The sequence below is a fragment of the Edwardsiella ictaluri ATCC 33202 genome, assembly GCF_000264785.1.
GTDB lineage: Bacteria > Pseudomonadota > Gammaproteobacteria > Enterobacterales > Enterobacteriaceae > Edwardsiella > Edwardsiella ictaluri.
This window is the reverse complement of sequence record NZ_AFJI01000018.1, coordinates 1-111,757: the sequence shown is the minus strand read 5'-3', so window position 1 is coordinate 111,757 and position 111,757 is coordinate 1. Positions and strand designations below refer to the sequence as shown.

Genomic DNA, 111,757 nt, shown 5'->3' with positions numbered 1-111,757 from the left:
TTTTCTTGCTTTCTCCGACTGGCTGGGCGACGTATCGGCCGTTGTTCCCGGTCAGTGGAGGCGCATTATAGGGACTTCTCGCGACGTGACAAGTCTTAATTTTAAAATTTATATCGTTCGTTTTTTTTTTCAACAAAACCCAGGTTTTATGGAGTTTTTTTAGCTAACGTGCTCACGAAGCGAGCAAAATCACGGGCAAAACGATCGACCTGTTGCCAGTCCGTGTACTCGACCTCTTTTGTCGTATCGGTCTCACCGCCGGTCATCTTCATAATCATCTTAATCATGGTGCGATCCAGCCAGCTATAACGCGGATAGCGCAGCGCGCCGGCAAATACCACGCACTGGGCGGGTTTCCATGGCGTCGACAGCAAAAACTTACGCGTATAGCCGTTCGTCTGCGGGGTTCGCTTCTCTGGCTTGCGCGCCGTCAGGTTAATGGCAAAAAATGCACTCGGCATCGTATTCAGCCGCGGGGTATGGTCACTGGCAAAGCGGTGCAGCGCGCGGGGAAAGTGACCATAGCGCACCGCAGCGCCAATCGCCACCGCCTGGTAGGCGTTCAGGTCAATATCGCCCGCCTGTTCTAAATCCCGCAGCTCACAGTCCAACGTCTCAGATATCGCCGTCGCAATCGCGGTAGCGATCGCTTTAGTTTGTCCATCGTGGCTCGAATACAGCACTAACGTTTTCATCGTTGATCCCTATTCCGTCAGTTGCGCCAAAAAGTTGGCGTAAACAGCACCAATAATGTAAACACCTCCAGACGGCCAAACAGCATGGTCACCACCAAGATCCATTTAGCGACATCATTCATTGAGGTGAAGTTATCCGCCACGACCCCCAGCCCGGGGCCAAGGTTATTTAAGGTTGCGACCACCGCCGCAAAGGCAGAGAAATCGTCGACTCCGGTCGCAATGATCGCCAGCATGCTGATGATAAACACTAGCGCATAGGCTGAAAAGAATCCCCAGACGGCCTCCAGAATCCGCTCCGGCAGGGCGCGATTTCCCAGCTTGATGGTATATACCGCATTGGGGTGCACCAGCCGCTTGAGCTCACGTGACCCCTGTAGGAACAGCAGCAGAATACGGATCACCTTAAGCCCACCGCCGGTAGAGCCAGCGCAGCCCCCGATAAACGCAGAGCACAGCAGCAGCACGGGTAAAAACAGCGGCCATTTGGCAATGCTGTCGGTGGTGAAACCGGCGGTAGTCGCCATCGAGACCACCTGGAAAAAGGCCTGATTGAACGTTTGCCATCCGCTGGCGTATACATTATGCAGCCACAGGACCAGCGTACAGACGCTGACCAGCGTCAGCTGCACGGCGATGAACATCCTGAACTCCGGATCGCGCCAATACACCCGGGGACTGCGCCCACTGAGAAAGGCAAAGTGCAGGCTAAAGTTACACCCGGAAATCAGCAGAAAAACGGCGATGATGGTGTTAATGGTCGGACTGTTGAAATAGCCGATGCTGGCGTCATGGGTTGAAAACCCGCCGATGGCAATCGTCGAAAAACTGTGCGAAATCGCGTCAAACACATCCATTCCCGCCCCCCACAGGGCGATGGCACAGGCGATGGTCAGCATGACATAGATAAGCCACAGCGTTTTGGCCGTTTCGGCAATACGCGGGCGCATCTTGTTGTCTTTAAGAGGGCCCGGCATCTCGGCCCGGTATAGCTGCAGGCCACCGACGCCAAGAATGGGCAGAATGGCCACTGCCAGCACAATGATCCCCATACCGCCGAGCCACTGTAGCATCTGCCGATAGAACAGTATCGCCTTAGGCAGCGCGTCTAGCCCGACCAGCGTTGTGGCGCCGGTCGTGGTCAAGCCGGAAAACGACTCGAAAAACGCATCTGTGACGCTAAGATTCGGACGTTCTGAAAACAGAAACGGTAGCGCACCAACGCTGCCCAGCACGGTCCAAAACAGCACGACGATCAGAAACCCCTCGCGCGGCTTCAGCTCATGCTTCTGTTTACGCTGGGGCCACCACAGCAGCATACCGATGCCGAGGGCGACAAAAAACGTTTCGACAAACGCACGCCCGGCGCCATCGCGGTAGATCAGCGCCACCAGTCCGGGGACAAACATGGTGCCGGAAAACAGGATGACCAGCAGGCCGACGATTCGAATGATGGCGCGAAAATGCATCCGGACACATTCCTTGCTCAATAAGCACTAAATAACGGGAGAGCGCGGATTATTACGAAGTCGCCTGTAATTGCAATGTTCCACGACTGGCGTTGCGCAATTTTTCATCCACATCGTCCTGACGGCCAAGTGGCAGGCTCAGCCGCAGCATCACCTGAGCAGAAAACGCGCTGTCAAGCACGCTACCGCCCGCCTGCGCCACAATCCCCTCCACCAGCGTCAGTTGGGCATAGTCACAGCACAGCGTATACGCTGCCATCGGCACCTTTTGCCGACGGACCAGCGCCTGCAACGCCTGCTGAACTCCGCTGCCGTAGGCCCTGACCAATCCGCCGGTGCCCAACTTGATCCCGCCGTAGTAACGCACGACGACCGCACACACCTCGCCTACGCCGCTGCCCATCAGCTGAGCCAGCATGGGTTTCCCCGCCGTGCCGGAGGGTTCACCGTCATCTGAAAAACCCAGCCGTTGGGTATCCTCCGGCGCACCGGCCACGAAGGCCCAGCAGTGATGGCGTGCATCAGGGTGTGCCCGTCGGGTCTCCTGAACGAACGCCTTCGCCGCGTCAACCCCCGGCGTGTGAGCCAGCAGCGTAATGAAGCGGCTTTTCTTGATCTCCTCACAGACGCTGACGGGCTGCGCGGGAACGGGGTACGGATGCGGCATCAGGCGAGATGCAGATCGCGCGTCATATTTTCTACGCCGTGCGCATGGAAGATCACATTATCCTCAATGCGAATGCCGCCATAGGGGCGCAGGGCGTCAATACGGCCACGGTTAAAGTGCTGGCCAAACTCACCCTCGAGCCAAGGCGCGAGCAACGTATCGATAAAATAGAGGCCTGGTTCAATGGTCATTACCATGCCCGGCTCCATGATTCGGGTACAGCGCAAATAGGGATACCGATCCGGCGCCGCCATCTGCGTCCCCAGCTCGTCCTGCATAAAACCTGCTACATCATGCACCTGCAGACCAAGCGGGTGCCCCAGCCCATGCGGCAGGAACGGCGTGGTCAGCCCCTGGGCGACGGCCGCCTCATCGCTGATACCGGTCAGAATATGATGATGACGCAGGATCGCAGCCAAACGCTGATGGAACTGTAAATTGTAGTCGGTATAACGCACGCCGGTCTGCAGCGTGGCAATTAACGCCTGCTGAGCCTGGTTCACCTCTGCTACCAGCGCGGCAAAGTCGCTCTGTCCGTTTGCCGCATAGGTACGCGTTAAGTCGGCAGCATAGCCATGAAACTCCGCCCCCGCATCGATCAGAAAACTGTGCATCTCAGACGGTGCACGCCGCTCCAGGTGCGTATAGTGCAGCACCGCGGCATGCCGGTTCAGGGCGATGATATTGTCGTACGGTACGTCATTCTCTCCCTGCCCGGTCGCGCTCAGATAGGCGAGGTTGATATCAAACTCGCTCATTCCTGCGCGGAATGCCTCCAACGCGGCCTGGTGGCCATCCACGGCGATTTTCTGCGCCTCGCGCATACAGGCCTGCTCATACTCGCTCTTGTACGCGCGGTGATAGTGCAGGAAATTCAGCACGGCCTGCGGGTTCTGATGCGCCTCGTCGATGCCAAGGCTGCGCGCCCGCTCAGCGTTCGGCCCGATATAGGCGACGTTGCCGCGCGCGGCGGGCAGCAGGGCAGCGATATCATCGGCATGACGCTGCGCCGTCATCTCTACCTGCTCGGTCCAAAATGCCTGCGGCAGCGGCGAAACGCTGTGCCAATAATCCAGGGGAGAGTAAAACCACAGCTTGGGCTTGTTGACGCCATCGATCCACAGCCAGCAGTTCGGTACCTGGGTCACCGGCACCCAGGCTTTAAAATACGGGTTGATCTTGAAAGGGTAGTCCTGATCGTCCAAGAAACGCGCGATGGGTTCACCGGAGTGAATCAGCAGTCCATCCAGCTGATGGCGTTCCAGAATGGTACGCGCGCGCTGCTGCAGCGTAGCGAGGTGCTTCGTATAGAGTGAGGCCAGAGTGTCCATGTCATTACCCTTTACAGACGTCGATTGGCGTCATCTTAGCACAGGGTATTGCACAAAACTCCCCCTTGGCGGTAAGGCGGTCATGGGGCTAAGTGCCGCGGCGCCGTCCTCATGCATACGATACGGCGCCGCGCCCCGCGCATCAGATAAAGGCAAAGGCATCGCCGTAAATATGCTCTGGATTGGCCTCACGCTCGGCACAGAAGCGCTCCCGGGCAATCTTAGCCATCTCGAAACGTCCGGCGATATAGATATCGTGCTGGGCCAATGAGCCAAAGTCCTGCATCACGGCGCTGATCACCGTACCGCTCCGCCCTTGCCAATCGGCATCCGGTTGCTCTACGGTCGGGATTATCTTCAGCTGGGGATAGCGCGCACTCAGCGCATACAGCTCATTGAGATCATACAGATGCTTCAGCTCGCGTCCGCCCCAATAGAGAGAGATCTCCCGCTGCGGCTGCTGAGACAGCGCCATCAGCAGAATCGAGCGGGTATAGGAGAAACCGGTGCCGCCGGCGATCAGCACCAGCGGGCGCAGGCTATCTTCGCGCAGCCAGGCATCGCCATGAGGCATATCGACGCACAGCGTGCGATCCTGCAGGATGCGATCCATGACGGCCATGGCGTAGAGATTAAGCTCCGAAGCACCGATGTGCAGTTCAATGCAATCGCTCTGCAGCGGCGTGGATGCCATAGAGAACGGGCGCTTATCCCGCTCATCCATCACGACCATCAGGTATTGACCGGCGCGAAAATCGACGGCACGCTCCGGTACCAGACGTACGCGGTACACGGTATCCGTGATGGCATCTACTGAAGTAACTTTACAGCTCAACGTTGTCATGTGATTACTCTATTGGGTCATTAGCGCAGCGCTCAGGCTCACTGCGCATCCTTGTCGTTAGCAAAAATGTCCAATTCATTCCACAGGGTATCTACCCGCGCGCGTACGGCTTCATCCATCACGATGGGATGCCCCCACTCCCGCTGGGTTTCTCCCGGCCACTTGTTCGTCGCATCCAGCCCCATCTTCGAGCCCAGGCCGGACACCGGCGAGGCAAAGTCCAGATAGTCTATCGGGGTATTCTCGATCAACAGCGTATCACGCGCGGGGTCCATTCGCGTCGTCAGCGCCCAGATCACATCCTGCCAATCACGGGCATTGATATCATCGTCACAGACAATCACAAACTTGGTGTACATAAATTGACGCAGAAATGACCACACCCCCATCATCACCCGCTTGGCGTGTCCCGGATACTGCTTCTTCATCGTCACCACCGCCATACGGTAGGAGCACCCCTCAGGCGGTAGATAAAAGTCCACGATCTCCGGAAACTGCTTTTGCAGCAGAGGGACGAACACCTCATTCAGCGCCAGCCCCAGCACCGCTGGCTCATCGGGAGGGCGGCCGGTATAGGTCGAATGATAAATCGGCCGATCGCGCTGCGTCAGGTGAGTCACGGTGAATACCGGGAAGCGCTCCACCTCATTATAGTATCCGGTATGGTCGCCATAGGGGCCCTCTGGCGCCGTCTCCCCCGGTTCAATGTAGCCTTCCAGGACGATCTCGGCGCTGGCCGGAACCTCTAAATCGCAGGACAGGCATTTGACGACCTCGCTTTTATGACCACGCAGCAGCCCGGCGAAGGCGTATTCGGACAGCGAGTCCGGCACCGGCGTAACCGCCGCGAGCAGCGTGGCCGGATCGGCGCCGAGCGCCACCGCCACAGGAAAGCGCTCACCAGGATGCGCCTGGCACCAATCCTGAAAATCGAGCGCGCCGCCGCGATGGGACAGCCAACGCATGATGAGCTTATTTTTACCCAGTACCTGCTGACGATAGATCCCTAGGTTTTGACGCGACTTACAGGGGCCTCGGGTCACCGTTAACCCCCAGGAGACCAGCGGGGCAACATCCTGCGGCCAACAGTGCATCACCGGCAGCGTGGCCAGGTCGACATCGTCGCCCTGAAGTACCTGCTCCTGACAGGGCGCCTTGGACAGGCGCTTGGTCGGCATATTTAAGATCTGCTTAAACTGCGGCAGCTTCTCCACCAGGTCGCGAAACCCTTTCGGCGGATCCGGCTCCTTCAGAAAGGCCAGCAGCTTACCGACATCACGCAGCGCACCAACCTCCTCCTGCCCCATGCCCAGAGCCACCCGCTGTGGCGTACCAAACAGGTTACACAGCACCGGAATATCGTAGCCTTTGGGATTTTCGAACAGCAGCGCCGGGCCGCCGACGCGCAGAGTGCGATCGGCAATCTCGGTCATTTCCAGATAGGGATCGATGGACTGTTGGATACGCTTTAATTCACCCCGCTGTTCAAGCAAGGCAATGAATTCACGCAAGTCACGGTATTTCATAGCATTCTTATCGATTCGGGTGAAGAGCTCATTATAAGCGTTCTTCACCCGACTTGCTGTACTTTTGTTACAATCGAGTAACTCATACGGCAAGAAATGCGTCGCTCGCGGCGCCCGTTTAACGACAGTGGAACGGCACCAGCGCGGCTAAAGCCTGCGTATCATGGTACTCGCGTGTCTCCTCGCCGTGGCGAAAGACCTTGTAGCCCTGCGCTTTGGCGCTGTAATACTGCAGGGTTTCACCGCTGACGTGCAGCAGGCTGCCTTCGCGCAGGGCGATTACGGACTCGCTGGGGTTCACGGCGCAGAATTCGGCAATACGCTCATCGCGCGTTTCCCCCATATGTCCGCTGAGATGGGCATCGATATAGTGCGGGTTAATCTGCACCGGAAACAGTCCCAGCGATGGCAATACCACGCTGTTACGCACCGGCATATCATTCGTAGTACGGATGCTTGGCGTAGCCACGTTACAGCCGGCGCTCCAGCCAATATAGGGAATACCGCGCTCACGCACCGCACGCTGGATCGGCACGATCAGCCCATTCTCATGCAGCATCTGGTTCAGCACCCAGGTATTACCGCCGCTGATCAGGATACACTCCGCTTCCTCCAGCGCCTTGACCGGATCGGCGTGGTGATGAATGCTCTCCACGGTAATTCCCAGCGAATGCTCCAGCTCAGCGGCACGGGCATCATAGCTGCTGCGGATCAGGGCATATGGGATAAGCAGAGCCCGGCGGATCTTCTTCTCCAGCAGCATCGACTGGATCATCCCTTTGGCATAGCCCAGCAGCTCAGACTCACCGGATACTTTGCCATTACTCAGTAAAAATAACTCCATCATCTCCCCCGAGGTTGTGCGTAGCCGCCGCCGAATGCCACCCGATGGCACCCATCGGCGATACGCGTCATTTTTCCCGGCCTTTATAACTAAACATCCGGCTTATTGATGTGATCTTGTGCCAGCCCTTGGTAAAAAGGCGGGCCAAAACACGCGGTTGGTGAGCAAATGCACATATGCCGACGTAGCTCGCTTCTGTGGGGAACCGTGGATATGATAGGCTGCGCGGGATAATAGGAGTATGAACGTATGGAATCCTGGTATTTATTGTATTGCAAACGGGGTCAGTTAACGCGGGCTCGTGAGCACCTGACGCGTCAGGAGATCCCCTGTGTTATCCCCATGATCACCCTGGAAAAGGTCGTACGGGGCAAACGCACGCAGGTGCAAGAACCCATGTTCCCCAACTACATGTTTATTGAGCTGGATCCTGAGCGGATCCATACCACCACGGTACAGTCAACCCGCGGCGTTAGCCACTTTATCCGCTTTGGCAAGCTACCCGCCATCGTGCCGTTTAGCATCGTCAAGCCGCTGATGATGACGCCAGCGCTAACGGCGATCGCTCCGCAAACGCCAATCCCCGGGGATCGGGTACGCATTACCCAGGGTGCCTTCAACGGCATAGAAGCTATTTATCGTGAAAGCGACGGGGAAAAACGCGCCATTTTACTGCTTAGCCTGCTGAATCAAGAAGTGAGCCATACGCTGAGTAACAGCGCGTTTGAAAAGATCCTTTGAGTCGACCGGATTTATACGCAGCAAAAAGCCCGCTGCCGCGGGCTTTTTACTTTATCACCGTCAGAAAGACTCAGCGATTCATCTCCGCATCATGCAGCCACTGCGCCACACGCTTGGCAAAATAGGTCAGCACGCCATCGGCGCCCGCACGCTTGAAGCAAATCAGGGACTCCATGATCGCCGGCTTCTCCTGCAGCCAACCGTTCTGGATCGCGGCCATATGCATGGCATACTCACCGGAGACCTGATAGGCAAAGGTCGGCACGCCAAAGGTGTCTTTCACCCGGCGTAATACGTCCAGATACGGCATACCCGGCTTAACCATCACCATATCGGCCCCCTCCTGCAGATCCTGAGCCACCTCCTGCAACGCCTCATCACCGTTGGCCGGATCCATCTGATAGGTTTTCTTGTTGCCGCCCTTCAGGTTCCCAGAGGAGCCCAGCGCATCGCGGAACGGACCATAGTAGCAGGAGGCATACTTCGCGGAGTAAGCCATGATCTGGGTGTTGACCAGTTTTTGATCCTCCAGCATGCTGCGGATAGCACCAATCCGGCCATCCATCATATCGCTCGGTGCCACGATATCGGCACCGGCCTCAGCATGGGATAAGGCCTGACGCACCAGGATCTCTTTAGTGATATCGTTAACAACGTAGCCATCCTCATCGATCACGCCATCCTGACCGTGGGTCGTATACGGATCCAACGCGACATCGGTTAAGATACCAAGCTCAGGCACCGCATCCTTCAAGGCCCGTACCGCTCGCTGCACCAGGCCATCGCTGCTGTACGCCTCTTCGGCATACAGGGATTTTTTATCCGTACCTACCACCGGAAACAGGGACAGCACCGGCACGCCCAGTTTAGCGATGGCCTCCGCTTCCCGAACCAGGACATCAATGGTCATGCGCTGAACTCCCGGCATGGAGGATACCGCCTCCTGATGGTTGTTCCCCTCCATGACGAACACCGGATAGATCAGATCGTCAACCGTCAGCACGTTTTCGGCACACAGACGGCGACTAAAATCATGCCGGCGCAGACGGCGCAGGCGACGCCCCGGGAAGGCGCCTGGAAATGCATAGCTCACGGTAATCTCCTCTACTTTATGCCAGCCTAAACAGTTGGCGGGCATTGTTTTCAGTCACCTGCCTCAGCCAGCTGGCATCCTGTTGACGCCAGCGGGCCACCTGCTCCGCGATGTGGGGCAAAAAGCAGGGTTCATTACGCCGCGACTTCGGTTTGGGTTGTATATTGCGCGGCAATAAATAAGGGGCATCCGTCTCCAGCAGCAATCGTTCAGCGGGAATATGCGGCAACAGCGCCCGCTGGGGCATGCCTCGCCGTTCATCGCAGATCCAGCCGGTAATGCCAATATACAGCCCCAGCGACAGGCATGCATCCAGCTCGTCGCGGGTACCGGTAAAACAGTGCAGTACGGCGCCAGGAAGGCTGCTCAGCCAGGGGCGCAATAGCGCGATAAACCGCGCGTGGGCCTCTCGGCAGTGCAGGAATACGGGTTTCCCGATCCGGGCCGCCAGCGTTAACTGCGCCTCAAAGGCCGCCTCCTGCTGCGCCGGCGTCGAGAAGTTCCGGGCAAAATCCAAGCCGCACTCGCCGACGGCAACGACCGTCGGCGAGTGCAGCAGTGGCTCAAGAGCGGCGGTGCTGTTTTCATTCCAGCGATGGGCATCGTGGGGATGCACTCCGGCCGTTGCCCAGCAAAAGTCAGGGTATGCCTGCGCCAGACACAGGGCCTGCGCGCTTTCCGTCAGGTTGGTACCCGTAATTATCATACCATTTAATCCCGCCTGACGCGCCCGGGCAATCACCTGTGGCACATCACCGGCAAACTGGCTGTTGGTTAGATTGACACCAATATCCAGCATCGGTCTACTCCTCTTGGTGCTAAGATCGTCACTCTGTCACAGAGGTGGCATCCACGATAGCTCATCCCGGCAGCATAGCTGCGCATCGGTATCGGGATGAGCCATCGCTTACATCCCCAAACGCACAGGCCGCCCCTAGGGCGGCCTGTGCAGTGAAGGGAGAATCAGCCTGCTTTGGGCTGCTCTTCATCGTGCAGAGCTTCGTCTTCATCCTCTTCTTCCGGATCGCGACGGCGTTTGCCGACATAGAAACGAGCAAAGAAGACGCCGACCTCAAACAGCAGACACATCGGGATCGCCAGCAGCGTCTGCGAGAATACGTCCGGTGGCGTCAGCAGCATGCCAACGACGAAGGCGCCGACAATCACGTAGGGCCGCTTTTTCTTCAGCTCTGCCGGAGTGGTAACGCCGGTCCAGCACAGCAGAATGATGGCAACCGGCACCTCGAACGAGACGCCAAACGCCATAAACAGCGCCATGACAAAATCGAGGTAGTTATTAATATCGGTAGCAATCGTTACTCCTGCCGGCGCAGTTTTGGCAAAAAAGCCAAATGCCAGCGGAAAGACTACAAAATAGGCAAACGCCATGCCGATATAGAACAGCAGCGTACTGGAGACCAGCAGCGGCGTCAGCATCCGGCGCTCATGCTTGTACAGCGCCGGCGCCACAAAGGCCCAGACCTGATACAGAATAAACGGCGCGGAGACAAAAACCGACACAATCATGGTCAGCTTAATCGGCGTAAAGAAGGGGGATGCCACGTCGGTCGCGATCATACTGGCGCCGTGCGGCAGCTGATTGATCAACGGGGCAGAAACCAAGTGATAGATATCATTGGCAAAATAGACCAATGCCAGGAATACCACCAGGATACAAATAATCGCATTCAACAGCCGCTTACGCAGCTCGATCAAATGACTAATCAACGGCTGGGTATCTTCAACGGCCATGCTGCGAACTATCGTGTGAGGTAGAAGGAGAAGATGCGGGCTGCGCACTGGCAGTCATGGCATCGGCGTGGGTGGAGGGTACTGCCTGTACAACCGGTGGTGCATCCTGCACCGCGCTCTGACGCGGCGCTAGCGCTACATCAGCCTCCGGCTTGGTCATCATATCCGCATGGGGGATCGTTTCCGCCGCCGAAGGCTCCTTCTCCGTATCGGACCCAGTGATCTCTGAATGATAACTGCGCTTCATTGATTCAGCCGCCTGCTTCAGTTCATCCATGGAAGCCTTCAGCTCCGGCGTCAAGTTCTGCAAGCCGGCTGTTTCTGCCTTCTTGAGACTGTCCTGCAACTCCTGCAGCTTCAATTCCTGCGACAGTTCGTTCTGAACCGACGTTGCCAACGAACGCAACGCCCTGATCCATCCCGCCACCGTACGCACCGCTACCGGCAACCGCTCCGGCCCAAGCACCACCAGGCCGATGACCATTACCAGCAGCAGTTCACTAAATCCGATGTCAAACACGGTTTACACCTGCTCTTTATTCTGACTCTTGGACTCTTCTTTCTTCACTTCAGGCTGCTGCTCAACGATCGATTTAAAATCTGCATCCTGAGGTGCCGCACTGCTGTTTGCCGTGTTGGAGGGAGGCGTTTTTTCATCATCACCAATGGCTTTCTTAAAGCCCTTGATCGATGCGCCCAGATCCGAACCCAGAGTACGCAGCTTATTGGTGCCAAACAGCAACACCACGATCACTGCAATAATCAACAACTGCCAAATGCTGATACCGCCCATTTTTACTCACCTCTATCGCAAGGGGTTATATTCGTGACGCCGCATTATACGGTACACATCGTCATTTTGAATGCCTTTCAGCCCTCGACATCCTGCTAATTCGGGGTATGGATCACCGAGTATAACGCCAGCCTGCGAGCCAGATCACGCCTCCAGCAACATACAGCCCTATTGGCCAGAGCGCAATATTCACCATGGTCAGGATGGTACCACTGAGCAGCAGGGTTGCGCCAATGCCGAACAGATAGCGTGCTCGCCCCTGTCTGCTGCCCTGCTGTCCCAACCGGTGCGTCATACTGTCCATGCTGTGCTGTAGACGACGCTGCTGCTGCAAACTGTCATACAACAACTCCGGCAGCTCCGGCAGCTTCTCGCTCCAGTAAGGTGCCTTAGCCTTCAGCGCCCGCATCAGCGCCGGCAGCCCAACCTGATCGTGCAGCCAGTTCTCCAGGAAGGGTTTAGCGGTGGTCCACAGATCCAGCTGCGGATACAGCTGACGCCCCAGCCCTTCGACGTACAGCAACGTTTTCTGCAGGAGAACAAGCTGAGGCTGAACCTCCATATTAAAACGCCGTGCGGTATTGAACAGGTTAAGCAGCACGTGGCCAAACGAAATCTGATCCAGCGGCTTCTCAAAGATCGGCTCACATACGGTGCGGATAGCAAACTCAAACTCTTCAATATTGGTATCCGGCGGCACCCAGCCCGAGTCGACGTGCAGCTCTGCAACCTTACGGTAATCCCGGTTGAAGAAGGCAATAAAGTTTTCAGCCAGATAGCGCTTGTCCGCCTTGTTCAGGCTGCCGACAATGCCGCAGTCAATCCCGATATACTGAGGATCCTGAGGGTGTTCATAGCTGACAAAGATATTGCCCGGATGCATATCGGCATGGAAGAAGCTGTCACGGAACACTTGGGTAAAAAAGACCTGCACCCCACGCTCAGCCAACAGCTTCATATTGGTGTTCTGCGCGCGCAGCGCCGCGATATCGGATACCGGTACCCCGTAAATCCGCTCCATCACCAGTACCGACTCACGGCAGTAGTCGGAAAACACCTCCGGTATATACAACATCGGACTGGCATCGAAATTACGCCGCAGCTGGATCGCATTCGCCGCCTCGCGCAGCAGATTCAGCTCATCCAGCAGGGTCTTTTCGTACTCGCGTACGACCTCGCGCGGTCGCAGCCGGCGCCCGTCAGGCAACAGCTTAGGCACCCATCCCGCCAGCCGGTACATCAGGCGCACATCCGCCCGGATAATCGGCTGAATGTCTGGGCGGATCACCTTAAGCACCACCTCCCGGCCATTCTCACGCAGCGTCGCGGTATGCACCTGCGCAATGGAAGCCGACGCCAGCGCCTGGCTGTCAAAGTCGTCAAACCACTGTTCCAGAGGCCCGCCCAGCGAGGCCTCAATCTGCCGGCGCGCCAGCGCACCGTCAAACGGAGCAACCCGATCCTGCAGCAGCGCGAGCTGATCGGCGATAGCCGGTGCAAACAGATCGCGCCGGGTCGACAACATCTGACCAAACTTGATCCACACGGGTCCCAGCGTTTGCAGCGCCAGACGCAACCGCTCTCCCAGCGGCTTGTCCCCGTGACGATTACGCATCCAGAATAGGCAGCGCCGCCCGATCCGCAGCGGCAGGGTAATCCGCATTAGGGGGATCAGTTCATCTAGGCCATAGGCGAGAAAAACCCGAATAATCAGGCAAAGTCGGCGCAGTTCGCTGGGCGTCATACGCATTTCTCCAGCCGGGCAAGACGCTGCTCAAGCGCCGATGCCTGGCGCTGCAGAGCAGCGATCTCTTCCTGAAACCAGGCCAACTCCAGCGTACCGGGCGCTAAACGCCACTCTTCGATCAGCGTATCGTGCACGTAGTGGCGCTGGCGCCGCAGGGACCCCAACAGAGCACGCCCGCCCCGCTGAGCGGCGGAACACAGCCCCTGTGCCACAATATCGCCGGTATAGGGTGCCAGCAGCTCAGCCGGCGCCCACTCGGCCAAATCCAGCAGGGCAACCAGCTGCTGCACGACCTGAATATCGCCATCGACGCGCAGCTCACCGCGCTGCATCAGCGCCGCCAGCTGGCGGCGCTGATGCAGCTGGGGCAGAACGGATAGCCGCATCGTCACCTGACAATCGATGGCGCCCTCCCAGAGGGCCAGCACATCGACCTGACGCTGGCTAAAGATCAGGAAAAAGGGATCCTCCAGCTCCGCCAGCGAAATCTGCAGCACCCGGCCAGCCAGGCGCTGGCGGCCAGACTGAAGCGCGCGATCCCGATACAGCGCAGCATTCAGCGCCGTTTCCAGCATAGCCGTGCACAAAGGGGTCAGCATGCCGATTCCTTCAGATTAAAATTTGTAGCCACGGTGCAGAGCCACGATACCGCCGGTCAGGTTATCGTAGGTGGTATTTTCAAACCCGGCCGCTGCCATCATCCCTTTCAGGGTCTCCTGATCCGGATGCATACGGATAGACTCTGCCAGATAGCGGTAGCTGTCGCCGTCGTGTGCCACCATCTCACCAATACGCGGCAGAATATGGAAAGAGTAGGCGTCATAGGCCTTGCTCAACGCGACGAACTGGGGTCTGGAGAACTCCAGCACCAGCAGGCGTCCACCCGGCTTCAGTACCCGGAACATGGATCGCAGCGCCTTGTCTTTGTCCGTCACGTTACGCAGGCCAAAAGCGATGGTAATACAATCGAAATAGTTCTCCGGGAACGGCAGTGCCTCGGCGTTGGCCTGCACGTAGTTCAGGTTGCCGACGATCCCCATATTACGCAGCTTTTCACGCCCGATCTTCAGCATCGAGTCATTGATATCGGCCAGGATCACCTCACCCTGCTCGCCAACCATTCGCGAGAACCTGGCAGCCAGATCGCCGGTCCCACCGGCCAGATCGAGAACACGCTGTCCCTGGCGCACGCCGCTGCAGTCGATGGTAAAACGTTTCCACAGGCGGTGGATACCGAATGACATCAGGTCATTCATCAGGTCGTACTTACCCGCCACGGAGTGAAACACTTGCGCTACTTTCCCCGCCTTATCAGCGGCGGCGACGGTCTTGTAACCAAAGTGAGTGGTTTCCGGCGTTTGATCTACCATTTCTTTCCTTAACCTAAAATTGGTGGTCCCATGACCTCCGCATGCGTGCGAAAGCCTCAACATCGCCCTCTACGGGCAACACAGTGTCAACGATAAGGTGGAGCGCGGACGGCGCAGGCCCTTACTGCACAGAAGGAGTCCCGTGATGCGCCACCACCTCGCCGGATACCACTGCGGGATCTCCATCCTGTAGCGGCTGGCAGGCTTCTTGTACCAGCGCCGGGCTGATCGGACGTTTAACCTCCACGCCCAGCCCGCGAAAACTTTCCACTTGGCCTATCAGGTTACCACGCCCGTGGCTCAGTTTGTTCATCGCCTGGCGATAACTCGACTGAGCCCGTTCCAAACTTTGCCCAAGAGTGGACATATCATCGACGAACAAGCGCACTTTATCGTATAGCTTGGCGGCACGATCAGCGATTTTTTGTGCATTTTGACTTTGGTACTCGTAGCGCCATAAATTATTGATGGTGCGCAAAGCCACCAGCAATGTAGTCGGACTTACCAACATAATATTGTGACGCAGCGCCTCACTAATCAGCTCGGAATCGCGCTCGATCGCCGCTAAAAAGGCGGGCTCGAGGGGGATAAACATCAGCACATAGTCTAGGGTGCGCAGACCGGGTAGCTGCTGATAATCCTTACGCCCCAGCTGGCGAATATGAGCCCGCAGCGACAGTATATGCTGCTGCAGTGCCAGCTCACGCTCGTGCTCATCCTCCGCGTTGAAAAAGCGCTCATAGGCCACCAGCGACATTTTGGCATCCACCACCACATCTTTTCCCTGGGGCAGATGTACCACCACATCCGGCTGCATGCGTCCGCTCTCCTCCGTTTGCACGCTAACCTGAGAATGATATTCATGCCCCTCGCGCAGACCGGAGGACTCCAGTACCCGGCTCAGTACCACCTCGCCCCAGTTGCCCTGCATCTTGTTGTCCCCCTTCAGGGCACGCGTCAGGTTAAGCGCCTCGCGTGCCATCTGGGCGTTCATCTGCTGCAGGCTGCGGATCTCGTGGGTCAAGGTGTGACGCTCACGGGCCTCCTGGCCAAAGCTATCGTTTATCTGGCGGCGAAAACCATCAAGCTGTTCACGCAGCGGCATCAGCAGGGCATCGAGGCTCTGTCGATTTTGCTCCTCAACCCGACGACCGCTGTGCTCAAATATACGGTTAGCCAGATTCTCAAACTGGACGTTCAGGCGCTGCTCTGCGTTCAGCAGCAGACGCTGCTTCTCTTCTGCACCCATGCGCGTCTCCTCCAGCCGGATCGTCACCTCGCGCAGCTCGGCCTCCTGGGCGCTATTGACGTCGCGCTGAGCGCGTAGCTCCTGGTTTAGACGCTCACACTCTTCATGCCACAGCTGCTGCTGGGCTATCCGCTCCTGGGCGGCAGCGAGCTGGCTATCCAACGCGCCCAGCGCCTGCTCATGGGCAACCCGCGCCTGCTGCGTCCGCAGGGCCGCCGCCAACCAACCGATAACCATCCCCGCCAGCGATGCCGCCAGTATCCAAAGCGTTACGTTCTCCACCCTGCCTCTCCCCGTGAGATCCCTGCCCGACACGGTAATCAGCAACTGTATGGATGTCCAGAAATTAACCGCTCAGAATGCGGGACGGCGCACAGCAAAATGCTACCCAATCCACTGGCCCAGCCAGCGGATGCCCAGCATACCCGGTGCCAGAATCCCCGCGCCCCAGATCAGCGCAGACAGCAGGTTGGCCAGCTGAAAATAGCGCTGCCGCATGGCGCAGATCCCGGCGACCAGCGGTACGGCAGCCCGCAGGGGGCCCAGGAAACGGCCAAAGAATACGCCCCAAAACCCCCAGCGTTCAAAGTAACGGTGACCACGCTGCAGTATCTGCGGATTCCGCGACAGCGGCCATATATGGCCGATCTGATGCTGATAATGGTAACCAAGCCAATAGGAAATCCAGTCGCCAAGAAAGGCGCCGCACGCAGCCGCCAACCAGACAGGAACAAACGGAACGCCGCCCTCACCCAGCAGGGCGCTCAGCGCAAAAAGGATCACCGTCGCCGGCAGTAAAAGGGAGATAAAGGCCAGCGATTCACCAAAAGCCAGGAAAAATACCAGCGGCACCGCCCAGTCCTGATGCAGGCGGACAAACTCGATGGTGCCTTGAATAAGGCTGTCTAGCACACCCTCACTCCTCATACGACGGTCAAGCGTCCAGCTTACCCGTAGTCACCCCAATAAAAAACCAACGGCCGTTAAATCGGCCGTTAGTTGTTATCGGAAAGCGTATGACAACACGGGAGCAGGCCGTTGCCGTTGCCGTCGGCGCCGCGGCCAGCTCATCGCCGCGTTTCATCCACAGCTCACGCATTTGCGCAGGGCCGACAGCAGGATCACCATGCCCTGCACCAGCATGATGATGGAGATCATCCCGTTGAACAGATTATAGCCCGTCGCCTGCAGATTAAAGTAAACGTGCTTCACCATCCGGTAACCGGTGTAGTTCACCGTAATAAGCAGATAGACCAGCGGAAGGATGCAGGTCAGCATGTAAATACACTTGGGCGCCAGACGCAGAATGATGGTAGCACCGATGGTCAGACCCATGGAAACCATCAGCTGATTAGATACACCGAACAGCGCCCATACCGAGTTGCTATCGCCGGAGTTGAACAGATACCCCCACAGTAGGCAGGCAACGATAGAACAGAAAATCGAGCCGGGCAGCCAGTCGGTGCGCTTCAGCGGCACCCACAGATCGCCAAAGAGGTCCTGTAGCAGATAGCGCGCCACGCGGTGCCGGAATCGACGGCCGTCAGAATAAAGACCGCTTCGAACATGATGACAAACTGGAGTAGGTAGGAAGCCTGGCGACCAAACCACGGCACCCGGATAAAGATATCCGTCACCCCGACCGCCAGGGTCACCGGCCCGGCCTGAGCACTGGAGTTAATGGCAAAGTAGTCCTCCGGATGCAGCGAGGTGGCGGCGATCAGCGCCATGACCCCAACGACGCACTCCGCCAGCAGAGCGCCGCAGACCTTAATTTTCATAAAGCTGGACAGGTAATCGCGCGACATCAGCAGCATCCAGACCGGTACACCAGTCGGCAATGGGCCCCAACTCCGCTTGAGCCACCTCGGACAGTGACTTTCCCGGATGCTTCATCTACACAAACAGCACCACCGTATCGTGTACCGCATCGCCGATTAGCAGCCACAGAAAGCCTGGAAAATAACCAAACTGCGCGGCCAGCACCGGCCCGACCAGCGGTCCCGCGGCGGCAATGGCGGCAAAATGGCTGCCGAAGTTGACCCACTTCTTGGTCGGTACATAGTCTTTACCGTCTTCATAGGTATGTGAGGGTGTGACTTCACTATCGTCGGCACGCAGCACCTTTCTCACGAAAAACAGGCCGTACAGACGGTAGCAAATAGCAAGAATACACAGCGTTGCCAACACGAAGGTCATCGCATGTTGCATGGTTATTATCTCCCCTGAGGATTTTTCAGGGAAAACCCTAACCGCTTTGGCTCCGCCAGCGTCATCGCGGATCGCCCCGCGGTAATCCGGCGGATTAAACGGTCGAAAAACGCCCCCGAGCGGCAGCCGCGGGAAGGCGGCGCAGGAGCGAAAGATCTGTCATCCTCATCACAGGAATCTGTCTAAAATTCCGACGCTATCGATATATATTGTGAATATAATCACATTTTTTTGTCGATCGTGATACCGTTCCTTCACACCAAGTGACTTGAGTCACGCATTTATCCTACGAATTTCAGTAGAGTGATCCCTTGTTCCTCAGTGGAGGATAACGATGACATAGGAGTCAGCAGCGATGTCTAAACCTGAAGTATTCCACCTCGGACTGGCCAAAAGCGATCTGCACGGTGCTACGCTGGCCATCGTGCCCGGCGACCCGGAGCGCGTGGAAAAGATTGCCAAACTGATGGAGAACCCGGTCAAGCTGGCCTCCCACCGTGAATTCACCAGCTGGCGCGCCGAGCTGGACGGTAAGGCTATCATCGTCTGCTCCACCGGCATCGGCGGTCCGTCAACCTCGATCGCCGTAGAGGAGCTGGCACAACTGGGTGTCCGTACCTTCCTGCGCGTCGGAACCACCGGCGCCATTCAGCCGCACATCAGCGTCGGCGACGTGCTGGTCACCACCGCCTCCGTACGCCTTGACGGTGCCAGCCTGCACTTCGCGCCGATGGAGTTCCCGGCCGTTGCCGACTTCGCCTGTACCACCGCACTGGTCGATGCCGCCCACGCCGTCGGCGCCGCGACCCACGTCGGGATCACCGCCTCCTCCGACACCTTCTACCCGGGTCAGGAACGCTATGACACCTTCTCAGGCCGCGTCACCCGCCGTTTCCGCGGCTCGATGAAAGAGTGGCAAGAGATGGGCGTGATGAACTTCGAGATGGAGTCCGCCACGCTGCTGACCATGTGCTCCAGCCAGGGGCTGCGCGCCGGGATGGTGGCCGGGGTCATCGTCAACCGCACCCAGCAAGAGATCCCCAACGCGGAGACCATGAAGCAGACCGAATCGCACGCGGTAAAAATCGTCGTCGATGCCGCACGCCGTCTGCTGCAGGACTAAGTATCACCGCGGTATTGCGGGCGGGAGCAGTCGCTCCCGCCCGTTTTTTATTCCTGCGTCTGCGCGCGCAGCAAGCGCGCCGCCGCCACCATGTTGCTCAGCGCACGTCGGGTCTCCTCCCAGCCACGCGTCTTTAAACCGCAGTCCGGATTCACCCACAGCCTCTCGGCGGGAATATGCTGTGCCGCCCGGCGCAGCAGCTCGACCATCGCCGCCTGCGTCGGCACGTTCGGTGAGTGGATATCGTACACCCCGGGCCCGATCTCATTGGGATAGTCGAAGCGGGAAAAGGCCTCCAACAGCTCCATATCCGATCGCGCCGTCTCAATGGTGATCACGTCCGCATCCAGCGCCGCAATCGCCGCCATGATGTCATTGAACTCGCAGTAGCACATATGGGTATGGATCTGGGTATCATCGTACGCCACCGCCGCTGTCAGGCGAAACGCTGCCACAGCCCACGCCAGGTACGCCTGCCACTCATCCTGACGCAGCGGCAGGCCCTCGCGCAGCGCGGGCTCATCGATTTGAATGATGCCGATCCCCGCGCGCTGCAGATCGTCTACCTCGTCGCGCAGCGCCAACGCCAGCTGACGGGCGATAACCTCTCGCGGCACATCTTCACGGGCAAACGACCAGCACAGCATCGTTATCGGACCGGTCAACATGCCCTTCACCGGCCGGGCGGTCTGAGCCTGGGCAAAGGTGGTCCATTCGACGGTCAGCGGTGCGGGCCGACTGATATCCCCGACGATCACCGGCGGCTTCACACAGCGTGAACCATAGCTCTGCACCCAGCCGTTACGGGTAAACACAAAACCCTCCAGCTGTTCACCGAAATACTCCACCATATCATTACGCTCGGCCTCACCATGCACCAGCACGTCCAGCCCCAGCAGCTCCTGCTCGCCAATCGCCTGACGAATGTGATCGGCTATCCCCTGACGATAGTGCTCCGGCGTCAGCTGCCCGCGGCGAAAGTCGAGACGCAGAGCGCGGATAGCCTGCGTCTGCGGGAATGAGCCGATGGTCGTCGTCGGCCAGAGCGGCAGTGCAAAACGCTGGCGCTGACGCTGAGCGCGCTGGGGGTATCCACTGGGGCGCTGCGTATCCGCATCGGTCAGCGCGGCCAGACGCCCGGCTACCGCCGGGTTATGAACCCGCCCGGAGCGGCGGCGCAGGTATAGCGGCGTACTGTAGCTCAGCAGCGCCTCCCGCCGCGGCACAGGATCGTTCAGGGCCTGGGTCAGCAACGCCAGCTCGTCGCACTTCTGCAGGGCAAAGGCAAACCAGCTTTTCACCTCCTCATCCAGCTGGGTTTCCGCACTCAGATCGATAGGCGTATGCAGCAGGGAGCAGGAGCTACCCAGCCAGATCGGCCGCTGACCGACCAGCGGCTGCAGACGCGTCTGCCAATCGGCCAGATCGGCGCGCCAGACGTTACGACCGCTGATCGCACCCAGCGACAGCACCCAGTCGGCGGGCAGCTGACGGTGGAGCGCCAGCGCATCGCCCGCGCCCTGAACCAGATCGACGTGCAGCCCCTGCACCGGCAGAGCACAGATCGTCGGCAGGTGGTGGCCGATATCGCCAAAGTAGGTGGTCAGCAGCAACTTCACCGGCCCCTGTAGCGCCTGATACGCATTCTGATAGGCATCGCGCCACGCCGGCGGCAGCGTCAGCACCAACGCCGGCTCATCCACCTGTACCCATTCAACCCCGCGTTCGGCCAGCGCGGCCAGTACCTGACGGTATACCGCCAGTATCTCCTCCAGCAGGCTCAGACGATCGAAAGGCGCCCCTTTTACCTTGCCCAACCACAGGTAAGTCAGCGGCCCCAGCAGCACCGGTTTTACCCGGTATCCCTGCGCCAGCGCCTCATCCACCTCGTCCAGCAGCTGGTGCCAGCCAAGGGAAAAGCGCTGTCCGCGGGTAAACTCGGGCACAATATAGTGATAGTTGGTGTTAAACCATTTTGTCATCTCCGCCGCTGCTGCGGGCTTTCCTCCTGGCGCTTGGCCGCGTGCAATCCCAAACAGCGTATCCAGATCGATAACGCCGTCGGCGCGCCGGTGGCGGGCCGGGACATTCCCCAGCATCAGACTGGTCGCCAGCACATGGTCATACCAGGCAAAATCGCCCACCGGCAGCAGATCGATTCCCGCCTTATGCTGCTGCCGCCAATGGCGGGCGCGCAGCTCGGCGCCACAGGCCAGTAACGCGCTCTGGGGCGCGCTGCCCGACCAGTAGGCCTCCAGTGCCTTCTTCAACTCACGCTGTAACCCTATACGTGGAAACCCCAGGGTATGACTGATTGCCTGCATCCTCTTTTACCTCGCAATGCTAATTATGGATGTTTAGATGTCCAGATGTTTACACTTCTATAATCAGCGGGTAATGTAGAGGACTCAAGCGCAATCTGTTCATTTGTTAACTGAGGGTTTCTCATGATCGAGCTGAAGCACCTAAGAACGCTGCAGGCTCTGCGCGCCGGTGGTTCACTGGCCGCCGCCGCCGCCCGGCTACACCAAACCCAGTCGGCCCTCTCTCATCAGTTCAGTGAATTGGAACAGCGCCTGGGATACCGTCTGTTTGTCCGTAAAAGCCAGCCTCTGTGCTTTACCCCCCAAGGCGAGATCCTGCTGGCACTGGCGGATCAGGTGCTGCCACAGGTGCAGCAGGCCCTACAGGCATGCCAGGTACCGCCGCAGCAAACGCTGCGTCTGGCCATTGAGTGTCACAGCTGTATTCAGTGGCTGACGCCAGCCCTGGCGCAGTTTCAGGCCCTGTTTCCCCAGGTGACGCTCGATTTTCGCTCCGGCGTTACCTTCGATCCCCAGCCCGCGCTGCAGCAGGGGGAGCTGGATCTGGTGCTGACCTCGGATATTTTGCCGCGCGGCACGCTGTACTATGCGCCGCTGTTCGATTATGAAGTACGTTTGGTGATGGCCCCCGGGCACCCGCTGGCCCGCAGAGGCGTGGTTCGGCCGCAGGATCTGGCGCAGGAGACGCTGTTAATTTATCCGGTGGCCCGGCAGCGTCTGGATGTCTGGAACCACTTTCTCCAGCCCGCCGGCATCGCCCCCCGGCTAAAACAGGTCGACAATACGCTGCTGCTGCTGCAGATGGCGGCCGCGGGGATGGGCATCGCAGCGCTGCCGCACTGGGTCGCGGAAAGTGCCGAGCGCCAGGGTGCACTGACCACCCGGACGCTGGGTGAAGGGCTATGGCGTCGGCTGTATGCGGCGCTGCGCACGGGAGAGCAGCGCCAGTCGGTGATGGACGGCTTTATTCAGCTGGCGCGCCGCCACGCCTGCGATGGCCTGCCATTCGTCCGGGATGTGGTACGATCCAGCGCCGGTGTACCCAAAGCGACAGGGCGATCACTGTCCCACCCAGCGTCAGCCTGAACCAGTCAGGATGCTGCTGCCAGATGGCCAGATTCACCAGCAGCCCCGCCGGGATCAGCGCATTGTTCATGATGGCCAGCGTACCGGCATCCACCTGCGTAGCACCATAGTTCCACATGAAGTACCCCAGCCCCGAGGCACCGACGCCCAGCCACAGCAAAATGCCCCACTGTAGCGACGTGGTCGGCAGCATCTGCGGATTGCCATATAGCCACCAGGCCGGAAGTGCAACCGTCAGCGCCCCCAGATAAAACCAGGAGAAGGCGCGATACTGCGGCAGCGGCATCACCTCCATCAGACGTTTGTATCCCACCTGCCCCAGCGCAAAGCAGAGATTGGCCCCCTGGATCAGGGAAAAACCCAGTAAAAACTGTGAACTGAGCGGGTTATAGCGGATAATCAGCGCGCCCAGCACCGCCAGCAGCGCGCTGCCCAAATAGCCTGGGCGCAGGCGTCGCCCCTGTAGCAGATCGTAAATCAGCGTGACATACAGCGGCGTCAGAATGGTAAACAGCAGCACCTCTGGCACCGTCAGATACAGAAACGCGGGATAGTAGAACAGGTACATCAGCCCCAGCTGAAAAGCGCCCACCAGCATATAAGCCAGCGCCTGACGTGGACGTACCCCGCGCCAGCGCAGAAACGGGAGAAAGACCAACGTCGCCAGCGCAATCCGCACCAGCACGGCAAACCAGCTATCGACCTGACCGGCCAAATACACGCCGATCAGACTAAACGAAAAGGCCCACAGCAGCGTGGTTGCCAGCAGTAGAAACACGGAAGATATCCATTCGATACAGTTGATGAGCGATATTCTACCCAAGGGCGCCGCCGATCGCCGCCCGAAGTGGGTTTACATCTGGTCAAACAAGATGCAAACAAGCATCAATATCGCCTCTAACGCTTACGCGAAAGCTGCAGCGCATCCTGCGTCCGGGCGAATGCCGCCAAATGACTGAAGTCACGCCAGGTGTAATAGCGCGGCGGGGCGGGCAGGCGTTTCATGGACGCGCCCGGCAGCAGGCGCAGCTCCGCCAGCCTGGCCAGATCATAATGGTACACCTGCCCCGGCAGCATCAGGCGCAGCGGTGGCGTCAGCTCCCCGGGAATCGGGGTCGGCAGGCGATCGGCGTGGGTATCATAGTTGCGCTTAAGCACCAGAAACTTCTGTGGGACAGCCTGATGGCTATCCCACCATTTACCATCCAGCATATCAAACTGAAAACGCGTCAATACGGCGGGCTGTGCCTGCAACTGGCACAGCGCCTGGGGCAGCAACGTCGTCAGTGCCGCACTGTATTGCCCCAGCGAGGCCGTATATCCATTCAGGATCAGCGTCAGGGCCAGTCGCGTCCCCAGCAGATTCGAATAGAGATCCTCTGGGGAAAACGCCGATACCCCCTCCGAAAAGCCAGGAATAGACTCATAGCCATACCATTGGGCAATCTCATGCCAGGCCGCCACCTCAAACGCCAGGCGGGCGGCTAAATAGGCCGCGAGGGTGTAGCGCTCCCGCGCCTCATGCGGTGGCGTAAAGGCAGAGAGCACCAGCTGACGCCGCGCAAGCTCGTCGCCCAGCTCTAGGCGGAAAGCCTGCCCCAACCGCGGGTACAAATGGCTGAAGATGTATACCGTCATATCCGCGCTATCGCGAACGTGTGCCAAATCCAAGAATCCACCACGACGCGTATATATAAGGCCATTACGCTCGCTGCCCAGACCGGCAAGGCTGGCCAGAGCGCCAAACAGGCTATCGTTGTAGCGATGAGCGCCCAGCGCATCCGCCTCAACCACATTGTTCAAACGGTAAAAGGGAATGGGTATGCCCAGAGCCTCAGCGTTCAGGTCATAGCCGAAGGCGCAGCAGGGACGCAGCCCATCCGGCGGCAGCAAAGGCGCGCTCACGGGCCAGACATGAGCCGCCTGCTGGAGCTGCAGCGGCGCCAGATCAAGGCTCATCGGCAGGCCAAACGCCCCGGCCACGCCGCACCAGGTCAGCAGCACCGCACACAATCCCCTGACCGCCGTCATCAAAATGCCTCTCCTACCTGAAAATAAAAACCGCTACTGCCGCGGCCAATACCATAGTCCAAACGAATATTAATGCCGGGCTTAAAGGCGAAGCGGTAGCCGACCCCCACGGTGGGCAGCCAGCGACTGCTGCCCAGCTCCCTGACGTTTGGCCCCATCGTACCGGCACCGGCCCAAGCTACCACGCCGTGGCGCCAGCTCAGCTTCTGCCGGTACTCCAGCTGCGAACTAATCAGATTACGATCGCGGTAGCGCCCCTGGTAGTAACCCCGCATCCGCTGATCGCCGCCGAGCGACGGCAGCATATTCCACGGCACCGCCCCCTGGGTAAACTCACCATCGATCTCCCAGGCCAGCACGCGGGTCGCATCCAGCGCGTGGTAGGTACTGAAGCGGGTCATCAGGTTATCAAAGCGGGTATCGCTGCCCGCTTCCGGCGTATAGTGGGTGTAGCGTAGGCTCGCCAACATCCCCCTGTGCGGATTGGGTACAAAGTCCCGGCTGTCATACTGCAGCGATAGGCTGGGGCCAGAGCTGAATACCGTACGCCCATCGCGAATCTGCGCCAGACGATCCGTTTGCTTAACATCGGCGGCATGCATCGCCGACAGCGACCAGCCGACGCCGAGGTATGTCTGAGACGCTACCCGGTACAGCACATCCGGCTGTAGCCGCAGCGACTGCGCCGTGTATTTCTGCCGACCATCGTCATCGGCCCCGGCGCGGAAGCCCTGTCCCCAGTAGTAGGTCGGCGTATCGCTGAGCCCACCGGTGACAAAGATACGCCAGCGATCATTGTCAAAAAAGCTGTAGCTGCGAACTCCCAGCCCAAAGGCGCCGGTAGAGCTGAGGTAACCGCTCAGCGTAATACTGGAATTCTGGCTGACGGTATCCGAGGGATCCGGGCGATACAGCCCAGCCACCGCGGTGCCGACCCCCAGCCCCAGCTCGGGATTAAAAAACGGCCCCGGCAGTACCCCCCAGTCAATCCCCTTGTCCGGATCGAAGCGATCGTCGCCACCCAGATGCCCCAGCCACTCATCGATCTGCGCACGCGTCGGCAACAGATCCGCCTGTCCCTCCAGTGGCGAAAGTGTACAGACCAGCGCCAGAGCCATCAGGTGGCGGCGCATCAGAAGCGGTACTCCCCGGAGATAAAGAAGCTATTGCGCTCGGCAAAGCCTACCTCCGTGGTCAGGTTAAAATTACGGGTGATCTCATACTGTGCGCCGATCAGCACGTTCCACGGCGACGACAGATGCTGGTGCACATCGAAACGGCCCTGACCCTGCTTATTGGCAATCTCCATCAGCGCAGACAATCCACCCGGCATCGACAGATCGCTTAGAGTGCCCTTAAACTCCTGCTGTACATCCTGATACATCGAGCCGACCCACAGGCTGAGCTTGCCGTCCGGCAAGCCGACGGCGTCAATGCCGGGGGTGGTGAAGCGGTAGCCGACGCGTGGCGACAGGGTAAAGGCGTCGATGCTGCCGTCAAGGATATCGAAGCGGGTCTGGGTATAGTTCATATCCACCAAGCCGAACCAGTTGCCGTAGCCGCCGGCCAGCACCGTACCGGCACCGTAGGTGGTGCCCTTAAAGTTCAGCCGGAAATCCAGATCGCGTAGCTGTCCGCTCTTATTCATTCCCTGAACGACAGTGGCGATGATCCAATCCATACTACCCGGCGTATAATGGCTGGGATCGGCATCGACAGAGACCTTGGACAATGAGCTGCCGCGCGTCTTGCCGACGATACTGTAGACGTTCATGAAAGGTAGCACCCACGCATCCAACTTAATCGTTTGAGTGACGCTACGCTGACGGGTATTCCCCACCTTAATGTTGAACAGATCCGTAGGCAGCGAATAGCTGTCCCAGCCCAACCCGCTAAAACCAATGCTATCCACCACAATATTCTGGCGCATATTCATATAGTTAACATTAATACCGAAAGGCTCTGGCAAATCGTAGCCGCGCGCACGCGCCTCATTGCCCCAAATCGGCAGAATCGATTCCTTTTGTACCTCAGGCACCGGCGTCTGGGCAGTTGACACGCTGTCCACCGCATGGGCCTGCGACTGGGGCAAGCCGTAGTAGGAGGGAAGGGTGCTGCTGAGCTCGGTGGTATTACCCGACGTGGCCGCATGGGCAACACCGCTCATCAGCACGCCGGAAAGACAGGACAGCAATGCACGATTATTCATATTATTAAGCGTTATAAAGTGAGTAGAAATAAAAGCAGGGTGCGGAGTATAGCAGTAATTGAGTGTAACTTCGTGCAACATAACGTGCGTATCATCCACATATGACGATACACACATTAATTATTACCCAAGGAAATTTAACGGCGGCGCAACAGGCGTAGCGCATTCGCCGTCACCAGCGCCGTGGCACCAGAGTCAGCCAACACCGCCAGCCACAGCCCGGTGATCCCCAGCAGGCTGGTGATCAGGAATACCCCTTTTAACCCCAGCGCCAGCGTAATATTCTGGCGAATATTGGCGTGGGTCGCCCGTGATAAGGCGATCATCTGCGCGAGTCCGGTCAACCGATTATGGGTCAGCGCTGCATCCGCCGTCTCCAGTGCCACGTCCGTCCCTCCGCCCATGGCGATGCCGATACTGGCCGCTTTCATCGCCGGCGCATCATTGATCCCGTCACCGACCATCGCGGTATCCGCCAGACAGCTGAGCGCCTCCACCTGATGAACCTTATCCTGCGGCAGCAGCCCGGCCCGGAAATCGATCCCCAGAGAGCCGGCAATGGCCGCCGCCGCGCGCGGGTTGTCCCCCGTCAGCATGACGGCCTCAACACCCAGTGCCCGCAGTGCATCCAGCGCCTCAGCGGCGTCCGGGCGCAGCGTATCACTCATGGCGATCGCCCCGATGGCTACGCCATCCAACAGAACCGCCACGACCGTCTGCCCCCGCTCCTCCCACGCCGCGATCTGCGCCAGCAGGGACTCAGGCAGCGTCTCTGGCGCCAGACGACTCGGCGCCGCGACCCGTACCGCAACGCCATCGACCTCTCCCGTTACGCCAATACCAGCCTGCGCCTGACGGGCCTTAGCCTCCACTACCGGCAGGTCTCGCTGCTCACAGGCAAGGATCACCGCCTTGGCCAAGGGATGGTGGGAACCCACCTCCACCGCCGCCGCCAACGTCAGCAACCGCTCAGCCGACACACCATCAACGCTGAATACGCCGCTCACCTGCGGTGTCCCCTGCGTCAGGGTTCCGGTTTTATCGAACGCGATGGTGCGTACGCGTCCCAGCTGCTCCAGCGCAGCACCGCCCTTAATCAGTGCACCGTGACGTGATGCTGCCGCCAGACCGGAGGTGATCGCCGCCGGTGTTGAGATCACCAGTGCGCAGGGGCAACCGATCAACAACAGCGTTAGCCCTCGGTAAATCCAGGTGTCCCAGGGTTGGGCAAAAGCCAGCGGCGGGATCAGGATAACCAGCAGCGCCAACGCCATGATCGCCGGCGTATAGTAACGGCTAAAGCGATCCAGGAACCGCTCGATCGGCGCCCGGCGCTCCTCGGCCTCTTCGATCAGCTGCAGAATACGATCGATGGCATTTTGCCCGGGTTGTGAGATCACCCGCAACCGACATACCCGATCGACGACCAGCGCGCCGGCCGGAATCCGTGCTCCCGGCGGCCGATCGACCGGCAGCGATTCGCCGGTCAACGCACTCTCGTCAAAACTCACGCTCTCCAGCAGCAGCTCGGCATCGGCGGGCAAACGACCGCCCGGTGCGACCTCGATCTCCATGCCGGGACGCAACGCAGAGACGGCCAGCGTCCGCCGCCGCTCCTGTTCAATCACCACCGCCTCATCGGGCACCAGAGCCATCAGGGCACTGACCCCTTTGCGGGCCCGGTTGGCCGCATAGGATTCCAGGCGCTCGCCCAGCATGAACAGCAGCAAGACCATCGCCGCCTCCTGCGTCGCCCCGATAAACAGCGCCCCCAACGCGGCAATGCTCATCAGGGTTTCAATGGCGAAATAGCTGCCGCTGCGCATCAGGCGCATGGCTTTCAGCATGATCGGTGCCAACCCGACCACCGTTGTCGCGATAAAGGCCACCCGGCCCAGCGACGGGTCAACCAGCGTCAGCCCATAGCTCAGCAGCATCAGCAGCGCCAGCGCGATCAGCGGCATCACCTCGTGCCAGCGCAGCGCGGCGCTCTCTGCGCGCTTGGCGCCCACGGCCTGTAGGCTAAAGCCCGCCTGGCGCACCGCCCGGTCAATATCCGGGGAGAGATCCTGCTGGGCATCCACCACCAGCTTCTGGGTCGCGAACAGGACAGCTGCGCGCTCCACACCGTTAATCTGGGCGACCGCTGTTTCTATCTTCCGGGCGCAGCTGGGACAATCCATCCCCTCCACCCGCCAACTGAAGCGCTGGCGACCAGACGCCAGGGGAGGCAAGGGGTGGGGATCGGCGTCCTCCTCAACGCTATCATGGTCGTGGATTGCCATACAGCAGGTGCCGTCGATGGCCGGCGTCAACGGAGACGCCATACTGATTTTTAGCGCCCCTGGCGCCGGACGGCTACAGCCATGTTGCGTCACAGCATGCTGATGGCCGCAGCCACAGGCAGGATCAGCCCCGCCGGAGTGAATGTGTTTATGGGTCATCGATTCCTCCTCGTATCATTACCTATCTTGCCACTATTGATGACTCTACACATTGGAGTCGACTCCAGAGTCAAGCCACAAATGAGACACATTCCTTTTTACTTACAGACCGCGCGCCTCGCATCTAGGCGACGGAGTAGAAAAGCATGCGCACCCCATGCCCGGCGACTGATTTTTTGCTACACTGATGTACTCCGATAAAGAGTGTATATTTCATTGAAAATGAAGAAAAAACGCCCCGTATTGCAGGATATAGCCGATCGCGTCGGCGTCACCAAAATGACTGTCAGCCGCTACTTGCGCAACCCCGAGCTGGTCTCGCTGCCTCTGCGCGGAAAAATCGCCGCGGCGCTGGATGAGCTGGGCTATATTCCCAACCGGGCGCCCGATATTCTCTCTAACGCGACCAGTCGCGCTATCGGCGTGCTGCTGCCCTCGCTAACCAACCAGGTTTTCGCTGAGGTTTTACGCGGTATCGAAAGCGTCACCGATCAGCACCACTACCAAACCATGCTGGCCCACTATGGTTACCACAAAGAAAAGGAGGAGGAGCGCCTCACCTCCCTGCTCTCCTACAACATCGATGGGCTGATCCTGGCCGAGCGCGACCATACCCCGCGTACCCTGAAGATGATCGAGGTCGCCGGCATCCCGGTGGTCGAGCTGATGGACAGCATCTCCCCCTGCCTCGATATGGCCGTGGGCTTCGACAACGTTGAGGCCGCGCGGGCAATGACCCAGGTCATCATCGCGCGCGGCCACCGCCGCACCGTCTACTTTGGCGCCCGACTCGACGAGCGTACGGTGATGAAGCAGCAGGGCTATGAAGCGGCGATGTACGCCGCCGGCCTGACGCCGCGCAGCGTCATGATCCCACGCAGCTCCTCCTACTCCGTTGGCGGTGAGCTGCTGCGTGAAGCGCTGAAGCGCTACCCCGATATGGACAGCATCTTCTGTACCAACGATGACCTGGCCGTTGGCGCAGCCTTCGAATGCCAGCGCCTGGGGCTGCGTATTCCGCAGGATATGGCCATCGCCGGCTTCCATGGGCACGATATTGGCCAGGTGATGGAGCCGCAGCTCGCCAGCGTGCTCACCCCGCGTCAGCGCATGGGCCAGCTGGCCGCCGAACGTCTGCTGGCACGCCTGCGCGGTGAGCGCCGCGCCGAATCCGCCGCCATCGATGTCGGCTTCACCCTGCTGTACGGTGGCAGCATTTAGCCGCTCTCATGCACCGCTGTACCCCGGTATGATCACGCTGGGCGGCATACGGTACGCCCTGCCTACATATCCCTAACAACTGCGAGTAGCATCACAGTTATTAATCATACCATTTAACATTCATTGCTAATTTATCCAACGCACCAGAGAATGTTACCCATAACAGTTACCAGTAACATTGGATTGCGCGGCAACTTGTCGCCCACCGGGGAATACAGCATGAGCGAAAGCCAACAGCAAAAACACGTCTTTGTTCTGATGGGTGTTTCCGGCAGCGGCAAGTCCGCCGTCGCCAACGCCGTCGCCCAACGGCTGGGCGCCGCCTTTCTGGACGGTGACTTCCTGCACCCACGCGCCAACATCAGCAAGATGGCCGACGGCCACGCGCTGAACGATGACGATCGCACGCCGTGGCTCCAGGCCCTCAACGATGCGGTCTTCGCCATGCAGCGTACCAACGGAGTCTCGCTGATCGTCTGTTCGGCGCTGAAAAAGCGTTACCGCGACATGCTGCGCGATGGTAACACCAACCTCTCATTCATCTACCTGCAGGGTGACTTCGCCCTGATCGAAAGCCGCCTGTTGGCGCGCAAAGGGCACTTCTTCAAACCGCAGATGCTGGTTTCCCAGTTTGCGGCCCTGGAAGAGCCGACGACCGAAGAGCGCGACGTGTTCGCCATCGACATCAGCCAGCCGCTGGACAACGTAGTGGCCGACACCCTGAATACCATTAAATCCATCATTGCCTAGGAGCACCGACGATGAGTACGTTAACCCTCGTAATGACCGCAGTCGGCTCCGTGCTGCTACTGCTGTTCCTGGTCATGAAGGCGCGCATGCACGCCTTTGTGGCCCTGATGCTGGTCTCTATCGGCGCCGGTATCTTCTCCGGTATGCCCATCGATAAAATTGCCCAGACCATGCAAAACGGGATGGGCGGCACGCTGGGCTTCCTCTCTATCGTGGTGGCGCTGGGCGCCATGTTCGGTAAAATCCTGCACGAAACCGGTGCGCTGGATCAGATCGCCGCCCGCCTGCTGAAGAGCTTTGGTGAAAAACACGCTCACTACGCGCTGGGCATCGCCGGTCTGGTGTGCGCCCTGCCGCTGTTCTTTGACGTCGCCATCGTACTGCTGATCGGCGTCGTGTTCGCCGTAGCGCGCCGCACCGGTGGCAACGTGGTCAAGCTGGCCATTCCGCTGTTTGCCGGCGTGGCCGGGGCCGCCGCCTTCCTGCTGCCGGGGCCAACCCCGATGCTGCTGGCCTCCCAGATGGGCGCCGACTATGGCTGGATGATCCTGATCGGCCTGTGCGCCGCCATCCCGGGTATGATTCTGGCCGGCCCGCTGTACGGTAACTTCATCAGCAAGCACGTCACCCTGGCGCTGCCAAAAGATATTCAGGAGCCGAGCCTGGGCAAAGGTCAACTGCCCTCCTTTAGCTTCAGCCTGGCACTGGTACTGTTCCCGCTGGTTCTGGTCGGTATGAAAACCATCGGCGCCCGCTTCGTTGAGCAGGGATCCGAGCTGTACAAGTGGCTGGAGTTCATCGGCCATCCGTTCACCGCCATCCTGCTGGCCTGCCTGGTCGCTACCTATGGCCTGGCCATCCGCCGCGGCATGAGCAAAGAGAAAGTGATGGACATCTGCTCCGCTGCCATCCAACCCGCCGGTATTATTCTTCTGGTCACCGGTGCCGGCGGCGTCTTTAAGCAGGTTCTGGTGGATTCCGGCGTGGGTCCGGCGCTGGGGAACTCTCTGATTGGTGCGGGTCTGCCCATCGCTGTTGCCTGTTTCGTTCTGGCTGCCGCCGTACGCGTCATCCAGGGTTCCGCAACGGTAGCCTGTCTGACCACCGTCGGCCTGGTTCTGCCGGTCATCGGTGAACTGGGCTACAGCGGTGCACAGCTGGCGGCCCTGTCCGTCTGTATCGCTGGCGGCTCCATCGTCCTGAGCCACGTCAACGACTCCGGCTTCTGGCTGTACGGTAAGTTCACCGGTGCCACCGAAGCCCAGACCCTGAAAACATGGTCTGCCATGGAAACCATCCTCGGCACCACCGGCGCCGTGGTCGGGATGCTGTTCTTCATGGCGCTGTAAGTCCTACGACCGACGGCAGCGGGGCGCGATATTCGCGCCCCGTTTTTTTATTGATGCGGCAAACCCTGACGCTTTCACGGCTCAGGATCAGGCGCAGACCGCGCTGCGGTGAGCAGCATCACCGCAGCGCGGTCGATCCAGCGCGCCATGTGCCGATAGCCACGCCGCATCACCGGCAGCGCAAATACCGACGCCACCAGACTGAACCAGATAAAGGTTTCGCTGACGATCAGGATGAACAGCCTGACGCGTTGACCGCCGGTGACCTCATCGCCAGCGGCCCGGCACGCTCTATACCCATGGCACGCGGGTACTGCAAACCGGCCTCAAACTGAGGATGGCGCCGCTGATCGTGCCTATTCCTGCCCCTCATCCAGATGTTCGCGGATCAGGGTCATAAACGGTGCACCAAAGCGCTCCAGCTTACGCTGGCCAACGCCATTGATACTGAGCAGATCGCCCGCCCGCAGCGGCATCTGCTCTGCCATTTCCAGCAGGGTCGCGTCGTTAAACACGACGTAGGGCGGGATATTCTCTTCGTCGGCGATCGCCTTGCGCAGTTTGCGCAGCTTGGCAAACAGTTTGCGGTCATAGTTGCCGCCATAGCTCTTCTGTGCACTGCTGCGCGCCTTGAGGTTGATGACCCGGGGAACTGCCAGCTGCAGGGCGACCTCTCCCCGCAGTACCGGGCGCGCCGCCTCCGTCAGCTGTAGCGCCGAGTGCAGGGCAATATTCTGTGTCACCAGCCCCAGATGGATCAGCTGGCGCAGGATGCTCACCCAGTGCTCGGTGCTGTGCTCGCGGCCAATACCGTAGACCGACAGCTTATCGTGCCCCCATTCGCGGATGCGGGCGCTGTTGGCGCCGCGCAGCACCTCAACTACATAGCCGATACCAAAACGCTGCCCGACGCGGGCCACGGTAGACAGCGCCTTCTGCGCATCGAGCAGGCCATCGTAGCGTTTGGGCGGATCCAGGCAGATATCGCAGTTATCGCAGCTCTCCTGCCGCCCCTCGCCAAAGTAGTTCAGCAGCACCAGACGGCGGCAGGTTTGCGCCTCGGCAAAGGCATTCATCGCATTCAGCTTGTGACGCTCGATCTCCTTCTGTGCGCCCTCTGGCTTCTCTTCCAGACAGCGGCGCAGCCAGGCCATATCGGCCGGGTCGTAAAACAGCAGCGCTTCCGCCGGCAGCCCGTCGCGCCCGGCGCGCCCGGTCTCCTGATAGTAGGATTCGATATTACGCGGAATATCAAAGTGCACCACGAAGCGAACGTTGGGCTTGTTGATCCCCATGCCAAAGGCCACCGTCGCCACCACAATCTGCAAATCATCGCGCTGAAACGCCTCCTGCACCTCGGCGCGGCGACCATTGTCCAGCCCGGCGTGATACGCACCGACGCTCAAACCACGGCTTTGCAGGCGCGCGGCGGTGTCCTCCACCTTGGCGCGACTGTTGCAGTAGATGATGCCTGACTTCCCGCGCTGCGACTGCACAAAGTGCCACAGCTGATCCAGCGGTTTAAACTTTTCGATCAGGGTATAGCGGATATTGGGGCGGTCAAAGCTGCTGACCTGTACCAGCGGATCGCGCAGATCGAGCAGGCGCAGGATATCCTGGCGGGTCGCGTCATCGGCGGTTGCCGTCAGCGCGATCACCGGCATCTGCGGAAAACGGTGCTTAATCTGCCCCAGCGCGCTGTATTCCGGCCGAAAATCGTGCCCCCACTGGGAGATACAGTGCGCCTCATCAACCGCCAGCAGCGTGGGATTCCACTGCGGCAGCGTATCCAGCAGATTATCCATCATCAGCCGCTCTGGGGCGATGTACAGCAGACGGATCTCCCCGCTGCGGCAACCGGCATAGACCGCCTGCTGCTGTTCACGGCTCAGGGTCGAATTCAGGCAGGCAGCATTTACCCCGTTAGCCTGCAGCTGATCGACCTGATCCTTCATCAGGGATATCAGCGGAGAAACAACGATGGTCAACCCATCCCGTACTAATGCCGGTATTTGGTAACACAGGGATTTTCCGCCCCCGGTCGGCATTACCACCAGACAGTCGCGCCCGGCTATCGCCGCCTCGACGATGGCCTGTTGTCCCGGGCGGAACTGCTGATAACCGAAGGTGTCTTTAAGCACCCCCTCGGCCAGCCTCTCTGTATTAATGACCGCTGCCGTTGCCACACTGCTCCCCGCAAACCATAAAAAAACACCGGCGCTATTTTAGGCGTACGCGCCGGTTTTGTCCCGCGTTACAGGATATCGTTCAGCATGACACCGACGCCGAAGCGGGTCTGGCGGAAGTTATAGTCGATTAACGACTCGCCATAGCCACTGAACAGCTGGGTATAGAAGCGGACGTGGCGGGTCAGCGGATAGCTCCAACCCAGCTCAGCCGCGCCATAGCCGCTGTTCCAGTTGTAACGCCCACGCAGGCTGAAGACGCTCTCGCCCAAACGGTAACCCATCTCTGCCTCGTAGTATCCCATGTACTTGGTGATATCGGGGTTATCGTCCTTGCTCGGACTCTCAGGAATGCGATACCACGGCATCAGCTGAACCTGAAAATTCCCGTTCTGCGCCAGAAAGCGGGTATAGACACGGTTCCAGCTGCGCGAGGTCGGATCCGCCCGGCCATTGGACTGGTGCACCCCACCCGCCTCAATATCGCGCAGCACCCAGCCGCCGAACAGGGGATAGTCGGTCGCCCAGCCTAAAAACAGGCGTGGTTCATAGTTAGTTTCGCGAAACGGAGAGGATTCGCTGCGGTTAAACGCCTGCCACCAGGACTGCTGGGTATAGGCCGCGCCGAGCACCGAGTTATCCCCGGCGATACCGCGCCAGATAGGAAATGCCAGGCTAATCTGAAATTTAATCTCATTCTTTTTAGCCTGATCGCCCCAGTCGTAAGAGCTGATGGCCTCTTTATTGATGTCGCTGGTCTGGGTATACAGCACATAGTTGGTGGCGTAAGGATAGAGCGTAAATGGGTTATCATAATGCCGCAACATATTGGCGATCACCCCTTCGTTATGCTGCAATGCCTGGGTAGCCCCAGACTCCCCATCTGCCTGTGCCGTCAACGGCAGCAGTACCAATCCGGCCGCCATCCATGTCCGACCGGAAATCCTCTGTTTTTTTAATTCTTTCATGACCACATCACTCATCGAAACACACCGCCCACAATGGGCAAAACATGCCGGAGCGCGCGCGGAGGCGCCTGGCACTAACCTCTAGCCACTCTCATCGGTATCGTAACCCGATGCCATTCCCTCTCAACCTTAACGCACCGTACCCGCGGCGTTCACGCCGCCATTTTAACGCTGAGCCTTTACGGAAAAATACAGTAGACTCCTCCTCTCACTATTCTGCAGGACGCCACGAGAACTCCGAGATGGACACACAACACACCCGCCAGGGGATCTTACTGGCACTAACCGCTTACCTGATCTGGGGGATCGCGCCGATCTACTTCAAACTGATCCAGCAGGTTCCGGCGACCGAGATCCTGACCCACCGCATCATCTGGTCGTTTTTCTTTATGCTGATCCTACTGGCCATTGGCCGTAGCTGGCGACAGCTTTACGCCCTGCGCCATACGCCTTACAAAATTGCCCTGCTGGCGCTTAGCGCCTGCCTGATCGGGGGTAACTGGCTGTTGTATATCTGGGCCGTCAATCATAACCACATGCTGGAAGCCAGCCTGGGATATTTTATCAATCCCTTGGTCAATGTGTTGCTGGGGATGCTATTTCTCGGCGAGCGCTTTCGCCGGATGCAGTGGCTGGCGGTAACATTAGCCATCGTCGGCGTCATGGTTCAGCTATGGCAGTTCGGCTCCGTACCGGTGATCGCGCTGGGGCTGGCTTTCAGCTTCGCCTTCTACGGCCTGCTGCGCAAAAAGATCGCCATCGATGCACAGAGCGGCATGCTGATGGAAACCCTATGGCTGCTACCGCTGGCGCTGTACTACCTGTTCGTCGCAGCCGACTCTCCCACCAGTCACCTCAGTGCTAATCCGCTGTCGCTAAACCTGCTGCTGATCGCTGCCGGTGTCGTCACCACCGTTCCTCTGCTCTGTTTCACCGCGGCAGCGACCCGTCTGCGCCTCTCTACCCTGGGCTTTTTCCAGTACCTCGGCCCTACGCTGATGTTTCTGCTGGCAACCCTCTGCTATGGTGAGCAGATGACCCGCGACAAGCTTATCGCCTTTGGCTTTATCTGGAGCGCGCTGCTGCTGTTCATCCTTGATGCACTCTACACCCAGCGTCGCCTACGGCGCAGAGAGGGCGTGACGCGAGATCCAGCGCGCCACGGTCGGCCCCATCAGCAAAATGGTAAACAGGCGTAGCATCTGCAGGGCCATGACAAACGCCAGATTCGCCTGGCTGCCGACGGCGACAATAGCAATGGTGTCCAGCCCGCCAGGGCTGGTTGCCAGATAGGCGCTAAGAGGATCGATCGGCAGCACCTGCGTAAGCCCCCAGGCCATCAACGCGCAAAACAGCATCAGAGCCACAATCGACAGGATGATCTGCGGCAGGGCGCGCAGCGCCAAGACAAAGATCGCACGGGTAAACAACAGGCCAACCTGCCAACCGATCAGGGTATAGGCGATGGCCAGCAGCCACTCCGGGGTTTGCGGCGTCATGACACCGGTGGAGTTACACAGGGCGCCTATCAGCATCGGCAGCAGCAGGGCCCCTGCGGGAATACGCAGCCGACGTCCCATCCAGGCGCCGCCGCCGGCGAGGAGCAGCGTGGCAACAAACTCCCACCCCAGCGCGGGAAACCAGGGGAGATCCGAAGGTGCCCCCTGCGGCGCATCGCCCAACCCCATCCGTACCACCAGCGCTGCCGCCGCCGCGACAAACAACACCCGCAGGTATTGCATAAAGGCCACCAGCCGTACGTCGGCGCCGAACTCACCCGCCATCGCCACCATCGCTGACGCACCGCCGGGCGACGCTCCCCAGGCGCCGGTGGGACCGGGCAAATCGCTCATGCGCACCAACAGCCAACCGGTAATCGCACTGCACAGCTGAGTACACAGCAGCACCAGCAGGACTATGGGCCAGTCATCCAGCAACGGCGACAGGAGTGCCAGCGACAGCGCGCGGGCGATCATACAGCCGAGGATCGCCTGAGCCATCGGCATCGCCAGTCGGTGCATCCGAATGGTCGCTCCCCGCAGCCCCATCGCGACGGCGGCCAGCATGGGCCCCAGCAGCAGGGCTGCGGGCAGGTGCAGCCACAGAAATAGCCCCCCCAGTCCCAGCGACAAGGCCACCAGTATGCTCCACTGCTCTCCGTGCGCCAAACGCTCCACCGAGCCTCCTGCCCCTATCACATCACGTTATGATAAGCATTTTCCCCTGAGAGAGGGTACAAAAAATAACGGCCCCAACGGGGCCGTTATTTACCAAAAAGTGCGGAGGCTCAGAGCCATTTTTTACGCTTAAAGTAGAGGTAGGGCGCAAGGCCCGCCAGGATCATCAGCAGGATGGCACCGGGATAGCCAAACGACCACTTCAGCTCCGGCATAAATTCAAAGTTCATCCCATAGCTGGAGGCGACCAGCGTCGGCGGCAGAAAGACCACAGAGACCACCGAGAAGATCTTGATGATACGGTTCTGCTCGATATTGATAAAGCCCATCGCCGCCTGCATCAAAAAGTTGACCTTCTGAAACAGGGATTCATTGTGCGGCAGCAGGGATTCGATATCGCGCAGAACCTCACGGGCCTGCTCCAGCTGGCTTGCCGGCAGGCGCGCCTTACGTACCAGGAAGTTCAGCGCACGCTGGGTATCCATCAGACATAAGCGGACCTTCCAGCCGATATCCTCCAGCTCGGCCAGGGTGGACAGCGCCTCGTCATATTCATCCCCCTGCTGGCCTTCCATGATAACCCGACTCAGCTTCTCCAGATCGCTGTAAATATTTTCGATCTCATCAGCCAGCTGCTCAATTTTGGTTTCAAACAGATCCAGCAACAGCTCATAGGCGTTGCCGTCCACCAGCATCTGATTGCGCGCCCGCATCCGGTACAGACGAAACGCCGGCAGCTCGCGCTCACGCAGGGTAAACAGACGCCCTTCTCGAATGGTAAAGGCGACGGTGGAGTTTCCGGCATGATCCTCCGCATCTTCATAGTAGAAGAAGGAGTGGATATGCAGGCCATCCTCATCCTCGAAGAAACGCGCAGAGGCCTCAATATCATCCAGCTCCGGGCGGGTGGCCAGACTCTGGCCCAGTTCACTCTGTACGCGCTGGCGCTCATCCTCTTCGGGCTCGACCAGATCCACCCACAGCGATGCAGTGAGATGGTCCGTGTCATCCAGCTCCATACGGGATAAGCGACCGTGGTCTAAACGAAATGCACTTAGCATGCTTTAACTCCGTTGCGGTGACTTCAGGATCACGCATGGAGCACGGGAAACAAACCGGGGGATACGTCACCTGCCTGTTTCAGACCATATAAGATCTGACTCTGCGACGCATTAAAGGTCGCTGACAACCACTAAGGCCATCAGCATCGGTGGATAGCCTTAGAAGTTGTACCCGCGTACGGGTCCAATGAGCCAGCATCTACTGGGTGTGTCCAAGGCGTATGTCCTCACAGATTAATCGTGCGCGCATGTTACGCCGACAGGAAAAAGCCTGTCAACAGGCTTACACAACTCAACGCCGTCCCTACAATACCTCAAGACGGGCATACGCGGCGACCAGCCACTTAATTCCCTCGCCCTTAAAGGCAATCTGTAAACGGGTATGCTCTCCGCTGCCCTCCAGGTTAATGATAGTTCCCTCGCCAAATTTGGCATGGGCGACGCGCTGTCCCAGACGATAGCCGCTATCACTCTGGCTTAACGGCGTACCCATACGCGCATGGCTGACGGGGCGCGTCACGCTGGCGCGCAGGCGAACCTCTTCTACGCACGTCTCCGGCAGCTCGCCGACAAAGCGTGACGGACGGTGATACACCTCTTTGCCATACAGACGTCGGCTCTCCGCATAGGTCAGGGTCAGCTTACGCATCGCCCGGGTCACGCCGACGTAGGCCAGGCGCCGCTCCTCCTCCAGCCGCCCCCCCTCATCCAGCGACATCTGGCTGGGGAACATTCCCTCCTCCATCCCAACGATGAAAACCTGGGGAAACTCCAGCCCCTTGGCGGAGTGCAGGGTCATCAGCTGTACCGCGTCCTGATACGCATCGGCCTGTCCCTCGCCGGACTCAAGGGCGGCATGAGACAGAAACGCCTGCAGCGGCGATAGCTCATCATCGTCCTCATAGCTGAACTGGCGCGTTGCCGTCACCAGCTCCTCCAGGTTTTCGATGCGCGTCTGTCCTTTCTCGCCCTTCTCCTGCTCATACATCTGACGCAGCCCGGAGTCACGGATCACCCGATCGGTCTGCACGTGCAGCGGAAGGTCGTCGCTGTCCTGCGCCAGCGCCTCAATCAGTTCCAGAAAACGACGCAGCGCATTGGCGGCGCGCCCCGGAAACACCTGCTCCTGCAGCAGCGCACGGGTCGCCTGCCACAGGGTAAGCTGGCGATCGCGGGCCGTCTGACGCACCACGTCCAGCGTCCGATCGCCGATGCCGCGTACCGGCGTATTCACCACCCGCTCAAAGGCGGCGTCATCGTTACGGTTGGACAGCAGACGCAGATAGGCCAGCGCATCCTTGATCTCCTGACGCTCGAAGAAACGCATTCCCCCATAAATCCGATAGGGTGTCGCCGCCTGCAGCAGCGCCTCCTCCAGCACGCGGGACTGGGCGTTACTGCGGTACAGGATGGCGCACTCTTTCAGGGCGCCGCCGTTATCCTGCCAGGCCTTGATTCGGTTAACCACGAAGCGCGCCTCATCCAGCTCATTGAACGCACAGTACAGTGAAATCGGCTCGCCCTCACCGTCCTCCGTCCACAGCTTTTTACCCAGACGCCCATCGTTATTTTCAATCAGCGCGTTGGCCGCGCGCAGGATATTGCCGCTGGAGCGGTAGTTCTGCTCCAGGCGGATCGTCTGTGCACCGGGAAAATCATCGAGGAATTTCTGAATGTTCTCTACCTGAGCGCCGCGCCAGCCATAGATCGACTGATCGTCATCGCCGACGATCATCACCCTGCCGCTGTCACCGGCCAGCATGCGGATCCAGGCATACTGAATACGGTTGGTATCCTGGAACTCATCCACCAGGATATTGTTAAAGCGGGCGCGATAGTGCTCCAGGATCTGGGGCTTGTGCAGCCACAGCTCATGCGCGCGCAGCAGCAGCTCGGCAAAGTCCACCAGCCCCGCGCGATCGCAGGCTTCCTGATAGGCCTGATAGATGCGCAGCCAGGTTTGCTCCACTGGATTACCATAACTTTCAATGTGCTGTGGGCGCAGCCCATCATCTTTCTTGCCGTTGATGTACCACATACCCTGGCGCGCTGGCCACTGTTTCTCATCCAGATTCATGGCCTTGATCAGGCGCTTCAGCAAACGCAGCTGATCTTCACTATCGAGGATTTGAAAGTCCTGCGGCAGGCCGGCATCTAAATGGTGGGCGCGCAGCAGGCGGTGTGCCAGACCGTGGAAGGTACCGATCCACATCCCCCCCTGGCTGGTGCCAATCAACGCCTCAATACGGTGCCGCATTTCCGCCGCCGCCTTATTGGTAAAGGTGACCGCCATGATGGAGAACGGCGAACAGTTTTCTACCGCCAATAGCCAGGCGATACGGTGCACCAGAACACGGGTCTTACCGCTGCCTGCGCCGGCCAGCACCAACAGGTTGCTGCGCGGCGCGGCTACCGCCTCGCGCTGTTTATCGTTCAGGCTGTCAAGCAGGTCAGATACGTCCATAGGCACCGTCTTTTGGCTGGAAAAATGGCACCATCAGCACCATTTTACTGGGGATTTATACAGAAACTGTCGGGAATTATATCAGTGCGAGCAGCGAATCCAACCGCGAAATCTCGACGTGGGGTAACAGGCGGCCCTCGGCGGCGCACAGCAGCGAGCGGCCGCGATCGTTCACCCAGCAGGCCTGCATACCGCTGCGCACGGCGCCGGCAACGTCGGTCGTCAAATCGTCGCCCACATGCAGGATCTGCGCAGGCGCCAGGCCAAAACGCTGGGCGGCGGCCAGATACATGTCACTGTAGGGCTTAGCACGTCCGGCCGGCCCGGCACGCAGCACGAAGCGAAAGTACTCCCCCAGACCACAGCGCGCCGGATCGGCATTGCCGTTGGTGATCGCCGCCAGCGGCAGGCGTGCCGCCAGCGCCTTCAGTGTCTGGTGCGTCCCGGAGGGGACCGTGATACGGCTGCGCCATTGGGCAAAGTGGGCCATCGCCTCATCGGCGCCATCATGACAGTACGCCGGGCTCAGCCCTGCGCGCCACAGCGCCTCATACACCGTACGCCACCGCCACTGGGTCACGTCATGGTAGATTTCCGGATCGCTGGCCCGCAGCTCGGCGCGCAGGCGCTGCCAGTCAGCGCTCCGGAAATCCTGCAGGGCGGGGAAGCGGCGGCGTAAAAAATCCAGTGCGGCCTGCTCGCTGCGCACAATCACCGGATGGTTATCGTACAGCGTATCATCCAAGTCAAAGGTCAGCGCGGCAGGACGCTGTAACCGGCGGTAAAAGTGCATCAGGTTTTCCCTCTTTTGGCGCGCGGATGCGCGGCATCGTACACGGTAGCCAGATGCTGAAAATCGAGATGGGTATAGATTTGCGTCGTCGAGAGGTTGGCATGCCCTAACAGCTCCTGCACCGCGCGCAGATCGCCGCTGGACTCCAGCATATGGGTGGCAAAGGAGTGACGCAGCTTATGGGGATGAATATGGCTGGTCACGCCCTGTTTCACGCCCCACTCTGCAAAGCGCTTCTGCACGCTGCGCGGTGAAATACGCCCGCCGAGGCGCGAGACAAACAACGCATCATCCTGCGGTTGCAGCGACAAACGCAGCGACAGCCACTTCTGTAGCCAGCGCACCGCCTCGCGCCCCACCGGCAGCCGACGCTCTTTGCTGCCCTTCCCCAACACCCAGACCTCACCCGTCGTCAGATCGGCATGGCGACAGTCCAGACCGACCAGCTCCGATAGGCGCAGACCGCCGCCGTACATCACCTCCAGCATTGCGCGATCGCGTACGGCCAGCGTATCGCCCTCATCGATATCCAGCAGCCGATTAACGTCGTCCACATCCAGATTTTTGGGCAGGTGACGCCCCTGGCGCGGCGCAGAGACGCCTTTGGCCGGATTGGCCGTCAGCGCGCCGCGGCTGACCTGCCAATCCAGAAAACTGCGCAATGCCGACAGGCGCAGCGCCAGACTCGCCGGCTCCAGTCCCTGGCGACGGCTGCGCGCCACCAGCGAGCGCACCCGCACCGTATCCAGCGCCGTCCAGTCGCAGAGGCCACCTTCTAACAGCAGCGCCACGCTCGCCGCCAGCTGGCGGCGATAGGTTTCGACCGTGCGCGGGCTGAGCTGACGCTCAACGCGCATCATCTGCAGAAACGCGACGACGGGCGTACTCAGCGACTCGGGCAAGGACGTCATTGCCGCTCGATCCAGCGGGTCAGCATCGGCGGGATCAGCCGCGCCAGCTGCTCCAGCAGCGCTGTTCCCATTCCCTGCTGATAGTGCTGCACATCAGCGCTGGTAAACACCAGCAGCCCCAGATCGGCAAAATCCCCCATCAGCGAGAGGGCGACCGATCCCACATGGCGCGCCTGCGGCAGCAGCAGCAGCAGCTCCTGGCCGTTCAGGCTACCCAGATAGTGGCTGGCATCGCCCAGGCGCTGAATACGCAGCAGCTCTACGTCTGACCGGGCGATCGCCAGGTGGGAAAAGCGCGACGGCGCGCCAAGGCGCCAACGATCGGAAAACAGACGGATATAGGCACCGGACAGCCCCAACGAACGGGCCCAGCGCTGCAGGCGCTGCAGAAAGTCATCCACATCCTGCGCCGATGCCAGGTGGCCCTGTAGCGCCAGCAGGCTGCCGAACAGCCGCTCGTTGTCTCGCGCCAGCGTGATGAGCTGTTCAATCTCCTGATCCAGAACAGCAATCTGCCGGCGCTGGCGGCCCAGCTGCCACTCCAGCAGAGAGACAGCCCCCCGCACCGGGTGCGGGATCATCATCTGCTCCACCAGGCGGGCATTACGAATAAAGAAATCAGGATGCTGCTGCAAATAGGCCACAACCTGATCATCAGCCAGCGACGGCTGAAGACGGTCGCGGCTATCCCTCTCGCTCATAGCTACCTACCGTTTACAAATGGATGAATCCATCATAGACGTGGGCGGCAGGTCCGGTCATCAACAGCGGCGTCCCCGGCCCCGGCCAACGGATGTGCAGGGTACCGCCGGGCAGATCCACCTGCACCTGCTCATCCAGCAATCCCTGCTGGATCCCCACGGCTACCGCCGCACAGGCACCGCTGCCGCAGGCCTGCGTCTCGCCGGCACCACGCTCATATACCCGCAGCCGGATATGACTGCGCTCGACCACCTGCATAAAACCAACGTTTACCCGCTCAGGAAAACGCTCATGGCTCTCCAGGGACGGCCCCAGCAGCTCAACCTGAGCCCGGCTGATGTCCTCTACCTGCAGGACACAGTGAGGGTTTCCCATCGAGACCGCGCCGCACAGCACGGTCTGCTGCGCCACGCGTAAAATATAGGTTTTCTCCGCCTTGGCGGCTTTGAAAGGGATACGCCCCGGCTCAAACTGCGGCTCTCCCATATTGACCGTCACCCGATCGTCCTCACCCACATGCAGCGTCATACGGCTATTCTGGGTACTGACGCGGATATCACGCCGGTTGGTCAGCCCCTTGATCCGAACAAAACGGGCAAAGCAGCGCGCGCCATTGCCACACTGTGCGACCTCGCTGCCGTCGGCGTTAAAGATACGATAGTGAAAGTCTAGGTCGGGATCGTAGGGCGGCTCAACCACCAACAGCTGATCAAATCCTACTCCGGTATGCCTGTCGGCCAGGCGGCGGATCAACTCCGGTGAAAAGTAAACGTTCTGGGTAACGGCATCCACCACCATAAAATCATTACCCAACCCGTGCATTTTGGCAAACTGCATGTCCCTACCCCTTGATGAATACCTGCAAACGTCTACTCTTGGCACACGGTGTGCAGCTCAGCGGGCTTTCCCGGCCTCAGCGGCGGGTGCCGTATTCGGCGTCTGCGGATTCGGTGTCTGGGCAACCGGCTCGTGGGACGGTGCCTGCACGCCATAGGCGTCCGGTGCCTTTTGTGCCACCGGAGCCTGCTGCGCTGGCGGGAAGTACAGCGGCCCTTTCAGCCCGCATCCGCCCAGCGTCGCGGCACACAGCACCAACAGCGCACTACGGAATTGTCTGTTCATTGTATTAATGCCTGTGATTCCTCGGTTCAAGCTTTCTATAATCGCAGTTGGATACTGAAAAGCAATAGGAAATGATTATGAATGACAGCGAGTTTCATCTGTTGGCCGACGGGCTGATGCAGGCGCTGGAAGAGGCGCTGGACGCCTGCCAGAGCGATGCGGATATTGACTGTGAGACCAACGGCGGCGTCATGACGCTGAGCTTTGAGAACGGCAGTAAAATCGTGATTAATCGACAAGAACCCCTGCACCAGATCTGGCTGGCGACACGCGCCGGGGGCTATCACTTTGATTACCGTAACGGACAATGGCGCTGCTCGCGCAGCGGCGTGCCCCTTCCTCAGGTGCTGAATGAGGCATGCAGCGCACAGGCCGGTATCCCGGTAACGCTGGATCTCTAGACGGGGTTCAATATACCTTGAACTGCTGGCGCGGCGCGGCATCGCCGTCGCCTTCCGTCTCTGCGCCGGGCGACGCCACCGCCTTGCTGCGGAATGGGATCACCTGCGCCCGCCCCTCTACCGTGACGATCTGATAAAACTGCGGCAGGTTGAAGTTGATAAAGCTGGAGCCATAGGTAAAGCGATCGTGTGACGACGAATAGAAGCGGCTGACATCGCGCACCAGCTCCTCTTTACTGCCTTCGCAGTGGTGGTACACCTCGACGCGGTTGGACTCATCCAGAATATAGATATTAAAGCCGTCGCACTCGCCGTCCTCAAAAAAGAACTGAATGATCCCCTCGCTGGCATAACCATCGACCACCGCTGGCAGATGCGCCTGATCGGTCTCCACCTGCATCGACAGGCCGTGCAGTTTATTGTTGGAGATAGCGCCATAAAATTCGACCGCATTTTCCAGCTTTTGCACCGACACACTCAACCGTTCGAAGAAGAGCCCCCAGGTCTGGCCGGCCACCCGCACCGCCTTGAAGCGCCCCGCCTCCTGACGGCTGCTGGAAAGGCGCAGATCGATACACTCCGAAACCAGCTGCTGTAGCCGGGTGCGGATCAGCCCGCGCAGGTGGCGGCTATAGCAGAATACCTCTACGGCCTCCGGCGGCGCGGCGTCCTGGTGCATCTTACCCAGGATGGTCTTCAAGGCCTCCAACACCGCCTGCTCACCGCTAAAGTGCAGGGTTCGCACCTCATTCCACGAGTTGCGGTACAGCAGATCAACGCTGCCAACCAGGCACTGCTGCTGCTCGCCAAAGCTAAAGACATCCAGCTGACGGAAATCAAAGTGCACCACCTGATTATTGAAGGTGGCAGTAGGATCGTGCTCCAGATTGACAATGATCGCCAAATGGCGGATCTCGCACGGGCTATACAGCGCCTTGGGCGTCGGCGCAGAGAGACGCAGCGGGAAGTGGCTGGAGACATCGCGTACCAGCTCCCGCAGCTTGTTCAGATCGCACTGACTGCTGTTCGCCTTAATATGCAGACGGGTCTCTTCCGTCAGCAAACCGTTAAAATAGGCCCAGGCCACCAGCTTATTCAGGTAGCGGTTATACTCCAGCGGCTGATGGCTGACGATGCTGTCAATGGTCGGCGCCTGGTTGTACAGGTACCAGCCGCTGCGATTGGCGCGGCCAACCGGCACATAGATAAAGGTCAGATCGCGCTCGGACAGATCCGGCGAGATCTGCGGATTCACCAGCGTCACCTTGCCCGGCAGCGCCTCAAAGGCGGCGTACAGCTTACGGGTCAGTACTCCTATATCCTGCGGGCTGGCGCTGACGCTCAGGTTATTGCGGCGCGCGAAGCGGATCAGGTTACGATAGCTTTGCATCATCGCATCCAGCAGCTCATTATGCGCCTCGCGCACCTGGCCAATCTTCCAGTTGGCACGGTTGTCGAGCGAACGGATCAGCGCCTCATCCCAGCCCCAGTGAGCCACCAGCTGACTGAGGATTTCCCGGCGCCAGCCAACGCAGGCGCGGGCGCGCGACATCTTTTCGCACACCTTGAGATAAAAGCAACGGCGCGCCAGGTCGAGGCGGGCGTGATCGCCGATCTGCTCCAGATAATGGGTAACCCGATCCAGCATCATGCAGTAGGGATCGAGGCCGAAAGAGACGATCTCCCCTTTATGCAGGCGCTGTTTAATGTCCATCGCCAGCAGCTCGGTATTGGGATACTCCCAGGAGTAGGCCTCCAGCAGCAGGGTTTTCAGTACCGCCTTATAGGGGGAGTCGATACTTTTATACAACTGCCACAGACTGGCGCCAAAGTACTCCTCCGCCGACAGCGAGCTCAGTCCGCCAAGATCGAGCCACTCGTTGGGCGTCAACGCCCCCTGTGCGTAGAGTGACAGCACATACTCATCGTAGTGCTCTTCTTCCTCACAGGGCACCATACTCCACAGAATGCGCTTGCCCGCCAGGCGAACGGCGGTGCGGTAAAACTCATCCAGCAGCAAAATATGCTGGGTTGAGCCGCAGTCCTCTCCCCCCAAGCTACCGCTTTCGTTGTGACGAAACCGATTCTCGTCAATCAGGAAAAAGCTGACCTCAACCCCCAGCGACGCCGCCCACTCCTCCAGCAGCGTGCACTTTTGCTGCAGCTGACTACGCTCGCTGGCATCGAGCCAAGAGTGGTGACAGACCCAGATATCCAGGTCAGAGCTACAGCTCTGGCCGATGGAGGAGGTGCTGCCCATGGTATACAGTCCGGTAATCGGCATCTGATCCGACCCCGTCACCGGGGGAAGACTGCCCGGCGCACGCTGCTCCAGATGCAGCAAGTAGTTCTGCTGCGGCTCATCCGGCGTAAAGAAACAGATCCCGTGAGGAACGTTACCCTCCAGGTAACCCGGCATCAGCGGATGGTGAAAATGCAATAAGGTAGGCAGCAGCGTATATACCTGCTGAAAAGCGGGGCCCATCGCCGACAGCGCCCGCTCAACCCGCAGTTGGTTAATCGCGTCCAGTCGTTGCTTCAGTGTCTCGATATAGAGGTACAAGACGTTTCGCCTGATTTTTCCGGTATACGAAGGGAGACTTGTTTCCACGTCCCCACGATGGTTTTATTAATGGTAATTATAGATAGGAAATTGCTGGAAACGTGATCAATCTAACACCTTGCCGATTGACCGTAAAGATACAAAACCACACAATTAATATTGCGCTCCTCTTATCATTGATCTTTCCGGCTTTTCCAACGCATTTCCCCACACCTTCCCATATTCTCCTTCCGCGCACGCACGCTGCATGCCAATACGACAACATGGTAGGATGGCGCTTAGGCAAATAAGGGATATTCACATGCAATCAATGACAACGGCAACGCAGCCCACGCTGCGTATCGCAACACGCCAAAGCCCGCTGGCGCTGTGGCAGGCGCACTATGTCCGGGATCAACTGCTGGCCCAGTGGCCGCAGCTGACGATAGAGCTGGTGCCTATGGTCACCCGTGGCGACGTTCTACTGGATACCCCGCTGGCCAAAGTCGGCGGCAAGGGGCTGTTCGTGAAAGAGCTGGAGCTGGCGCTGCTGGAGGGACGGGCCGATATCGCCGTGCACTCCATGAAAGATGTACCGGTCGCCTTCCCCGACGGCCTGGGGCTGGTGACCATCTGCCAGCGCGAAGATCCGCGCGATGCCTTTGTCTCACCACGCTTTGCCTCACTAGAGCAGCTGCCGCCCGGCAGCGTCGTCGGCACCTCCAGCCTGCGCCGCCAGTGTCAGCTGCGCGCAGCGCGTCCGGATTTGCAGATCCGCGATCTGCGCGGCAACGTCGGTACCCGCCTGGCTAAACTGGATGCCGGTGACTATGACGCCATTATTCTGGCCGCCGCCGGTCTGAAGCGCCTGCAGCTGGAAGATCGCATCCGTACGCCGCTGACGCCGGAGCAATCGCTGCCCGCCGTCGGCCAGGGCGCGGTCGGTATCGAGTGCCGGTTGGCGGACGACGCCACCCGCCGCCTGCTGGCTCCACTCAACCATGCCGAGACGGCGCTGCGCGTCTGCGCCGAGCGGGCGATGAACACCCGTCTGGAGGGCGGCTGCCAGGTTCCCATCGGCAGCTATGCCGAAATCGACGGAGACCGGCTGTGGCTACGCGCGCTGGTCGGTGCGCCGGACGGCTCGCTGATGATTTGCGGCGAACGGCGCGGCCCATTGGCGCAGGCGGAAGCGATGGGAACCGCGCTGGCCGATGAGCTGCTGGCGCGCGGCGCGCGCGCTATCCTCGACGCCGTCTACTGCCAGAAAGCGTAAGCGACCATGAGTATTCTGGTCACTCGCCCCTCTCCCGACGGTGAGCAGTTGGTCGACCGCCTGCAGGCGCTGGGGATGGAGGCATGGCATACGCCGCTGATCAACTTTGCCCCCGGCCGGCAGCTGGCGCAACTGCCGGAGGCCGCGGCTGCGCTGCAGCGGGGCGATCTGCTGCTGGCCGTTTCCCGCCACGCCGTTCTCCACGCCGCAGAATCGCTGCGGCAGGCCGGTCGGGAGTGGCCCACCGCTCCGCGCTACGCCGCTATTGGCCACAGCACCGCACAGTCGCTACGGGCCGCCTGTCGCCAACCGGTGATCTTTCCATCGGCGCCGGAAACCTCGGAGGCGCTTCTGGCGCTCCCTGCCATACAACAGCTGCAGTCCCGGCGGGCGCTGCTCCTGTGCGGCAACGGCGGGCGCGAGCTGATCGCCAATGCCCTGCACGCGCGCGGCGTATCGGTCACCCTATGCGAATGCTATCGCCGGGTCGCCATCGCCCACCCCGGTGACGAGCTCTACGCACGCTGGCGGCAACAGAAAGTCTCGACACTGGTAGTGACCAGTGGTGAAATGCTGCAACAGCTCTATGATTTAGTTCCTGAATACGATCGGCGACGTTGGCTCCTCGGCTGTCGGCTGATCGTCGTCAGCGAACGTCTGGCACAGCGCGCCCGGGATCTGGGATGGCAGGAGATCCGGGTGGCGGAAAGCGCCAACAATGATGCGCTATTGCGTACGCTACAGATCAACTGACCATGGGATAATGCCACGATGACGGAACCCACTACCCCGCCAGACAAGGCGGCCGCCGCTGAAACAGCTACCAAGCAGGCGCAGCCGCTGGAGCGCGCTCACAAACAGGATAAGCAGCTCGTGAAAAAATCCGCCGCCAGTGGCCCGGCGCTGGGCGCCATTGCCATCGTACTGGTTATCGCCCTCGGTGCCGGTCTTTATTACCACGGGCACCAACAGGCACAAATGCAGCAGGCCACCGAACAAAGTCTGCAGGAGCAGCTCAGCGCGCTGCATACCGCGCAGGCGCAGGAAAAGCTACGGATGGAGGCGCTGCTGAATAAACAGGCGAAGGCGCTGGATGTCGCCACGCAACTGCAGGCCAGCCAGTCACAGCAACTCAAGGAGCTGGAGCAAAAGGTCGCCGCGATCTCCGGCAATGACGCCAACACCTGGAAGCTGGCGCAGGCCGATTTTATGGTGAAGCTGGCCGAACGCAAGCTGTGGAGCGATCAGGACGTCACCACCGCCATCGCCCTGCTGAAGAGCGCCGACGCCACCCTGGCAGGACTGGGTGACCCCAGCCTGCTGGGCGTACGCCGCGCGCTGACGGAGGACATTGCCACCCTCTCCGCGCTCAACCAGATCGACTTTGACGGTATTATCCTCCAGCTGAATCAGTTGGCCAATCAGGTTGACGATCTGCGGCTGGCGGATAATGACAGCGACGAAGCGCCGATGGATCAGGATGACGGTGAGCTGAGCGCCTCTCTGAGCCAGTGGCGACAAAATCTGGCCAAAAGCTGGCACAGTTTCATCTCCGAATTTATTACCATCCGCCGTCGCGATAGCAGCGCCGAGCCCCTGTTGGCACCCAGCCAGGACGTATATCTGCGTGAGAATATCCGCTCTCGCCTGCTGATCGCCGCTCAGGCAATACCGCGCCACCAGAATCAAATCTACCAGCAGTCGTTGGAAAGCGTCTCAGCCTGGGTTCGCGCCTATTTTGACGTCAACGATCCGAGCACCAAGGCGTTTTTAAACCAGATTGACGCCCTTAGCCAGCAGTCCGTCAGCATGATATTGCCCGATGCCCTGAAAAGTCAGCCGCTGCTGGATAAACTGCTGCACGCCCGGAGCCACGCGCTGACCGCCGCGCCGACCGCGCCCGCGACGCAGGGGGAATGACCATGCTCAAGGTTCTGCTGCTGTTTATCATTCTAATCGCCGGCATCGTGCTCGGTCCGATGCTGGCTGGCCATCAGGGGTATGTGCTGATCCAGACCGACAGCTACAATATCGAGACCAGCGTAACCTCGCTGGTGATCATGTTGATCCTGTTGATGCTCGCGCTGTTTGCCCTGGAATGGCTACTGCGGCGGTTGCTGCGCACCGGCGCCCGTACCCGCGGCTGGTTTATCGGACGTAAGCGCACCCGCGCGCGCCGCCAGACCTGTGCAGGATTGCTCAAGCTGACGGAGGGCGACTACGGCCAGGTTGAAAAACTGCTCGCGCGCAATGCCGATCACGCCGATCAGCCACTGGTAAACTACCTGCTGGCGGCCGAAGCTGCACAACAGCGCGGCGATGAGCTGCGCGCCAACCAGTATCTGGAGCGCGCTGCCGAGGTCGCCGGAAGCGATCCGCTGCCGGTCGATATCACCCGTGTACGCCTGCAGCTGGCGCGTGGGGAGAACCACGCTGCCCGCCACGGGGTGGATGCCCTGCTCAACTATGCGCCGCGTCATCCCGAAGTCCTGCGTCTGGCAGAGCAGGCCTATCTGCGTACCGATGCCTTCGGCCCACTGTTGGAAATCCTGCCCGCGTTGGCCAAGCAGGGGCTGCACAGCGATGATGATATCGAGAAGCTGCAGATCCGGGCCTATATCGGCCTGATGGATCAGGCGATGGCCAACGGCGGCAGCGAAGAGCTGAAACAGTGGTGGAAAGCGCAGAGGCGTACAACGCGTCATGAAACCGTGCTGCAGGTCGCCCTGGCCGAACACTTGATAGAGTGTGACGATCACGGCGCCGCGCAGCAAATCGTCGTCGACGGACTGAAGCGCCGCTTTGATGAGCGCCTGGTGCAGCTGATGCCGCAACTGAAGTCCGGTAATCCCGAACAGCTGGAGAAGCTGCTACAACAACAGATCCGTCAGCATGGCGCCAGTGCGCTGCTCAACAGCACCCTGGGGCAGCTGCTAATGCGCCACGGCGAGTGGCAGCAAGCGGCAGAGGTGCTGCGCGCCGCGCTCAAGCAACGCCCGGATCCCTATGACTACGCCTGGCTCGCCGATACGCTGGACAAGCTACACCGCCCGGAGGAGGCCGCACAGATGCGGCGCGACGGCCTGCTGCTAACCCTGCACCAGGATCAGCCGACCGCCTGAGTCCCCCGCACGTCCGCGCTCAGAATAGCGCCAGCATTATCATCCGGCCCGCTCACTGCGGGCCTTTTTTTGGCAAAAAAAACACCTGCCGGCAGGCAAGTGTTGAAAAAGGACAATCAGATCTTAAGACAACTGATCGGTGCCTCACTCAACGACGTGTCCGTGGCATACTGACGTTAGGGACAGCACGATTCGGACGATAGGCACCACAAGTCGGCTCTGCATCATTCTCAGATTTATGAAGCTTGCGCAAACATAAGGGGGCGAATGAGCATCTACGGGACAAGTATTGCATAAATCATGCCAATATTAAAACCCGATGCCTACCGCCGATGCTGCGTGCATGCGTCACCGGCATGTCGTCTTTCGGCGACACCGATACAGTGATTTGTTTTTTATTGTTTTAAAACATAAAGATAAATGTTTCTTTATGGCGACATACCGATCGCACACCGTCGTAAAAAAGAGACAGAAAAGAGATACGATTAAAAGTCCGCCACAATAAATTAAGGGGATAAGAGAAACATAAACGAGAGAAAAGGAGGAAGTAGGTAGGGTTAACGGAAACGCAGATACAAAAAAACCCCGCGATGCGAGGAGATGGGGGATGGTCGGCGAGAGAGGATTCGAACCTCCGACCCACTGGTCCCAAACCAGTTGCGCTACCAAGCTGCGCTACTCGCCGATTCATTTAGTCCCAATATGGGTGTGGTGCGAAGAGAGGGACTTGAACCCTCACGTCCGTTAAGACACTAACACCTGAAGCTAGCGCGTCTACCAATTCCGCCACCTTCGCATGCCACTTGAATCTGGGGTGGCTAATGGGACTCGAACCCACGACAACTGGAATCACAATCCAGGGCTCTACCAACTGAGCTATAGCCACCAATGTACTTCTTAACTTAACGCGGTAATGATACCACCGCAGCTCTTGCGCCTTAAGCAATATGGCGCGCCCGACAGGATTCGAACCTGAGACCTCTGCCTCCGGAGGGCAGCGCTCTATCCAGCTGAGCTACGGGCGCTCAGCGCCGTTGCGGGGGTGGATACTACGGGCTTAAGGCCATGCTGTCCAGTGCTTTTTTATAAAAGCATCGCGTTTGGCTACACTTTGCTCACCATGCTGTAAAAGCACACGCCTCCGTGTGCTAACCCACCGTGCGCTCCCGGCGGATCGGCCTGTGCGGGGCGACAGCGCGCTATAACTTTCCCGCGTAGTAGTAGGCCACGAAACGCAGCAGCTTAACCTGGCGGCGCCAGCGCGTCGGCTGGGACAGCAGGCGATACAGCCACTCCAGACCAAAGCGGCGCCACAAAAGTGGCGCGCGACGAACCCGCCCGGTGAATACGTCATAGGTTCCGCCAACCCCCATATACAGCGCCTGGGGATAGTAAGCCTGACAGTCGCGCATCAGGATCTCCTGGCGCGGCGAGCCCATCGCGACCGTCACGATCTGCGCCCCGCTGGCGCGAATCCGTTCAAACAGCGCATCGCGTTGATCTGAAGGGAAATAGCCATCCTGGGCACCGACGACATTGACCCCCCACCGGCAGCGCAGCACCGCCTCGGTCTGCGCCAGCACGTCGGACTGGCCTCCGACCAAAAACACCGGAATGCCCAGTTCACCGGCGCGCTGCATCAGCGCCTCCCACAGATCGGCACCGGCGATACGGCTGACCTGTGCCCCCGGGTATTTACGCCGAATGGCACGCACAATACTGATGCCATCGGCATATTTATACTCTGCCGCCGCGATCAGCGTCCGCAACGCGGCGTCATCCTCCGCCGTCATCACCTTTTCAGCGTTCATCGCCACCAGCGTGCCCGGACGTACCGCGCTCTCCATCAGCAGATGGCGCAGAAACTGCTCGCTGTCGCGAAAGCCCCAGATATCGATACCACGAATCGCGTAATGTGGAATTGACCCGTTACTCTCCATCGTTCCTATCCTTGTGGGTCGGCGATCCCTCCCCGACAGAAGGCGCCGCGATAGCCGTGCGTGCGCGGATCAGCCCCGCCGCATCAAACAGCCAGTACAGCAGCTTTGCCAGCAGCAGACAGCAGCCGAAAATAATACAGAAAAACACCACGCGCGAAACAAAGGCATCAAGTCCCTCGCGCGCCAGTACGATCATATTAAACACTGCCCCGAAGCAAAACGCCTGGATCACCGCGCCCCGGTAGCGGTTTGACGCCGTACACCCCCGGGTATACAGCCAGTCGAACCACTTGATAATCAGCCCCACGGCGATCGCCCCCAGCGGAATAAACGCCGCGCCGCCCATCACCACCAGCGAACCGATCAGGGTGGGGGAGATGGCCAGCCCCGAATGGTTGTCGAGCACCTGCCAGGTAAAATAGTTGGCGCTGTTCAGCACCAGATGCGGCCGATCCGGCCACATCCAACCGGGGATAAAGACATAGAAATCGCGGGCAATCGGCGCCAGTCCCTGAAAATCTATCTGGGTATAGTGCTGCAGCAGCAGCGCCAGATTCTCCCAGGGCGAGAAAGTGTCACGCGTCAGATAAAGAAAGGTGTAGAAGGCCTCATCGCCGCTTACCGCCAGACCGTAGCGCTTGAGGGCCAGCCAGAACATGCCCACGACCCCGACAACGCCGGCCAGCGCCAGCATCCACAGGGTTATCCAGCCGCGCTGGATACCGATAAACAGGAACAGGGCGAAGGCGATGATGATGTTGGCGCGCGTTCCGCCGACGATGACGTAGGTCAACAGGCCAAAAATCACGGTACTGACCAGGAAAAACAGCCAGGCGGCCTGCGTCTGACGGAGAAAGTACACCACCAGCATCGCCGGAATAAAAAAGTAAAAGAAGCGCTTTAGCGCCACGCCGGAGACGCCACTGGAGAAGATCTGGCTATAGGAGTGCAGCTTGAACAGCAAAAAACCGTTGTTGAGGAAGAAAATGGTGACGGTCACCAGCGCCACCAGCGCCAGCAATATCCAGGTCAGCTGCGCCTCCACCCGGTTGAGCTGTAGCCAGGCGGAGCCGCTGCCCGGCGCCGACGTCGCTGAACGCAGCCGCGTCTTGTAGGTGACGTAATAGAGAGCGTAAAACGCCGTGGCCGACAGCAGGGCGTACAGCATCTCCTCCGCCGGCACCGTCGCCACGTCAAAGCGGAACACCAGCGTACAGGTCAGCGGAAAGCCAAAATAGAATGTCAGCAGAAATAACAGTGAAAAGAACACATTAAAATTAAAGCGAACCCGGCGAAACTCTTTGTAGGTCAGAAACGCCACAAACAGCAGCGAGAAAAAGTACACCAGCGTCAAACCGGCAAACTGCATCAGGGTCATGGCCGTTCTCCCAGCGCCAGCGCCTGCAGCCAGCCATCAATATAGTTGGGATCGAAAAAGGCGATCTGGCTCAGATCGCGCAGCGCCAGCTGACGCTGCGCTGCCCGCACCGCGACGTCATCCGGCGCGTCATCGTCAAACAGCACCGGCAGCTGTTGAGCGGCCATATCGCGCCAAAAGGGGTTCTGCCGACTCAATACCGGGGGGATCCCCTGCTGTAGCAGCAGACACAACGTGCCGATCCCCTGCTGACGCTCAAAGATAAAGTAGCCCAGATCGCAGCGGGCCAGAAGCGCCAGATAGTCGGTAAAGGCAACCTGCTGCGTCAGCAGCGTCGCGTTATGGCCAAACAGGCTCTCGGCTCGCTCGCGTACCTGCGCGATATAGGCCTGGTTGTTGGCCGGATAGCCCAGCGGTACGATGACCCGCGTCTGCGGACCGAAAGTATCGTGCAGCCGCTGCAGCGCTACCAGATGGCGATTGCTGCGATCGCCGGAGTTCCCCACCAGCACCGTCAGCGCGCCCGACGTCTCCCTAACCCGCTGATTGCACGTCAGCGCCGGATCCATCCGGGTCGGAAAATAGAGCGTCGACGTCGCCACCCGGGGATGGCGCTGCCGATAATAGTCCAGATCGCCCTGCGTGGCGAAGACATGTCCCACCCGCCCCTGAGCCAGGCGGCGCAGGCCGTAGTACAACCGGTATTTCCAGCCACGGGCCTCCTCATACAGATCGGCCCCCCACACGTGCCACAGCACCTGCTGCGGCCGCAGACGTCCGCACAGCAGCGCCAGCCATAGCCAGGGATTAAACTGACCGTGCAGGAAGAAGCGCAGGGTGCGATCCGCGCGGGCGCGGGCGAGCAGCGCACGCGCCAGCGCGCGCTTGTCTGGCCAAACCTCGATATCCAGCGTGGTCAGGGCAGCGAACGGGGCGGCGTCACGCGCCACCACCATAAAACGCCGGCGCGGCGCAGTCGCGGCGCGCTGCGACAGCACGCCGTCAAAGAAACGCAGCAGCGTCAGATTATGGTGCGGAATATCCGCTCCCAGTACGTGAATCAGTGTTGTCATGCGCGGTTACGATAAATCCAAAATACGCTGCCACACAGCAGGAAATAAATAATATAGGTTGCCATATAGGCCTGAGCGGCACCCAAGGCGCCATGCTGCGGGATCAGAAAGCGCGACAGCAGGGTCAACAGGATAAACTGGCTTATTTCGCACAGCAGGTAAAAGCGCAGCGAGGCTTTGGCGATCACCAGATAGCCGAAGACATAGGCGCCCACCTTAAACACATCCCCCGTCAGCTGCCAGGCAAACAGGTCACGCATGGCGCTGAACTTCCCCGACAGCAGCAGCCAAATCACCAGATCGCGCAGCAGCCAGACCATAAAGCTGACGGCCGCCACCGCGGGCAGAACAAAGCGCAGCGCGCGCAGGATCTCCTGCCCAACCGCCTGACGGCTGCGCAGCCCGGCCAGGGTCGGCAGCAGGTAAACGCTGAACGAGGCGGTAATAAACTGCAGGTAGGCGTCGGATATGCCGCTCACCCCTTGCCAGATCCCGACGGCCTCCCAGCCATCCAGCGCCGCCAGCTGATTGCGCATCATGACATAGGCAACCGGCATCGTCACCGCGGTCATCACCGCCATCAGGGTAAACTTCCCCAGGCCAGCGGCCAGCGGCCGATCCCAGGACGGACGAAAATAGCGCCACGGGATATGACGCTGGCGCCACAGCACCCATAGGGCCGGCAGCGTGGCGACCGCCGGTACCAGCGCCAGCCCGGCCAGCGCACCGCGGTAGCCACCCCAAAAATAGCTCAGGGTATAGGCCGCCACGCCCAGCAGGCTGCCGAGCGCAACCGCCAGCGCATTGCCGCGAGCGTCGCGATACCCCTTGATCACCGCCAGGCAGTAGTTAGCGCAGGCAATGCCCATTTGCAGCAACGCCACCAGGCGGATCACCGCCTGATAGTCATCGTGGCCAAACAGCGCCACGCTGATCGGCGCAGCCCCCAGGGTAAAGATCAGCGCCAGCAGCAGGGAGAACCCCAGGATCATCGTCGATGCGGTGCCCAGCAGCGCCCGTAGCCGCAGCGGCTGCTGGCGATACTCTGCGACATACTTGGTGATACCGTTGAAAATCCCGGCGCCCGACAGCACCCCCAGAACGGTGATCACCTGACGAAAGTTGGCCGCCTGCCCCACGCCGACGGGGCCGAACGCCACGGCCAGCAGCTTGACCACCACCAGCCCGGCGCCGATCTTGATCAAGGTCGAACCGGCGGTCCACAGCGATGCGCGTGCCAGGGACATCAGCGGAAGAAGCTCTGAATGCTGTTAATCACCGTCCGTTGGTTTACGTCCGGCAAATTATAAAACAGCGGAAGGCGTACCAGACGCTCGCTCTCACGCGTGGTGTAGCGATCCTCACCGACGAAGCGGCCAAAGCGCGCCCCTGCCGGGCTGCAGTGCAGCGGGATATAGTGGAATACCGCCATAATCTCCGCCTCTTTGAGAAAGTCGATAAAGGCGCTGCGTTCGCGCATATCGCGTAGCTTGAGATAAAACATATGCGCGTTGTGCCCGCAGTGCGTCGGCATAGTCGGCAGCGCGAGGCGCCCAGCCCCGGCCAGCGGCGCCAACGCCTCGTGGTACTGCCGCCACAGCTGCAGGCGCCGCTGATTGATGCGATCGGCCACCTCCAGCTGCGCCCACAGATAGGCGGCCTGCAGATCGGACATCAGGTAGCTGGAGCCGATATCACGCCAGGTATATTTATCCACCTGCCCGCGGAAAAACTGGCTGCGGTTGGTGCCCTTTTCGCGGATGATCTCCGCCCGTTCGATCAGCGCCGCATCGTTTATCAGCGTCGCGCCGCCCTCGCCGCCAGCGGTGTAATTCTTGGTTTCGTGAAAGCTGTAGCAGCCGATGTGGCCGATGGTGCCCAGCGCCCGCCCCTTGTAGGTCGCCATCACCCCCTGCGCGGCATCTTCGACCACATAGAGGCCGTACTGCTGCGCCAGCGCCATGATGGTATCCATCTCACAGGCGACGCCGGCATAGTGCACCGGTACGATGGCGCGGGTTTTCTCCGTGATCGCCGCCTCGATCAGCGTCTCATCAATATTCATCGTATCGGGACGTACATCGACAAAGACAATCCGGGCGCCACGCAGCACAAAGGCGTTAGCCGTCGAGACAAAGGTAAAGCTCGGCATGATCACTTCGTCGCCGGGCTGGATATCCAGCAGCAGGGCCGCCATCTCCAGCGACGCCGTACAGGAGGGGGTCAACAGGACTTTGGCGCTGCCGAAGCGCTGCTCCATCCACTGCTGGCAGCGGCGGGTGAAGCCGCCGTCGCCGCACAGCTTGCCACTGGCCATCGCTGCCTGCATATAGTCGGACTCGCTGCCGGTGACCGGGGGCGCATTAAATGGGATCATTGTGTTCACCTCGATCGGGATAACGTTATCGGTATAGCCAATAAGCGGTGGCAGTCAGCTGCGCACCGCAACCAAGATACAAACGCTGCGCCGCCAGATTGCCTATCTGGGTTGCCACGTGCAGCCGGGACAGGCGCTGTGCGTGACACCACGCCTGCGCCTGCGTGACCAGGCGCCGCCCCACGCCGCCGCGGAACGATGCGCCGTCCACCGCCAGCAGCCCAATCCGGGCGCTGCCGTCCACCTGTCGCCGCAGTGTGACAAATCCCTGAGGATTGCCCTCATTATCCAACGCCAGCAGGCAAGCGTGATCGAACGTGCCATAGACGGCCTTCTCGACCCATTCGGCATAGAAGCGCGCGCTCTCCCCGTCGCGATACCAAGGGGCCCGAAAACGGCTCAGCGCAAAGGCATCGCGCGCCAGGGCGCGTAGCCACAGGCAATCCTGCGCCTGCGCCTGACGTTGGCCACCGGATGCCGACGCGGACGATATGGGCAGGATAAAGTCGGCCTCCCCCTCAGCAAGACGGAACCCCAGCGCCTGCAGGGCATCGCAGCGCGCCAGATCGCGGGCGTCCACCTTCGCCTGCAGCAGCTGATAGGCATCGCACGCCGACGCCAGCAATGGCGGAGCCCGATCGTCAAACATCAGCCGCCCGCTGCGCAGGGCAAAAAAGGCGCTCTCCCACGCCAGCGGCTCAATACTGGCGTGGACGGACATGCAGTAGCTCCCGCAGATAGGCGCCATAGGCGGTCTTGTCCAGCGATGCCGCGGCGCGCGCTACGCCGTGGTCATCCAGCCAACCGTTGCGCCAGGCAATCTCCTCCAGGCAGGCAATCTTAAAGCCCTGCCGCTTCTCCACCGTCTGCACAAAGGCGCTGGCCTCCAGCAGGCTGTCATGAGTCCCGGTATCGAGCCAGGCGAACCCCCGCCCCAGCAGCTCTACGTTGAGCTCACCACGCTGCAGATACATCTGGTTAATACTGGTGATCTCCAGCTCGCCACGAACGGAGGGAGTAACCCTACGGGCAAAGTCCACCACCTGGGCATCATAGAAATAGAGCCCGGTCACCGCCCAGTTCGAGCGCGGCCGCTGGGGCTTCTCCTCGATAGAGAGGGCACGGAAGTCGTCATCGAACTCAACCACCCCAAAACGCTCGGGATCCATCACCTGATAGCCGAATACCGTTGCACCGCCCCCGCGCTGTGCCACCTGACGCAGCTTTGGGCTAAACCCTTGGCCAAAAAAGATATTGTCCCCAAGGACCAGGCAACAGCTATCGCCGTCAAGGAACGACTCTCCGATTAAAAACGCCTGGGCCAGTCCCTCTGGACGCGGCTGCTCGGCGTACTGCAACCGGACGCCGATATCGCCGCCGTCACCCAACAGCCGCTGAAACGCCGGTAGATCCTGCGGGGTACTGATCAGCAGAATGTCGCGGATCCCGGCCAGCATCAATACCGACAGCGGATAATAGATCATCGGCTTGTCGTAGATCGGCAGCAGCTGTTTGGAGACGCCGCGGGTGATGGGATACAGGCGGGTGCCCGATCCCCCCGCCAAAATAATGCCTTTCATCGGTCATCCTTATCTTCGCGTACGTGAACGCGTCAGGCCAGCCCCAACCGTTCACCGGCATAGGAGCCATCCATCACGGCGCGCCACCAGCGCTCATTGGCCAGGTACCAGGCGACCGTCTTACGGATACCGCTCTCAAAGGTCTCCTGTGGCCGCCAGCCCAGCTCTCGCTCGATCTTGGCGGCGTCGATCGCATAGCGCACATCATGACCTGGGCGATCCGCCACATAGGTGATCAGATCGGCAAAATGGCGCACGCCGACGGGTTTTTCCGGCACCATCTCCTGCAGCAATGCGCACAGCGTCGTCACCACATCAATGTTGCGCCGTTCGTTGTGACCGCCGATGTTATAGGTCTCCCCGACCTGCCCGGTCGTCAGCACCCGATACAGCGCGCAGGCATGATCCTCAACGTACAGCCAGTCACGCACCTGCAGGCCGTTGCCATAAACCGGCAGCGGCTTAGCGGCCAGCGCATTGATGATGGTCAGCGGGATCAGTTTTTCCGGAAAGTGGTAGGGACCGTAGTTATTCGAGCAGTTGGTGATCAGCGTCGGCAGCCCGTAGGTACGCAGCCAGGCGCGCACCAGATGATCGCTGGCGGCCTTGGAGGTAGAGTAGGGGCTACTCGGCGCATAGGGCGTATCTTCGCGGAACAGCGCCTGCGGATCGTGCAGATCCCCATACACCTCGTCGGTAGAGATATGATGGAAACGGAATGCTGCCCGCAGCGCCACCGGCAGCGCGCTCCAGTATCCACGCGTCGCCTCCAGCAGGGTATAGGTGCCCACGATGTTGGTCTGAATAAAATCCGCCGGGCCGTCGATAGAGCGATCGACGTGGCTCTCGGCCGCCAGATGCATAATGGCATCAGGCCGGTACTGGGCAAGGATCCGATCCATCGCCGCGCGGTCGCCGATATCCGCCCGCTCAAACGCATAGCGATCGCTGTCCGCCACCGGCGCCAACGAGGCCAGATTACCGGCGTAGGTCAGCTTGTCGACCACCACCACGCTGTCGGTCGTATCCATGATGATATGCCGCACAACGGCCGAGCCGATAAAGCCGGCGCCGCCGGTGACCAGAATGCGTCTCACCGCCATACCCCCTTGGTATCCACCACAAAGCGCTGGGTCACCGCCTGCGGCGCCAGCGCCCGGAACGGCTGATGATCGACCAGCAGCACCACGACATCGGCCTGCGCCAGCGCCGTCGTGCAGTCCGTCAGCTGCGCCATACCGGCCAGGCGGACGGGCAGCTGGTGAATGTTGGGCTCAACCACCAGCGTGGTGCCGCTGTGCCACTGCGCGACCATCTCGGTGATCTCCATCGCCGGACTCTCGCGCAGATCGTCGATATCCGGCTTAAACGCCAGGCCGAAGCAGGCAATGGTCGCTTCGGAGGCCCGTTTATCCTCCGCGGCCAAGCAGTCGGCCAGCGCCGCTTTCACCCGATCGACGACCCACAGCGGCTTGCCGTCATTCACCAGGCGCGCCGTATGGATCAAACGCGCCAGCTGCGGATTCTGCGCCACGATAAACCAAGGGTCTACCGCGATACAGTGCCCGCCGACGCCCGGCCCCGGCTGCAGAATATTCACGCGCGGATGACGGTTAGCCAGCGCAATCAGCTGCCAGACATCGATACCCTGAGCATCGCAAATCAGGGACAGCTCATTGGCAAAGGCAATATTCACGTCGCGGAAGCTGTTTTCGGTCAATTTACACATTTCGGCGGTGCGGGCGTTGGTCTCCACGCACTCCCCCTCCAGAAACAGCCGGTACAGCGCGCTGGCCTGAGCCGAACAGGTTGGCGTCATGCCGCCGATCACCCGATCGTTGCGCAACAGCTCCACCATGATTTTCCCCGGCAGTACCCGCTCTGGGCAATAGGCGACGCGGATATCCGCCTGCTCGCCGTCCTGATGGGGGAAACGCAGATCCGCCCGGCACTCGGCCAGCCAGGCGCACATCTGCTCCGTGGCACCCACCGGAGAGGTCGACTCCAGGATCACCAGATCCCCTTTCTTCAGCACCGGTGCAATGGAGCGCGCCGCCGCTTCGACATAGGTTAAATCGGGCTCGTGCTCGCCCTTGAAGGGCGTGGGAACCGCGATCAAAAAGGCGTCGGCTGGCTCGGGTCGCATCACCGCTCGCAGAAAGCCCCCCTCAACAGCGCGCTTCACCGCCCGATCCAGATCCGGCTCAACGATATGAATTTCACCGCGGTTGATGGTCTCGACCGCATGTTGACTGACGTCGACCCCGATCACCTGCTTACGGCACCCGGCAAATGCCACAGCCGTCGGCAAACCGATATAACCCAGTCCAATAACGGAAATAGTGTCAAAGCTCATAGTGTTGCCCGATAATTTTTTAATGCGCTCAAAATACGCTGACAGGCATACCCGTCACCATAGGGGTTAGTAGCATGGCTCATCGCCCGGTATTGCTGCTCATTCTCCAACAGCAGGCTCACCTGCGCGACAATCGTCGCTGTATCCGTCCCCACCAGACGCACGGTCCCAGCCTGTACCGCCTCCGGCCGCTCAGTGGTCTCCCGCATCACCAGCACCGGTTTACCCAGCGAGGGAGCCTCCTCCTGGATCCCTCCTGAGTCGGTCAAAATCAGCTGGGCGCGCCCCATCAAATAGACAAACGGCAGATAGTCCTGCGGCGGGATCAAAAAGACATTCTCGATGTCGCGCAGGATGCGGTTAACCGGCTCGCTGACGTTAGGGTTCAAGTGTACCGGATAAACGACCTGTACCTGCGGATGGCTGCGCGCAATCTGCGCCAGCGCGCCGCAGATGCGCTCAAAGCCACCGCCAAAGCTCTCTCGTCGATGACCGGTCACCAGCAGCAGCGGCTTATCTGCGTCCAAAAACGGGTAGGCTGCGGCCAGATGGGCCTGCAGTGCCGTATCGGCGCAGATCCTGTCGCGCACCCACAGCAGGGCATCAACCACGCTATTACCGGTCAGGTGGATCGTCTGTTCACCAATGCCTTCACGTAGAAGATTGGCGCGCGCCGTAAGGGTCGGCGCAAAATGGAGGCTGGCCAGGTGTCCGGTCAGTGTCCGGTTGGCCTCCTCGGGCCAAGGCGAATAGAGATCGCCGGTACGCAGCCCCGCCTCCACGTGCCCGACCGGAATTCGCTGGTAAAATGCCGCCAGGCTGGCCGCCAGCGTGGTGGTGGTATCGCCGTGAACCAGCACTACGTCGGGTCGGAACTCGGCCAGGATGGGCTTGAGCCCCTCCAGAATCCGGCAGGTAATATCGCTCAGATCCTGTCCCGGACGCATAATGTTCAGATCGTAATCGGGCTCGATTTGAAACAGCCCCAGCACCTGATCCAACATCTCCCGGTGCTGGGCGGTGACGCAGACGCGGGCATCAAACGCGGCGTCGGCGGCCAGCGCATGCACCAAGGGGGCCATTTTGATCGCTTCAGGACGCGTGCCAAAGACGGTTAACACTTTCACTGTATCATTCTTCTTTTGTTACCGCCGATCCCCGCCCGCTGGCACGGATCGGCCAATTCCCTGTTAAGCGTTAACGCTGGCGCTCAGATCCGTGCACGACGGGAAAGTGCAATACCGGCGCCAAGCAGCGCACCAATGGCGCCCCACATTACCATCATAAAGAGTCGGCGCGGACTATCGCGCTTCACCGGCTCCTCCGGCGTACGCAGATAGCGATAGGGCTGAAACGCCGCGTCCAAAACCGGCCCGACGCTCAGGGTCGTGAGCATCGCCCGATTCCGGTCATAGTCAATGTCATAGGATGGCCCAACGGCGCGCAGTGCCTCCAGACGCGCGCGCAGCATCGGCTGTCCCAGCATAAACAGCTCGGCATAGGGCAAGTCGGCCTGCGCCGTCGTTGCCATGCTGCGGGTAATCCCCTGCTGCGCGGCAATCTTCAGCCCCTGCTCCAGGCCGTTTAACTCACGCTGATAGATCGCCTGTGCCACCGCCTCCTGACGTTTTACCTGCGCCTTCAGAAAGGTGCTGCGGGCCGCCCAGGCCCCCTGCAGAGACGCATTCAGATTGGCGCTGGCACGATGGGCGGCAAAGGCAACGTACTGGCGCAGCAGCTGGTTAGCCTGCGCGGCGCCGTCGGCGGTAAGGCGAATGCTGTCATCGCTGTGCTTCGTCGCCTCCCCCGGCGTAAAGACGATCTGATTAATCAGCTCATCCAGCAGCGCCGCATCCGCCTGTGCACTCCCCTCTTTATGACGCTGATAATAGGGGCTACGCAGCCAAAACTCGCGCCGCGTGTCATAGGAGGCCAGCTGTGTCGTGAACTCGGCATACGCCTCATCAGCGATGCTGCCCTGCGCCGCCGCGCCGCTGGGCGCACTCAGCTGCGCAAGATTGCGTAAAAACTGCTGCTGGGAGTAGTAGCTACCCAGACGGTTAACGCCCGGGCTCGCAGTGATCGCCGCCGCGCTCCATTTCTGCGGCATCAGCAGAGAGACGCCCAGCGCCAGCGCCGCAAACAGCGCTGCCGTGCCAACGACCCAGGGCTTACCGTGCCACAGCGCACGACACAGCCCCCGGACATCCAGCTCATTCTCCACGGGCATCGGATTTTGACTCACCATCGGTTTTCCCTTTATGGCCGACTAGGGCCGTTAGACATGTATGCCTGTCGATTTACGACGCAGGCGGCGCTTAAAGCGCTTCACCATACGCGCCACGCGCCACGCGCGCTTGATACAGTAACCATAGAGGGCAAAAGCAAGCAAGAACAGTGCCATCATGGCATATTCAGGCAGCCAGATCTCACCCAGAACCCCAATCGCCGCCAGCAACACCGCCGCCAGCGTAATCAGGACAAACGCCTGGCGGGAGGTAAAACCAGCGCGCATAATCAGGTGATGAATATGCTGGCGATCTGGAGAAAAGGGACTCATCCCTTTGCGCAGGCGCCGATACATAATGGCGATCATATCCATCAGCGGTATCGCGATAACCCACAGCGCCGTCACCGGGTTCATCGGATGCCCGCGCCCCTGGGTGCTCTCCAGCAAAATCCAGATAACGGTAAAGCCGATCAGGGTACTGCCGGCATCACCCATAAAGACCTTGAAGCGCGGCCCAACCACGCCCAGGTTCAACAGAATATAGGGAAGCGTTGCCGCGATAATCGCAAAGCACCACAGCGCCAAATCCGGTTGGCCGTCCCACTGCAGCAGGATCCCCATGGCGGCAAAGGTGACGCAGGAGAGACCGCCGAGCAGACCGTCGATACCGTCCACCATATTAAAGGCGTTGATCGCCGCCCATACCGCAAACAGCGTCACCAGATAGCCGAAGGGGCCTAAAATCAGCTCCCATGGCCCTAAGACAAATCCCAGGCTGCGCAGGTATAGGCCACCGGCGACCATCATGGCGATGGCGATCAGTGCCTGCACCGTGGCGCGAAACTTTACGCTGATATCGAAACGATCATCCAACGCGCCGACCAGCACCAGGATCCCGGCACAGATCAGATACAGGGTAGCATGAGGAATGTAGGGTTTAAAAAACAGAAAAGTAAAGCAGATCCCCGCGTACACCGAGATACCGCCGACCAGCGGGATCAACCCCTGATGCCGCTTACGGTAATTGGGCTTATCCACCAGGCCTATCTTCTTGGCCACCCGGCGGGCGACCAGTAAAAAAGCCATCGAGAAAAGGAAGATAAGGAAAAATTTGCTACTCAGTGTGAGTAAATTCACGGTTAACTGCTCTCTATCTGATCGCCGCCATGACATTACGCGACGATATCCCTTTAACAATACCAACACATCGGCGAAATAGACCCGGCAAGCCAGGACATATAGAAAGACATCGCCTGGACTTCCGCAGTCAGCGGCATATGCATAATCTGGACGACTCGCCGCTTTTATACATATTTTGCAAAAAATATGTTTGTCTAATCGTATCCGCTAAAAGCACAAAACGCCACGTTATTGCTAACGAGGCGTCGTTTTTCCCGAGTTGGCAGAGACGATGATTAAGAGCGTTTCATCATGTCAAAGAACTCATCGTTAGTTTTGGTCATTGCCAACTTATTGATCAGGAACTCCATCGCATCGATCTCACCCATCGGGTGAATAATCTTGCGCAGGATCCACATCTTCTGCAGCTCCTCCGGCGTGGTGAGCAGCTCTTCTTTCCGGGTACCGGATCGGTTGTAATCGATGGCGGGGAAGACACGCTTCTCCGCAATCTTACGCGACAGATGCAGCTCCATGTTACCGGTGCCCTTAAACTCTTCGTAAATAACCTCATCCATCTTAGAGCCGGTATCGATTAGCGCCGTCGCGATGATGGTCAGGCTGCCGCCCTCTTCCACGTTACGCGCCGCGCCGAAGAAGCGCTTCGGACGATGCAGGGCGTTGGCGTCCACGCCACCGGTCAACACTTTACCGGAGGCCGGCACCACGGTGTTATAGGCGCGGGCCAGGCGGGTAATGGAGTCCAGCAGGATGATCACATCTTTCTTATGCTCGACCAGACGCTTGGCCTTTTCGATCACCATTTCAGCAACCTGAACGTGACGTGATGCCGGCTCATCAAAGGTCGAGGCAACCACTTCACCCTTCACCAGACGCTGCATCTCCGTCACCTCTTCCGGACGCTCATCGATCAGCAGCACCATCAGCACGCAGTCAGGATGGTTATAGGCGATGCTCTGGGCAATATTCTGCAACAGCATCGTCTTACCGGCCTTCGGCGGAGCGACGATCAGACCGCGCTGACCGCGGCCAATCGGCGAGGCCAGATCCAGCACGCGGGCGGTCAAGTCTTCCGTAGAACCGTTGCCGCGCTCCATGCGCAGACGCGAGTTGGCGTGCAGCGGCGTCAGGTTTTCAAACAGGATCTTGCTGCGGGCATTTTCCGGTTTATCATAGTTAACTTCGTTAACCTTCAGCAGGGCAAAGTAGCGCTCACCCTCTTTCGGCGGGCGAATTTTACCGGAAATGGTATCACCGGTACGCAGGTTAAAACGGCGGATTTGGCTGGGGGAAACGTAGATATCATCGGGACCGGCAAGGTAGGAACTGTCTGCGGAGCGCAGGAATCCAAAACCGTCCTGCAGGATCTCCAGCACGCCATCGCCAAAAATATCTTCGCCGCTTTTCGCATGCTGCTTGAGGATGGCAAAAATAATATCCTGCTTACGCATGCGCGCCAGATTTTCCAGCCCCATGCTCTCGCCAAGCGTAATCAACTCAGAAACCGGCGTATTCTTTAATTCGGTAAGATTCATAGTGGTGGGTTCTTTAAACTCGGGGTATATCTCGAACTGTATAGTGAATGGTATGACAGGGTCATCCATGCCTGTTTGCGAACTTTCCTTCCCCCCTGCGCGCCCATGCTGCTAACGGTGCGACAGATCCAGCGGACGATTCTCGCTGATGGGACGAAAGAGGCGTTAACGATTTAAAACCTATGTTTTAACTTGCTGATCCATGCTTCATCCCGGCGATAAAGCCACATACAACAGGAAGATCGCTGGCAATACAGAGGTTTCAAACAGAGTAAAACTTAGATTCTAACTTTCGGATCAAACCAGATGATTCAAACTACAGGTAAGCACTGACTAGGCAGCGTGGTTAAACTTAACACGCTTATGAGCGGACGTCTAGCGGTCAACAACAAGAATCCGTTAACCGCCGGACGCCGTCACAAATGGCGGGCAACCTTACAGGTTGGCATCCAGAAACTCTTTCAACTGAGTCTTGGACAGCGCGCCCACTTTGGTGGCCGCTACCGCGCCGTTCTTGAACAGCAGCAGCGTCGGAATACCACGGATACCGTACTTCGGCGCAGTGGCCGGGTTTTCGTCGATATTCAGCTTGGCAATGGTCAACTTCCCTGCATACTCGGCTGCGATTTCGTCCAGGATCGGAGCAATCATCTTGCACGGACCGCACCATTCAGCCCAGAAATCAACCAGGATCGGGCCTTCAGCCTTCAGCACGTCAGCCTCGAAGCCACTGTCGCTCAGGTGAACAATTTTATCGCTCATGTTCTACTCCACAGGATTAAGTCTGCCTTGTTGGTTATAGTAATAGCCTACTTCCCCCAACAAAGGGTTGACTTTATTTCATCGGATACGCTTTCGTAAAGCAATACTTTCGTGAAGATACGGTTAACTGTTATTCTACGCCATTATGAGCAAAACACACTTGACTGAACAGAAGTTTGCCGACTTCGCCCTGCACCCCATGGTGATCAAAGCCCTTGAATCAAAAGGGTTTCACAGCTGCACTCCCATTCAGGCACTGGCATTGCCCCTGGCGATCGCCGGGCGTGACGTTGCGGGGCAGGCGCAAACCGGCACCGGCAAGACGCTAGCATTTTTAGCGTCTACTTTTCATTATCTACTGACTCATCCGGCCATTGCCGAGCGCAAAACCAATCAGCCGCGCGCGCTGATTATGGCGCCGACACGTGAGCTGGCCGTCCAGATCCACTCCGATGCCGAGCCGCTGGCCCAAGAAACCGGCCTGCGCCTGGGCCTGGCCTACGGTGGCGATGGCTATGACAAGCAGCTCCGGGTCTTAGAGCAGGGTGTCGATATTCTGATCGGCACCACCGGACGCCTGATCGACTATGCCAAGCAGGGTCACGTTGACCTTGGCGCCATTCAGGTCGTGGTGCTCGACGAAGCCGATCGCATGTTCGATCTTGGCTTTATCAAAGACATTCGCTGGCTGTTCCGCCGTATGCCGCCGACCGCCCAGCGCCTCAACATGCTATTCTCCGCCACCCTCTCTTATCGCGTACGTGAACTGGCGTTCGAGCATATGAACAACGCCGAGTATGTCGAGGTTGAGCCGGAGCAAAAAACCGGCCACCGGATCCAGGAAGAGCTGTTCTACCCCTCCAACGAAGAGAAAATGCGCCTGCTACAGACGCTGCTGGAAGAGGAGTGGCCGGATCGCTGCATCATTTTCGCCAACACCAAGCACCGCTGTGAGGACATCTGGGGGCACCTGGCCGCCGATGGCCACCGTGTCGGCCTGCTGACCGGGGACGTACCGCAGAAAAAACGCCTGCGCATCCTGGAGGATTTCACCAAGGGGCACATCGATATTCTGGTCGCCACCGACGTCGCCGCGCGCGGCCTGCATATCCCGGCGGTCACCCATGTGTTTAACTACGACCTGCCCGACGACTGCGAAGACTACGTGCACCGCATCGGCCGTACCGGTCGTGCCGGCGCCAGCGGCAACTCCATCAGCCTTGCCTGTGAAGAGTATGTGCTGAACCTACCGGCTATCGAAAGCTATATCGGCCATTCGATTCCGGTCAGCAAATACAACGGTGATGCCCTGCTCAAGGATCTGCCGGCCCCCAAACGCCTGAGCCGTAGCCGTAACGGCACCGGCGCACGCCGTCCGGGATCGCCGCGCCGCGGCAGCGGCGCACCGCGCCCTAACCGTAAACGCTCAGGTTAATCAGTATGGGCAAGAACGCCGCGTTGTATGCCGCCATCGATTTAGGCTCTAACAGCTTTCACATGCTGGTGGTGCGTGAGATGGCCGGCGGTATCCAGACACTGGCGCGGATCAAGCGCAAGGTGCGTCTGGCCGCCGGTCTGGACGCTGACAATACCCTGTCGCCGGATGCAATGCAGCGCGGATGGCAATGCCTGCGCCTCTTCGCCGAGCGCCTGCAGGATATTCCCATCGACCACATCCGGGTCGTTGCGACGGCGACGTTGCGCATCGCCCGGAACGCCGACGCGTTCATCGAGCGAGCGCAGGAGATCCTCGGGCGGCCGGTACGCATCATCAGCGGTGAAGAGGAAGCCCGCCTGATTTATCAGGGGGTTGCCCACACAACCGGCGGCGCCCGCCGGCGACTGGTGGTCGATATCGGCGGCGGCAGTACCGAGCTGGCCTGCGGCGAAAGCGCCAAGGCCGACGTTCTGTTCAGCCTACAGATGGGCTGCGTCACCTGGCTGGAGCGCTACTTCAGCGACCGTCACCTGACACAGGCCAACTTTGCCCGCGCGGGCGATGCCGCGCATGCGATGATAGCCCCGGTGCACGACACGCTGCTACGCCATGGCTGGCAAGCCTGCGTCGGCGCATCCGGTACCGTGCAGGCTCTGCAGGAGATCATGGTCGCCCAGGGGATGGACGAACGCATCACCCTGGATAAGCTGTGTCAGCTGCGCGATCGCGCCATTGAGTGCGGTAAGCTTGAAGAGCTGGAGATCGAGGGACTGACCCTGGAGCGCGCTCTGGTGTTCCCCAGCGGGCTGGCCATTCTGATCGCCCTGTTTGAGGCGCTGCATATCGACAGCATGACCCTCTCAGGCGGCGCACTGCGTGAAGGTCTGGTCTATGGCATGCTGGCGCTGCCGGGAGGCTGCGATGTCCGAACCCGGACACTGCATAACATTCAGCGACGCTTTTTGATCGATGAAGGGCAGGCCGAGCGGGTCTGGCGCCTGGCCGACAGCCTGTCCCGGCAGCTAACGACCCCGTGGCCGCAGGATAGCAGTGCCAATATGCTGCTGCACGCGGCCTGCCTGCTCCATGAGCTGGGGCTGAGTGTGGATGTGCGTCAGGCGCCGCAGCACACCGCCTATCTGATCCGCCACCTGGACCTGCCCGGCTTCACGCCGGCACAGAAAAAGCTGCTGGCGACCCTGCTGGCTAACCAGAGCGGTCCACTCAATCTGGCGCTGTTTGGCCAGCAGAATGCCGTTCCGCTGCACACCGCCCAGCGGTTGTGTCGTCTGCTGCGCCTGGCGATCATTTTCGCCAGTCAGCGCAACGACGGCACGCTGCCGTCGTTACTGACGCAGGTCTGCGAGGAAAACACCCTGCGCCTGATCCTGCCGACGGGCTGGCTCGCAGCCCACCCGCTGCGCGCTGAAAGCCTGCAGCAGGAGAGCCTATGGCAGGGCTACGCACACTGGCCGCTGCAGATCGTCGAAGCGACATCGGACTGATCCCGATGCCCCCAGTATGGGGCGCTCGCCGGGCGCCCCATACACGTTTTCTTACGCTCTTCTTTCCCTTAATCCTGCGCCGATTTCGCCCGCGCCAGCTGCGCCTTCAGATTGGCTAGGTGGGACTGCCCACGCTGCATGCGCTCCTGCGGACTGACCACCTTACGGGCACTCTCCCAGCTCAGATCGTCCTGCGGCAGCTCCAGCAGAAAACGGCTGGGCTCCGGACGCATCAGCTCACCGTACTGGCGGCGCTCACGGCACAGGGTAAACACCAACGCTTTCTGGGCCCGGGTGATACCGACATAGGCCAGGCGCCGCTCCTCATCGACGTTGTCCTCATCGATGCTGCTCTGATGCGGCAGCAGCCCCTCCTCCATCCCGACCAGATACACGTAGGGGAACTCCAGCCCCTTAGAGGCATGCAGGGTCATCAGCTGCACCTGATCGGCCTCCTCCTCAGACTCACCGCGCTCCATCATGTCGCGCAGCGTAAAGCGATTCACCACCTGCGTCAGGGTCATCGGCTCATCCAGATCGCTGCCCTGCAGCATGTCGGTCATCCAGCCGAACAGCTGATTGACGTTCTTCATGCGCATCTCCGCCGCGCGCGGGCTGGCCGACGTTTCACACAGCCAGCTCTCGTAGTCGATGCCGTGGATCAGATCGCGTACCGCCGCCGTCGCGTCGCGCTCACACAGCCGGGACAGCTCATCCATCCAGCGGGTAAAATGCTGCAGCGACGCCAGACCGCGGCCGCTCAGGGTCTGTTCCAGCCCCACATCAAAGCTGGCGCGAAACAGGCTGATGCCGCGCTGATTCGCCCACGCCCCAAGCTTTTGCAGGGTCGAGGGGCCTATCTCTCGCCGCGGCGTATTGACGATACGCAAAAAGGCGCTGTCATCATCCGGGTTGGTCAACACCCGCAGGTAGGAGAGCAGATCTTTGATCTCCGCCCGGGAAAAGAAAGAGGTTCCACCCGAAATCTTGTACGGAATGCGGTTTTGCATCAGCATTTTTTCGAACACCCGCGACTGGTGGTTGCCGCGGTAGAGGATCGCATAGTCGCTGTAGGCGGTTTTGTGAATAAAGTGATGGGCAATCAGTTCGCCGACCACGCGCTCCGCCTCATGATCTTCATTGTTGGCCGTGATCACCTTAAGCGGCTCACCGTAGCCCAGCTCAGAAAACAGGCGCTTTTCAAAGACGTGTGGGTTATTGGCAATCAGGATATTGGCCGCCTTGAGAATGCGCTGCGAAGAGCGATAGTTCTGCTCCAGTTTGACCACCTGCAGCGCCGGAAAGTCCTCTTTCAGCAGCACCAGATTCTGCGGGCGCGCGCCGCGCCAGGAGTAAATTGACTGATCATCGTCACCCACCACGGTAAAGCGGGCGCGACTGCCAACCAGCAGCTTCACCAGCTCATACTGGCTGGTGTTGGTGTCCTGATATTCATCGACCAGCAGGTAACGGATGCGCTGCTGCCAGCGTTCACGCACCTCTGGGTCACGGCGCAGCAGCAGCGTCGGCAGCAGGATCAGATCGTCAAAATCCAGTACATTGCAGGACTTGAGCTGGGTGTCATACAGGCCATAGCAGTCGGCGAACAGCCGTTCCCGCGCTGAGCGCGCCTGCGCCGCCGCCTGGGCGGGATCGATCAGATCGTTCTTCCAGTTGGAGATGGTCGCGATCAGCTGCTGCAGCTGGGTTTTGTCCTTTTCCAGCCAGCGCTCGGTCAGATCGGTCAGCAAAGCCAGCTGATCCTGATCGTCGAACAGGGAGAAGTTGGACTTCATCCCCAGCGCCTTATACTCACGCTTGATGATCTCCAACCCCAGGGTATGGAAGGTTGAAATCATCAGCCCGCGAGCCTCTTTGCGCCCCAGCGTCTGCGCCACGCGCTCTTTCATCTCACGCGCCGCCTTATTGGTGAAGGTGACGGCGGCGATGTGGCGCGCCTGATAGCCGCATACGCGGATCAGGTGGGCTATCTTGTTGGTGATCACCCGGGTCTTACCGGAGCCGGCGCCCGCCAGAACCAGACAGGGGCCGGTAACAAATTCGACGGCCTGCTGTTGACCGGGATTTAAGCGCATGACGATATTCCTGCTAATGGTGACCCCCATGGGCGGGAGGCGATTGTAGCAGAAAGCGACGGCGGAAAAAAAACCGCGACGGCGGCGCATTGCCTGCGCTGCGCTGCCGCCGTACACTACGCAGGTTTTCATCACGCCGACGGGCGGTCGCATACCGTCTGACGCCTGCACGATCTCTTACGTCACCGATCTCAATAACCCTAAGGATACCCCCATGGCCCGCCGCGCCGCCGCACTGCACATTCTGGTTGAGAGTCAGAGCGAGGCCGAATCGCTGCTGCAAAAGCTGAAGCGAGGTGCCTCATTTCAAACGCTGGCGCGTCGCCATTCCCGCTGTCCCTCCAAGCGCTAGGGCGGCGACCTAGGGGAGTTTACGAAGGGAAGCATGGTGCCCGAGTTTGATCGCGCCGTCTTCAGCGGCCCGCTGCTGACCCCTATCGGCCCGATCAAAACCCGTTTCGGCTACCACGTCATTAAAGTGCTGTACCGCAGCTAACCGGCGACGGCCACGCGCTTCATATCGGTCATATAGCCGCGTAGGCGCTCGCCGACCGTCTCAATGGGATGCTGACGGATGGCCTGATTGACCTCGCGCAGCGCGGCGTTATCCACTGCCTCCGCCGGCAGCGGCTGCCCCAGATCCCCCGGCTGCAGCGTCTCCATAAACCCTTGACGCAGCAGCGGAACAGCCGCGTTGGCAAACAGGTAGTTGCCATATTCGGCGGTATCAGAGATAACCACGTTCATCTCATACAGCCGCCGGCGGGCGATGGTATTGGCGATCAGCGGAAGCTCATGCAGCGACTCATAATAGGCGGATTCGGCGACGATGCCGGAGGCGACCATGGTTTCGAAGGCCAGCTCGACCCCGGCCTTCACCATCGCCACCAGCAGCACACCGCGATCAAAATAGGTCTGCTCATCGATCTTGCCCTCAAACGGCGGCGCCTTTTCAAAGGCGCTTTCGCCGGTCTCCGCGCGCCAAGTCAGCAGGTGGGCATCGTCCGCGGCCCAGTCCGCCATCATCCCCTGAGAGAAGGCGCCGGAGAGAATGTCATCCATATGCTTGGCAAACAGCGGTGCCATCAGCGTCTTGAGCTGCCCGGCCAGCGTGTAGGCGCGAAGCTTGGCAGGATTGGAAAGGCGATCCATCATCAGGGTGATCCCGCCCTGCTTCAGGGCCTCGGTGATGGTCTCCCAGCCAAACTGGATCAGCTTGCCGGCCCAGGCCGGATCGGCCCCCTCGGCAACCAGGCGCTCATAGCACAGCAGTGAGCCGGTCTGCAGCATCCCACACAGAATGGTCTGCTCGCCCATCAGGTCAGACTTTACCTCTGCCACAAACGATGACTCCAGCACCCCGGCGCGATCGCCACCGGTCGCCGACGCCCACGCCTTGGCAATCGCCATCCCCGCTCCGCGCGGATCGTTTTCCGGGTGCACCGCGATCAGGGTCGGCACGCCAAAGCCACGCTTATACTCCTCGCGCACTTCGGTACCGGGGCACTTGGGGGCAACCATCACCACGGTGATGTCCGGACGGATCTGCTGTCCCACCTCAACAATATTAAAGCCGTGCGAATACCCCAGCGCCGCCCCCGGCTTCATCAGCGGCTGCACCGCGCTGACCACGGCGGCATGCTGTTTGTCCGGCGTCAGGTTGATAACCAGATCGGCCTGTGGGATCAGGGCCTGATAATCCCCGACGCAAAAACCGTGCTCGGTGGCGCGGCGATAGGAGTCGCGCCGTTCGGCGATCGCCTCTGCACGCAGGGCATAGGCGACATCCAGCCCCGAATCGCGCATGTTCAGCCCCTGGTTCAGCCCCTGGGCGCCGCAGCCGACGATCACCACCTTCTTACCGCGCAGGGCATTAACCCCATCGGCAAACTCCGTCCGCGCCATAAAACGGCACTTGCCCAGCTGCGCCAGCTGCTGGCGCAGATTCAGCGTATTAAAATAGTTGCTCATGCTGCACTCCATCCTGTTCAGTGATGCGACCGTGTTGCCGGCAATATTCCCGGTGACACTCCGTTGTCCGTTACCCTGCCCGTCCGGCGTTTGTCCGGTGGCGATAAATCCATCATAGGCCAGGACGAATGTTGCTTAAATTGATATATTGAGAAGATATAATTGCGTATTTTGCAACAACCTAGGCGATGCCATACGATGGATATCCGCGATCTGAAACTGTTTTTACACCTGTCTGAAAGCCGCCATTTTGGCCGTACCGCGGCGGCGGTGCACGTCAGCCCCTCCACGCTATCGCGCCAGATCCAGCGCTTAGAGGAGGAGCTCGGTCAACCGCTGTTGCTACGCGACAACCGCGATGTCCGCCTGACGGCGGCAGGCGAACAGCTGCAGGATTTCGCCCGCCAGACGCTGCTGCACTACCGGCAACTACGCAGTGGGTTGGACAGCCACGGCACGGCCCTGTGCGGCGAGCTGCACCTGTTCTGCTCCGTAACCGCCGCCTACAGCCATCTACCGCCGATCCTGGACCGTTTTCGCGCCCATCATCCGCAAGTGGATATCCGCCTGACCACCGGCGACGCCGCCGACGCCGTCAGCAAAGTCCAGGGCGGCACGGCGGATCTGGCCATCGCCGGACGCCCCCAGTCTCTGCCCACCAGCGTTGCGTTCTATCCGATTGGCGAAATCCCGCTGCGGCTGATCGCCCCGGCCCAGCCCTGCCCGGTACGTCATCAGGCGCAGCGTCCCCGCCCGGACTGGGCACAGATCCCGTTTATTCTGCCGCAGCACGGGCCGACACGGCAGCGCATCGATCAGTGGTTTCGCCGCCGCCGTATCCCGGCACCGCGCATTTACGCCACCGTCGCCGGTCATGAAGCCATCGTCTCCATGGTGGCGCTGGGCTGCGGCATCGCCCTGCTGCCCGGGGTGGTGATCGACAACAGCCCGGACAGCGTACGCGCCCGCCTCGTCACGCTGGACAACGACGTTGCCATCGCCCCCTTTGAGCTCGGCGTCTGTGTACAGCATAAACGCCTGCGCGAGCCGCCGATCGCCGCCTTCTGGTCGCTGCTGGCCCACGCGGCGCCTTAAGCGCTATCCCTGTAAAAAGAAGCGAAACGCCGGATTACCCGTCTCATCGTGACACTCATAGCCCAGCTCCTTGAGACGCGCCTCGAAGCTGGCATCGCTGTCTGGCCGCTCAAACGCCGCCAGCACCCGGCCAAAGTCGGTACCGTGGCTGCGATAGTGAAACAGGGAGATGTTCCAATGGGTGCCCAGGGTATGCAGGAACTTCAGCAGCGCCCCGGGCGCCTCGGGAAACTCAAAGCTATACAGCCGCTCCTGCAGCGGCTTGCTGGGCCGACCGCCCACCATATAGCGTACGTGCAGCTTGGCCATCTCATCATCGGAGAGATCCACCACCTGATAGCCGCCGCCGCGCAGCGAGGCGATGATCTCCTCACGCTCACCACGCCCGCCGGTCAGCCGCACGCCGACAAAAATGCAGGCGCTGTCGGCATCGGCATAGCGGTAGTTAAACTCGGTCACCGAGCGCCCCCCCAACAGCTGACAAAACGTCAGGAAGCTGCCCTTACGCTCCGGGATGGTCACCGCCAGCAGCGCCTCGCGCTGCTCACCCAGCTCACAGCGCTCGGAGACATAGCGTAGACCGTGAAAGTTCAGATTGGCGCCGGACAGCACGTGCGCCAGCCGCTCGCCACGCAGTGCATGTCGCTGGACATACTGTTTCAACCCGGCCAACGCCAGCGCACCCGAGGGCTCCGCGACGGCCCGCACATCCTCAAACAGATCCTTGACGGCGGCGCAGATAGCGTCGCTATCCACCGTAATTACATCGTCCAGATAGCGCTGGCACAGGCGGAACGTCTCATCACCGATGCGTTTGACCGCCACCCCTTCTGCAAACAGGCCAACCCGCGGCAGATCCACCGGCCGACCGGCATCCAGCGCCGCGCGCAGACAGGCGGAGTCCTCGGCCTCCACGCCGATCACCTTGATCTGCGGCATCAGCTGTTTAATCAGCACTGCCACGCCGGCAGCCAGCCCACCACCGCCCACCGGCACAAAAATACGGTCGAGGTGGGCATCCTGCTGCAGCAGCTCCAGCGCCAAGGTTCCCTGACCCGCGATCACCGCCGGATGATCGAAGGGCGGAATAAAGGTCATGCCGGTTTCCTGTGCCATCTGGATGGCATGGGCCTTGGCCTCATCAAAGTTGGCGCCGTACAGCAGTACCCGGCCACCGAAGCCGCGTACCGCCTCAACCTTGATCTCCGCCGTCGCCCGCGGCATGACAATGGTGGCCGCGATCCCCAGTCGCGACGCCGACAGCGCCACGCCCTGGGCGTGATTTCCCGCCGAGGCGGTGATCACGCCGCAGGCCCGCTGGGTCTCATTCAGCCCGGCGATCATCGCGTAGGCCCCGCGCAGCTTAAAACTGTGTACCGGCTGGCGATCCTCGCGCTTAACCAGAATATGGTTACCCAGGCGGCCTGAAAGCTTTTCCATCATCTGCAGCGGCGTGACCTGTGCCACCTCATATACCGGCGAGCGCAGCACCGCCCGCAGGTATTCCGCGCCGTCCGGCGCCGAAGAGATAAAGGGGTTCGACGTCATCCTTAACCTCCCAGCTTCGCTCTATCGCGCACTGCGCCGCGATCAGCGCTGGTCGCCAGGCTGGCGTAGGCGCGCAGCGCCAGCGAGACCTTACGACGCCGGTCGCGCGGGGTCCACGCCTGTGTGCCGCGCGCCAGCTCCTGCTGGCGCCGCAGCGCCAGCTCGCTTTCGGCAATGGCTAAACGGATATGGCGCACCGGAATATCGATCTCGATCGGATCGCCGTCGCGCACCAGCGCAATGGCGCCGCCGCTGGCGGCCTCCGGCGAGACATGCCCGATGGACAGGCCGGAGGTTCCACCGGAAAAGCGCCCGTCGGTGATCAGGGCACACTGTTTTCCCAACCCCATCGACTTGAGATAGGCGGTAGGATAGAGCATCTCCTGCATCCCCGGGCCTCCCTTGGGCCCTTCATAGCGGATCACCAGCACGTCGCCGGGGTGGATCCGCCCACCGAGTATCGCCTCGACGGCCTCCTCCTGACTTTCAAATACCCGGGCCGGGCCGCGGAAGACCAGGCTATCGGGATCAACACCGGCGGTCTTGACGATGCAGCCGTCCTGCGCCAGGTTGCCCGAGAGCACCGCCAGCCCCCCATCCTGACTGTAGGCATGCTCACGCGCGCGGATACAGCCCTGCTGCCGGTCCCTATCCAGCGCATCCCAGCGGCAGGACTGGGCAAAGGGTTCGACAGTACGCAGACCGGCGGGTCCGGCGCGATACAGACGCTGCAGCGCGTCATCGTCGCTGCGCATGATGTCGTAGCGGGCCAGGGTTTCACTCAGACCCAGCCCCAGCACGTTAGCGACGCCGCGATTGAGCAATCCGGCGCGATCCAGCTCGCCCAGAATCCCCATCACCCCGCCTGCGCGGTGCACGTCCTCCATATGGTAATCCGGCGTGCTGGGCGCAACCTTGCACAGGTGCGGGACCTGGCGCGACAGGCGATCGATGTCCGCCAGGGTAAAGTCGATCTCCCCCTCCTGCGCCGCGGCCAGCAGATGCAGCACCGTATTGGTCGATCCCCCCATGGCGATATCCAGTGTCATGGCATTCTCAAAAGCTGCCTTACAGGCGATGCTGCGTGGCAGCACCGACACATCATCCTGTTCATAGTAGCGCCGGGTCAGAGCGACGATACGCTGCCCCGCCTCCTCAAACAGCGCCCGGCGATCGGCGTGGGTCGCCAGCAGGGAGCCGTTGCCCGGCAGCGCCAGCCCCAGCGCCTCGGTCAGGCAGTTCATGGAGTTGGCGGTAAACATCCCGGAGCAGGAGCCGCAGGTTGGGCAGGCGGCGCGCTCTATCTGCTCACTCTGCGCATCGCTGACCTGCGGGTTGGCTCCCTGGATCATCGCATCGACCAGATCCAGCTTAATCAACCGATCGGAGAGCTTGGTTTTACCGGCCTCCATCGGGCCCCCGGAGACAAAAATCACCGGGATATTCAGGCGCAGCGCCGCCATCATCATCCCGGGGGTGATCTTGTCGCAGTTGGAGATGCAGACCATGGCATCGGCGCAGTGGGCATTGACCATATATTCAACGGAGTCGGCGATAAGCTCCCGCGAGGGCAACGAATAGAGCATGCCGCCGTGCCCCATGGCGATACCGTCATCCACGGCGATGGTATTAAACTCTTTCGCCACACCGCCGGTGGCCTCGATCTGCGCGGCGACCAACCGGCCCAAATCGCGCAGATGCACATGGCCCGGCACAAACTGGGTAAACGAGTTCACCACGGCAATGATCGGCTTGCCGAAATCCGCGTCGGTCATTCCGGTCGCGCGCCACAGCGCGCGGGCACCGGCCATATTACGGCCATGGGTGGTCGTGGCAGAACGATACTTAGGCATGCACAATTCACTCCCTGCGTTACCCGCGCTGCGCGGGAAAATCAATGAACGGGCGCCGCACTCCCGACGCCCCATCGGCTCAGCCTACCGGAGCGGCAGGCTTATGGATTCACCGGATCCAGCCAGCCAAAGCGGTCCTCGGTCTGGCCGTTGAACAGGCCAAAAAAGGCCTGTTGTACCCGCTTGGTGATAGGGCCACAGCGGCCAATCCCGACCTGGATACCATCCACGCTGCGCACCGGCGTAATTTCTGCCGCCGTACCCGACATAAAAATTTCATCGGCCAGGTACAGTGCCTCGCGGGACAGCACCTGCTCCCGCACCTCCAGCCCCTGCGCCTGTGCCAGGGTGATGATCGCGTCACGGGTGATCCCCGGCAGGGCAGCGGAGGTAAACGGCGGCGTGAAGATCACCCCATTTTTCACCATAAACAGGTTTTCACCTGCCCCCTCAGAAACATAGCCGTGGACATCCAGCGCAATGCCCTCCTGATAACCGTGGCGCCGTGCCTCTGATCCCACCAGCAGTGAAGAGAGATAGTTTCCACCGGCCTTGGCCGCGGTCGGAATGGTATTGGGAGCGGCACGATGCCAGGAGGAGACCATGGCATCGATACCCTGCTCCAGCGCCTCCTCCCCCAGATAGGCTCCCCAGGGGAAAGCGGCAAGGATCACATCCGTGCCATAGCCTGCGGGCGGATTCACGCCCATGCCGACGTCACCGATAAAGACCAGCGGGCGGATATAGGCGCTCGACAGCTGATTCCGGCGCAGGGTTTCACGGCAGGCGGCCATCAACTCCTCAACGCTGTAGGCCAGCGGCATGCGATAAATACGCGCCGAATCATGCAGGCGCTGCATATGTTCACGGTGGCGGAATACCGCCGGGCCACGGTGGGTTTCGTAGCAACGCACCCCCTCAAAAACCGAGGTACCGTAGTGCAGAGCGTGAGACATCACGTGTACCCGGGCCTCGCCCCAGGGCACCATATCGCCGTTAAACCAGATATAATCCGCTTTCTTGGTGGTCATTAACTTATTCCTTACTGGCGACCTGCGCCTGATTCAATAATGGGGAAAACTACTCAGCCCAGCACCTGGCGACGGGGCAGCATGCGCAACGATCGTGGGGCGCTGACATCAACCCGAGCGACGTCCAGCAGCTTAATCAGCTGGGACGACAGCAGTGTGACCGGCCGCGTACTGGCCACCGTCAGCTCAATATTGACGCTATCACAGTCGCCGTCCTGAGCCATGTTCATGGCGTGGATCTCAAAGCCTCGGTGGCGCACCACGCGCAAAACCCGCTCCAGGATCTCCGGACGGCGACGTGCCTGAATAGCCAGATGGTGTTGGAATGAAGGGCTCTGCATCATGATACGTTCTCCAGCATAGATTCGTTGCCTGCGCCCGGCGGCACCAGCGGCCAGACATTTTCAAATTCGTCGATAGCGACCTGCAGCAGATAAGGGCCCGGGGTACTAAACAGGGCCTCCAGCGCCTCTGCCACCTGCGCCTTGCGGCTGATGCGCTGCCCCGGGATACCAAACGCCTGCGCCAGGGTTAAAAAATCCGGATTATCAGAGAGATCGGTTTCGCTGTAGCGGGCATCAAAGAACAGCTGCTGCCACTGGCGCACCATCCCCAGACGCTGGTTATCCAGCAGCACAATTTTCAGCGGCAGCCTGGCCCGCTTGATGGTACCGAGCTCCTGAACGTTCATCATGAAAGAGCCATCGCCGGATACGCAGATCACGCAGTCGTCAGGGCGAGCGACCTGTGCGCCGACCGCGGCCGGGATCCCGAACCCCATGGTCCCCAGCCCGCTGGAGGTAATAAAATCCTGCGGCAGGGAAAATCGCATATGTTGGGCGCTCCACATCTGATGCTGTCCGACATCGGTGGTGACCACCGCCTGCGGCGGCTTACACCCGGAGAGCTGACGCAAAAACAGCGGCGCATAGATAGCTTCGCCGGGATGGTCATAGCGCCAGGCATGCTGCGCCTTAAGCGCCGCCACCTGCTGCAACCATGGCGCGATCTCCAACCGCATGGTCAACGCCGACAGCAGCAGGTTCAGATCGCCACACAGCGACACGTGCGCCTGACGCACTTTGCCCAGCTCCGCCGGATCGATATCCAGATGGATCACCTGCGCCTGCGGTGCAAAGGCATCAAGGCGGCCGGTAACCCGATCGTCAAAGCGGGCGCCGACGGCGATCAACAAATCACACTGCTGCACCGCCAGATTGGCCGCCTTACAGCCGTGCATTCCCAGCATCCCCAGGTAAGCGGGGTGACGATCATCGGCGGCGCCCAGCCCCTTTAGGGTTGCGGCGACCGGCATCCCGCTGCGCGACACCAGCGAGCGCAGCGATGGCACCGCACCAGCCATCCCTACGCCGCCCCCCACGTACAGCACCGGACGCTGCGCCTGCGTCAGCATGGCTCGCGCCTGCGCCAACGCCGCTGGCGGGCAGGATGGCTGCACCTGCGCCACGCTACACAACGGCGTAGCCAGATCTCCCTGTGCCAGCTGAATATCTTTGGGAATATCGATCAGCACCGGCCCCGGGCGCCCCTGCACCGCAATAGCAAACGCGCGATCCATCACCTCCGGCAGCTCGGCCAGCGAGGTCACCATAAAGCTGTGTTTGGTACAGGCCAGCGACAGTCCCAGAACATCCATCTCCTGAAAAGCGTCGGTGCCAATCAGCGCCGAAGCGACCTGTCCGGTGATCGCCACCAGCGGTACCGAATCCATCATGGCATCGGCCAAACCAGTGATCAGGTTGGTGGCACCGGGACCCGATGTGGCGATACAGACGCCAACGCGGCCGCTGGCGCGGGCATAGCCAATCGCCGCCATCACCGCGCCCTGTTCGTGTCGGCACAGCAAGTGGGCCACACCGCCGTCATACAGCGCATCGTACAGCGGCATAATCGCGCCGCCCGGATAACCGAAAACCTGGTTCACTCCCTGCGCACGTAACGCTTGTACTACCCACTGCGCTCCATTCATGATTAACCCCTGGCCATACCATAGTTTTCAGAATTTTATTCTGATTCAAGCTATCCCTGCCTCCGCCGGCCGCGGCGTAAAAAAAGAGCCCCCGGACCGGATGGTGCGGAGGCTCTTTTCTGATTCTGGCTTGATTTTTAAGCCCTTATTCGTCCAAGTGCAGCCCCGCACGGTGGTATAATAATCACCACCACACTAATCACGACTAGGCTAATCACTTGGACGAATAGGCTCATAAACAGTGAAATCTGTTGTTTTGACATACGATGCTTACAGAGTTATCACAGTTTTTTGTACGCTGACAACCCTTTTTTTGCATATGAATTGCACCATCCCTGGCGCAATATCGAGCAACACATTGAGTTAGCTAATTTTTATAGACTGATCTTGATGGCAGATTTTCTCTGCCATCGGCACACCGCGCGTATCGCGGCCAAAGGCGATCAGTACCACAATCGTGAGCGCAACGCAGGCCGCCGTGATGGCCATCACCAGCGCATAGTTTTGCCCATGATCGGCGGCGATCGACGCCTGCATTGTTGCATTCACCGATGCAATCAGATTACCCAGCTGATAGACAAAGCCCGGCAGTACCGCACGGGCATTGGCCGGCACCAGCTCGTTCAGATAAGTAGGGATCACTCCCCACGCGCCCTGTACCATAAACTGCATCAAAAAGGCGCCGACGCCCAGCATCAGCGAGCCGCTGGAAAAGGCCCACAGCGGGATCACCGGAAGCGCCAGCAGCGCCGCCAGCATGATGGCGCGTTTACGGCCGATCCGCTCCGACAGGGTACCGAAGAATACGCCACCAATAATTGACGCAATATTGTAGGCAACCGCAATAATACTGATGATATTTGCAGAGAAACCATGCTGCATCCCAAGAAACGTAGGATAGAGATCCTGAGTACCATGGCTAAAGAAATTAAACGCCGCCATCAGCGCCACCAGATAAACACACAGCTTCCAGTGACGCCTCAGCACCGGTAACAGCGCGACGCTCTGATTTTGCGCACGCGCCGCCAGCCAGACCGGCGACTCAGGAACACAAAAGTAGATGAACGGCAGTAAGACGATCGGCACGGCGCCAATAATAAACATACCGCGCCAGCCCAGCGCCTGAGCACATAATCCGTAGATCACCGCCGCCAGTAAATAGCCAAACGGGTAGCCAGCCTGAAAAATACCGGACATCAGCCCACGTGAGCGATCGGGAATGGTCTCCATGGTCAATGATGATGCCACCCCCCAAATTCCCCCCATCGCGACGCCGTACAGCGCCCGAAGCAACAGAAAAATCATCAGCGAGGGCGCCGCGGCAGAGAGCAGTTCAAACAGGGAAAAGCAGATAATATTCAGCATCAAAATGGGACGCCGCCCATACTTTTCCGCCGCCCGACCAAAAATTAGCGCCCCGATCGGGCGTACCGCCAGCGTTAACAGAATGGCCAGCGTGACCTGCTCCACCCCGACGTGAAACGTACGGGCGATATCGCTAAGCAAAAAGACCAGAATGAAAAAATCGAATGAATCCAGCGTCCAGCTCAAAAAGCTGGCAATAGCCACGTTACGCTGCCGCGCAGACCAACCAAGCATAATATGTTACCTTTAGGTAGGGTATAGGGTAAGAAGAGTGCTGTTACGCCCTTAGCCTGGATGGCCATCTAGATTGTTGGCATGACGTCAGCTTTTTGTATGTCTTTTGTTAAAATAACCCTGACCTTTCCGCTGGGTAAATCGCCGACGGGTTACACTTGTTGTTAATGTGTTAAAAATTATTGCGCGGAAGCAGCCTTTCCGCGGACGCCCCCGCATCCCTGACTCTGCCCCCTTTCCCTGCTCAACGCTTGCGCCATGATGACATGCCGAAAGGAGAGACCATCATGACTCTGGCCACTGTATACACGCGCGCCGCCCTGGGTATTCAAGCCCCCGAGGTCCGCATTGAGGCGCATATCGGCAACGGCCTGCCGGGCTTTACCCTGGTGGGTCTACCGGAAACGGCCGTACGCGAAGCCAAAGATCGGGTACGCTGTGCCATGTTGAACAGCGGATTTCAGTTCCCGCCGAAGCGCATTACGTTGAACCTGGCACCCGCCGATCTGCCCAAAGAAGGGGGGCGTTACGATCTGCCGATGGCGCTGGCGTTGCTGCTGGCGTCCGGGCAGCTGGCCCCGCACGTATCCGTTTGCAACTACGAGTTTATTGGAGAGTTGGCCCTGTCCGGCGATCTGCGCCCGGTCCAGGGGGCGCTACCCGCCGCGCTGAGCGCCGCCCACGCGAAGCGTACCCTGATAGCGCCCAGTGATAACGCGGCCGAGCTTGGGCTGCTGGCGGCCCCACGGCCCCCCATCGCGCCATCGCTGCTGGCCGTCTGCGCCTTTCTGAGCGGCCAGGCATCCCTGGAGGCCGCGCCGGCCGGCGAGATGACGAGCGGCGGTACAGACACCGGCGATATGGCCGACATTATCGGCCAGGCACAGGCACGACGGGCGCTGGAGATCGCCGCCGCCGGCGGACATAACCTGCTGCTGATCGGTCCTCCGGGCACCGGTAAAACCATGCTGGCCTGCCGCCTGCCAGGGCTGCTGCCGCCGATGACCCCGGATGAGGCACTGGAGCAGGCGGCCATCAGCAGTCTGGCCTACCCGGGCACCATGCCGCCGCGCTATGGCGTGCGCCCCTTTCGCGCACCACATCACAGCGCCTCCATGGCCGCGTTGATCGGCGGGGGGCCGCTGCCGAAACCCGGCGAGATCTCGCTGGCCCATCACGGTGTCCTGTTTCTTGACGAACTGGCCGAATTTGACCGGCGAACCCTGGACGCCTTGCGCGAACCGCTGGAGTCCGGCGTCGTCCATCTGTCCCGCGCCAGGATAAAGGTCAGCTTTCCCGCCCGGGTACAGCTGGTGGCGGCCATGAATCCCAGCAGCGGTGGCCACGCTGACGGGCGCGATCGCCGGGCGGCGGCGGCGCAGGTGCTAAGATACCTCTCCCGGCTGTCCGGCCCCCTGCTTGACCGCTTCGATCTGTCGATTGATGTTCCGCCGCTGTCACCGGGCCTGCTGGCCCGCCAACGGGCGGATGGCGAAGACAGTGCGACCCTACGCCGGCGGGTCTGCGCCGCCCGGGTGCGGCAGTATGCCCGTGGCGGCCGGCTCAATGCGCATCTGGAGGGCGCCGCCCGCGATCGCGACTGCCGTCTGGCTCCGGACGATGCCCTCTATCTGGAGCAGGCGCTCACGCGCCTGGCACTATCGGTACGCGCCTGGCACCGGCTGCTGAAAGTGGCGCGTACGCTGGCGGATCTGGAAGGATGCGATAACATTGCACGCCGCCATCTGGCCGAGGCGCTGAGCTACCGCGCCATGGATCGGCTACTGCTCACCCTGCAAAGGGGCTAAAACGCATCACGCCCGCATATACGCGGGCGTGATAGCTCACGATACCAAGTCATGGACTCACGACCAGTTCAGGATCACCTTGCCTGAATGCCCCGAGCGCATCACATCAAATCCCTTTTGAAAGTCATCGATAGCGTATTGATGGGTGATGATCGGCGTCAGATCGAGACCTGATTGGATCAGTGCCGCCATCTTGTACCAGGTTTCAAACATCTCACGCCCATAGATCCCTTTAATCAACAACCCCTTAAAAATCACCTGGTTCCAGTCGATGGCCATATCACCCGGCGGGATACCCAGCATAGCGATCTTACCGCCGTGATTCATGGTATCCAGCATCGTATGAAAAGCCGGCGGTGCGCCGGACATCTCCAGCCCGACGTCAAACCCTTCGCTCATCCCCAGCGCCTGCATCACCTCCGGCAGCGACTCCCGGCTGACGTTGACCGCCCGCGTCACGCCCATCTTACGCGCCAGATCCAGACGGTAGTCATTCACATCGGTGATCACCACATGGCGCGCCCCTACATGGCGACAGACCGCTGCGGCCATAATGCCGATCGGCCCCGCTCCGGAGACCAGTACATCCTCCCCGACCAGATCGAAAGAAAGCGCCGTATGTACCGCATTGCCGAACGGATCAAAAATCGCTGCCAGCGCATCGGGAATATTGTCGGGGATCTTGAACGCATTAAAGGCCGGGATCACCAGATACTCGGCAAAAGCCCCCTGGCGGTTAACGCCAACGCCGATGGTATTACGACACAGATGGGTGCGCCCGGCGCGACAGTTACGACAGTGCCCACAGGTGATATGCCCCTCACCGGAGACGCGATCGCCAATGCGAAAGCCTCTGACCTCCTGTCCGACGGCCACCACCTCGCCCACGTACTCATGCCCGACCACCATCGGCACCGGAATGGTCTTTTGCGACCACGTATCCCAGTTATAGATATGGACATCCGTCCCGCAGATCGCCGCCTTACGGATTTTGATCATGATATCGTTGTGACCCAGCGCCGGCAGCGGCACATCGGTCATCCAAATACCCTCTTCGGCTTTCAGTTTGGATAAGGCTTTCATATCAGACCCCTAGGCAATGACACCAAGCTGTTTACCAACGCGGATAAAGGCGGCTACGGCCTGTTCAATCTGCGCAGGCGTATGGGCTGCCGACATCTGGGTGCGAATACGGGCCTGCCCCTGAGGCACCACCGGATAGAAGAACCCGGTCACATAGATCCCCTCCTGCAGCAGCAGATCGGCAAAGTGCTGCGCCAGTTTCGCCTCTCCCAACATCACAGGAATGATGGCGTGATCGGCACCGGCCAGGGTAAAACCGGCGGCGGTCATCTTTTCACGGAACAGGCGGGCGTTATCCCACAGGCGAGCGCGCAAATCGTCCCCCTGAGCCAACAGGGTCAACACTCGGGATGAGGCGGCGACGATGGCCGGCGCCAACGAGTTGGAAAACAGGTACGGTCGCGAACGCTGACGCAGCCATTCGACCACCTCTTTACGGGCTGCAGTATAGCCGCCGGATGCACCGCCCAAGGCTTTGCCCAGGGTACCGGTCATAATATCGACACGCCCCACCACGCCGCAGTACTCCGGCGTCCCACGACCATGGCCACCGACAAACCCGACGGCGTGCGAGTCGTCCACCATCACCAGGGCATCATACTCATCCGCCAGATCGCAAATCGATCTCAGATCGGCGATCACGCCATCCATGGAGAACACCCCGTCGGTGGCGATCATGATATGGCGAGCGCCCTCGGCCCGGGCCAGCTCAAGACGTGCTTTCAGCTCGGCCATGTCATTATTGGCGTAGCGGTAACGCCGCGCCTTACACAGGCGTACCCCATCGATGATCGATGCATGATTCAACGCATCGGAAATGATGGCATCCTCCGGCCCCAGCAACGTTTCAAACAGCCCACCGTTAGCATCAAAGCAGGAGGAGTAAAGAATGGCATCCTCCATACCGAGAAAGGCTGCCAGCTGCTGCTCCAGCGCCTTATGGCTATCCTGGGTGCCGCAGATGAAGCGCACCGAGGCCATACCGAAACCGTGTGACTCCATCCCCTCCTTGGCAGCAGCAATCAACGCAGGGTGATCGGCCAGCCCAAGATAGTTATTGGCGCAAAAGTTCAGTACGCGGCTACCGTCAGCCACGGCAATCTCCGCCTGCTGGGCAGAGGTGATGATCCGTTCGGTCTTGTACAGACCTTCAGCACGCGTCGCAACGAGCTGCTGCGCCAGCTGCTGGTAAAAATCCGCAGACATGGGTTATCTCCTAGGTTCCGGGTTTGCTAGAGTATCTTACCGTTGAAACAGTATTGAAACGAGTTTGCAACCTTTACAATACTAGAAATGCAGCATCTATCACGTCATGTCGCGCGGCAAGTGAGAATACGTCACAAAGTACGTCTATCCCGCAAGCGCGCGCCGTCTCGCATTCGCTTTTTGGTTAACAACTGCACCCCCAACGCTGCTTGCTGCGCCATGAAATGATATGATAATGCCATCTGTAGCGCATTCGAGCGCTCCCGTTAGCTCATCGAAAGGTAAACCTCATGATTATTGTCACTGGCGGCGCCGGCATGATCGGCAGCAACATCGTTAAGGCACTGAACGATAAAGGCTATACCGATATTCTGGTGGTAGATAACCTCAAGGACGGCACAAAGTTTGTCAACCTGGTCGACCTGGATATCACCGACTATATGGACAAAGAGGATTTCATTGCCGGAATCGTTGCCGGTGATGACTTTGGCGATATCGATGCAGTCTTCCACGAAGGTGCCTGCTCTTCCACCACCGAGTGGGATGGCAAGTACGTCATGGATAACAACTATCAATACTCCAAAGAGCTGCTGCACTTCTGCCTGGAGCGCCAGATCCCCTTCCTGTACGCCTCTTCCGCCGCCACCTATGGCATGACGGATAAATTCGTCGAGGATCGCCACTACGAAGGCCCGCTGAACGTTTATGGCTACTCCAAGTTCCTGTTTGACCAGTATGTGCGCCGTATCCTGCCCCATGCCAAGTCCCAGATCTGCGGCTTCCGCTATTTCAATGTCTATGGCCCGCGTGAAGGGCACAAAGGCGGAATGGCCAGCGTTGCCTTCCATCTGAATACCCAGATCAACAACGGAGAGCAGCCTAAACTGTTTGAAGGCAGTGAGAACTTTAGACGTGATTTCATCTATGTAGGCGATGTCGCAGACGTTAATCTGTGGTTTTGGGAAAACGGCGTCTCCGGGATCTTTAACTGCGGCACCGGCAACGCCGAGTCTTTCCAGGCTGTCGCTGACGCCGTCGTGGCATATCACCAGAAAGGCAGCGTGACCTACATTCCGTTCCCGGACAAACTCAAAGGGCGCTACCAGGCCTTCACCCAGGCGGATACCACCCAACTGCGCGCGGCCGGCTACAGCCGTCCGTTTAAGACCGTGGCGCAGGGAGTGCGTGAATATATGGAATGGCTGAACCGTAAGCCCTAATACAGTAAGGAATTTCTCACGGTATGAAAATACTGGTTATCGGTCCGTCGTGGGTAGGCGATATGATGATGTCACAAAGCCTGTACCGAACCCTGAAGGCGACGTATCCCGAGGCTGAAATCGACGTGATGGCACCCAACTGGTGCCGTCCGCTTCTGGAACGCATGCCGGAGGTACATCAGGCGATTCCTATGCCGCTGGGACACGGCACACTGGGGCTGGGCGAGCGCTATCGTCTGGGTCGGCAATTGCGTGAACGGGAGTACGATCGGGCCTATGTGCTGCCCAACTCCTTTAAATCAGCGCTAATCCCCTTCTTTGCCCGCATCCCCGTACGTACCGGCTGGAAAGGGGAGATGCGCTATGGCCTGCTGAACGACCTGCGTCAGCTGGATAAGTCGGCATTTCCACTGATGGTCGAACGCTACGCTGCGCTGGCTTATCCCGCGACGCAGATACGTCGTGCTGCGGATCTTCCGCAGCCGCTGCTGTGGCCTGCGCTGCAGGTGCGCGACGAAGAGATCGCCGAAACCGCCGCCGCCTTTAACCTGACGGATCATCGCCCGGTGATCGGCTTTTGCCCCGGTGCGGAATTTGGCCCGGCCAAACGCTGGCCCCATTACCACTATGCCACGCTGGCCCAGCGCCTGATCGGCCAAGGGTATCAGATCGCACTCTTTGGCTCGGCCAAGGACGTTGATGCCGGTGAAGAGATCCGCCGGACGCTGGACGAAGAGAGCCGCGAATACTGCCTGAATCTGGCCGGACATACCTCGCTGGATCAAGCCGTCGCGCTGATCGCCGCCTGTCAGGCCATCGTCAGTAACGACTCGGGACTGATGCACATCGCCGCCGCGCTCGACAAGCCGCTGGTTGCCCTGTACGGGCCAAGCAGTCCGGACTTTACCCCACCCCTGAGCCGACATGCCCGGGTGATCCGGCTGATTACCGGCTACCACAAGGTCCGCCGTGGCGAGGGAGAGACCGGATACCACCAGAGCCTGATCGACATTACGCCGGATCGGGTTGAACAGACGCTGCAGGCACTGCTGCATAATGAGAAGGAGAGCCGGTGCGTATCCTGATGGTCAAAACCTCCTCCATGGGAGATGTCATCCACACGCTGCCGGCACTGACCGATGCGCAGCAGGCGATACCGGGGCTTTGTGTAGACTGGGTGGTCGAAGAGGGCTTTGCCCAGATCCCTTCCTGGCACTCTGCGGTTGATCGTGTGATTCCGATCGCAATCCGGCGCTGGCGCAAAAACCTGCTCAGTGCCCAAACCCGTCAGGAATGGCGCTCATTTAAGCAACGGCTGCATCAGGAGCGCTATGATGCGGTTATCGACGCCCAGGGATTACTTAAAAGTGCGCTGTTGGTCGCCCGCAATGCCCACGGTATCCGCCACGGATTTGATCGCCGCAGCGCCCGAGAGCCGCTGGCCAGCCTGTTTTACGACCGGCGCCATCGCATTGCCCGCGATCAGCATGCGGTGGAAAGAACCCGCCAGCTGGTTGCGCAGAGCCTGGGCTATCCCCTGCCAGTGCAGCGCGGCGACTACGCCATCGCACGTCATTTCACCCAACAGCTCCCCATGGATGCCGGCCAGTACATGGTGTTTCTACATGCCACCACCCGTGATGAGAAACACTGGCCAGAGGCGCACTGGCGTGAGTTGATTGCCTGGGTTGGCAGCCATACGACGCAGCGAATCAAGCTGCCCTGGGGCGCCGAACATGAGCATCAGCGCGCCCTGCGTCTGGCTGAAGGATTTCCCCACGTTGAGGTCCTGCCTAAAATGGCGCTGTCCGACGTCGCCACCGTATTGGCCGGCGCCAGCCAGGTGATCTCTGTCGATACCGGCCTCAGTCATCTGGCGGCGGCGCTGGATCGACCCAATATCACCCTGTATGGCCCCACCGATCCGGGGCTCATCGGTGGGTATGGGAAAAACCAGCTGGAAATTATTGAACCGACACACTCTCTTGATGCACTGCCATCGTTAGCCGTCGTTGAGTACTTAAAAAATGAAAACTAATTTCATAAATAAGCTACCTATATATATTTCAGCATTATTTTGCGTATTTGTTTCACTGCTATCGATTAGCGATGATAATAATTTAGTTAGCAATATTTATTATGTTTCGTTTGCATTATTTATCGTATGGTGCGTGTGCGAAAGAAAAAACATATTCAACAAAACAAGTTTATTACTTGGTGTCTTCCTTCTATTCAGCGCCATATCAACATATTGGTCTGATCACAGTAAAGATACATCTCGCTATATACAGCATGCGATATATATTTTCATCTTCTCATCTATGATTTATGAGCTGAGAAGCACACTTTTTTTTAAAAATATTCTATTTAAATCCTATGTCGCGACATGCTCTATATTTGTTGTAGTAAATGGATTTATTTTTTATTCAAAGTATAGCTTATATGATAGATTCTATCCGATCCTCGGTCCCTCTAACACGATAGATTATGCAGGAATACTATGTTTGGCAATAATATTTTGCTGCTACCTCTATCAGCATGAAAAGAATAAATCCCCATATATTATTGCTGGCATAGTTCTATTAGCTGGCGTGATATTAAGCCAGAGCAGAACCCCAATAATTGCTTTAGCCATATCGCTCATGGCCATTTTTATAAAAAGAAAGAGATCTGCTATAATATCATTGGTGTCCATACTGGCAATCATATTACTGGTGCATACGGTCTACCCAAGCATTTTTACCCGTGATGCTGTCGATGGCGCACCTACGCCAAGAATTTTTACTTGGCTATATACTATCCAACAAGTAAGCGAACATCACCCATGGCTTGGCTTTGGCTATAGTGATACATTTGCTCATTATTTCAAACCTCGGAATTTCACTTACAATAATGCCCACAGCGTCTTCATGAGTATGCTCTACTATTCTGGCATCATTGGGGTTATCCTGTTTTTTTCTTATATTTTAAATATCTTCTCTGTAGCAATAAAAATCTTCAATAAAAACAGATATCCTATCGCATTTATTTTAATTTCGCTAATATTTTCATCAACCCAAGGATATATATATATTTATCATCCGCGCGAAATATGGCTAGTTTTATGGCTACCGCTATTCTTAGCTATCCCAATGAGCAAGAGATCCTCGGAGCAATTATAACATGACAGAAAAAAGTATTGTTCACTTGGTTAATCTTCGCGATTTCGGTGGCGTTGAACGCCTTATTTTAGACTATGTAATTAATGGCAAGGAGCATAATTGGGTTATTATAAACACGGCCAATTCACTCAGTGAGAAATTGAACGATCATGCCAATTCAATTATTTTCTGCAATCGGGTAATTCAGTCATCACCTATCCAAATCCCATCATTTATAAGAAAAAAAGCGCTCTGGAACAAAATTAAAAAAATAAACCCAAGCCATGTTGTCATCTGGAATCAAATTATCCCACTTGAATACAAACCTGAATCAATCAAAGCGATATATTATGACCATGGCGCTGTATGGGAGATTGATAAAAACAAAAAAACCATTGCTTTTTTTCAAAAAATAGATGGCTGCATTTGTGTATCACAAGCTTCCAAGAAAATGTTGGAAAATAAATTCAAACATCACTGTGACATATCAGTAATATTAAACAGAACTAATATTAAATCACGAGATAGCATCGCTGACGATAAGAAAAAAACCTTTACTATCGGCTGTGCAGCACGGCTCTCTCCATTAAAAGCGTTGGGATTAATCCCCCTGATTGCAGAGGAGACAGCCCTACAAGGATTTAACTTCAATTTTATTATTGCCGGAACAGGTGAAGAGGAATCTGCATTAGCGAGTTTAATAGAAAAAAAGAATCTAAACAAATCAGTAAAAACAATTGGCTTTCTCAATAACCTTAACGACTTTTATAAACATCTTGATATTTACATAAGTACCTCTGCACATGAAACATGCAGTCTGTCCTGCATTGAAGCAATGTCATTTGGCATACCAATTATTTCGGCAAATATTGATGGTCAGCCTGAAATAATTAGTAATGACCATACTGGCTTCTGTATTACACCGACGATGAGCATGGAGGACTATTGCAAAAAAACAGGAATGTCCCTACCATTTAAAAAGAATATCTACTATCCAGAAAATGACCAAATTGCTCCGCCTCGTTTATTAAACCCCAAGGATGCAGCAAATAAAATAATTGAAATTTATCTTCATGGCGTGGATGATTACAAAAAAAACTCCATACATCGAGCCAAAGAACTCTTTGATGATAAAAACTTTGAGGAAAGCCTCATTAAAACAATTAGGAGTTTTTAAATAATGAACATAGCCCACGTTGAAATCTTAGTAGACTGAGGCGATCAATAACTACGGATCGTAGAGCAGGCTGAATGGCTAAACCAACACGGCTATCCGATTTGTATCATTGCTCGCCCAGGCTCGGCCATCCTGGCGAAAGCCCAGGAAAAAAATCTGCCAACGCTTGCTATTCGCGTACGGTGTTCCATTCACCCCAAGATATTCACGCCATTACTAAAATTTATCCGCGAGCGGCGCATCGATATTATTGATTGTCATGGAAGCCGGGATGCCGTCTATGGCGCATTGGTCAAACTGCCCATCGGCGTTAAAGTTATCCGCTCCCGACATGTCACCAACCCAATAAAAATTAGCGTAAAAATGACGCGGTCGACCACGACCTTCAGTCTGTGCACTGTCAGTCCATGCACATCAAGCCAGAGTGTCAGCGAACCACGTTGCCTGAAAGCATTGTTGTATGCTGACCAGTGGGTAATGCTAACCACGCTAGCGGCTGGAACCTATGGGATCCCAACTATCACCAGTAATATCAATGGCCTGCCGGAAACCGTTCGCCACCAGCAGATAGGGTTCTGTCTCACCCCGACGCTCTCGGTCGAGCAGTATGCCAATATCAGCGCCGCCTCCATCGATTTCTCACCGCAGGTCTACGATCCGGTGCAGGATCGGCTAACCCCGCCGTTAATCCTGTCACCCGAGCAGCTCGCGGATAGCATTGAGTCTCTCTATCGCAACCCGGAGACCTACCGGCGACTGAGCGACGGCGCCCGCGAATACGCCGCCGTCAGCCGATGTTTTAACGACCTCGCGCAGACGCTGTGTCAGCGTCTACTCACGCGGGCTGATCCCCGCCCGCACGGCTAAAGCCTATCGTGCGTTAAAAGACAACGGGGAAGAGATGCGTCTCTCCCGTGCAATACAGCGTCTTCACTCTCACGCCCAGACGGAATTACCTCGCCGGGCGCTGACCACGTTTTATCTGATAATACTCCGCCAGCGTCTGCCCTTTCACCTGAGGCGCCAGCCAGTCAAACAGCGCCTCCAGATCGTGATACAGCCGTTCGATATCCTGCCCACTCCGGAAGGTCGGGCTTCCTCCGGGCATAAACTCAGAGGAATGCAGCATAAATTCTACATAATCACGCCCCAGGGACAGATGATACTCCGCCACCCGCTGCATCTCCTGCAGGTTCCCACCGCGCGGACGCAGCCACTGCACTGACGGCGGACGACGCTTACCCCGCAGGCGATCATAGGCACCGCGCAGGTGATTAAACAGCGGATCATGCTTCAACCGGGTACTCATCGGCACTTCCAGCAGGGCGGTGGAGCCCTCACGGCGTAAATCAGCAGCGTCCACAAAATAAGCGTGGTCCGGATAGCCGCTGTAGTCACTGCCGCCGTTCCCCTGCGGTGCACCGCGAGCGCCACGCCAATCGACGCGCGGCGTGACTGAGCAATCTATCTGATAGCCATGCTCCAACAACAGCTGCAAATAAAAAGCATTCATCGCCCAGCGACCCGCACGATGGCTCACCATTTTCGTCTGGAAGGTATCCTCCAGCAGGTGCGTCATGTAATCCACTTTTTGCCGGATTACCTCTGCAGGATATTCGATTAAATAAGGTTTATTGGCCCAGTCATTATCCGTCAGCGGAATCTCCGGCGGACTGTTCCAGGCATGCAGGTGCATCCCGACCTCACCGCATCCCCGGGCGATCACGTCCCGGGCAAATTCAACATAAACCGGATCGCTGGCCATTTCATAATTGGTCAAATAGACCGGCTTAAAACCATATTTCTCACACAGCAGCTGGAATCGAGGCAAATAGCGGGCATTCTCTGTGGTAATCCGATCGTGGTTTTGCCACAGATTATCACCTTCGGTGTCAATGGTAATGATAAACCCAGGATGGCTCATACTGATACGTCTTCTTCTTAACGCCCATTCTTTCGCCCATGGTAGAACAATTAATATAAAACCGCCACCACGCTTCTCCCCGCCCCACGAATCCTCTAAAATCGAGGGTCAAACCGCAGTCAAAGGCAAAAGAATGGTATCCAATCCGACGCTTCCCGCCGCGTTTTCTCCGCAGCGTATTTTGGTGATCAAGCTACGCCACCACGGTGACATGCTCTTGGTCACGCCGGTTATCAGCACGCTGAAACGGCACTATCCCTCGGCACAGATAGACGTTCTGCTGTATGCAGAAACCCGGGATATGCTGTCGGCTAATCAGGATATCCATCAGCTCTATTGCATTGATCGTCAGTGGAAAAAGCAGGGTGCTCGCCATCAGCTAAGCCAAGAGTGGCGCCTGCTGCGTACGCTGCAAGCACAGCGGTACGATCTGGTCGTCAACCTGGCCGATCAGTGGCGCAGCGCCATCGTCACGGCGCTGAGCTCCGCGCCGGTACGTATCGGCTTTGACTTTACCAAGCGCCGTCACCCGCTCTGGCGAGCCAGCCATACACATCTCGCCAGTACGGCAAAGCATGGAAAACAACATACCGTAGAGCAAAACCTCTCGATCCTGGCACCGCTCGGACTCGACGACGACGATAGCCGCGTCACCATGGGCTATAGTGAGCAGGATTGGCAAAGCGCCAGCGCGCTCATTCCTACGGCATGGCAGGCGGGATATATTGTCATTCAGCCAACCTCTCGCTGGTTCTTTAAGTGCTGGCAAGAGACACGTATGAGCGAGGTCATTAATGCTCTTTCTCAGGCGGGCTACCCTATTTTGCTTACCTCAGGGCCGGATGTACGAGAGCGGGCGATGATCGACGCCATTATGCAGGGATGTCCAACGGCGCAGGTGGCCAGTCTGGCAGGGCAGCTAACATTGCGCCAGCTAGCGGCCATTATCGATCATGCCCGCCTGTTTATCGGCGTAGACTCCGTTCCCATGCATATGGCCGCTGCGTTACAGACGCCGCTTGTCGCGCTGTTTGGTCCCTCAAAACTCGTCTTCTGGCGCCCATGGCAGGCCCGTGGCGATGTTATCTGGGCCGGCGATTTTGGCGATCTCCCCGATCCGGATACCATCGATACCCAAACAGCGGAGCGTTACCTGGATTTAATCCCCAGCAGCGCAGTGATCGCGGCGGCAACGAGGTTACTTGAATGACCCAGTTCAGATTGGCATTAGTCCGGCAAAAATACCGCCCTGACGGCGGCGCAGAGCGTTTTGTCTCGCGGGCGCTGGAGGCGCTGGACAGCCATGACATCGAGCTGAACGTCATCACGCGTCAGTGGCAGGGCCCCGTCAAACCTGCGTGGCATATCCACCAGTGCAATCCCTGGAAATGGGGGCGTATCAGCCGCGAGCATGGTTTTGCCCGTGCGGCCCGCACGCTTTGGCAGCAACAGCGCTTCGATCTGGTACAAAGCCATGAGCGTATCCCCGGCTGCGATCTCTATCGTGCCGGCGACGGTGTACACCGACGCTGGCTGACGCAGCGCGCGCGGATCCTCCCCGGCTGGAAGATCCACATGCTGTGGCACGATCGCTATCATCGCTATGTCATGAACGCAGAGCAGGCCATGTATCAGGCGCCTGAGCTGCGTGCCGTTATCTGTAACGCGGACATGATTAAACAGGAGATCATCGCAGACTTTGGCGTGCCGGAAAGCAAAATCCATGTCATATACAATGCCATCGATCATCATCGCTTCCTGCCTCCGGATGAAGCGCAGCGCGCCGCACTGCGCCGCCGCTGGCAAATACCGCAGAGCGCCTCCTGTTTAATCTATGTCGGATCAGGCTTTGAGCGCAAAGGGCTACGGGCCGCGATAGAGGCGATTGCACCAACGGGACATTACCTGTTGGTTGTCGGCAAAGATAAAGAGGAAGCCCGCTACCGCGCGCTGGCAAATACCCTGGGCTGCGCTCAGCGCGTGCGCTTTCTGGGTATGCAGCCAGAAACGCTGCCGTTTTACCAAATGGCCGACGGACTGCTGCTGCCAACGCTGTACGATCCCTTCCCCAACGTGATTCTAGAGGCGATGGCCTGCGGTCTGCCGGTGATCACCAGCACAGGCTGCGGCGGCGCCGAGTTTATCCGCAGCGGCGATAACGGCTACGTTTGCGATGCGCTGGATATTGCCGCGCTACGCGAGGCGGTCATGGCGTTGCCCACTCAGGCGCTGGGCTCTCACGCTGGCAGGCTGGCCCGGGAGCGGGTTATGGAATGCACCGCCGAGCGCCTTTCAGCACAGCTTATTGGGCTGTACCGACAACTGGTGAAGTAAATCATGCGAATTTTAATGATTATCGACGGTCTCCCGGGTGGTGGTGCCGAAAAGGTCGTCTTGACGCTGGCACAGTATTTCTTGGCTCAGGGCGACAGCGTCTCCCTGTTCTCCCTGCGCGATGTCTGTCATTACCCGCTGCCTGACGGCCTTGACTACCGCGTCATCCGCGATACCTGCCGCGCCCCCTGGCGCAAGCTGAGTGAGCTGTCGCGTCGAGCCCGCCAGCTGGATGAGACGATCGCCCTCGCAGAGCAGAAGGAGCGCTATGATCTGGTCCTGTCCAACCTGCACAAAACCGATCGCATCGTCGCCCGTAGCAACATACTGCGGGACCATAACCTCTGGTTCTGTCTGCACGGCGTCTTCTCCGCCTCCTATCTGGGACATCGCCATGGCTTCAGCCGATGGCTGAAGCGTGAAAAGATCCGCCGTATCTATCAGGGCCGCCAAATCGTCGCTGTCTCTCACGCCGTGGGGGAGGATCTGTGCCAGCAATTTAAGGTGACGCCGGCGCAGTTACAGGCCATTCCCAATCCCTTTGATCTCGCAGCGATCCGCCGCGCGGCCGATGCCCCCTGTCCGCTGGAGGGGCAAGACTACCTGATCCACGTCGGGCGCTTCCACCCGGCCAAGCGGCACGATCGCCTGCTGGAGGCCTATGCGCAAAGCGGACTTAGCGCACCGTTGGTGCTGCTGGGACAGGGGAGCCCAGAACAGGAGCACATGCTGCGCGCATTGGCCAAAACCCTTAACGTGGCGGAACGGGTACATTTTGCCGGGTTTCAAGCCAATCCCTACCCCTGGATCCATCATGCCCGCCTCCTGGTCGTCAGCTCCGACAGTGAGGGCTTTGGCAATGTGCTGGTCGAGGCTCTCACGCTGGGTACCGCCGTGGTTAGCACACGCTGCCCCGGAGGGCCTGCCGAAATCATGATGGGCGATCTGGCACGTGGCCTGTGTCACCCGGATGCTGCCTCTCTGGCACAAGCTCTACAGGATATTTATCGCAATCCCCCCGCGATCGACGATACGCTGCTGCAGCAATATGACGTCGCCGCCGTTTGCACGCGCTATCGCCAGCTCGGCAAAACCTGATAGCCCGATCCAGGTAGTCAGCGTTAGCCGTATCACCTCGCGATCGTAATACGGCATACATTTTCACTGGCCGCATTGATATGTAAATTCTGGGAAAATCGGTAAAATAATGGCATTAGCGCTGTGAAATGCTTAGAATTTGCCCGCCGATACTAAAAATAACGGATACAAGCTTGGAATCGTTATATACCGTACTGCTTTATATTATTCAGCCCCTGATCTGGCTCAGACTGCTGCTGCGTAGCCGCAGAGCCCCCGCTTACCGCAAACGCTGGGGAGAACGCTATGGATTCTGCCGCAATAAGGTTGCGCCGGGTGGAATTCTGCTGCACTCAGTATCCGTCGGCGAAACGCTGGCCGCCGTGCCGCTGGTGCGGGCGCTGCGCCACCGCTATCCCACGCTGCCCATCACGGTGACCACCATGACGCCGACCGGCTCAGAGCGGGTCATGTCGGCCTTTGGTAACGATGTGCATCACGTCTATCTACCGTATGATCTCCCCGGCGCCATGCGGCGCTTTCTGAACACGGTGCGTCCCAAACTGGTGATCGTGATGGAGACCGAACTGTGGCCCAACATGATTTCGGCCCTGCATCAGCGCAAGATCCCGCTGGTGATTGCCAATGCGCGCCTCTCAGCCCGCTCCGCCAAAGGCTACGGAAAACTGGGTGGATTTATGCGCCGTCTGCTGCGTAAAGTCACCCTGATCGCCGCGCAAAACCAAGAGGATGGCGAACGTTTCATCGCACTGGGGCTCAAACGTAGTCAGCTGGCCATCACCGGCAGCATTAAGTTTGATATCTCAGTCACGCCAGAGCTGGCTGCCCGCGCCATCACGCTGCGCCGCCAGTGGGCCCCTCGCCGGAAGGTGTGGATCGCCGCCAGTACCCACCAGGGTGAGGAAGCCATCATTCTGCAGACTCACCGCCGTTTGCTGGCCCAATTTCCCGACCTGCTGCTGATCCTGGTTCCCCGCCACCCCGAGCGTTTTAAAGAAACCGAACTGTTGGCTCAAAAAGAGGGGTTTACCTATCTGATGCGCAGCAGCGGTGAAATCCCTACGCCACATACCCAGGTGGTGATCGGCGATAGCATGGGTGAGCTGATGCTGCTGTATGGTATTGCCGATCTGGCCTTTGTCGGCGGCAGCCTGATCGAACGTGGCGGACATAACCCCTTAGAGCCTGCCGCACACGCCATCCCGGTGCTTATGGGCCCCCATACCTTTAACTTCAAGGACATTTGTGCCAAGCTGCATCAGGCCGACGGCCTGATTAGCGTGGCGGACGGCGAAGCGCTGGCCAACGAGGTCTCAACCCTCCTGACCGATGAGGACTACCGCCTGTGGTATGGACGCCATGCCGTCGAGGTGCTGCATCAGAATCAGGGGGCTCTCCAGCGCCTGCTGCAGCTGTTATTGCCCTACCTGCCACTACGGAGTCACTGACCATGCCAGCGCGCCTCTCCGTCGTCCTGATTTGCAAGAATGCGGCTGAACTCCTGCCGGAGTGTCTGGCCTCCGTGGCATGGGCCGATGAAATCATCGTTCTGGACTCCGGCAGCAGTGATGAGACGCAGCGTATCGCCCAAGCCGCCGGCGCCAAGGTCTATGAAAACCACGACTGGCAAGGATTCGGCATCCAGCGCCAGCGGGCACAGCAGTATGCCAGCGGTGACTATATTCTGATGATCGACAGCGATGAGCGCGTCACACCGGCGCTGAAAGAGGCCATTGTTCAGGTTCTCACGCAACCTGTCGCCGATCGGGTATACAGCATCGCCCGCCGCAATCTGTTTTTGGGGCGCTTTATGCGTCACAGTGGCTGGTATCCCGACCGGGTGATCCGCCTCTACCCGCGCCAGCGCTACGGCTATAACGCCAGCCAGGTCCATGAATCCCTGGCGTGCAGTGGCGCATCAGTCACGCCACTGCAGGGCGATCTGCTGCACCTGACCTGCCGTGATTTTGCCGGATTCCAGCAAAAACAGCTGTGCTATGCCACGGCCTGGGCGCATGAGCGCCACGCCAGCGGTAAAAAGACATCCATACTGGGCATATTCAGCCATACCGTCGGCGCCCTGCTAAAAACCCTGCTGCTGCGCGGCGGGGTGTTGGACGGGAAACAGGGATGGCTGCTGGCCATCGTCAACGCACAGTACACATTTAACAAATACGCCGAGCTGTGGGCACTGCAGCATGGCTATACGGAAAAAACGCCTTTATGAGCCGCACAGCGATTTATCCGGGTACATTCGACCCGCTGACCAATGGACATCTGGATATTGTGACGCGCGCTGCGCATATGTTCGACAGCGTGATCCTGGCCATCGCCGCCAGTCCTGGCAAACAGCCGCTGTTCACCCTGGAGGAGCGTGTCGCCATGGCGCGTGAGGTGACCGCCCACCTGACCAACGTTGAGGTTCATGGCTTCAGCGAGCTGATGGCGCACTTTGCGCAGCGCCAGGGAGCCAATATTTTAGTGCGGGGGCTGCGCGCCGTCTCCGACTTTGAATATGAGCTGCAGCTGGCCAATATGAATCGCCACCTCATGCCAACGCTGGAAAGCGTATTCCTGATGCCGGCAGAGGCCTGGTCCTTTATCTCCTCCTCGCTGGTGAAGGAGGTCGCACGCCACGGCGGCGACGTCGATGCCTTTCTGCCCGAGCAGGTAGCCCGGGCGCTTATGACCCGCCTGCGCGACGCTTAACGCTGGCAGTGCGGGCAGTAAAACGTGGTGCGCTGCCCGTGCTTGCTACGCTTGATGGTCGTGCCACAGGTCAGGCACGCCTCCCCCGCCCGCCCATAAACCTGTAGCTGCTGCGCAAAGTAGCCCGGCTTACCGTCTGCCTGTAAAAAATCGCGCAGTGTTGTCCCGCCTTGATCGATAGATCGCTGCAGCACCGCCTTGATCGTCTGTACCAGCAGGTGCGCCTCATCTGCACTCAGCGATCCCGCCAGACGATCCGGATGGATCTGCGCACTGAACAGCGACTCACTGGCATAGATGTTACCGACGCCGACCACCAGCGTGTTATCCATCAGCCACGGCTTCACCGCCGTACGCCGACCTCGCGCCTTCTCCAGCAGGTACTCTGCGCTGAACGCCTCGCTGAGTGGCTCCGGCCCCAGGTGTGCCAGTACGCTGGCCGTCGCCAGGCTGTCATACCACAGCCAGGCACCAAAGCGGCGTGGATCGGTATAGCGCAACATCATGCCATCCGTCAGCAGCAGATCGATGTGATCGTGCTTCTGCGGCGGCGTCAGTGCCGGCAGGATCCTGACGCTGCCCGACATGCCAAGATGGATAACGATCCACCCCTCAGGCAACTCCAGCAGCAGATACTTGGCACGCCGCTGTACGCTCAGTATCGGCCGATCGCGCAGCGTCAGCAGCGTTTCGGAAACCGGCCAGCGCAGGCGCGGCTGGCGCACTGTCAGATGGGAGAGCGTTTTCCCCTGCAAAAACGGTGCGATACCGCGCCGGCTGGTTTCTACTTCCGGTAATTCAGGCATAACCCCTCTCTGAAAAAACAGCCTAGGCTATAGATAGGGGCAAAGGGACAAAAAAAAACCCGGCAGAGCCGGGTTTTTCCAATTCCACTAAAATTATTTAATTTTAGCTTCTTTGTAGATCACATGCTGGCGTACCACCGGATCGAACTTTTTCAGTTCCAATTTTTCCGGTTTGGTACGTTTGTTCTTGGTAGTGGTGTAGTAGTGACCAGTACCAGCAGAGGAAACCAGCTTGATCTTCTCGCGAATACCTTTAGCCATGATTCAGCTCCTTAATACTTCTCACCACGGGCACGCAGATCGGCCAGAACCGCTTCGATACCCTTCTTATCAATGACACGCATACCTTTAGCAGATACACGCAGAGTTACAAAGCGCTTCTCACCTTCAACCCAAAAACGGTGTGAGTGCAGGTTAGGCAGAAAACGGCGTTTGGTCGCATTCAGCGCATGGGAACGGTTGTTACCGGTCACCGGACGCTTGCCAGTAACTTGGCAGACTCGGGACATGTCTATTCTCCAAAAATCAAATCAGCTCGAGCTTCGTATAGGATGTGGCCGCCTCGTCAGGCTTTAGAGCCCATCCCGGCAAACTCCGCCGAGTAGACTCTGAGTCAGGTCGAAACCTGCTGAGATAGGCTCTTAACGCCACAACCTAGATTCTCAAAGGTGGCGTAGTATACGCTCTAGAGCGCATGTGCTCAAGACCCGAACAGCTAAAGATCCCTCAGGATCGCGAAAAATATGATTAAATCCACCCACGTTCAGCAAAGGAAACCCGCTGACCATGGCCGATGACCATATGATCGAGAACCTGAATATCCACCAGTGCGCAGGCCTTAGCCACGCGATCCGTTAACAAACGGTCCGCCACACTGGGTTCGGGATTGCCCGACGGGTGATTGTGCGCCAGGATTAACGCCACAGCATTCAGCTTGAGCGCTTCCCTGACGATTTCCCGTGGATATACATCCACGCAGTTTATAGTACCTGAAAACATCTGCTCAGATCGAATAACACGGTGTTGATTGTCTAAAAACAGCACGACAAAGATCTCTCGCTCCAGTGAGACGAAGAGATTCTGCAGATACAGCGCCGTCAGATCGGGGCTGGTAATCGCGCTTTCCTCACCGATACGGTGCCGTAGCACCCGCCGCGACAGCTCAATAACCGCCTGAAGCTGGGCAAACTTGGCGATGCCCAGCCCCTGGCTGGCGCAGAAGGTATCGACGTCTGCCCGCAGCACCCCCTGTAGCGATCCAAAGCGCAGCAACAGGCGCTCCGCCAACTGTATCACATGCACCCCCGGCAGCCCCGTGCGCAGAAACAGCGCCAGCAACTCACGATCGCTGAGTGCCGCCGCACCCAACGCCAGTAGCTTTTCCCTCGGCGGTGCCCCCTGTGGCCAGCCGCCCTCGACCTTACCCTGCGCCATCACTCTGCCTCCCCATCCGCCAGACACCCCATTGGCACAAATTAACTGTATAAATAAACAGCATCAAACCACGGGAATAAAAACTGTGCAGCCTTACGCAGGCTTTCCGTGGTCGTTGCAAAGTCGGCGATAGGAAACGGGTTATGGTAAAATCTTGTCAATCTTGGCTTTCAACGGAACCCGTACCATGACTGTACTTCGCGGCAAACGCATCCTGTTGGGCATCAGCGGCGGGATAGCCGCCTATAAGTGCCCGGAAATCGTACGCCGACTGCGCGAGCGCGGCGCAGAGGTGCGCGTAGTCATGACCAAAGGGGCGCAGGCCTTTATCACGCCCCTGACACTGCAGGCCGTCTCCGGACATCCGGTTGCCGACGATCTGTTCGATCCGGCGGCCGAAGCCTCTATGGGGCACATTGAGCTGGGAAAATGGGCTGACCTGGTGCTCTTGGCCCCCGCAACGGCGGACCTGATGGCGCGCTTGGCCGCCGGAATGGCGGACGATCTGTTGGCAACACTGTGTCTGGCCAGCGGGGCCCCCATCGCCATCGCACCGGCGATGAATCAGCAGATGTTCCGCGCCGCTGCCACGCAGGACAATCTGGCCACCCTGACGCGGCGCGGGGCACTGATCTGGGGCCCGGACAGCGGAGAGCAGGCCTGCGGTGACGTCGGCCCGGGGCGTATGCTGGATCCGCTGACGCTGGTCAGCCTTACGGAGCAACACTTCAGCCAGAGCCAGGACCTAGCGGCCTACCGGATGATCATCACCGCCGGCCCAACACGCGAAGCGCTGGATCCGGTGCGTTTTATCAGTAACCACAGCTCCGGTAAAATGGGCTTTGCCATCGCTGAAGCCGCCGCCCGCCGCGGTGCACAGGTGACGCTGATCAGCGGGCCGGTCGCCCTGCCTACCCCGCCAGGCGTCGCGCGTGTCGATGTGCAGAGCGCACTGGAGATGCAGGCGGCCGTCGCCCAGCGCGCACGTGATTGCGATATCTTCATCGCCTGCGCCGCCGTCGCCGACTACCGCGCGCAGCAGATCGCGCCAGAGAAGATGAAAAAGCAGCGGAGCGATACACTGACGCTGACGCTGGTGAAAAATCCGGATATCGTCGCCGGCGTCGCCGCCATGACCGAAGCGCGGCCGTTTGTGGTAGGATTTGCCGCCGAAACACAGAATGTGGAAGAATACGCCAGACAAAAGCTGGCGCGTAAAGGACTCGACCTGATCTGCGCCAACGACGTTTCACAAGATGGGCAGGGTTTTAATAGCGATACCAATGCATTACATCTTTTTTGGCCCCAGGGTGACACACGGTTGCCGCTCAGCAGTAAATCCCGCCTGGGCTGTACCTTAATCAATGAGATCGTCAGACATTATGAAGAAAAAAATCGACGTTAAGATCCTCGACGCACGCATCGGCCAACAGTTTCCGCTGCCGACCTATGCCACCCCCGGCTCCGCCGGCCTGGATCTGCGTGCCTGCCTGGACAGCGCCGTCGTGCTCGCACCGGGTGAAACCACCCTGCTGCCCACCGGGCTGGCTATTCACATTGCTGATCCGTCACTGGCGGCGGTGATCCTGCCGCGCTCCGGCCTGGGCCACAAGCATGGCATCGTGCTGGGTAACCTGGTCGGGCTGATCGACTCCGACTACCAGGGACAGCTGATGATTTCCGCCTGGAACCGTGGACAGACCCCCTTTACCATTGAGCCGGGCGAGCGCATTGCGCAGCTGGTGCTGGTACCGGTGGTGCAGGCCGACTTTAATCTGGTGGAATCCTTTGAGGACAGCGCGCGCGGCGACGGCGGCTTTGGCCACTCCGGCCGCCACTAATTTGCCGCCCGCAACGCTATCGAATCTAATCACCGTCGCACCCAGTTGCGGCAGTGTCTGTTGTGGGAAATCCGTTTTCGCCGTTTAGCAAGGGTCTTGTCAGGCATGGCAGAGAAAGAGAATACGAAAAGGAACCGTCGCGAAGAGATTTTACAGGCGCTGGCGCAGATGCTGGAGTCCAGCGACGGCAGTCAACGCATCACGACAGCAAAACTGGCGGCGAACGTCGGCGTTTCAGAAGCCGCACTTTATCGCCATTTTCCCAGTAAAACGCGGATGTTCGACAGTCTTATCGAGTTTATCGAGGACACGCTGACATCGCGCATCAATCTTATACTGCAGGATGAAAAAGACACCTTTCATCGGCTGCGTCTTATTCTGCTGCTGATCCTGGGCTTTGCCGAACGCAATCCTGGGTTAACCCGGATTATGACCGGCCATGCCCTGATGTTTGAGCAGGATCGTCTACAGGGGCGGATCAATCAGCTGTTCGAGCGCATTGAGGCCCAGCTGCGCCAAGTCTTAAAAGAGCGTCGGCTGCGCGAAGGCAGTGGCTTTGACCACGACGAAACGCTGCTGGCCAGCCAGCTTCTGGCGTTTTGCGAAGGTATGCTGTCGCGCTTCGTGCGGTCAGAGTTCCGCTACCGCCCCACGCAGGAGTTCGAGACACGCTGGCCACTCCTGGCCTGCCAGCTGCAGTGACTCCCAAGGATGGCCGCCGGACGGCGGCCATCGGCAACTCACACCCCGTACCGGGCGCGATACGCCTTGACTGCCGCCAGGTGCTGCGCCATCTCCGGCTGCTCTTCCAGATAGTGGATCAGATCGCCTAAGGTGATGATTGAAATCACCCGGCAGCCGTAGTCGCGCTCCACCTCCTGGATCGCCGACAGTTCACCGCGGCCGCGCTCCTGACGGTCAAGGGAGATCAGCACGCCGGCCAGCGCCGCCCCGTTGGCCTGGATAATCGACATCGACTCGCGAATCGCGGTGCCGGCGGTGATCACATCGTCCACCAGCATCACCCGACCGGCAAGCGCACTGCCTACCAGCGTGCCGCCTTCGCCGTGATCCTTGGCCTCTTTGCGGTTAAAGCAGTAAGGCATATCCCGATCGTGGTGCTCAGCCAGGGCAACCGCCGTGGTGGTCGCAATCGGGATCCCCTTGTAGGCCGGCCCGAACAGCACGTCAAACGCAATCCCGCTCTCCACCAGGGCCTCCGCATAAAAGCGCCCCAGCAGCGCCAGATCCCGCCCGGTATTAAACAGGCCGGCGTTAAAGAAATAGGGACTGGTGCGCCCGGACTTCAGCGTAAACTCGCCAAACTTTAGCACCTGCTTACCGAGTGCGAATTCAATAAAACGGCGCTGATAGGCCTTCATACTTTTCTCCTTCAAAGTCTGTTAACGCGACGGATGCCCACCCCGCGGGCAAAAAAAAGGCGACTTATTCAGTCGCCTAAAAATCACTGCTCCAGCGCCGTCTTCTGCGCCTGGATAATCTGTCCTATGCCGTCTCTGGCCAGCGCCAGCAGCGTCAAGAGCTCTTCATGGCTGAACGGTTCGCCTTCGGCGGTGCCCTGCACCTCGATCATCCGGCCGTCCTCCATCATCACCACGTTCATATCGGTTTCCGCGGCGGAGTCTTCCACATACTCCAGATCGCACACCGCCCCGCCGGCAACGATCCCCACCGAAACGGCGGCCACCATCCCCTTCAGCGGACTCTCCTTCAGCTTACCGGCGGCCACCAGCGCACCCAGTGCATCGGCCAGCGCCACGCAGGCTCCGGTGATCGACGCCGTACGGGTTCCGCCGTCCGCCTGAATCACATCGCAGTCCAGGGTGATGGTAAACTCGCCCAGCTTCTTCAGATCCACCGCCGCGCGCAGCGAGCGGGCGATCAGCCGCTGGATCTCCATGGTGCGGCCACCCTGCTTGCCCTTGGCCGCCTCGCGCGCCATGCGGCTATGGGTAGAACGCGGCAGCATACCGTATTCTGCGGTGACCCAGCCCTGTCCCTGGCCTTTTAAAAAGCGCGGCACCCCTTCATCAACGCTGGCGGTACACAGCACTTTGGTATCGCCAAACTCCACCAGCACGGACCCTTCCGCATGCTTGGTATAGTGACGGGTCAAACGCAGTGGACGGATCTGTCCGGCAGCTCGGCCTTCAGGACGCATAAGCTCATCTCCGCAGGTAATTCAGTTATCGGCTGCGCATTATACGGCCTTCATCTGCTTATGCCTATCACGCAGGACGTCACGGGGCTATAATCCCGGCAACACACACCGTTTTAGTAATAGGCAGGCACTATGATCCGTAGCATGACCGCTTACGCCCGACGCGAAGTCAAGGGTAACTGGGGCAGCGCAGCCTGGGAGCTGCGCTCAGTAAACCAGCGCTATCTGGAAACCTATATCCGTCTTCCGGAGCAGTTCCGCAGTCTGGAGCCGGTGATCCGTGAACGCCTGCGCACCCGCCTGACCCGCGGCAAGGTCGAGTGCAACCTGCGCTTCGAGCTGGATCCGAGCGCCCAGAGCGCCCTGATCCTCAACGAAAGCCTGGCCAAACAGCTGGTCGATGCCGCCAACTGGGTCAAACTGCAGAGCGATGAGGGTGAAATCAACCCGCTGGACGTCCTGCGCTGGCCCGGCGTGATGGCGGCCGCCGAACAGGATCTGGACGCCATCAGCAGCGAGCTGCTCGGCGCGCTGGACAGCACCATCGACGACTTTATCGACGCGCGCGAGCGTGAGGGCAGCGCCCTGAAACAGCTGATCGAACAGCGTCTGGAGGCCGTATCGACAGAGGTGGCCAAGGTGCGCAGCCGGATGCCGGAAATCCTGCAGTGGCAGCGCGAGCGTCTGCTCAGCAAGCTGGAGGAGGCCCAGGTACAGTTGGAAAACAACCGTCTGGAGCAGGAGCTGGTGCTGATGGCCCAGCGCATCGACGTGGCCGAAGAGCTGGATCGCCTGGATGCTCACGTGAAAGAGACCTACGTCATCCTGAAAAAGAAAGAGGCCGTCGGCCGCCGCCTGGACTTTATGATGCAGGAGTTCAACCGCGAGTCGAACACTCTGGCCTCCAAGTCGATCAACGCTGATATCACCGCCTCCGCCATTGAGCTGAAGGTACTGATTGAGCAGATGCGCGAGCAGATTCAGAATATTGAATGATGAATTATTATCCCGACATGGTAATAATCACTTTATAATCAAAGATTTTTCTGGCTTTGAGACTCACGGCGGTTATCCAGGCGGATTGTGGTTTGGGTCGTGATGGGTAGCCGGTTGGGGAGTTCAGTCTCGCTATCGTTTTGCTGGCGAAATTGTACTCCCAAATTTTTGGAGCGGGGAAGGCGCTGATGGGATGCCGCGCTACACCATGCCCATCACAAAACTTCGGCGAGAGTACACCATAGGTCAGATACCCGACGGATCTCTGGCAGATGCCCGGGACGAAGGCTGTTGGGGCGGCAGAAGTGGCTGTAAGGATTTCCAGAGCTGCTTACTGATGATTTTTCGTATCATGCCTACTATATGGGGATTGATGTTATTCGAATCAACTCGGTTTTGTTAGCGGCTCTTAATACCCACTCGACCACCACTCTATCCGTCACAAAATGGGGTAAAAATGTTTGACTGCAAGAGGGCGTCTCTTTAAGGTTGCCAGCAACATGACCCCGGCCGCTTGGTTGCGTTGCAACTTACGCCGGGGTTGTTGTTTGACGCTTTTTGGCCTGCCAGCGTGGTTTGCTTATCGGCGATATCACGGCCAGTCCATCATCGGATGGATGGCCCTTCAAACCTCAATATCCCCTCGCATTGCTAGATTTTTTCAATCTGGTAGCCCAACTGTGTCATCCCCTGCAGCAACCGTTCGGTATCGGTTCCCCACTGGTTGGAGATGGCGATCTGCTCACCCGATGGCAGCTCAATCAGGTTGCCCTCGCCTAAATGCCAGCGATTAAGGTTTTTTTCCGGGATCTGGTCAACCGGCGTTACCTTTCTGGGCAGATCAAATTGCGCCAGATAGGCAGTGATCTCGGCCAGATCGGCAAGTTGCCGGTCTTTTATCCAATGGCTGAGTACCGCCAGGGCAAAATGGCGTTTGTTGTAAACCCCGCCGTTAAAGCGGTACTTGCTGTAGTCTCTGGTACCTTGCTGGCTGGCCCGTTGCTCGGCACGCTTTTCTCGAAACTGGATCTGATAGGACTCTGCCTCTTCTAACGGGATGATCTGCGCAGCATTGATCAGCACCTCTCCCTGATAGCGGAATGGGGTCAGCCGCACACAGCGAATATCGATGCCCTTGTCCCGCAGCCACAACACAGAGGTGGTCAGCTCTTTGCCAAAGTCAGCCGACGCCAAAACGATGCGCACCTCATTGCCGAAATCATCGAGCTGGTTTTCGTCCAGATCGACAAACTCCAGCAGGGTGTTGCGGGCATCGATTTGTAGCCCTTCTTGCTCGATATAGGCCGCAAAGTATTCACAGGCTTTATCAAAAGTCATATTGGTGATCATGGCGGCATAGCGCAGTGCCTGCAGCTCCATATGTGCGCCGACTTCATTACGTTTTAACTCGATCACTACCAGATTGGCATTGCGGTCGATGGCCAGCAGATCGATACGACGGCGGCTATCTTCCCAGTCGGAGAATTCGTCGGCAATCACCAGGCAATCGGGGGCAATGACAGCGATATTGCGCTTTAACGCCTCTTGCAGATCTTGGCGCTCTTGCAGCCCTTCGGCAGCGAAAGTGGTTTGGGTTAACGGGGTCAGTTGTTGATTGGCGATATGAAAGAGGGTCATGGTAAATCGATCTGTTATAGGGTTTAGGGAAAGAGAAATCGATGGCGTAAAGCAGGATGCAGGGCGCCAG

The 111,757-nt window shown here is 59.0% G+C and carries 97 protein-coding genes, 4 tRNA genes and 6 pseudogenes; 33 read left to right on the top strand and 74 right to left on the bottom strand.

What is annotated here, in order from left to right; genetic code table 11:
• Nucleotides 1-146: 146 nt before the first annotated feature.
• From hemG to pepE, 7 genes are all read right to left on the bottom strand, one after another.
• On the bottom strand, nucleotides 147-695 hold the full coding sequence (gene hemG, locus EIEH_RS02170; RefSeq protein ID WP_015869626.1) for a menaquinone-dependent protoporphyrinogen IX dehydrogenase: 549 nt from the start codon (nucleotides 693-695) through the stop codon (nucleotides 147-149).
• A gap of 17 nt (nucleotides 696-712) precedes the next feature.
• Nucleotides 713-2,164, bottom strand: a complete 1,452-nt coding sequence (gene trkH, locus EIEH_RS02165) for a Trk system potassium transporter TrkH (RefSeq protein WP_015869625.1) — start codon at nucleotides 2,162-2,164, stop codon at nucleotides 713-715.
• A 52-nt stretch (nucleotides 2,165-2,216) separates the two neighbouring features.
• Nucleotides 2,217-2,831, bottom strand: coding sequence for an IMPACT family protein (locus EIEH_RS02160; RefSeq protein WP_015869624.1), 615 nt, complete (start codon nucleotides 2,829-2,831; stop codon nucleotides 2,217-2,219).
• Nucleotides 2,831-4,162 (bottom strand): Xaa-Pro dipeptidase, encoded by a 1,332-nt coding sequence (gene pepQ / locus EIEH_RS02155; RefSeq protein ID WP_015869623.1) that lies wholly within the window; start codon nucleotides 4,160-4,162, stop codon nucleotides 2,831-2,833. The genes EIEH_RS02160 and pepQ overlap by 1 nt, the downstream gene beginning before the upstream one ends.
• Nucleotides 4,163-4,304: 142 nt before the next feature.
• Nucleotides 4,305-5,006 (bottom strand): NAD(P)H-flavin reductase, encoded by a 702-nt coding sequence (gene fre / locus EIEH_RS02150; RefSeq protein ID WP_015869622.1) that lies wholly within the window; start codon nucleotides 5,004-5,006, stop codon nucleotides 4,305-4,307.
• A 38-nt stretch (nucleotides 5,007-5,044) separates the two neighbouring features.
• The gene (gene ubiD, locus EIEH_RS02145) at nucleotides 5,045-6,532 is read right to left on the bottom strand and encodes a 4-hydroxy-3-polyprenylbenzoate decarboxylase (RefSeq protein WP_015869621.1); all 1,488 of its coding nucleotides are present in this window, start codon (nucleotides 6,530-6,532) and stop codon (nucleotides 5,045-5,047) included.
• 118 nt (nucleotides 6,533-6,650) lie between these two features.
• A complete protein-coding gene (gene pepE, locus EIEH_RS02140) occupies nucleotides 6,651-7,376 on the bottom strand; it encodes a dipeptidase PepE (RefSeq protein ID WP_015869620.1) in 726 nt (241 codons plus the stop codon).
• Between the two features lie 249 nt (nucleotides 7,377-7,625).
• Here pepE and rfaH point away from each other — a divergent pair, with 249 nt between their 5' ends.
• The gene (rfaH, locus tag EIEH_RS02135; RefSeq protein ID WP_015869619.1) at nucleotides 7,626-8,117 is read left to right on the top strand and encodes a transcription/translation regulatory transformer protein RfaH; all 492 of its coding nucleotides are present in this window, start codon (nucleotides 7,626-7,628) and stop codon (nucleotides 8,115-8,117) included.
• Nucleotides 8,118-8,187: 70 nt separating this feature from the next.
• Here rfaH and hemB read toward each other — a convergent pair whose 3' ends face one another.
• The 11 genes and pseudogenes from hemB to EIEH_RS02080 all read right to left on the bottom strand — a co-directional run.
• Entirely contained in the window at nucleotides 8,188-9,210 is a 1,023-nt protein-coding gene (gene hemB / locus EIEH_RS02130) for a porphobilinogen synthase (protein WP_015869618.1), read from the bottom strand.
• 16 nt (nucleotides 9,211-9,226) lie between these two features.
• Nucleotides 9,227-10,009 (bottom strand): 3'-5' ssDNA/RNA exonuclease TatD, encoded by a 783-nt coding sequence (gene tatD, locus EIEH_RS02125; protein WP_015869617.1) that lies wholly within the window; start codon nucleotides 10,007-10,009, stop codon nucleotides 9,227-9,229.
• 164 nt (nucleotides 10,010-10,173) lie between these two features.
• Nucleotides 10,174-10,962: a Sec-independent protein translocase subunit TatC gene (gene tatC / locus EIEH_RS02120; RefSeq protein WP_015869616.1), complete on the bottom strand. Its 789-nt coding sequence runs from the start codon at nucleotides 10,960-10,962 to the stop codon at nucleotides 10,174-10,176.
• Complete coding sequence (gene tatB / locus EIEH_RS02115) at nucleotides 10,952-11,482, bottom strand: Sec-independent protein translocase protein TatB (protein WP_015869615.1); 531 nt, start codon at nucleotides 11,480-11,482, stop codon at nucleotides 10,952-10,954. Before tatB ends, tatC begins: the two co-directional genes overlap by 11 nt.
• 3 nt (nucleotides 11,483-11,485) lie before the next feature.
• Nucleotides 11,486-11,755, bottom strand: coding sequence for a Sec-independent protein translocase subunit TatA (gene tatA, locus EIEH_RS02110; RefSeq protein WP_015869614.1), 270 nt, complete (start codon nucleotides 11,753-11,755; stop codon nucleotides 11,486-11,488).
• A 112-nt stretch (nucleotides 11,756-11,867) separates the two neighbouring features.
• The gene (gene ubiB / locus EIEH_RS02105; protein WP_015869613.1) at nucleotides 11,868-13,499 is read right to left on the bottom strand and encodes a ubiquinone biosynthesis regulatory protein kinase UbiB; all 1,632 of its coding nucleotides are present in this window, start codon (nucleotides 13,497-13,499) and stop codon (nucleotides 11,868-11,870) included.
• Entirely contained in the window at nucleotides 13,496-14,101 is a 606-nt protein-coding gene (ubiJ, locus tag EIEH_RS02100) for a ubiquinone biosynthesis protein UbiJ (RefSeq protein ID WP_015869612.1), read from the bottom strand. Before ubiJ ends, ubiB begins: the two co-directional genes overlap by 4 nt.
• A 15-nt stretch (nucleotides 14,102-14,116) precedes the next feature.
• Nucleotides 14,117-14,872 (bottom strand): bifunctional demethylmenaquinone methyltransferase/2-methoxy-6-polyprenyl-1,4-benzoquinol methylase UbiE, encoded by a 756-nt coding sequence (gene ubiE / locus EIEH_RS02095; RefSeq protein ID WP_015869611.1) that lies wholly within the window; start codon nucleotides 14,870-14,872, stop codon nucleotides 14,117-14,119.
• Between the two features lie 121 nt (nucleotides 14,873-14,993).
• The gene (gene rmuC / locus EIEH_RS02090; protein ID WP_071525676.1) at nucleotides 14,994-16,358 is read right to left on the bottom strand and encodes a DNA recombination protein RmuC; all 1,365 of its coding nucleotides are present in this window, start codon (nucleotides 16,356-16,358) and stop codon (nucleotides 14,994-14,996) included.
• A 147-nt stretch (nucleotides 16,359-16,505) separates the two neighbouring features.
• On the bottom strand, nucleotides 16,506-17,048 hold the full coding sequence (locus EIEH_RS02085) for a DedA family protein (RefSeq protein ID WP_035608538.1): 543 nt from the start codon (nucleotides 17,046-17,048) through the stop codon (nucleotides 16,506-16,508).
• Between the two features lie 106 nt (nucleotides 17,049-17,154).
• Nucleotides 17,155-18,332: pseudogene (locus tag EIEH_RS02080) on the bottom strand (carbon starvation CstA family protein); the annotation flags it as partial.
• 355 nt (nucleotides 18,333-18,687) lie between these two features.
• Between EIEH_RS02080 and udp the strand changes: the two are divergent.
• Nucleotides 18,688-19,455 (top strand): uridine phosphorylase, encoded by a 768-nt coding sequence (gene udp, locus EIEH_RS02075; protein WP_015869607.1) that lies wholly within the window; start codon nucleotides 18,688-18,690, stop codon nucleotides 19,453-19,455.
• A gap of 47 nt (nucleotides 19,456-19,502) precedes the next feature.
• On the opposite strand, the gene metE is transcribed toward udp, so the two are convergent.
• On the bottom strand, nucleotides 19,503-21,779 hold the full coding sequence (gene metE, locus EIEH_RS02070; RefSeq protein WP_015869606.1) for a 5-methyltetrahydropteroyltriglutamate--homocysteine S-methyltransferase: 2,277 nt from the start codon (nucleotides 21,777-21,779) through the stop codon (nucleotides 19,503-19,505).
• A 123-nt stretch (nucleotides 21,780-21,902) separates the two neighbouring features.
• Between metE and metR the strand changes: the two genes are divergently transcribed.
• Nucleotides 21,903-22,865 (top strand): HTH-type transcriptional regulator MetR, encoded by a 963-nt coding sequence (metR, locus tag EIEH_RS02065; protein WP_035608534.1) that lies wholly within the window; start codon nucleotides 21,903-21,905, stop codon nucleotides 22,863-22,865.
• Here metR and EIEH_RS17185 read toward each other — a convergent pair.
• From EIEH_RS17185 to EIEH_RS02045, 5 genes and pseudogenes are all read right to left on the bottom strand, one after another.
• Nucleotides 22,765-23,643 (bottom strand): annotated as a pseudogene (locus EIEH_RS17185) (carboxylate/amino acid/amine transporter); the annotation flags it as partial. The gene metR and the pseudogene EIEH_RS17185 sit on opposite strands and share 101 nt — an antisense overlap.
• Nucleotides 23,644-23,762: 119 nt before the next feature.
• Nucleotides 23,763-24,896: a DUF4056 domain-containing protein gene (locus EIEH_RS02060; protein ID WP_015869604.1), complete on the bottom strand. Its 1,134-nt coding sequence runs from the start codon at nucleotides 24,894-24,896 to the stop codon at nucleotides 23,763-23,765.
• The gene (locus EIEH_RS02055) at nucleotides 24,896-26,029 is read right to left on the bottom strand and encodes a BamA/TamA family outer membrane protein (RefSeq protein ID WP_015869603.1); all 1,134 of its coding nucleotides are present in this window, start codon (nucleotides 26,027-26,029) and stop codon (nucleotides 24,896-24,898) included. The genes EIEH_RS02060 and EIEH_RS02055 overlap by 1 nt, the downstream gene beginning before the upstream one ends.
• Nucleotides 26,029-27,105 carry a hypothetical protein gene (locus EIEH_RS02050; protein WP_035608531.1) on the bottom strand — a complete coding sequence of 359 codons (1,077 nt, stop codon included), beginning with the start codon at nucleotides 27,103-27,105 and terminating at the stop codon, nucleotides 26,029-26,031. The genes EIEH_RS02055 and EIEH_RS02050 overlap by 1 nt, the downstream gene beginning before the upstream one ends.
• 137 nt (nucleotides 27,106-27,242) lie before the next feature.
• Entirely contained in the window at nucleotides 27,243-29,549 is a 2,307-nt protein-coding gene (locus tag EIEH_RS02045) for a zinc/cadmium/mercury/lead-transporting ATPase (RefSeq protein ID WP_015869601.1), read from the bottom strand.
• 222 nt (nucleotides 29,550-29,771) lie between these two features.
• Between EIEH_RS02045 and gntR the strand changes: the two genes are divergently transcribed.
• From gntR to gntU, 3 genes are all read left to right on the top strand, one after another.
• On the top strand, nucleotides 29,772-30,770 hold the full coding sequence (gntR, locus tag EIEH_RS02040) for a gluconate operon transcriptional repressor GntR (RefSeq protein ID WP_015869600.1): 999 nt from the start codon (nucleotides 29,772-29,774) through the stop codon (nucleotides 30,768-30,770).
• 219 nt (nucleotides 30,771-30,989) lie between these two features.
• On the top strand, nucleotides 30,990-31,520 hold the full coding sequence (gene gntK, locus EIEH_RS02035) for a gluconokinase (RefSeq protein WP_015869599.1): 531 nt from the start codon (nucleotides 30,990-30,992) through the stop codon (nucleotides 31,518-31,520).
• Nucleotides 31,521-31,531: 11 nt separating this feature from the next.
• The gene (gene gntU, locus EIEH_RS02030) at nucleotides 31,532-32,869 is read left to right on the top strand and encodes a gluconate transporter (protein WP_015869598.1); all 1,338 of its coding nucleotides are present in this window, start codon (nucleotides 31,532-31,534) and stop codon (nucleotides 32,867-32,869) included.
• Between the two features lie 76 nt (nucleotides 32,870-32,945).
• Here the strand turns inward: gntU and EIEH_RS19570 are convergent.
• From EIEH_RS19570 to pldA, 3 genes and pseudogenes are all read right to left on the bottom strand, one after another.
• Nucleotides 32,946-33,144 (bottom strand): annotated as a pseudogene (locus tag EIEH_RS19570) (LysE family transporter); the annotation flags it as partial.
• Nucleotides 33,145-33,225: 81 nt separating this feature from the next.
• The gene (gene recQ, locus EIEH_RS02025) at nucleotides 33,226-35,055 is read right to left on the bottom strand and encodes an ATP-dependent DNA helicase RecQ (RefSeq protein WP_015869596.1); all 1,830 of its coding nucleotides are present in this window, start codon (nucleotides 35,053-35,055) and stop codon (nucleotides 33,226-33,228) included.
• 68 nt (nucleotides 35,056-35,123) lie between these two features.
• Nucleotides 35,124-36,023: a phospholipase A gene (gene pldA, locus EIEH_RS02020; RefSeq protein WP_049640097.1), complete on the bottom strand. Its 900-nt coding sequence runs from the start codon at nucleotides 36,021-36,023 to the stop codon at nucleotides 35,124-35,126.
• 242 nt (nucleotides 36,024-36,265) lie between these two features.
• Between pldA and rarD the strand changes: the two are divergent.
• Nucleotides 36,266-37,150, top strand: a pseudogene (gene rarD / locus EIEH_RS02015) (EamA family transporter RarD); the annotation flags it as partial.
• Here the strand turns inward: rarD and EIEH_RS02010 are convergent.
• From EIEH_RS02010 to lptM, 8 genes are all read right to left on the bottom strand, one after another.
• Nucleotides 37,145-38,200: an AbrB family transcriptional regulator gene (locus EIEH_RS02010; protein ID WP_015869594.1), complete on the bottom strand. Its 1,056-nt coding sequence runs from the start codon at nucleotides 38,198-38,200 to the stop codon at nucleotides 37,145-37,147. The pseudogene rarD and the gene EIEH_RS02010 overlap by 6 nt on opposite strands.
• A gap of 110 nt (nucleotides 38,201-38,310) precedes the next feature.
• Complete coding sequence (corA, locus tag EIEH_RS02005; protein ID WP_015869593.1) at nucleotides 38,311-39,261, bottom strand: magnesium/cobalt transporter CorA; 951 nt, start codon at nucleotides 39,259-39,261, stop codon at nucleotides 38,311-38,313.
• A gap of 304 nt (nucleotides 39,262-39,565) precedes the next feature.
• Entirely contained in the window at nucleotides 39,566-41,725 is a 2,160-nt protein-coding gene (gene uvrD / locus EIEH_RS02000; protein ID WP_015869592.1) for a DNA helicase II, read from the bottom strand.
• A gap of 76 nt (nucleotides 41,726-41,801) precedes the next feature.
• On the bottom strand, nucleotides 41,802-42,518 hold the full coding sequence (gene yigB / locus EIEH_RS01995) for a 5-amino-6-(5-phospho-D-ribitylamino)uracil phosphatase YigB (protein ID WP_015869591.1): 717 nt from the start codon (nucleotides 42,516-42,518) through the stop codon (nucleotides 41,802-41,804).
• Complete coding sequence (xerC, locus tag EIEH_RS01990) at nucleotides 42,518-43,429, bottom strand: tyrosine recombinase XerC (RefSeq protein ID WP_035608526.1); 912 nt, start codon at nucleotides 43,427-43,429, stop codon at nucleotides 42,518-42,520. The genes yigB and xerC overlap by 1 nt, the downstream gene beginning before the upstream one ends.
• Nucleotides 43,426-44,130 (bottom strand): DUF484 domain-containing protein, encoded by a 705-nt coding sequence (locus EIEH_RS01985; RefSeq protein ID WP_015869589.1) that lies wholly within the window; start codon nucleotides 44,128-44,130, stop codon nucleotides 43,426-43,428. The genes xerC and EIEH_RS01985 overlap by 4 nt, the downstream gene beginning before the upstream one ends.
• Nucleotides 44,131-44,143: 13 nt before the next feature.
• Entirely contained in the window at nucleotides 44,144-44,968 is an 825-nt protein-coding gene (dapF, locus tag EIEH_RS01980) for a diaminopimelate epimerase (protein WP_015869588.1), read from the bottom strand.
• Between the two features lie 57 nt (nucleotides 44,969-45,025).
• Nucleotides 45,026-45,253: an LPS translocon maturation chaperone LptM gene (gene lptM / locus EIEH_RS01975; protein WP_015869587.1), complete on the bottom strand. Its 228-nt coding sequence runs from the start codon at nucleotides 45,251-45,253 to the stop codon at nucleotides 45,026-45,028.
• 77 nt (nucleotides 45,254-45,330) lie between these two features.
• On the opposite strand from lptM, the gene cyaY reads away from it, so the two are divergent.
• Nucleotides 45,331-45,654: an iron donor protein CyaY gene (gene cyaY / locus EIEH_RS01970; RefSeq protein ID WP_015869586.1), complete on the top strand. Its 324-nt coding sequence runs from the start codon at nucleotides 45,331-45,333 to the stop codon at nucleotides 45,652-45,654.
• Between the two features lie 7 nt (nucleotides 45,655-45,661).
• Here the strand turns inward: cyaY and EIEH_RS01965 are convergent, their stop codons facing one another.
• On the bottom strand, nucleotides 45,662-48,217 hold the full coding sequence (locus tag EIEH_RS01965; RefSeq protein ID WP_015869585.1) for a class I adenylate cyclase: 2,556 nt from the start codon (nucleotides 48,215-48,217) through the stop codon (nucleotides 45,662-45,664).
• 301 nt (nucleotides 48,218-48,518) lie between these two features.
• Between EIEH_RS01965 and hemC the strand changes: the two genes are divergently transcribed.
• The 4 genes from hemC to hemY are packed head-to-tail and all read left to right on the top strand — an operon-like array spanning nucleotide 48,519 to nucleotide 52,594.
• Nucleotides 48,519-49,472 carry a hydroxymethylbilane synthase gene (hemC, locus tag EIEH_RS01960; protein ID WP_015869584.1) on the top strand — a complete coding sequence of 318 codons (954 nt, stop codon included), beginning with the start codon at nucleotides 48,519-48,521 and terminating at the stop codon, nucleotides 49,470-49,472.
• A 6-nt stretch (nucleotides 49,473-49,478) separates the two neighbouring features.
• Nucleotides 49,479-50,225, top strand: a complete 747-nt coding sequence (hemD, locus tag EIEH_RS01955; RefSeq protein ID WP_015869583.1) for a uroporphyrinogen-III synthase — start codon at nucleotides 49,479-49,481, stop codon at nucleotides 50,223-50,225.
• 18 nt (nucleotides 50,226-50,243) lie between these two features.
• Complete coding sequence (hemX, locus tag EIEH_RS01950; protein ID WP_015869582.1) at nucleotides 50,244-51,392, top strand: uroporphyrinogen-III C-methyltransferase; 1,149 nt, start codon at nucleotides 50,244-50,246, stop codon at nucleotides 51,390-51,392.
• Between the two features lie 2 nt (nucleotides 51,393-51,394).
• On the top strand, nucleotides 51,395-52,594 hold the full coding sequence (gene hemY, locus EIEH_RS01945) for a protoheme IX biogenesis protein HemY (RefSeq protein ID WP_015869581.1): 1,200 nt from the start codon (nucleotides 51,395-51,397) through the stop codon (nucleotides 52,592-52,594).
• A 608-nt stretch (nucleotides 52,595-53,202) separates the two neighbouring features.
• Here the strand turns inward: hemY and EIEH_RS01940 are convergent.
• From EIEH_RS01940 to trxA, 18 genes are all read right to left on the bottom strand, one after another.
• Nucleotides 53,203-53,279, bottom strand: a tRNA-Pro gene (locus EIEH_RS01940).
• Between the two features lie 24 nt (nucleotides 53,280-53,303).
• Nucleotides 53,304-53,390, bottom strand: a tRNA-Leu gene (locus EIEH_RS01935).
• Nucleotides 53,391-53,404: 14 nt separating this feature from the next.
• A tRNA-His gene (locus tag EIEH_RS01930) sits at nucleotides 53,405-53,480 on the bottom strand.
• Nucleotides 53,481-53,542: 62 nt separating this feature from the next.
• Nucleotides 53,543-53,619: transfer RNA gene (locus EIEH_RS01925), tRNA-Arg, on the bottom strand.
• A gap of 174 nt (nucleotides 53,620-53,793) precedes the next feature.
• On the bottom strand, nucleotides 53,794-54,534 hold the full coding sequence (gene wecG, locus EIEH_RS01920) for a lipopolysaccharide N-acetylmannosaminouronosyltransferase (protein ID WP_015869580.1): 741 nt from the start codon (nucleotides 54,532-54,534) through the stop codon (nucleotides 53,794-53,796).
• Nucleotides 54,524-55,912 carry an ECA oligosaccharide polymerase gene (gene wzyE, locus EIEH_RS01915; RefSeq protein WP_015869579.1) on the bottom strand — a complete coding sequence of 463 codons (1,389 nt, stop codon included), beginning with the start codon at nucleotides 55,910-55,912 and terminating at the stop codon, nucleotides 54,524-54,526. Before wzyE ends, wecG begins: the two co-directional genes overlap by 11 nt.
• Entirely contained in the window at nucleotides 55,909-56,985 is a 1,077-nt protein-coding gene (locus EIEH_RS01910; RefSeq protein ID WP_015869578.1) for a TDP-N-acetylfucosamine:lipid II N-acetylfucosaminyltransferase, read from the bottom strand. The genes wzyE and EIEH_RS01910 overlap by 4 nt, the downstream gene beginning before the upstream one ends.
• On the bottom strand, nucleotides 56,982-58,232 hold the full coding sequence (wzxE, locus tag EIEH_RS01905) for a lipid III flippase WzxE (protein ID WP_015869577.1): 1,251 nt from the start codon (nucleotides 58,230-58,232) through the stop codon (nucleotides 56,982-56,984). Before wzxE ends, EIEH_RS01910 begins: the two co-directional genes overlap by 4 nt.
• A complete protein-coding gene (gene rffA / locus EIEH_RS01900; RefSeq protein WP_015869576.1) occupies nucleotides 58,232-59,362 on the bottom strand; it encodes a dTDP-4-amino-4,6-dideoxygalactose transaminase in 1,131 nt (376 codons plus the stop codon). The genes wzxE and rffA overlap by 1 nt, the downstream gene beginning before the upstream one ends.
• Nucleotides 59,363-59,387: 25 nt before the next feature.
• Entirely contained in the window at nucleotides 59,388-60,083 is a 696-nt protein-coding gene (rffC, locus tag EIEH_RS01895) for a dTDP-4-amino-4,6-dideoxy-D-galactose acyltransferase (protein ID WP_015869575.1), read from the bottom strand.
• The gene (gene rfbA, locus EIEH_RS01890) at nucleotides 60,061-60,942 is read right to left on the bottom strand and encodes a glucose-1-phosphate thymidylyltransferase RfbA (protein WP_015869574.1); all 882 of its coding nucleotides are present in this window, start codon (nucleotides 60,940-60,942) and stop codon (nucleotides 60,061-60,063) included. Before rfbA ends, rffC begins: the two co-directional genes overlap by 23 nt.
• Nucleotides 60,943-60,974: 32 nt before the next feature.
• Complete coding sequence (rfbB, locus tag EIEH_RS01885) at nucleotides 60,975-62,039, bottom strand: dTDP-glucose 4,6-dehydratase (RefSeq protein ID WP_015869573.1); 1,065 nt, start codon at nucleotides 62,037-62,039, stop codon at nucleotides 60,975-60,977.
• A complete protein-coding gene (wecC, locus tag EIEH_RS01880) occupies nucleotides 62,036-63,298 on the bottom strand; it encodes a UDP-N-acetyl-D-mannosamine dehydrogenase (RefSeq protein WP_015869572.1) in 1,263 nt (420 codons plus the stop codon). Before wecC ends, rfbB begins: the two co-directional genes overlap by 4 nt.
• Nucleotides 63,295-64,425 carry a non-hydrolyzing UDP-N-acetylglucosamine 2-epimerase gene (gene wecB / locus EIEH_RS01875; protein ID WP_015869571.1) on the bottom strand — a complete coding sequence of 377 codons (1,131 nt, stop codon included), beginning with the start codon at nucleotides 64,423-64,425 and terminating at the stop codon, nucleotides 63,295-63,297. Before wecB ends, wecC begins: the two co-directional genes overlap by 4 nt.
• A gap of 83 nt (nucleotides 64,426-64,508) precedes the next feature.
• A complete protein-coding gene (gene wzzE / locus EIEH_RS01870; protein ID WP_015869570.1) occupies nucleotides 64,509-65,546 on the bottom strand; it encodes an ECA polysaccharide chain length modulation protein in 1,038 nt (345 codons plus the stop codon).
• A gap of 30 nt (nucleotides 65,547-65,576) precedes the next feature.
• A complete protein-coding gene (gene wecA / locus EIEH_RS01865; RefSeq protein WP_015869569.1) occupies nucleotides 65,577-66,665 on the bottom strand; it encodes a UDP-N-acetylglucosamine--undecaprenyl-phosphate N-acetylglucosaminephosphotransferase in 1,089 nt (362 codons plus the stop codon).
• Nucleotides 66,666-66,943: 278 nt separating this feature from the next.
• Nucleotides 66,944-68,203, bottom strand: a complete 1,260-nt coding sequence (gene rho, locus EIEH_RS01860) for a transcription termination factor Rho (protein ID WP_005297111.1) — start codon at nucleotides 68,201-68,203, stop codon at nucleotides 66,944-66,946.
• A gap of 435 nt (nucleotides 68,204-68,638) precedes the next feature.
• The gene (gene trxA, locus EIEH_RS01855; protein ID WP_012846980.1) at nucleotides 68,639-68,965 is read right to left on the bottom strand and encodes a thioredoxin TrxA; all 327 of its coding nucleotides are present in this window, start codon (nucleotides 68,963-68,965) and stop codon (nucleotides 68,639-68,641) included.
• Nucleotides 68,966-69,110: 145 nt separating this feature from the next.
• Between trxA and rhlB the strand changes: the two genes are divergently transcribed.
• Nucleotides 69,111-70,400 carry an ATP-dependent RNA helicase RhlB gene (rhlB, locus tag EIEH_RS01850; RefSeq protein WP_015869568.1) on the top strand — a complete coding sequence of 430 codons (1,290 nt, stop codon included), beginning with the start codon at nucleotides 69,111-69,113 and terminating at the stop codon, nucleotides 70,398-70,400.
• 5 nt (nucleotides 70,401-70,405) lie between these two features.
• Complete coding sequence (gene gppA / locus EIEH_RS01845) at nucleotides 70,406-71,908, top strand: guanosine-5'-triphosphate,3'-diphosphate diphosphatase (RefSeq protein WP_015869567.1); 1,503 nt, start codon at nucleotides 70,406-70,408, stop codon at nucleotides 71,906-71,908.
• Between the two features lie 68 nt (nucleotides 71,909-71,976).
• Here gppA and rep read toward each other — a convergent pair whose 3' ends face one another.
• The gene (gene rep, locus EIEH_RS01840; protein WP_015869566.1) at nucleotides 71,977-74,004 is read right to left on the bottom strand and encodes a DNA helicase Rep; all 2,028 of its coding nucleotides are present in this window, start codon (nucleotides 74,002-74,004) and stop codon (nucleotides 71,977-71,979) included.
• Between the two features lie 214 nt (nucleotides 74,005-74,218).
• Between rep and ppiC the strand changes: the two are divergent.
• Nucleotides 74,219-74,500, top strand: a pseudogene (ppiC, locus tag EIEH_RS01835) (peptidylprolyl isomerase PpiC).
• Here the strand turns inward: ppiC and ilvC are convergent.
• The gene (gene ilvC, locus EIEH_RS01830; protein ID WP_015869564.1) at nucleotides 74,497-75,975 is read right to left on the bottom strand and encodes a ketol-acid reductoisomerase; all 1,479 of its coding nucleotides are present in this window, start codon (nucleotides 75,973-75,975) and stop codon (nucleotides 74,497-74,499) included. The pseudogene ppiC and the gene ilvC overlap by 4 nt on opposite strands.
• A gap of 198 nt (nucleotides 75,976-76,173) precedes the next feature.
• On the opposite strand from ilvC, the gene ilvY reads away from it, so the two are divergent.
• Nucleotides 76,174-77,070: an HTH-type transcriptional activator IlvY gene (gene ilvY / locus EIEH_RS01825; protein ID WP_015869563.1), complete on the top strand. Its 897-nt coding sequence runs from the start codon at nucleotides 76,174-76,176 to the stop codon at nucleotides 77,068-77,070.
• 3 nt (nucleotides 77,071-77,073) lie between these two features.
• Here the strand turns inward: ilvY and ilvA are convergent, their stop codons facing one another.
• From ilvA to EIEH_RS01795, 7 genes are all read right to left on the bottom strand, one after another.
• Nucleotides 77,074-78,618: a threonine ammonia-lyase, biosynthetic gene (gene ilvA, locus EIEH_RS01820; protein ID WP_015869562.1), complete on the bottom strand. Its 1,545-nt coding sequence runs from the start codon at nucleotides 78,616-78,618 to the stop codon at nucleotides 77,074-77,076.
• Between the two features lie 2 nt (nucleotides 78,619-78,620).
• Nucleotides 78,621-80,471 (bottom strand): dihydroxy-acid dehydratase, encoded by a 1,851-nt coding sequence (gene ilvD / locus EIEH_RS01815; protein WP_015869561.1) that lies wholly within the window; start codon nucleotides 80,469-80,471, stop codon nucleotides 78,621-78,623.
• A gap of 101 nt (nucleotides 80,472-80,572) precedes the next feature.
• A complete protein-coding gene (locus EIEH_RS01810) occupies nucleotides 80,573-81,502 on the bottom strand; it encodes a branched-chain-amino-acid transaminase (protein WP_015869560.1) in 930 nt (309 codons plus the stop codon).
• A gap of 53 nt (nucleotides 81,503-81,555) precedes the next feature.
• Nucleotides 81,556-81,846 carry an acetolactate synthase 2 small subunit gene (ilvM, locus tag EIEH_RS01805; RefSeq protein WP_015869559.1) on the bottom strand — a complete coding sequence of 97 codons (291 nt, stop codon included), beginning with the start codon at nucleotides 81,844-81,846 and terminating at the stop codon, nucleotides 81,556-81,558.
• Entirely contained in the window at nucleotides 81,843-83,492 is a 1,650-nt protein-coding gene (ilvG, locus tag EIEH_RS01800; RefSeq protein WP_015869558.1) for an acetolactate synthase 2 catalytic subunit, read from the bottom strand. Before ilvG ends, ilvM begins: the two co-directional genes overlap by 4 nt.
• 137 nt (nucleotides 83,493-83,629) lie before the next feature.
• Complete coding sequence (gene ilvL / locus EIEH_RS17175; RefSeq protein WP_071525675.1) at nucleotides 83,630-83,728, bottom strand: ilv operon leader peptide; 99 nt, start codon at nucleotides 83,726-83,728, stop codon at nucleotides 83,630-83,632.
• Between the two features lie 127 nt (nucleotides 83,729-83,855).
• Complete coding sequence (locus tag EIEH_RS01795) at nucleotides 83,856-85,091, bottom strand: MFS transporter (RefSeq protein ID WP_015869557.1); 1,236 nt, start codon at nucleotides 85,089-85,091, stop codon at nucleotides 83,856-83,858.
• Nucleotides 85,092-85,378: 287 nt separating this feature from the next.
• Here EIEH_RS01795 and EIEH_RS01790 point away from each other — a divergent pair, with 287 nt between their 5' ends.
• Entirely contained in the window at nucleotides 85,379-86,899 is a 1,521-nt protein-coding gene (locus EIEH_RS01790) for a YifB family Mg chelatase-like AAA ATPase (protein ID WP_015869556.1), read from the top strand.
• A 57-nt stretch (nucleotides 86,900-86,956) separates the two neighbouring features.
• Here the strand turns inward: EIEH_RS01790 and tdh are convergent, their stop codons facing one another.
• Both tdh and EIEH_RS01780 read right to left on the bottom strand, forming a co-directional pair.
• On the bottom strand, nucleotides 86,957-87,982 hold the full coding sequence (gene tdh / locus EIEH_RS01785) for an L-threonine 3-dehydrogenase (RefSeq protein ID WP_015869555.1): 1,026 nt from the start codon (nucleotides 87,980-87,982) through the stop codon (nucleotides 86,957-86,959).
• 9 nt (nucleotides 87,983-87,991) lie between these two features.
• Nucleotides 87,992-89,188, bottom strand: coding sequence for a glycine C-acetyltransferase (locus tag EIEH_RS01780; protein WP_015869554.1), 1,197 nt, complete (start codon nucleotides 89,186-89,188; stop codon nucleotides 87,992-87,994).
• A gap of 290 nt (nucleotides 89,189-89,478) precedes the next feature.
• Between EIEH_RS01780 and rfaD the strand changes: the two genes are divergently transcribed.
• From rfaD to EIEH_RS01760, 5 genes are all read left to right on the top strand, one after another.
• A complete protein-coding gene (gene rfaD, locus EIEH_RS01775; RefSeq protein ID WP_015869553.1) occupies nucleotides 89,479-90,408 on the top strand; it encodes an ADP-glyceromanno-heptose 6-epimerase in 930 nt (309 codons plus the stop codon).
• 23 nt (nucleotides 90,409-90,431) lie between these two features.
• Nucleotides 90,432-91,493, top strand: a complete 1,062-nt coding sequence (gene rfaF, locus EIEH_RS01770; RefSeq protein WP_015869552.1) for an ADP-heptose--LPS heptosyltransferase RfaF — start codon at nucleotides 90,432-90,434, stop codon at nucleotides 91,491-91,493.
• Nucleotides 91,481-92,446 (top strand): lipopolysaccharide heptosyltransferase RfaC, encoded by a 966-nt coding sequence (gene rfaC / locus EIEH_RS01765; RefSeq protein ID WP_015869551.1) that lies wholly within the window; start codon nucleotides 91,481-91,483, stop codon nucleotides 92,444-92,446. The genes rfaF and rfaC overlap by 13 nt, the downstream gene beginning before the upstream one ends.
• A 466-nt stretch (nucleotides 92,447-92,912) precedes the next feature.
• The gene (locus EIEH_RS19565; RefSeq protein ID WP_226092373.1) at nucleotides 92,913-93,569 is read left to right on the top strand and encodes an O-antigen ligase family protein; all 657 of its coding nucleotides are present in this window, start codon (nucleotides 92,913-92,915) and stop codon (nucleotides 93,567-93,569) included.
• Nucleotide 93,570: 1 nt separating this feature from the next.
• Nucleotides 93,571-94,725: a glycosyltransferase gene (locus EIEH_RS01760; RefSeq protein WP_015869549.1), complete on the top strand. Its 1,155-nt coding sequence runs from the start codon at nucleotides 93,571-93,573 to the stop codon at nucleotides 94,723-94,725.
• 360 nt (nucleotides 94,726-95,085) lie between these two features.
• On the opposite strand, the pseudogene EIEH_RS18755 reads toward EIEH_RS01760, so the two are convergent.
• Nucleotides 95,086-95,213, bottom strand: a pseudogene (locus EIEH_RS18755) (IS5/IS1182 family transposase); the annotation flags it as partial.
• On the opposite strand from EIEH_RS18755, the gene EIEH_RS01755 reads away from it, so the two are divergent.
• The gene (locus EIEH_RS01755; protein WP_015869548.1) at nucleotides 95,203-95,592 is read left to right on the top strand and encodes a glycosyltransferase family protein; all 390 of its coding nucleotides are present in this window, start codon (nucleotides 95,203-95,205) and stop codon (nucleotides 95,590-95,592) included. The pseudogene EIEH_RS18755 and the gene EIEH_RS01755 overlap by 11 nt on opposite strands.
• Nucleotides 95,593-95,677: 85 nt before the next feature.
• Here EIEH_RS01755 and EIEH_RS01750 read toward each other — a convergent pair whose 3' ends face one another.
• Nucleotides 95,678-96,649 (bottom strand): polysaccharide deacetylase family protein, encoded by a 972-nt coding sequence (locus tag EIEH_RS01750; RefSeq protein ID WP_015869547.1) that lies wholly within the window; start codon nucleotides 96,647-96,649, stop codon nucleotides 95,678-95,680.
• A gap of 133 nt (nucleotides 96,650-96,782) precedes the next feature.
• On the opposite strand from EIEH_RS01750, the gene rfaQ reads away from it, so the two are divergent.
• The 6 genes from rfaQ to coaD all read left to right on the top strand — a co-directional run bounded on the left by rfaQ (nucleotide 96,783) and on the right by coaD (nucleotide 102,790).
• Nucleotides 96,783-97,859 carry a putative lipopolysaccharide heptosyltransferase III gene (gene rfaQ, locus EIEH_RS01745; protein ID WP_015869546.1) on the top strand — a complete coding sequence of 359 codons (1,077 nt, stop codon included), beginning with the start codon at nucleotides 96,783-96,785 and terminating at the stop codon, nucleotides 97,857-97,859.
• A complete protein-coding gene (locus EIEH_RS01740) occupies nucleotides 97,856-98,983 on the top strand; it encodes a glycosyltransferase family 4 protein (RefSeq protein WP_015869545.1) in 1,128 nt (375 codons plus the stop codon). Before rfaQ ends, EIEH_RS01740 begins: the two co-directional genes overlap by 4 nt.
• 3 nt (nucleotides 98,984-98,986) lie before the next feature.
• Nucleotides 98,987-100,081 (top strand): glycosyltransferase, encoded by a 1,095-nt coding sequence (locus tag EIEH_RS01735; protein ID WP_015869544.1) that lies wholly within the window; start codon nucleotides 98,987-98,989, stop codon nucleotides 100,079-100,081.
• Nucleotides 100,082-100,254: 173 nt separating this feature from the next.
• Nucleotides 100,255-101,529 (top strand): lipid IV(A) 3-deoxy-D-manno-octulosonic acid transferase, encoded by a 1,275-nt coding sequence (gene waaA, locus EIEH_RS01730; protein WP_015869543.1) that lies wholly within the window; start codon nucleotides 100,255-100,257, stop codon nucleotides 101,527-101,529.
• A gap of 2 nt (nucleotides 101,530-101,531) precedes the next feature.
• Nucleotides 101,532-102,308 (top strand): glycosyltransferase family 2 protein, encoded by a 777-nt coding sequence (locus tag EIEH_RS01725; RefSeq protein ID WP_015869542.1) that lies wholly within the window; start codon nucleotides 101,532-101,534, stop codon nucleotides 102,306-102,308.
• On the top strand, nucleotides 102,305-102,790 hold the full coding sequence (gene coaD, locus EIEH_RS01720) for a pantetheine-phosphate adenylyltransferase (RefSeq protein WP_015869541.1): 486 nt from the start codon (nucleotides 102,305-102,307) through the stop codon (nucleotides 102,788-102,790). The genes EIEH_RS01725 and coaD overlap by 4 nt, the downstream gene beginning before the upstream one ends.
• Here the strand turns inward: coaD and mutM are convergent.
• The 4 genes from mutM to radC form a co-directional block, all read right to left on the bottom strand.
• A complete protein-coding gene (mutM, locus tag EIEH_RS01715) occupies nucleotides 102,787-103,596 on the bottom strand; it encodes a bifunctional DNA-formamidopyrimidine glycosylase/DNA-(apurinic or apyrimidinic site) lyase (RefSeq protein ID WP_015869540.1) in 810 nt (269 codons plus the stop codon). The two genes, coaD and mutM, sit on opposite strands and share 4 nt — an antisense overlap.
• A 93-nt stretch (nucleotides 103,597-103,689) precedes the next feature.
• The gene (gene rpmG / locus EIEH_RS01710) at nucleotides 103,690-103,857 is read right to left on the bottom strand and encodes a 50S ribosomal protein L33 (protein WP_005290066.1); all 168 of its coding nucleotides are present in this window, start codon (nucleotides 103,855-103,857) and stop codon (nucleotides 103,690-103,692) included.
• Between the two features lie 11 nt (nucleotides 103,858-103,868).
• Nucleotides 103,869-104,105, bottom strand: a complete 237-nt coding sequence (rpmB, locus tag EIEH_RS01705; protein WP_015460658.1) for a 50S ribosomal protein L28 — start codon at nucleotides 104,103-104,105, stop codon at nucleotides 103,869-103,871.
• Nucleotides 104,106-104,343: 238 nt separating this feature from the next.
• On the bottom strand, nucleotides 104,344-105,030 hold the full coding sequence (radC, locus tag EIEH_RS01700; RefSeq protein ID WP_015869539.1) for a RadC family protein: 687 nt from the start codon (nucleotides 105,028-105,030) through the stop codon (nucleotides 104,344-104,346).
• A 187-nt stretch (nucleotides 105,031-105,217) separates the two neighbouring features.
• Between radC and coaBC the strand changes: the two genes are divergently transcribed.
• From coaBC to slmA, 3 genes are all read left to right on the top strand, one after another.
• Nucleotides 105,218-106,435, top strand: a complete 1,218-nt coding sequence (gene coaBC / locus EIEH_RS01695) for a bifunctional phosphopantothenoylcysteine decarboxylase/phosphopantothenate--cysteine ligase CoaBC (RefSeq protein ID WP_015869537.1) — start codon at nucleotides 105,218-105,220, stop codon at nucleotides 106,433-106,435.
• Complete coding sequence (gene dut / locus EIEH_RS01690) at nucleotides 106,413-106,871, top strand: dUTP diphosphatase (protein WP_015869536.1); 459 nt, start codon at nucleotides 106,413-106,415, stop codon at nucleotides 106,869-106,871. Before coaBC ends, dut begins: the two co-directional genes overlap by 23 nt.
• 105 nt (nucleotides 106,872-106,976) lie before the next feature.
• Nucleotides 106,977-107,573: a nucleoid occlusion factor SlmA gene (slmA, locus tag EIEH_RS01685; RefSeq protein WP_015869535.1), complete on the top strand. Its 597-nt coding sequence runs from the start codon at nucleotides 106,977-106,979 to the stop codon at nucleotides 107,571-107,573.
• Nucleotides 107,574-107,611: 38 nt separating this feature from the next.
• Here the strand turns inward: slmA and pyrE are convergent, their stop codons facing one another.
• The gene (gene pyrE / locus EIEH_RS01680; RefSeq protein WP_015869534.1) at nucleotides 107,612-108,253 is read right to left on the bottom strand and encodes an orotate phosphoribosyltransferase; all 642 of its coding nucleotides are present in this window, start codon (nucleotides 108,251-108,253) and stop codon (nucleotides 107,612-107,614) included.
• A gap of 83 nt (nucleotides 108,254-108,336) precedes the next feature.
• Nucleotides 108,337-109,053, bottom strand: coding sequence for a ribonuclease PH (gene rph, locus EIEH_RS01675; protein WP_015869533.1), 717 nt, complete (start codon nucleotides 109,051-109,053; stop codon nucleotides 108,337-108,339).
• A gap of 132 nt (nucleotides 109,054-109,185) precedes the next feature.
• Between rph and EIEH_RS01670 the strand changes: the two genes are divergently transcribed.
• The gene (locus tag EIEH_RS01670) at nucleotides 109,186-110,049 is read left to right on the top strand and encodes a YicC/YloC family endoribonuclease (RefSeq protein WP_015869532.1); all 864 of its coding nucleotides are present in this window, start codon (nucleotides 109,186-109,188) and stop codon (nucleotides 110,047-110,049) included.
• 651 nt (nucleotides 110,050-110,700) lie between these two features.
• On the opposite strand, the gene EIEH_RS01665 is transcribed toward EIEH_RS01670, so the two are convergent.
• Nucleotides 110,701-111,687, bottom strand: coding sequence for a PDDEXK family nuclease (locus EIEH_RS01665; protein WP_015869531.1), 987 nt, complete (start codon nucleotides 111,685-111,687; stop codon nucleotides 110,701-110,703).
• Between the last annotated feature and the right edge of the window lie 70 nt (nucleotides 111,688-111,757).

Bases quoted from the DNA above. Each gene is read 5' to 3' on its own strand.
- pepE (WP_015869620.1), bottom strand. From the start codon at position 7,376: ATGGAGTTATTTTTACTGAGTAATGGCAAAGTATCCGGTGAGTCTGAG.
- ubiB (WP_015869613.1), bottom strand. From the start codon at position 13,499: ATGACGCCCAGCGAACTGCGCCGACTTTGCCTGATTATTCGGGTTTTT.
- wecG (WP_015869580.1), bottom strand. From the start codon at position 54,534: ATGGAGAGTAACGGGTCAATTCCACATTACGCGATTCGTGGTATCGAT.
- ilvD (WP_015869561.1), bottom strand. From the start codon at position 80,471: ATGCCTAAGTATCGTTCTGCCACGACCACCCATGGCCGTAATATGGCC.
- lptM (WP_015869587.1), bottom strand. From the start codon at position 45,253: ATGAACAGACAATTCCGTAGTGCGCTGTTGGTGCTGTGTGCCGCGACG.
- ilvG (WP_015869558.1), bottom strand. From the start codon at position 83,492: ATGAATGGAGCGCAGTGGGTAGTACAAGCGTTACGTGCGCAGGGAGTG.
- rho (WP_005297111.1), bottom strand. From the start codon at position 68,203: ATGAATCTTACCGAATTAAAGAATACGCCGGTTTCTGAGTTGATTACG.
- pyrE (WP_015869534.1), bottom strand. From the start codon at position 108,253: ATGAAGGCCTATCAGCGCCGTTTTATTGAATTCGCACTCGGTAAGCAG.
- rffA (WP_015869576.1), bottom strand. From the start codon at position 59,362: ATGATCCCATTTAATGCGCCCCCGGTCACCGGCAGCGAGTCCGACTAT.
- coaD (WP_015869541.1), top strand. From the start codon at position 102,305: ATGAGCCGCACAGCGATTTATCCGGGTACATTCGACCCGCTGACCAAT.
- cyaY (WP_015869586.1), top strand. From the start codon at position 45,331: ATGAATGACAGCGAGTTTCATCTGTTGGCCGACGGGCTGATGCAGGCG.
- rph (WP_015869533.1), bottom strand. From the start codon at position 109,053: ATGCGTCCTGAAGGCCGAGCTGCCGGACAGATCCGTCCACTGCGTTTG.
- rep (WP_015869566.1), bottom strand. From the start codon at position 74,004: ATGCGCTTAAATCCCGGTCAACAGCAGGCCGTCGAATTTGTTACCGGC.
- tdh (WP_015869555.1), bottom strand. From the start codon at position 87,982: ATGAAAGCCTTATCCAAACTGAAAGCCGAAGAGGGTATTTGGATGACC.
- hemG (WP_015869626.1), bottom strand. From the start codon at position 695: ATGAAAACGTTAGTGCTGTATTCGAGCCACGATGGACAAACTAAAGCG.
- rfaD (WP_015869553.1), top strand. From the start codon at position 89,479: ATGATTATTGTCACTGGCGGCGCCGGCATGATCGGCAGCAACATCGTT.
- xerC (WP_035608526.1), bottom strand. From the start codon at position 43,429: ATGACGTCCTTGCCCGAGTCGCTGAGTACGCCCGTCGTCGCGTTTCTG.
- corA (WP_015869593.1), bottom strand. From the start codon at position 39,261: ATGCTAAGTGCATTTCGTTTAGACCACGGTCGCTTATCCCGTATGGAG.
- EIEH_RS01725 (WP_015869542.1), top strand. From the start codon at position 101,532: ATGCCAGCGCGCCTCTCCGTCGTCCTGATTTGCAAGAATGCGGCTGAA.
- gntU (WP_015869598.1), top strand. From the start codon at position 31,532: ATGAGTACGTTAACCCTCGTAATGACCGCAGTCGGCTCCGTGCTGCTA.
- ubiD (WP_015869621.1), bottom strand. From the start codon at position 6,532: ATGAAATACCGTGACTTGCGTGAATTCATTGCCTTGCTTGAACAGCGG.
- rfaH (WP_015869619.1), top strand. From the start codon at position 7,626: ATGGAATCCTGGTATTTATTGTATTGCAAACGGGGTCAGTTAACGCGG.
- udp (WP_015869607.1), top strand. From the start codon at position 18,688: ATGTCTAAACCTGAAGTATTCCACCTCGGACTGGCCAAAAGCGATCTG.
- hemD (WP_015869583.1), top strand. From the start codon at position 49,479: ATGAGTATTCTGGTCACTCGCCCCTCTCCCGACGGTGAGCAGTTGGTC.
- EIEH_RS01910 (WP_015869578.1), bottom strand. From the start codon at position 56,985: ATGACAACACTGATTCACGTACTGGGAGCGGATATTCCGCACCATAAT.
- EIEH_RS01795 (WP_015869557.1), bottom strand. From the start codon at position 85,091: ATGCTTGGTTGGTCTGCGCGGCAGCGTAACGTGGCTATTGCCAGCTTT.
- rmuC (WP_071525676.1), bottom strand. From the start codon at position 16,358: ATGGTTATCGGTTGGTTGGCGGCGGCCCTGCGGACGCAGCAGGCGCGG.
- mutM (WP_015869540.1), bottom strand. From the start codon at position 103,596: ATGCCTGAATTACCGGAAGTAGAAACCAGCCGGCGCGGTATCGCACCG.
- EIEH_RS02160 (WP_015869624.1), bottom strand. From the start codon at position 2,831: ATGCCGCATCCGTACCCCGTTCCCGCGCAGCCCGTCAGCGTCTGTGAG.
- ubiE (WP_015869611.1), bottom strand. From the start codon at position 14,872: ATGGTAGATCAAACGCCGGAAACCACTCACTTTGGTTACAAGACCGTC.
- rpmB (WP_015460658.1), bottom strand. From the start codon at position 104,105: ATGTCCCGAGTCTGCCAAGTTACTGGCAAGCGTCCGGTGACCGGTAAC.
- dut (WP_015869536.1), top strand. From the start codon at position 106,413: ATGAAGAAAAAAATCGACGTTAAGATCCTCGACGCACGCATCGGCCAA.
- EIEH_RS01665 (WP_015869531.1), bottom strand. From the start codon at position 111,687: ATGACCCTCTTTCATATCGCCAATCAACAACTGACCCCGTTAACCCAA.
- EIEH_RS02085 (WP_035608538.1), bottom strand. From the start codon at position 17,048: ATGAGGAGTGAGGGTGTGCTAGACAGCCTTATTCAAGGCACCATCGAG.
- EIEH_RS01735 (WP_015869544.1), top strand. From the start codon at position 98,987: ATGCGAATTTTAATGATTATCGACGGTCTCCCGGGTGGTGGTGCCGAA.
- gntK (WP_015869599.1), top strand. From the start codon at position 30,990: ATGAGCGAAAGCCAACAGCAAAAACACGTCTTTGTTCTGATGGGTGTT.
- EIEH_RS02060 (WP_015869604.1), bottom strand. From the start codon at position 24,896: ATGACGGCGGTCAGGGGATTGTGTGCGGTGCTGCTGACCTGGTGCGGC.
- EIEH_RS01985 (WP_015869589.1), bottom strand. From the start codon at position 44,130: ATGAGCGAGAGGGATAGCCGCGACCGTCTTCAGCCGTCGCTGGCTGAT.
- gppA (WP_015869567.1), top strand. From the start codon at position 70,406: ATGGGCAAGAACGCCGCGTTGTATGCCGCCATCGATTTAGGCTCTAAC.
- wzyE (WP_015869579.1), bottom strand. From the start codon at position 55,912: ATGACCCTGATGCAGTTTGCCGGTTTGACGCTGGTGTACTTTTTCTCG.
- hemC (WP_015869584.1), top strand. From the start codon at position 48,519: ATGCAATCAATGACAACGGCAACGCAGCCCACGCTGCGTATCGCAACA.
- ubiJ (WP_015869612.1), bottom strand. From the start codon at position 14,101: ATGCTGACCCCTTTGTGCACGGCTATGCTGGAAACGGCGCTGAATGCT.
- rhlB (WP_015869568.1), top strand. From the start codon at position 69,111: ATGAGCAAAACACACTTGACTGAACAGAAGTTTGCCGACTTCGCCCTG.
- slmA (WP_015869535.1), top strand. From the start codon at position 106,977: ATGGCAGAGAAAGAGAATACGAAAAGGAACCGTCGCGAAGAGATTTTA.
- radC (WP_015869539.1), bottom strand. From the start codon at position 105,030: ATGGCGCAGGGTAAGGTCGAGGGCGGCTGGCCACAGGGGGCACCGCCG.
- tatD (WP_015869617.1), bottom strand. From the start codon at position 10,009: ATGCTGGATATTGGTGTCAATCTAACCAACAGCCAGTTTGCCGGTGAT.
- ilvL (WP_071525675.1), bottom strand. From the start codon at position 83,728: ATGAGCCTATTCGTCCAAGTGATTAGCCTAGTCGTGATTAGTGTGGTG.
- ilvM (WP_015869559.1), bottom strand. From the start codon at position 81,846: ATGATGCAGAGCCCTTCATTCCAACACCATCTGGCTATTCAGGCACGT.
- wzxE (WP_015869577.1), bottom strand. From the start codon at position 58,232: ATGTCCCTGGCACGCGCATCGCTGTGGACCGCCGGTTCGACCTTGATC.
- wzzE (WP_015869570.1), bottom strand. From the start codon at position 65,546: ATGGTGAGTCAAAATCCGATGCCCGTGGAGAATGAGCTGGATGTCCGG.
- ilvC (WP_015869564.1), bottom strand. From the start codon at position 75,975: ATGAGCAACTATTTTAATACGCTGAATCTGCGCCAGCAGCTGGCGCAG.
- pldA (WP_049640097.1), bottom strand. From the start codon at position 36,023: ATGAAAGAATTAAAAAAACAGAGGATTTCCGGTCGGACATGGATGGCG.
- hemY (WP_015869581.1), top strand. From the start codon at position 51,395: ATGCTCAAGGTTCTGCTGCTGTTTATCATTCTAATCGCCGGCATCGTG.
- ilvA (WP_015869562.1), bottom strand. From the start codon at position 78,618: ATGACGTCGAACCCCTTTATCTCTTCGGCGCCGGACGGCGCGGAATAC.
- EIEH_RS01810 (WP_015869560.1), bottom strand. From the start codon at position 81,502: ATGACCACCAAGAAAGCGGATTATATCTGGTTTAACGGCGATATGGTG.
- wecC (WP_015869572.1), bottom strand. From the start codon at position 63,298: ATGAGCTTTGACACTATTTCCGTTATTGGACTGGGTTATATCGGTTTG.
- fre (WP_015869622.1), bottom strand. From the start codon at position 5,006: ATGACAACGTTGAGCTGTAAAGTTACTTCAGTAGATGCCATCACGGAT.
- uvrD (WP_015869592.1), bottom strand. From the start codon at position 41,725: ATGGACGTATCTGACCTGCTTGACAGCCTGAACGATAAACAGCGCGAG.
- pepQ (WP_015869623.1), bottom strand. From the start codon at position 4,162: ATGGACACTCTGGCCTCACTCTATACGAAGCACCTCGCTACGCTGCAG.
- tatC (WP_015869616.1), bottom strand. From the start codon at position 10,962: ATGGCCGTTGAAGATACCCAGCCGTTGATTAGTCATTTGATCGAGCTG.
- EIEH_RS01760 (WP_015869549.1), top strand. From the start codon at position 93,571: ATGACAGAAAAAAGTATTGTTCACTTGGTTAATCTTCGCGATTTCGGT.
- trxA (WP_012846980.1), bottom strand. From the start codon at position 68,965: ATGAGCGATAAAATTGTTCACCTGAGCGACAGTGGCTTCGAGGCTGAC.
- rpmG (WP_005290066.1), bottom strand. From the start codon at position 103,857: ATGGCTAAAGGTATTCGCGAGAAGATCAAGCTGGTTTCCTCTGCTGGT.
- ilvY (WP_015869563.1), top strand. From the start codon at position 76,174: ATGGATATCCGCGATCTGAAACTGTTTTTACACCTGTCTGAAAGCCGC.
- EIEH_RS02050 (WP_035608531.1), bottom strand. From the start codon at position 27,105: ATGAATAATCGTGCATTGCTGTCCTGTCTTTCCGGCGTGCTGATGAGC.
- EIEH_RS02055 (WP_015869603.1), bottom strand. From the start codon at position 26,029: ATGCGCCGCCACCTGATGGCTCTGGCGCTGGTCTGTACACTTTCGCCA.
- EIEH_RS01755 (WP_015869548.1), top strand. From the start codon at position 95,203: ATGCTAACCACGCTAGCGGCTGGAACCTATGGGATCCCAACTATCACC.
- metR (WP_035608534.1), top strand. From the start codon at position 21,903: ATGATCGAGCTGAAGCACCTAAGAACGCTGCAGGCTCTGCGCGCCGGT.
- rfbA (WP_015869574.1), bottom strand. From the start codon at position 60,942: ATGAAAGGCATTATTTTGGCGGGGGGATCGGGCACCCGCCTGTATCCC.
- EIEH_RS01670 (WP_015869532.1), top strand. From the start codon at position 109,186: ATGATCCGTAGCATGACCGCTTACGCCCGACGCGAAGTCAAGGGTAAC.
- rffC (WP_015869575.1), bottom strand. From the start codon at position 60,083: ATGTCCGTCCACGCCAGTATTGAGCCGCTGGCGTGGGAGAGCGCCTTT.
- tatA (WP_015869614.1), bottom strand. From the start codon at position 11,755: ATGGGCGGTATCAGCATTTGGCAGTTGTTGATTATTGCAGTGATCGTG.
- EIEH_RS02045 (WP_015869601.1), bottom strand. From the start codon at position 29,549: ATGACCCATAAACACATTCACTCCGGCGGGGCTGATCCTGCCTGTGGC.
- yigB (WP_015869591.1), bottom strand. From the start codon at position 42,518: ATGCACTTTTACCGCCGGTTACAGCGTCCTGCCGCGCTGACCTTTGAC.
- coaBC (WP_015869537.1), top strand. From the start codon at position 105,218: ATGACTGTACTTCGCGGCAAACGCATCCTGTTGGGCATCAGCGGCGGG.
- dapF (WP_015869588.1), bottom strand. From the start codon at position 44,968: ATGCAGTTTGCCAAAATGCACGGGTTGGGTAATGATTTTATGGTGGTG.
- EIEH_RS01750 (WP_015869547.1), bottom strand. From the start codon at position 96,649: ATGAGCCATCCTGGGTTTATCATTACCATTGACACCGAAGGTGATAAT.
- metE (WP_015869606.1), bottom strand. From the start codon at position 21,779: ATGCAGGCAATCAGTCATACCCTGGGGTTTCCACGTATAGGGTTACAG.
- EIEH_RS01740 (WP_015869545.1), top strand. From the start codon at position 97,856: ATGACCCAGTTCAGATTGGCATTAGTCCGGCAAAAATACCGCCCTGAC.
- hemX (WP_015869582.1), top strand. From the start codon at position 50,244: ATGACGGAACCCACTACCCCGCCAGACAAGGCGGCCGCCGCTGAAACA.
- EIEH_RS01780 (WP_015869554.1), bottom strand. From the start codon at position 89,188: ATGTCTGCGGATTTTTACCAGCAGCTGGCGCAGCAGCTCGTTGCGACG.
- gntR (WP_015869600.1), top strand. From the start codon at position 29,772: ATGAAGAAAAAACGCCCCGTATTGCAGGATATAGCCGATCGCGTCGGC.
- rfaF (WP_015869552.1), top strand. From the start codon at position 90,432: ATGAAAATACTGGTTATCGGTCCGTCGTGGGTAGGCGATATGATGATG.
- trkH (WP_015869625.1), bottom strand. From the start codon at position 2,164: ATGCATTTTCGCGCCATCATTCGAATCGTCGGCCTGCTGGTCATCCTG.
- EIEH_RS01790 (WP_015869556.1), top strand. From the start codon at position 85,379: ATGACTCTGGCCACTGTATACACGCGCGCCGCCCTGGGTATTCAAGCC.
- rfaQ (WP_015869546.1), top strand. From the start codon at position 96,783: ATGGTATCCAATCCGACGCTTCCCGCCGCGTTTTCTCCGCAGCGTATT.